This is a genomic window from Heyndrickxia sp. MSNUG (assembly GCF_049532715.1).
In the GTDB taxonomy this organism is placed as follows: Bacteria; Bacillota; Bacilli; order Bacillales; family Cytobacillaceae; genus Mesobacillus.
Window position 1 is genome coordinate 4623812 of the sequence record NZ_CP150978.1, and the last position, 115343, is coordinate 4739154.

Genomic DNA, 115343 nt, shown 5'->3' on the forward strand with positions numbered 1-115343 from the left:
CAGGGATTCTCCTTCTTGTTTGCTGATTGCTGCCACTGGGATTGGCAGACTTTCTTCCAGGTTCCCAAAGAATGTTCCTTTTGAATTGTTGTAAATAATGACTCCGACAGCTCCTGCGTTGAGGGCATTCTTCGCTTTTTCTGTAAAAGTAAGCTGCCCTCGTTCTACGATCACAAGCTTGTCTTTCACATCATTCATCTCATTTTTTCTGCCAATGCCAGCAAATACAAGTTTCTCACTTTTAGTGTTATTCCATTGTTCCGACCCCTGCAAAGGCTCAAGCCGGATTTTCTCAGCTGAAACAGATCCCCTGGCATATGGGACTTTCATAGGCGGTGTTGAAGCTCCAACACTAATGGCTTTGGATGCTGTTCCAGGTGATCCAACCGTCCATCGGTTCGGACCCGAGTTTCCAGATGAGGTTACTGCCGTAATCCCGCTATCTACAGCCTTATTGAGCGCAAGGCTGATGGGCAGGTCTGGACCATTCACATCATTGCCAAGAGAAAGGTTGAGAACGTCCACCTTATCTTCAATCGCCTGATCGATTGCAGCGATGACCTGTTCCGTTGTACCGCTCCCTCCAGGTCCGAGCGCTCTATAGGCAATGATTTTAGCTTCCGGCGCCATCCCTCTCATTCTTCCATTCGCCGCAATAATCCCGGCTACATGCGTACCGTGCAGGGTGCTTTTCATCCCAATGCCTTTCGTTTCCATCGGATCCTCATCCCCATCTACCAGGTCATGCCCCCCGGCATAATTCCTTTTAAGATCTGGATGATCATAATCAATCCCCGTATCAATCACGCCTATTTTTACACCCCTGCCCGTCAGCCGCTCCCCATTCTTATCCAAAATGCCGCGGACAGCCTCTGAACCAATCAATTCAAAATTATTTGTAAAACTTTCACTTGAACGGTACGGTTCTGGATGATGATTTGGGTTTATCTCTATTTTTTTGATATCTGACATCGAGGTGCTTTTCTGGAAACCAATCGACAAATACGGAGTATTCTCAACCTGATAGGTGCTTACTTCAGATACTAGCTGTATTTCATTCCCACCTTCTAGCATTTTTAGCTCTGAAATAGAACCTTGCACTGAATATCCGTTAATCGCATGCTTAAAAATGCGGCGAAGCTTTATATTTTTGAACGTATGCAGCTGACCCCTGATTTCTTTTTCAGTCAGTGGATGTTTTGTTAGGACAATCGCTACTTTTTCCGTGGAAGGATTTTCTGCTGGAATTGGCGGATGCACAAGCTTAACTGGTTTGAAGCCAGCCATTAGGACGATGGCCAGTAAAACGAATAGAATACTCCACTTTTTCAAGCTGTTTGCCCTCCCTTTTTTCAATAGATTTTGTTTTAGGGAGGTATTGTATGCAGATATAGATGAATTCTGCTTCTATTTTCATGTCATGAATTATTCCGCGAAATTTTTATGTATTCACTATGAAGGTTATATAAAGAATTAATACAACGAATCACCTATATTAATCCGCGTTCTAGAAGAATTCCAAGTTAGCTGTTCACACCAAAAAAGCACCCCTTATAAAAGAGGTGCTCATCATCGATTTTCTTATTGATACTGACCAGGACGCTTGTCAGTTTGTTTGAAATAGTAACGGATTGCTTCGCAAATACGTTCTGATGCGCGGCCGTCACCATATGGATTAGAGGCCTTTGCCATTTTTTCATAGGCTGCGCTGTCTGTCAGAAGTTCGGTAGCCATATCATAGATTGGCTGCTCCTCGTTTCCGGCAAGCTTCAGTGTACCTGCCTCGATCCCTTCAGGACGCTCAGTCGTATCACGCAATACAAGAACCGGAACGCCTAGAGAAGGTGCTTCCTCTTGCACTCCGCCTGAGTCAGTGAGGATCAAGTGTGCGCGGGATGCGAAGTTATGGAAATCGATAACATCCAGTGGTTCAATCAGATGGATGCGAGGATCATTTCCAAGCACTTCATCAGCAAGCTCGCGGACAACCGGATTCAAGTGAACAGGATAGACAACCTGTACATCAGGCTGCTCATCCACAATTCGCTTGATCGCACGGAACATATTGCGCATCGGCTCACCAAGGTTTTCACGGCGGTGGGCAGTCATTAAGATCAAGCGGTCATTGCCTAGCTTATCAAGCACTTCATGCTGATACGTTTCTTTAACCGTTGTTTTCAGCGCATCGATCGCTGTATTTCCGGTAATAAAGATGTTTTCTTCTTGCTTGTTTTCCTGCAGAAGATTAGCTGCAGATTTTGTTGTAGGCGCAAAATGAAGATCTGCCATAACGCCTGTCAGCTGGCGGTTCATTTCTTCAGGGAACGGAGAGTACTTATTCCACGTTCTCAAACCTGCTTCAACATGGCCGACAACAATTTGATTGTAGTACGCAGCAAGGCTGGCAACAAATGTCGTTGTCGTATCGCCATGCACAAGCACGATATCAGGCTTAACTTCTTTCATTACTTTATCTAAGCCTTCAAGACCTCTTGTTGTTACATCAATCAGTGTCTGGCGATCCTTCATTATGTTCAGGTCATGGTCCGGCTTGATATTGAAAATATCAAGAACCTGGTCCAGCATTTGGCGGTGCTGGGCAGTAACTGTTACGATCGATTCAAAATGCTCCGGGTGTTTCTGCAATTCAAGGACAAGCGGCGCCATCTTGATCGCTTCAGGGCGAGTCCCAAATATCGTCATGACTTTAATCGGCTGATTCAAATCAAACACTCCTTATTTAGTTCCAAATAAACGGTCGCCTGCGTCGCCCAGTCCTGGAACAATATATCCGTGGTCATTTAGCTTTTCATCTAGTGCAGCAATATAGATGTCTACATCTGGATGTGCTTCTTTCACTGCATCTACCCCTTCAGGAGCCGCAATCAAACACATAAACTTGATGTGCTTCGCGCCACGCTTTTTAAGAGAGTTGATTGCTTCAATCGCAGATCCGCCTGTAGCTAGCATTGGGTCAACGACGATAAAATCGCGCTCCTCGACATCAGAAGGAAGCTTGACATAGTATTCAACCGGCATCAATGTTTGCGGATCACGGTAAAGACCAATATGACCAACCTTTGCAGCCGGGATCAATTTCAGGATACCGTCAACCATGCCAATTCCAGCACGTAAGATTGGGATGATTCCAAGCTTTTTGCCAGAAAGAACTTTCGATTTTGTCTTATTGACTGGTGTTTCAATTTCAATTTCCTCAAGCGGCATGTCACGAGTGATTTCGAACGCCATAAGCGTTGCGACTTCATCCACAAGCTCGCGGAATTCCTTCGTGCCTGTGCTCTTATCGCGAATATAAGTAAGTTTATGCTGGATCAATGGATGGTCAAATACGTATACCTTTGCCATGTGTATCTCTCCTTTTCAGGGTAAATGAGTTGTGAACACCTGTCTGTTATATGTAAGATCTGCTGAATCACACTTCGTCTAATTTTACAGAAAAACATTCACGTAAGCAACCATTGCCGCCTAATGTATTATTTTAGTAATCATAGTCATTTTACCGCAAAAAAGCAGCCCTCATTCACAAAGGCTGCCTTAAACAATGTGGACACTTTAACGCATCACCGCGCCGGGGGTCAGACCCCCGGCGCGTTAATGTGTTAAAGCTCGGAATTTTATCGTTCTGGGTATAGTTCGAATTTGCTTGTTAGTTCTTCGACGCGTGTTTTTGCTTCTTCTAGTTTTGCTTCGTCTTCGTGGTTTTTCAATGTGAAGGCGATTAGAGAAGCGATCTCATCCATTTCTTCATGCCCGAAGCCGCGGCTTGTTACTGCTGCTGTGCCGATACGAATACCGCTTGTAACGAATGGGCTTTCTGGATCGAAAGGAATCGTGTTTTTATTAACCGTGATTCCGACCTCATCAAGCACCTTCTCAGCTACTTTACCTGTTAATCCAAGTGAACGAAGGTCTACAAGCAGAAGATGGTTATCTGTGCCGTCAGAAACAAGACTGATTCCTTCCTTCTTCAAACCTTCAGCTAAGCGGTTTGCATTCGAAATGATATTTTGCGCGTATACTTGGAAATCTTCCTGCAATGCTTCACCAAAAGCAACAGCCTTCGCAGCGATTACATGCATAAGCGGCCCGCCCTGGATTCCAGGGAAAATCGATTTATCGATCTTCTTTGCGAACTCTTCTTTACAAAGAATCATGCCGCCGCGCGGTCCGCGAAGCGTTTTATGAGTTGTAGTCGTCACAAAATCAGCATAAGGAACTGGATTCTGGTGAAGACCCGCTGCAACCAACCCGGCAATGTGAGCCATATCAACCATTAAATAAGCTCCGACTTCATCCGCGATTTCACGGAAACGCTTGAAGTCAATCGCTCTAGGGTAAGCACTCGCACCTGCCACAATCATCTTCGGCTTATGCTCGCGCGCTTTTTCAAGAACATCATCGTAATTGATTAAATGTGTTTTCTCATCCACACCATATTCAACGAAGTTGTACTGGATTCCGCTGAAGTTAACCGGACTGCCGTGCGTAAGATGTCCGCCATGCGATAAGTTCATGCCAAGGACTGTGTCGCCCTGTTCAAGGACAGTGAAGTAAACAGCCATGTTCGCCTGTGCGCCCGAATGCGGCTGGACGTTCACATGCTCAGCACCGAAAATTTCCTTTGCGCGATCACGGGCAATATTCTCAGTAACATCGACGTGTTCACATCCGCCATAATAGCGGCGGCCTGGATATCCTTCTGCATATTTATTAGTCAGCACAGAACCCTGTGCTTCCATAACTGCCTCACTGACAAAGTTTTCTGATGCGATCAATTCGATTTTTGTACGCTGCCTCTTCAGCTCATCCTGAATCGATGCGTATACCTGGCTATCCTGCTGTGACAAGTGCTTCACTTTAGCTCCCCCTTTATTTGCTGTATGTATTGATTCGTTATTTGAAAATTCATTCTTATTTTAGCTGATATTATAATGAAAGGAAAGGATGACTCTTTTTTATTCGTAAAAATAGAGCCACATCCCTATCCAATTTAGCAAGATTTATTTTCCTTTGTCCGCTCGTACACTGCCCGTGCTCCGCCAATAAGCTTCGGTCTTGTTTTGGCCAAAGTGACATGGGCATGACCAATGCTTTTTTGCGGAACGCGCACTGGAACCGCCACATGCTTCAGCTGCATTCCAATCAGCGTGTCACCAATATCGATCCCGGCATCACCCTTTATGAATTCAACAACCACGGCATCCGCCATTTTCTGAAAGGCAAAGGAAGCCATCGCCCCACCAGCAGTCCTGACCGGAATCACCGTTACTTCGTCCAGCTGTTTTTGTTCAGCCGTTTCTCGCTCGACTACGATTGCGCGGTTCAAGTGCTCACAACATTGGAACGCCAGCTGCACTCCTGTCTCGGACTGAAAATCGCGAAGCTGCCTGAAGACCATTTCCGCGACCTCTTCCGTACCCGCTGTGCCGATTTTTTGCCCGATAATCTCGCTTGTGCTGCAGCCTACTACCAGCACTTGCCCCTTCTTCAGTTGAGCCTGTTCATTAAAATCAGTGAGGATTGATTTCAGTTCTGCTTCCCATTGTTCGATCGCCAGTGTCATCGCCCCCTTTGCAGTTTACTGGGCACGGGCGGAAAACCCATGCCAGCCACTTATGATTTCAACTCCCAATGAGTTTATTTCCCGCCCTGGTTTTCATAGTCCTTAATTTTTCCAACGCGGTTTTCATGGCGTCCGCCCTCGAATTCGGTAGTCAGCCATACTGACGCTATTTCCCGGGCAAGTCCTGGCCCAATGACGCGTTCACCCATCGCCAGGATGTTACTGTCATTGTGCTGACGTGTTGCTTTTGCGCTGAAAACATCGTGCACCAAGGCACAGCGGATCCCTTTTACCTTGTTCGCGGCAATGCTCATACCGATTCCTGTTCCGCAGATTAAAATCCCCTTATCAAATTCTCCGTTTGCCACCTTTTCAGCAACAGGAAGCGCATAGTCAGGATAGTCTACAGATGTACCGCATTCACAGCCGAAATCTTCATATTGAATATTCATTTCGTTCATCAAGCTTTTAATTTCTTCACGGATATTCACTCCGCCATGGTCTGAAGCAATTGCAACTTTCATTGTAAAATCCTCCTATTGATTCCCGGCTTGCGGGGCAATAATTTCTACCGTTATTTTCTCATAAAATTTCAACTTTATAAAGAAATCGGGTCAGTTAGCTAAGCTTTTCTGGGTTCTGGTGATAAAAACTTTTGCGATTGCGTTTTTTATAGCGGAATTAAGATTTTTATAGCGTAAAATTAATTTATATAGCGAAAAAATCTTTTTTATAGCGATATTCTCATTTTTATAGCGAACTGGAAATTTGGCACTATTTTTTCCAGTCCGTTACTGAGTAAAAAATAAAACCACAGCCGCAGCTGTGGTGATATTCTATAATGAAAACTTTGTAATTGTGCCCTTCAGCTTTTCGGCCTGATTTTTCAGCTCGACTGCAAGTGTTTCGACATTCTCTATCACTTCCGCCTGCTGTTCAGCTGCAGATGCGACGCTTAAAGCTCCGGCTGATGTTTCCTCTGCAATCGCTGCCATTTCCTGTGACTGTGTTGACGTGTGCTGGATTGTCTCCATTTGCGTTTCGACTAGTCCAGTAATCGTATGAATGACCTCGGCCATTTCATTGATCGTGCCTGTCATTTCATCAATGACGAGATTTGTTCTTTCCCCTTTTTTCGCTTCGCCATTGGCGGTTTCAACCTGTCTGCTAATCTGGCCAACGACGTTCTGGACTTCAGACTGGATGTTCTGGATCAATTCGGAAATGCCCTGAACCGCATCCGCACTTTGATCGGCGAGCTTCCTGACTTCCTCGGCAACAACAGCAAATCCTTTTCCATGTTCGCCTGCCCTCGCTGCTTCAATCGATGCATTCAAGGCCAGTAAATTTGTCTGGGCAGCAATGTCACCGACAAGCTGGATGATCTGCTCGACCTTCACCGCATTCTCTTCTAATCTTTTAACAGTCCCGAGCGATTCACGGTTATCGTTGGCAAGCCTTTCGATTCCGGAAATCAAGGAATGAATCGCGTTTTTGGATTCCTGCAGGTCTTTTACCATCTCGATTGAAATCATTTCGGACGCCCTGGCTTTTTCCTGGACCTCTTCTGCGATCCTGATGACCTGATCTACTGATTCTGCTGTCGTTTGTGTCGATAAAGCAGACGAGTCAGCACCGGCTGCAATCTCCTTAATCGTCGTCGAGATGAGCGAAGCCTGTTCAGACGCTGCTGCTGACTGTCCAGAAATGACGATGACCTTTTCATTCGTTTCTTTAAAATTTGTATCAATCTGGCTGACCATCTCGCGGAGATTCGCCAGCATATTATTGAAAGCCAGTCCAAGTGAACGGATTTCGTCATCCGATTTTGACAGTTCAGCATCGACACTGATTTCGCCAGCTGCAGCCTTCATCGCTGATTGCTCCAGTTTTTGAAGCGGCTTAATAATCAATCCAGCAGCCACATAAGCCAGCACACCTGACCAAAAGATCCCCATCCCAAGTACAGATGCCGTATAAGCTATTGAATTAATCTCCGTGAATTTTTGAATATAAGGATATAGAAAATAGATAAAGAATGCACTCGTTGAATAAGTAATGATCGCCAAGACTGTTGTCAGCCAGACCATTTTCTTCCTCAACCCAAATTTATAGCTCTTTTTAGCCGCCACTGATAATCCCCCTGATATGTAATGAAATAGCCTTCAAGGTTATTATCGGAGTTTTTTCACGATTTTTTCTATACTTTCCTTAATTTCTAGAAAAGCTTCGCGATAAATTTGTTCATTCCCGCCAAAAGGGTCTGCTACATCAGGATTTAAATCGTCTTCGGCAAATTCCTTCAAGGTAAAAGTTTTATCCCAGGCATCCGGATATTGGCTCAGAATCATCGTCTTATGGCTTTGTGTCATCGTTAAAATCAATGTCGCCCATTCAATCTCATCCCATGTTAAGGTGGTGGAACGATGATCATGACTGATGTTATTTTCCTGCAGCACTACTTTCGCATTCATGGATGCCTCAGCATCATTAGCCGCATATACTCCCGCTGATTTCACCTCTACCCCTGGAAGCTGCTTGCTTTTTAAAATCGCTTCCGCCATCGGGCTTCGGCATGTATTTCCGGTACAGACAAATAAGACGTGCGCCATGCTTTTCCCTCCTGTGATGTACTGTTAACAACTTTTCTTCATTATATGATAATTATTCACAGATTTCATTTTGTGGATAATGTGTGATTGTGGTTTTATCAACAATTCCATTTCATAATGGCCCTGTTAAACAGGGCTGTTGATTTTCGTTCCAGGCGCTTCGCTTTCCCCGGGCTGGCGCTGAGCCTCCTCGTCGCTTTGCTCCTGCGGGGTCTCACCTGACCAGCTGCGCCCGCAGGACACTGAATAGCTTCCTCGAATGGACCCACGCACGAAGAAAATGCGTTAGCATTTTCGAGGAGTCTTCGCGCCTTCCACTACAATCAACAGGTTTAAAAAACAACATTGGGCTTTAACAGAGCCTTCATAATAAAAAAGGCACCCGATCAAACAGGTGCAAAAAGGTTACTTTATAACGGCAAAAGCAATTTGATTCCAAACGCCAGCAAAATGCTGCCGCCAAGCGCTACACTATATGTACCAAGCCAGCCCTGCACTTTCCGCCCAACCAGCAAGCCCGCCCATGTCAGTACCATTGCCGCTACACCAAAGCACACAAGCACCAGTGCTGTTCTTGCGCCATAAATGCCAAGCGTAAGTCCAACAGAGAAGCTATCAAGGCTGACGCTTAAGGCAAAAATAAATAAACCTTTCCCCACCGGAGAGATCAGACTTACCTCATCCTCTTTAAAGCTTGACCAAATCATCTGCACTCCTAGCAAAATCAACAGAAAACCGCCGATGTAACCAGCAATCGCCCCGAACTGATCGGATAAAAACCTGCCCGCAACCATTCCCAGCAACGGCATCCACACATGGAAAAATCCGATGGTGACGCCAATTTTAAAGATATGCCTTTTTGTGAGTCTAAACATGCCCATTCCGAGACCTACCGAAAAAGCATCCATTCCCAGTGCAAATGCCATCAATATCAGTGTGAATAATTCTCCAGCCATTGCTGCCATGTCTTCGCCCCCTCGGACTTGCTAATTCAGCATATGCACGTCCAAATGGTTTTAGAAGCATGGATTATGGGATTAGAATGCGGTTAATCCTTTGCAAAGGTCACTGTGGTAAAAGAAAAAAGATAGACAGAGCGCCTCACATGTTTAGTCTATTTATCTATAATCGGCAAGCCTGATGCTTTGGAAAGCCTGTTCATGACCGCCTGGCCAACGCCATGCTCTGGAAAGACTTCACCATAAATGATATCAAGATCTTCTCGGTTAAAAGCACGCAGCGTATCATACAGTGCGCCCGCTACTGTTTCCAGCTTGCTTCGTTCACCGCAGGCAATGACTACATTCGCATCATAGAAATCTTTGTTTTCTAGAGTCGTCATGACTCCCACCTTCAAGCCTTCGTTCCGTTTCTCCTGAACGAGCTGCTGGATTTGTGCACTTGTTCCATTTACAAGGTAAAAAGGAGCGTTCGGCGCATAGTGGCGATATTTCATGCCTGGAGCTTTCGGAGCCTGATCCGCATCCTTTAGCGCAGGATCGACGCTTACCTCACCGATTACTTCCTCCAATTGTTCCCTTGTCACACCGCCTGGCCTTAAAATGACCGGAACCTCTGCCGTACAGTCGATGACCGTGGACTCGACCCCTACACCTGTAGCGCCTCCATCAACAATTCCTGCTATCCTTCCAGTTAGATCATCCGCAACATGGGCAGCCGTTGTAGGACTTGGCTTCCCTGATAAGTTTGCGCTCGGAGCAGCCAGCGGCAAGCCTGATGCTTCTATCAATGCAAGAGCAACTGGATGGTCAGGCATTCTGACCGCTACCGTCTGAAGGCCTGCTGTCGCTTTTTCAGACAGCGCTCCCGATTTCTGTTCTAAAATGATAGTCAGCGGTCCTGGCCAAAAGGCATCCATCAACGACTTCGCTTTTTCTGGTACAGCCTTTATAAAGGAATGAACTTGTTCCCTGTCAGATATATGAACAATCAACGGGTTATCCCCAGGCCTTCCTTTTGCTTCAAATATTTTTAGTACTGCATCGTCACTTTTGGCATTGCCGCCTAATCCGTAAACCGTCTCTGTCGGAAAAGCGACAACTTCATTTGACCTGAGTTTTCGTGCTGCTTCTATGATTTGTGGATATGTTTTTAAATTATCCACATTCTTATCCACTGTCCACATTTTTGTTTCCATGTACATCCACCTTTTGCTTCTGGGTCTTCTTTCCCCTATACTAGTCCATTAATCCTTGCTAGTTAACCATATTTCTATGAAAGTATAAAAGAAGAAGAAGACGAACACAAGTTTTTATCCACAAATTGTGTATAAAACTAAGGATTCAGTGGATAACTTTTTGGATATATCCACAATTTACAGAATAATTTTCATAATTGCTGAGTTATCCACAGTTAAGACCTGTTTTAAATGATTTTTTTCTAAAAGAGCTTCCGGAAGATCTGATTTGTTGACCATTTCAAAACCTATGCTGCCAAAGAAAGAAACCGCACTCATTTTATTTGTTACAAGATAAAGGGCTTCAAGCTCCTGTTTTTTTGCTGTAAGGAAAGCTCTCTTAAAAAGAAGCATCAAGTCAGGCTGAGCGATTTGCGGAGAAACGACAAAAGAACGCAGCAAGCCCGCCCTTTCAACCGGCTCTACTCCTAGACACGCCTTCAGTTCCCCCTCCATATTCTCCATCAGCGAAAAATTTTCAATAGCCTCATTCAATCCTTCCGCACTTACACCTGCTTCTGTTAAAAATGCTTCCAATCTAGGGAGGTCCTCTTTATTTGCACTTTTAATTTGCCATGTCATTTCCTTCACCTCAAAAATTAAGATTCTACTTAATGAATATGAGAGATTTGAAAAAGTAGAACCTTCTCAAGATGAGAGAATTATTAAAAGCACCGTAAATCCATCTTATAAAGAGGCTATTTTCATATATTTTGTTGCTAATAATCAGTTATTGCTTACAAACATTCCCGTTAAAAACAACAATCTTTTAGGAACAGCCTATAAAAAACATGGCAGCCACCATTTTGGAATGATAGCTGCCATGCCTTTGAGGTCTTGGTATTAGTCTTGGTCTATTCTTAAGTCTTCGTCAACTCGTGGTCTTTTTAAACCGGATGATTAATCGTTGTTGTTACGTGAACGGGAGTTTCCGCCTTTTTCGCCAATTTCTTTGTAGAAGTCTTCTCCATGATTTTCAGAAGTTGCTTCGCCACCCTTGCGGCCAATCTCCTGGTAGAAGTCCTTGTCGTGATTTTCAGAAGTTGCTTCTCCGCCTTTGCGGCCGATTTCCTGGTAGAAGTCGCTGTCATGGCTTTCAGCAGTAGCCTCGCCGCCTTTGCGGCCAATTTCCTGATAGAAGTCTTTATCGTGATTATTGGAAGTTGCTTCTCCGCCTTTACGGCCGATTTCCTGATAGAAGTCGCTGCCATGGTTCTGGCTTGTCGCTTCGCCGCCCATGCGTCCTCGTTCTTCACGTGACATTTTACCATTATCATTGTTGTTATTGTTTCTAGCCATTTTACTCATCCTCCTTGAAATCTGTTTTGTTGTTACACTCCTTGAATATCCGCTTAAGCCTCCTCTAAAACCACTGACAAAGGAATGTAATAAGCTTGTTTAAGAGATGTAATATTTTTGGGAATTATCCCGGGATTCTTTCCTCAACTTCCATCTATTTCTTCTAGAAGATGGATATAGTTACCTAGCTTCCCATAGTGAAAAATTCATAATTGAGTGATTTAGGTCACTCTTCCATAATGAGTGATTGGTTATAATAAGCTTACATAAATGAAAACCCTTCTCATAATTCAATGAAGGGTTGATTGGGGGTACGGTATGGAAATCAAAACAATTTATGATCAGATAGGCGGAGAGGAATCAATCCGCAAAATCGTTGACACGTTTTATCCAAAAGTGTACGAAAACGATGAGCTAAGTCCTTTGTTCGAAGGAGATATCAATGAAATTAAAAGGAAGCAGTGGATGTTCCTGACTCAATTGACTGGCGGCGGTGCATTATACAGCGAGGAATTTGGACCGCCAAATATGAGAGCAAGGCATATGCCATTTGAAATTACTCCTGTTCGCGCTCAGGCGTGGTTAAAGCTCATGCACGAAACACTGACCGAAACAGGTTTGATTGAAACGGACGGCGGCAAAGCTCTGTTTGAACGCTTAGGCCATATCGCGCCAATTATGGTCAACAGTCAGTAATGTGACATGGCCCGATAGAATCAAAAAATTCTCCATACACAACCAAACCGGAGGGATTAACGATGGAAAAACAATCATTAACAGATTACCAGGAATTCAGCGAGGAACGCTTTACAAAAAGAATCGTATTTAAAAAAGGTGAAAGTACTGTTTTCCTATTAAATTTTATGCCAGGGCAGGAACTGCCAAAACACACGCATCCCGGCACGGAAGTATTTATTTTAACAATGCAGGGCGAAGGAACATTCACCATTGACGGGTCCGAAATGAAAGCAGCCGCCAACGACACGATCCATGTTACAGGATCCGAAGAACTATCCTATAAAAATACCGGAGCTGAGCCAGTCACCCTCTATGTCATGCTGAACAAAATTCCTGATGAGCGATTTGCACAAAATATCTAAAATGGACGCCTGGGGATATAATTCTCCAGGCGTTTTTATTTCTTAAAAATAAAAAATCCACCCCGCAGCAGCAGGGTGAACCATTTTATCCAAAAATCCTGTTCCAAATCTCAACCAGGAAGAATGTAACTTCTACTTCTTCTTCCTCGCCATCCTCATAGACTAGCTTCTTGTCTTCTTTTTCGTTATTCAACTTCTTTTCGCCGCCAGCTTTTGCATCCTTCTTAGATTTCTTATTACCATCTGCTTGTGACTTCTCTTCTTCGCTGTCTAACTTCACATCACCTTTTATATCTTTCCCATCGAATCCTTCGCTTGTAGCCTCGCCATTTGAAAAATCAAGGAAGCATAGCGGCGGGTAAAGGACGCACCACCAGTTTGCGCCCTCCCCTTTGCCCAGTGTAATCAGGATTGCTTCGTACTCACCTGCGGGATAAAGGAATTGACCGTAAAGCTTTGTTGGGAATTGGACTTTATCAAACTCTGTTTTTACAGAATGTGTTGACCCTTCTGATTTCACTACATTTTCAGCGATTGCCTGGATTTCCGGCAGCTTCGACTTGATCACATTCCTTGCATCATTCAAAGATGTTAAATCCTTGACCCACTTTGTAATCTCCTTATTGACCTCATCACGGACAAGTCTTTTGATTGCCTGGTCCTTTTCCAAGTCGCTGTCGGCAAGAATCCTCAGCCTGATCGCCTCATTCGGAATGACCGTGGCTTCCTGCGCTGTCACTTCATTTTTCGGGCTATATAAACTTAAAATTGTACCTGCACATAATAAGAGAATGTATAAGATTGCTGCTGATTTTTTTGTCATCATCTTTCGCACCGCCCCTTCACTAGTCACAGTGTGGACAGATTGATAGATTCTTAAACTAGTAATTTGGAAATAACGAGTTTTTTTAAATTTTTTATGAGAAGCAGCAGGAAAAGACACCGGAGCCTAAACAAAATGCGATAAATTGCTTTATACGAAAGAAACAATCTCTGCAAAAACAGCCTGATGATAAAAAATGCACTTTAAATTGACGGCAATTCCTCCTGATTTCGTTTTTATAGCGAATTTTATGTTTTTATAGCGAAAAACAAAATTTAATAGCGAAATCTTCAATATTATAGCGAAAATTTAAACTTTATAGCGAAATTTTCTTTTTTATCGCGAACTGGAAATTCGCTCTGATTTTTTCCAATTTTTCAAGCCTTAAAGACACAGGGCATAGCAAATAACCTCGCTTGTACAAGCGAGGTTCCATTTAGATGATTTCCGCAAACACCATTCGGTCTTTGCCGTTTATATCGAAAACAATTTCTACATGTGCGTTTGGGAATGTTTTTTGCAAAAGAGCGGCGACTGCTTCCCCTTGCCCTGCTCCTATTTCGAATCCGATAAGCGCCTTCTCTTTTATTACCAGCGGCAGCTCGTCCATGAACCTGCGGTAAAGGTCCAGTCCGTCTTCACCTGCAAACAGGGCCATATGCGGCTCATGTTCGGTTACAATGTCTGACATCCATTCCTGATCAGCAATCGGGATATACGGCGGATTTGAAATCACCGCATCCCTTCTCTTCCCTTGTAAAATAAGCGGCTGCAGCAAATCTCCATGGATAAACTCAATTTCCGCTCCCAAAGTGTCAGCATTCTTCCGAGCAACCCCCAGAGCATCGGCAGAAAGATCGATCGCCGTCACCTTCAGGGCAGGTTTTTCAAGCTTCAAGGTAACGGAAATGGCACCACTGCCTGTCCCGACATCCACAAGTTCAACAGGATGGCCAGCTGGAAAAAGCTTTTCAAGACGCTTCAAAGTTCCATAAACAAGCTCTTCTGTTTCCGGACGGGGAATAAGGACATGCTCATTGACTTCAAAGCGGTGGCCATAAAATTCCTCAGAACCGATTATATATTGAATGGGTTCACCATGAGCATGCCTTTTAACCGCTCCTTGAAAAAGACCCCACACATCGGCGTCCAGCTCATCACGCATCATCGCCAGCATCAAAGTACGGGAGAGACCTGAAAAGTGCCGAAGCAAAAGCTCACCTGCATACTCCTCACGACTATGTTCCTTTAAAAAAGAAGAAGCCCAATTGAGGGCTTCAAATATTTTCACGCTGTGATTACTCATTGTTTGCACTCTCAAGCCTTTGAGACTGGTCTTCCATGATCAATGCTTCGATGATTTCATCCAGCTTCCCCTGAAGAATCTGGTCAAGCTTTTGGATCGTCAAGCCGATGCGGTGATCGGTAACACGGTTTTGCGGGAAGTTGTAGGTACGGATACGCTCAGAACGGTCTCCTGTTCCAACTGCTGATTTACGAACCTGGTCGTATTCAGCCTGTGCTTCCTGCTGGAACTTGTCATAGACACGGGCACGAAGAACCTTCATCGCCTTGTCTTTGTTTTTATGCTGTGATTTTTCATCCTGGCATGATACAACGATTCCTGTTGGAATATGTGTCAAACGAACAGCTGACATCGTCGTGTTAACAGACTGTCCGCCTGCACCGCTGGATGCGAACGCATCGAAACGGATATCTTTATCATGCAGTTCAATTTCAACTTCTTCCGCTTCCGGAAGGCATGCCACCGTAGCAGTGGAAGTATGGATCCGTCCGCCTGATTCCGTTTCCGGAACACGCTGAACACGGTGAGCGCCATTTTCGAACTTCAATTTTGAAAAAGCGCCATTTCCATTTATCATGAAGATAATTTCCTTGAAGCCGCCAACCCCAGTTGTGCTGGCATCAATCACTTCCGTTTTCCAGCCCTGCGTTTCAGCAAAACGGCTGTACATCCTGTAAAGGTCACCAGCAAACAGAGCAGCCTCATCGCCACCCGCTGCCCCGCGGATTTCCATGATAACGTTCTTGTCATCATTAGGGTCTTTAGGAATAAGAAGAAGTTTAATGCGGGCTTCAAGCTCTTCAATACGTGGTTCAAGCTCAGAAATTTCTTCCTTTACCATGTCACGCATTTCCGCATCAAGCTTTTCCTCTAGCATTGCTTTAGCGTCAGTCAATTGTTCTTTAACTTCTTTATATTCACGGTAAGCCATGACAGTTTCCTGGATATCAGACTGTTCCTTTGAAAACTCGCGAAGTTTCTTGGAATCATTGACAATTTCCGGGTCACTTAATAGCTCATTTAATCTTTCATAACGATCCTCAACTGCTTGAAGACGATCAAACACGGTCATTCACCTCTATTTTAATATCCTGATTAGGATCAATCGATATCATTAAAGTTGTTTTCGCACCTAATGTCGATTTATAGTATTTTCAATCGTAATGCTCTTTTACAAAACGGGACTTCACTAGAAACCAACATGCTGCAAAAAGAGCTCATAACATTCTAATTATAGTATAGGTGAAAACCCCAGTCAAAGCCATTCTGCTGGATATGGACTTTTATGAAGTGATTTAACCCGTACATTCTTGCATATTTAGCACAATTACTTAAAAGCTAACGAACTTATGTATATGTAAAAAGCATGCCCTGAACGGAGCATGCTTAAGCCAATTTTACTCAATATCCACATTGATTTCATAACGCGGCAAGGCTTTCGTCAGGTTTTTTTGAAGCGAGTTCTCGGCGTTCGCCCGTTCCTTTTTGGATAGCCGATCCCCCGGGTGGGCAGTTACATTCATGGTACCACCATTGATCCAAATCGACCCGGGCTCAAAGCCTTGAGCAGAAATCACTTCTTTTGCTTTTTGAACATCCTGGGAAAAATTATGGCGATTCTGATTATCGGTATTTGGCAGGTTCGGGTTTTGGTCGCCCATGGTCATGTCATTGTCTTGATTCTTTGTAAAATTTGGTCCATCTCCGCCGCGAACGCCATTATCATTCGTTGTGAGGTCTTGTCCAGCGGTATCTTGGTTTTTGTCGTATGTCGATTCTGTGTTATCCTGGCCGCAGCCCGAAACGATTGCCATTCCGAAAATAAGCATCATCAATATTCTTTTCATATTATGGCACCTCCCAACGTTATGTTGCCCAAATGATGGAGGAAGATGCTTTGAAAATTAGAAAATGAATCAGGTTTCCAGCCCTTACCGGCTGTTAACACAAAGGCTCTGTTAAACAAGACTGTTGATTTTCGTTCCAGGCGCTTCGCTTTCCACGGGGCTGGCGCTGAGCCTCCTCGTCGCTTCGCTCCTGCGGGGTCTCACCTGACCAGCTGCGCCCGTAGGAGTCTACGCGCCTTCCACTACAATCAACAGGGTTTAAAATCAACATTCTGCTTTAACAGAGCCAACACAAAAAAGCCCACCCAACTCTCCAGGGCGGACTTATAAAAACCAAATTATGATAAGCTTTCTGTTATTTTTTCAACTTTCAGCTCGTTTGGTGATTTCGGCACTTCATGATGGTGCCTGCAGCGCGGTTCATATGCTTCGGATGCCCCAACGAGAATGATGGGATCATCATAAGAGGCTGGCTTGTCGTTGATCAGACGCTGCGTCCGGCTTGCTGGTGAACCGCAAACGGCACAAACCGCCTGAAGCTTGGTCACATTTTCGGCAACAGCCATTAACGCTGGCATCTGGCCAAATGGCTCTCCGCGGAAATCCTGGTCAAGGCCTGCAACGATCACTCGATATCCACTGTCTGCAAGATGCTGGACAACCTGAACGACTTCATTGTCAAAAAACTGTACTTCGTCAATAGCAATCACATCGATATCAGGGTTGATATGGTGGAAAATATCTGTAGAGTTGGCAATAGGCAATGCTGTAACAGCCGTTCCGTTGTGCGATACAACCGATTCTTCGCTGTAGCGGTTATCGATTTTCGGCTTAAAAACGGCAATGTTCTGCTTGGCAAACTGTGTTCTGCGCACTCGGCGGATCAACTCTTCCGATTTCCCAGAAAACATGCTGCCGCAAATCAATTCGATCCAACCGCTTTGTTTCATTACGTACATGGTCGGCCTCTCCTTCCTCGCTGGTTCAATTTCTGCATTTATTAGTTTAGATATTCATGTATTTAAAAGGCTAACCTTTTTTCAGCTTTTTCCATTATAACAAAAAAAAGTGCTAAATCCAGACTGAAAAAAGAAGTTCATTAAATTAAAATTTTTATAAAATCTATTTGTTATGTACCCGAGTACATCAAAATAAAGACAATAAAAAACAGGCAAGTCACAAAGCTTCTTGCCTGTTTTTTGAATTCGAATATTACTGTTGTTGGTCGTTCTTAAGGCCGTACTTCTTGTTGAAGCGGTCAACACGTCCGCCAGCTTCAGCAAACTTTTGACGTCCAGTATAGAAAGGATGGCACTCAGAGCAAGTTTCAACGCGAATCTCGTTCTTTACAGAACCAGTTTCAAATTCGTTTCCACATGCGCAAGTCACCTTAACTGTCTTGTAATTTGGATGAATTCCTGATTTCATTCTTTTCATCTCCTTCCGCCCTGAATCATATCCGAAACAGAGTTATAAATGACAGCAAATATAGTACTTGCTGTTTTTGTAAAAACACACTGTACTCAGTATAACAAGTACGTTTATTTTTTTCAAGCTTGTTTTACTTTCCATAAAAAGGGATATGCGATACAAACTAGGCTGTGGATTTCCGTTCCAGGCGCTTCGCTTTCCGCGGGGCTGGCGCTGATCCTCCTCGTCGCTTCGCTCCTGCGGGGTCTCACCTGTCCAGCTGCGCCCGCAGGACACTGAATAGCTTCCTCGAATCTGCCCACGCACGATGGAAATGCGTTAGCATTTTCGGAGGAGTCTTCGCGCCTAGAACGAAGGTCAACTGGTGCTAACACTCGATACGTCCTACATTACAGCCAAAAATTAAATTACTGCCGCTTTGCATTCCCCTTCATTTCCTCGCCAAGGACAGCAAAGAAATCTTCATTCGATTTGGATTGCCTTAATTTACGCAGGAATTTTTCTGCGAAATCAGGGGAATCTGACATTGACTTGCGGATTGCCCATAGCTTATCAAGGTGATCCTTCGGAATAAGCAGTTCTTCCTTACGAGTTCCAGACCTGCGGATATCGATTGCCGGGAAGATTCTTCTTTCTGCAAGTGAACGGTCAAGATGAAGCTCCATGTTACCTGTTCCCTTGAACTCTTCATAAATGACATCGTCCATGCGTGAGCCCGTATCGACAAGCGCCGTTGCAAGGATCGTCAAGCTGCCGCCTTCTTCGATATTACGTGCGGCACCGAAAAAGCGCTTTGGACGGTGGAACGCTGCCGGGTCAATACCACCTGAAAGGGTACGTCCGCTTGGCGGGATTACTAGGTTATACGCACGAGCAAGGCGTGTGATGCTGTCCATCAGGATGATAACATCACGCTTGTGTTCAACGAGACGCATCGCCCTTTCAAGCACAAGCTCTGCAACCTTGATGTGGTTTTCAGGAACCTCATCAAAAGTGGAGCTGACAACGTCGCCAGCTACTGATCTCTCAATATCTGTTACCTCTTCAGGACGCTCATCAATCAACAGAACAATCAGTTCTGCTTCAGGATGGTTCGTCGTGATGCTGTTGGCGATTTCTTTTATCAGCATCGTTTTACCAGCCTTTGGCGGAGCAACGATCAATCCGCGTTGTCCAAAGCCGACAGGCGCAAGGACATCCATGATTCTTGTCGAAACCTTGTTATGGGTTGTCTCCAATTTCATCTGGCGGTCAGGATATAATGGCGTGAGTCCAGGGAAGTGTACCCTTTCCTTGGCAGATTCCGGGTCATCGCCATTCACTGCTTCTACCTGAAGTAAACCAAAATAGCGTTCATTTTCCTTAGGTGGACGTACTTTTCCGGATACTTTATCGCCGTTTCTTAAATCAAAGCGGCGAATCTGCGAAGCTGAAATATAAATGTCCTCGGAGCTTGGCGAATAGTTGATCGGACGCAAGAAACCGAAGCCTTCCGATTGGATGATCTCCAGGACGCCTTCCATGAAGAAATAACCCTGCTGCTCGGCACGTGCTTTTAGGATGGCAAAAATCAGTTCCTTTTTTGACAATTTGCTGTAGTAAGAAACTTTATATTCCTTTGCAAGTTCATACAGCTCTTTTAATTTCATATTTTCTAAGCTTGAAATATTAACTTCCATAATGTCACCACGCCTTAAAATATTTCGTTTTCCTCCATAAAAAATAAAAAAGAATTTAGATTTTAAAAGATATGGATGGAAAAAGAAGAAATGAGTTTCCCTTGAAGGTTGTAAGAAGGAATTAATGAAGACTTTCTTTTGAATAAAGATGTGCTCTTGACGTTAAGTTATTGTTTACTTCCCCGAACTTTGTCCGTTTTTTTACGAAAAGAGCCTGGATGCAAGCAGTTTTTCGAAGTAAAAACAATTTTCATTTTACCCTTAATCAGGAAAAATAATCAATATATTTTTAAACTAGCTCCATTAATCATAGATTCGGATTAATGGAGCTAGATTGAAAGGGTTTGCAATCATGGACGAAAAATGGTTATTTCATCACAAAATGAGGCTTATGCTGCAGGCTGTGCTTGCCTTCAATGAAACGGACTGTGCCTGATTTTGCACGCATTACGACTGAATGTGTGGAGCCATAAGAGCCTTTGAACTGAACACCCTTCAGCAATTCGCCGTCGGTTACGCCTGTTGCAGCAAAGATCGCGTCATCTCCGCGCACAAAATCTTCCATGAGAAGAATTTTATTCACATCGATGCCCATCTTCTTGCATCGCTCTAGTTCGGCATCATTTTGCGGAAGCAATTTCCCCTGGATCTCTCCGCCCAGACTTTTCAGTGCTACTGCAGCAATAACGCCTTCAGGTGCGCCGCCTGAACCAAACAGGATGTCAACGCCTGTAAAATCAAACGCTGTATTGATTGCGCCGGCTACATCACCATCGTTGATGAGCTTGATCCTTGCCCCTGCATCTCGAAGCTGGGCAATGATATGCTCATGGCGAGGACGATTTAACACAGTTGCCACGACATCTTCTATGTCTTTATTTTTCGCTTTTGCGACTGCCTTCAGGTTATCAAGAACGGAAGCATTTATATCAACCATCCCTACTGCTTCTGGTCCAACCGCAAGTTTTTCCATATACATGTCAGGAGCATGCAGCAAGTTGCCGTTATCCGCTACTGCAAGAACTGCTAGTGCATTCCAGCCGCCTGATGCGACAATATTTGTTCCTTCCAACGGATCAACAGCTACATCCAAACGCGGACCATAGCCTGTCCCAAGTTTTTCACCGATATACAGCATCGGTGCTTCGTCCATTTCCCCTTCACCGATTACGACCGTGCCTTTCATCGGAATCGTGTCAAAAACATCTCTCATTGCTGAAGTGGCAGCATCATCAGCCTCGTCTTTTTTACCACGGCCCATCCAGCGGGCTGAAGCAAGCGCCGCTGCTTCGGTTACGCGGACAAGCTCCATCGTTAAGCTACGTTCCATCGGATCCTCCCCTAATCATAAAGCGCTAATGCCCTTCTGAAAATGTCTAGCTCCAGCACCTGGGTCCTCCTGTCATAAGACGTCTCCACCATTCAGCAAGACACATCTTAAGCCTGCGGTACTTGCACAGGAAGGATTGACGTCGATCTCGCCACAGGATGCGGCGAGATTGTCGACGGCCAAATATGCTATACTTTTTCGCTTTTAGATAGGCATTAGTACTACTTTTTGTATTGTACAACTCCATTGTACTATACTTTTTATGATTTTTTTATCTCTTCTTGCTCTTCAGACGTCATATCTTCACGCCAAATTGTGGCACCCAAGCCATTCAGCTTTTCTACGATATGGCTGTAGCCGCGGTCGATATGGTCGACTCCTGTGATTTCCGTAACACCTTCAGCCATCAAACCGGCGATGACCAGGGCTGCGCCGGCGCGAAGGTCGCTGGCTTTCACCTTTGCTCCCTGAAGCTTAACAGGTCCACTGATGATGGCCGATCTGCCCTCTACTTTTATGTTGGCGTTCATTCTTCTAAGCTCATCGATATGCTTGAAGCGAGCGCCGTATATTGTATCGGTCACAACACTCGAACCCTCCGCTCTTGTCAGTAAAGAAGTAAAAGGCTGTTGCAGATCGGTTGGGAAACCTGGATAAACAAGGGTTTTAATGTCTACTGGTTTATATTTATCGGCTGGACCAACAAAAATTTGCTCATCACTCGCCTCAATCTGAACTCCCATTTCCTTCAGCTTCGCAACGAGAGATTCAATGTGCTGAGGAATGACATTGTCAATCAGCACACCTTCACCGATCGCCGCACCAAGAATCAGGTATGTGCCCGCCTCGATCCGGTCAGGAATGATCGTGTGGCGGCAGCCATGCAGCTCGTCTACGCCATCGATACGGATGACATCTGTACCCGCACCTTTAATTTTTGCTCCCATATTCGTGAGCAATGTCGCTACATCAATGATTTCCGGCTCTTTTGCCGCATTTTCAATGACGGTACGGCCCTTTGCACGTACAGCTGCAAGCATGATATTGATTGTTGCCCCTACGCTGACAACATCTAAATAAATCCTTGCACCACGAAGCTCGTCCGCTCGCAGGTAAATGGCACCCTGCTCATTCGTGACACTTGCTCCAAGTGCTTCGAAACCTTTTATATGCTGATCAATCGGCCTAGGTCCCAAATGACATCCGCCAGGAAGGCCAATGACAGCCTTTTTGAAACGACCAAGCATTGCTCCCATCAGGTAGTACGATGCTCGCAGCTTTTTCACTTTTCCATTCGGCAAAGGCATGGAAATCATGGAAGACGGGTCAACCGTCATTTCATTGTTCGCGAACTCAACTGAACCGCCGATTTCCTCCATCAAATCTTTTAGCATATGAACATCGGAAATATCCGGCAAACCTTCAATGGTAACCGGCGATTCTGCTAAAATCGTCGCGGGGATCAAGGCTACTGCACTATTCTTGGCACCGCTGATCCGAACAGTTCCTTTTAATGGATAACCGCCTGCAATCTTAAGCTTTTCCATTTTTGACTCCCTTCTAAGCCGTGATATGTCAAGGTCAAGCTGGAGAAGCAAACAATGTGTCAGCTAAGACCGATTTAGGCTCGTCTATAATTAAAATTAACTCCGGAGTTATGAGGTACATTTTTCCAACAAATATAGTCAGATTCCGGCAGTTTTCTATTCCTCTAGTTTACACGATATTCCCAAAATCATGTAATAAAATGCAAAAAACTTCAAATTGGGTAAAAGTTCCTAAATCACTAATTAATACTCAAAAACCAACACTTTAACGCTTTAAACTATCGGGGGTCTGACCCCCGATGCGGTAGTGCGATAAAGTGGTGGCTTAGCCTCGGGAATTCCAGTCTTTTAAGAAGGCTTCGATTCCTTTGTCTGTTAGCGGGTGATTGAACATTTGCTGGATGACTTTGTAAGGCACGGTTGAGATGTGCGCTCCTCGCAATGCTGCATCCGTGACGTGCTGTGGATGGCGGATGGAAGCGGCAATGATTTCCGTTTCGATTCCGTGGATTGTGAAGATATCGGCGATCGTTGAAATCAAGTCAAGACCATTGTGCCCGATGTCATCCAGTCTTCCGAGGAATGGGGAAACGTATGTAGCTCCTGCTCTTGCTGCAAGCAATGCCTGGTTCGCACTGAAAACGAGTGTTACGTTCGTTTTGATTCCCTCTTTTGAGAACACAGAAACTGCCTTCAGGCCTTCTGGAGTCATAGGTACCTTAACTGTAATGTTTGGAGCGATCGCCGCAAGCTCCTTGCCCTCTTTGATCATTCCTTCTGCATCAAGCGCGATTACTTCTGCACTTACAGAACCAGGCACAAGCTCAGTGATTTCCTTCAAGCGGTCTTCAAAAGTAACATTCTTTTCCTTTGCTACAAGGGAAGGATTCGTTGTTACACCTGATAGAATTCCCAGTGCATAGGCCTCGCGAATTTCTTCCATATTGGCAGTATCGATAAAAAACTTCATTTGTAAACGCCTCCAGTCGACAAAATTTTCAATCACATTAAAATGGAATAAAACCGCCTTATAGTAAGGCGGTTTTAATTATAACAGAATTTATGGCTTTTACGCTTTGTTAGAAGAACCGAATTCGCGCATTTTGCCGATAACCGTTTCTTTGATAGCGTCGCGAGCAGGTCCAAGATATTTACGTGGATCGTACTCTTCCGGCTTAGCAGCAAGAGTTTCACGAACTGCTTTAGCAGAAGCGATTTGGTTTTCAGTGTTAACGTTGATTTTAGCTGTTCCAAAAGAGATGGACTTCTGGATATCTTTTGTAGGGATTCCAGTTCCGCCGTGCAATACTAATGGTACACCAGCAGTTTTGTTGATTTCTTCCATTTCTTTGAAACCAAGGTTTGGTTCACCTTTGTAAGGTCCGTGAACAGAACCAAGTGCAGGAGCAAGGCAATCAATGCCAGTACGCTTAACAAGCTCTTCACACTCTTTAGGGTCAGCATAGATAACGCCAGCCGCAACTACGTCATCTTCCTGTCCGCCAACTACTCCAAGTTCAGCTTCAACAGAAACTCCTTTTGAATGAGCGTATTCAACCACTTTAGAAGTGATTTCAACGTTCTCTTCGAAAGGACCGTGAGATGCGTCGATCATAACAGATGTGAATCCAGCGTCGATTGCTTCTTTACATTTGTCGAAGCTTGAACCGTGGTCCAGGTGAATGGCAACAGGAACTGTGATTTTGTAGTCCTCAAGCAAACCTTCTACCATTTTCACAACCGTTTTGAAGCCACCCATGTAACGTGCAGCACCTTCAGAAACACCAAGGATAACTGGTGATTTCTCAGCTTCTGCAGCTTGAAGAATCGCTTGAGTGAACTCAAGGTTATTTAAGTTGAATTGCCCAACAGCGTAGCCTTCCGCATTCGCTTTTTTCAGCATTTCAGTCATTGAAACTAATGGCATTGTTTTTCCTCCTTCGATATGATCATCTTCATTTTGACTATGCTACCATTTTAAAGGTTTTCCTTCTCTGCATTTGTTTATGTACCCGAGAAAGGTTTCGCCAAAACGAATCTGATCCTGTGGAATTCATATGTATCATACCAAAAGAAATTCAGAAATGCCATTGTTCCACCCTTGTTTTTGCAAGTGTCATAAAAATGCTATAAAGCAAACGCTGCCAATAATTTGATTAATCTGTTAAATTTCAATCCTACTCAAAAAATTCCATTTTTATGAAATAAGCTCTGTTAAACAAGGCAGATATTTTCGTTCCTGGCGCTTCGCTTTCCACTTCAATCAACAGGGTGGTAAAATCAACTTTCAGCTTTACCAGAGCCATGAAATAAAAAAGTCCATCTTGATAGCTTCAAGAGGGACTTCACTATGTATAAATGCAGGTTTTTCTCTTACACAAATTACCGAAATTTTTTATGAAACTGTTTGCGAGTATTTTTTCACAGCTGCGCGGATATCATCGATATCAAACGGCTTTGCAAAATGAGTGAGTGCTCCTAGATCCATTGCTTCCTGAATCATATCCAGTTCCCCGTACGCAGTCATGATGATGACACGAATGTCCGGCTCGATGACCTTCATTCTCTTAAGAATTTCAATTCCATCCATGCCCGGAATCTTCATATCCAATAGGACAAGGTCGGGTGGATGCTTTTTAACGATATCCAGAGCCTGGACGCCATTTGCAGCCTGATACGTTTGATAACCTTCTTTTTGCAGCACTTCATTAAGTAGAATTCTGATGCCAAACTGGTCGTCAACAATAAGTATTTTTTCTTTCATGCCGCCTTTTCCCCCTAATAAGTCTTTTAGACAAATTTCAACTCTTTTGCGAATAGTGCTGTGTGCAAAATGCTAGCGAAAATAGTCATTATTTTAGATGTTGGTCCAGGAAACGCTCTTCGTTTATCCCCAATTACATATTTCGTTAAGAATATTGAAATTCCTGCCATATTTTCAAAGTTATTTTTCGACAGGACCTTTTACCTTCTCATTGTAGTCCTATATAATCAATATTGGCAAAAACGGAGGTGCTTGTATGTTAAAAATGTTTTCGACACAGCTAACTGGATTATTTAAAAGACTGCAAGAAAAGGAAGAATATTCAATTGAAGATGGCGCACGCCTGCTGGCACAGGCTGCAGCTGGTCAGGGTAAAATCTATCTTTACGGAACACTTGAAATGCAGGCGATCGGACTTGAGGCGGTTTACGGAGAGGAACCATTGCAAACTGCCGCTATTTTAACAAATGAAATTGAATTGGAAGCAGCTGACCGCGTCTTGATCGTAAGCCGTTTTGCGAATGATCCAGAAGCGTTGGAAATTGCCCGCAATATGCAGCAAAAAGGAATCCCCTTTGTGGCAATCTCAACAGTTCGCGGAGAAACGGATGGAGAAGGGCTTGATACCTTGGCAGACGTGCATATCGATTTGCGGATGACAAAGGGTTTGCTGCCGGATGAATCAGGAAACAGAGTTGCCTACCCAACATCCATGGCCGCCCTGTTTATCTATTTTGGGCTGAAGTTCACGATTGAGGAGATATTGGAGGAGTACTAGTTACTTTTTTGTTGGTGAAGGGTTCAACTGGTGAAATAATTGTTTCAACTGGTGAAAAACGAAGCAACTGGTGAAATATGAACTCCAACTGGTGAAATACGAACTCCAACTGGTGAAATACGATTCAACAAGAATACTAGCTTCTGCAACAGTTGATTGGTATCCGAAGGCAATCATATTATGGGGTAGGATTTCATCGCTTTTTCCCGTGTGTTACTTTGATCAACTGGGGTTAATTCCTTTCCAACTGGTATTATATTCATCGCAACTGGTATTAAATAAATTTCAACTGGTATTAAATTAAAGCCAATTGGTATTATATTCGTCACAACTGGTATTAAAATCGATTTTAGCCTTTTCCAGCTACAAATCGAAATGGTTGCATCGAGTATTAAGACATAATCCATCATATATCCCAAAACAACAAATAAAGCCGGTACATTCCCCTTATTTCGAGGGGAGAATGTACCGGCTTTTTGTATATTTCACCCAAAATTATCGACGAGATTTGATTGATGCTTCAATAAAGTCTCTGAATAATGGCTGCGGGCGAGTTGGTCTTGATGTGAATTCCGGGTGGAATTGGGACGCCAGGAACCATGGGTGATCTTTTAATTCGATGATTTCGACCAGGCGGCCGTCTGGGCTTGTACCAGAGAATAGGAAGCCTGCTTTTTCCATTGCCTGACGATATTCATTGTTGAATTCGTAACGATGGCGGTGGCGCTCATAAATGACTTCATCCTGGTAAGCAGCGTATGCCTTTGTATCTTCATCAAGCTTACATGGATATAATCCAAGACGAAGTGTTCCGCCTAGGTCTTCGATATCCTTCTGCTCAGGAAGAAGGTCGATGATTGGATATGGCGTGCTTGGCATGATTTCTGCAGAGTGAGCATCCTTAAGCCCAAGAACATTGCGGGCAAATTCAACAGATGCGAGCTGCATGCCAAGGCAGATTCCGAAGAATGGAACTTTGTTCTCGCGTGCGTATTGCGTAGCAAGGATTTTCCCTTCGATTCCTCGATCGCCGAAGCCGCCAGGAACAAGGATTCCGTCCACATCGTCAAGCAGTTCAACGACATTTTCAGCTGTTACTTCTTCAGAGTTAACCCATTTGATTTCAATATCGCTGTCAAATGCATAGCCAGCATGCTTTAATGATTCAACAACAGAAATGTACGCATCTTGAAGCTCAACATATTTACCTACAAGAGCGATTCTTGTTTTACCAGAAAGGTTTGTCACCTTTTCAACAAGTGCGTTCCACTCTGTCATATCGGCTTCGCCGCAATCTAGCTTGAAGTGGTCGCAGACAAGCTGGTCCATCTTCTGTTCCTGCAGTGCCAATGGGATCGAGTAAAGAGTATCTGCATCAGCTGCTTCAATAACAGCGTCCTTATCGATGTCACAGAAAAGAGCGATCTTGTCTTTCATATCCTGTGAAATCGGCATTTCTGTTCGAAGAACGATGATGTTTGGCTGAATGCCAAGACTGCGCAATTCTTTTACGCTGTGCTGAGTCGGTTTTGTTTTCATCTCGCCTGCAGCTTTGATGTAAGGTACCAAAGTACAATGGACGTACATGACATTGTCGCGGCCAACATCATTTTTAATCTGGCGGATCGCTTCAAGGAACGGCAATGATTCGATGTCCCCTACAGTACCGCCGATTTCAGTGATAACCACATCTGCGCCTGTTTCTTTACCGGCACGGAAAACACGGTCCTTGATTTCATTTGTGATGTGCGGAATAACCTGAACTGTTCCGCCAAGGTAATCGCCGCGGCGTTCCTTTTTAAGAACCGTTGAATAGATTTTTCCAGTTGTTACGTTGGAATACTTATTCAGATTGATATCGATGAAACGCTCATAGTGGCCAAGGTCCAAATCCGTTTCAGCACCATCGTCTGTAACGAATACTTCACCATGCTGATAAGGGCTCATTGTCCCAGGATCCACGTTAATGTATGGATCGAATTTCTGGATTGTCACGTTCATGCCCCTATTTTTCAGCAATCTGCCAAGGGATGCTGCTGTGATTCCTTTTCCAAGTGACGAAACTACGCCGCCCGTAACAAAAATATACTTTGCCATAATGTAATCCCCCTCATCAAACAGTTTGTACAATATGCACCTGTTTAATTGATTTATTAATAAATTTTTTACTTCTACGATGTGGCTCATTTGCTGCTATTTTCCGTCCATGAGCCATTCTCCGGGGAAAATAAAAAAAACGCCCCGCATACAAAGTATGGGGAGCGTTTTGTCGCTGTTTTAAATAATCGTCCTTTTTTAAGGAGCCCAAAAAGTATTCTACAGCCGGTCATACTAAAAGTCAAGCCGTGAATTATAGATCTTCGTCATCCTCTAAATCTTCATCTTCAAGAGGAAGATCTTCTTCTTCTTCGTCGTCCAGCAATTCATCGTCATCGTCGAAGTCTTCAGTGTCTTCGATTTCATCGTCAATGTCGTCATCATCATCATCGTCGTCAAGTAAATCATCGTCTTCATCTTCGTCATCGAATTCGTCGACATCATCGTAGTCAAGTTCTTCCTCATCGATTTCGTCGAAGTCGTCGAGATCATCCTCATCAACTGCTTTCTTCGACTTTTTCTTCTTAGGCTTAACTGTAGTGACATTGTCCTCTTCCATTTGGTCAACAGGGTACCAAACACGCAGTCCCCAACGGGATTCTCCCTGTGACATGAATCGGCCATCTATGTTTAAATCTGTATAGAACTGAACCATTTTTTCAGTAACATCTGCTTTGCTCAGTTCAAGTACCTTTGTAATTTCATCCATTAATTCTTTGAATGTAACGGCTTGCTTCTTCTCTTTTAATAATTCGAATGCAGCTTCAATCAAAGACATTTCTTGAAGCTCTTCTTTTGAGTATTGTTTTAGACTCAACCTTCGCACTTCCTTTCTCTATTCCAGGCCTTACCCGGCCTTGCGTCCGAAAACAAGGAAATTATCCCAGAATGCATATTCTACATTATAAACAAATTACAAACCTTTATGCTAGTTTTATCTGTCGTTTCTATCGCTTTTTTCGCTTTCTATCCCAGCCTCTTGATGAAGGGTACGCTGGTTCTTCTTTTTTTCGATAGCTGGGTATAAGCCAGGTAAAAGAAAAAGATTGAGAGAAGAAAAAAAGGTATGGCACCGAGCTGACGCTGATATAGATAGTATGTGGCTGCAGCTGCTGTAGCTGCTCCTGCTGTAAGCAATACCAATCTCAATTCATTCACATCCTGCACTAGGTCGTATGTACCAACTCTAGTTGAGTTGCTTGTTTCTATTGCTCTGATTTCGTCTTCGAAATGAGCCTATAGTTAGATTATATAAGATATGATGGAAAAATGTATGTAAAAGTTTTATAAAATCATTTTTCTGCAATCGACTTAATCGTGAAGAAATGCAGGAATGGCTTATAGTAAGCCTACAAGCCATCCTGTAATTGTGTCATATTTTTCTAGTTGTGTCCTACCTTTATTCACAAACTGCCCTTTTTTTAAACATGAGATGTTGCCACTTTTCCGGAAAATTTACATATTTCTGCGGAACTGGCCGCCTACTTCATAGAGTGCTCTTGTGATTTGGCCAAGGCTTGCATATTTCACCGTCTCCATCAGCTCAGCAAAAATATTGCCGCCGCTGACTGCCGCTTCCTTCAAGCGTTTTAGTCCTTCTTCAGAATGATCCTTGTTCATACCCTTGAATGCTTCAAGATTGCGGATCTGTGTTTCTTTTTCTTCAGTCGTCGCTCTTGCAAGCTCCATGTTGTCGACTTCTTCTTCAGATGGAGGATTCGGATTCAGGTAAGTGTTCACACCGATTATCGGCAGTTCTCCAGAATGCTTCTTCATTTCATAATGCATGGATTCATCCTGGATTTTTCCGCGCTGGTACTGTGTTTCCATTGCGCCAAGCACGCCGCCGCGGTCATTGATCCGTTCGAACTCCTGAAGCACTGCTTCCTCTACCAAATCAGTCAACTCTTCAATGATGAATGCACCTTGCAGCGGATTTTCGTTTTTCGTCAATCCATGCTCCTTTGTGATGATCATCTGGATCGCCATCGCTCTGCGCACTGATTCCTCGGTAGGCGTCGTGATTGCCTCATCATACGCATTTGTATGAAGCGAGTTGCAGTTATCATGCAGTGCCATCAATGCCTGAAGCGTTGTCCGGATATCGTTGAAGTCGATCTCCTGTGCGTGCAGCGAACGGCCTGAAGTCTGGATATGGTACTTCAGCTTCTGGCTGCGTTCATTCGCTCCGTACTTGTTTTTCATCACAGTTGCCCAGATGCGGCGGGCAACACGGCCAATCACGGAATACTCAGGGTCAAGGCCATTCGAAAAGAAGAAGCTCAAGTTTGGTGCGAAGTCATCGATCTTCATTCCTCTGCTCAAATAGTACTCAACATATGTGAAGCCATTCGACAGCGTGAATGCCAACTGGGAAATCGGGTTCGCACCTGCTTCTGCAATATGATAGCCGGAAATCGAAACAGAATAGTAGTTTCGAACCTTTTCATCGATAAAATACTGCTGGATATCGCCCATCATCCGCAATGCGAATTCAGTGGAGAAAATGCACGTATTTTGTCCCTGGTCTTCTTTTAAAATATCAGCCTGCACAGTGCCGCGGACCGTTTGCAGCGTCATTTCTTTAATCTGGGCAAACTCTTCATCATTAAGCGTGCGGCCAAGCTCGGCTTCCTTCTTTCCCACCTGCTGTTCAATCGCAGTGTTCATGAACATTGCTAAAATGATCGGTGCAGGGCCGTTGATTGTCATCGATACAGATGTCGATGGATGGCAAAGGTCAAAGCCTGCATACAGCTTCTTCATGTCATCAAGCGTACATACGCTGACCCCGCTCTCGCCAACCTTACCGTAAATATCAGGTCGGTAATCAGGATCTTCCCCGTACAGGGTGACTGAATCAAAGGCTGTGCTCAATCGCTTGGCATTGTCATCTTTGGACAGGTAATGGAAACGGCGGTTTGTTCTTTCCGGCGTTCCTTCCCCAGCGAACTGGCGCTTTGGATCCTCGCCTTCTCGCTTGAACGGGAACACTCCTGCTGTATAAGGGAAGCTGCCCGGTACATTCTCAAGATATACCCAGCGTAAAATCTCGCCATAATCCTTGTATTTTGGCAATGCTACCTTTGGAATCATCAGTCCGGACAGGCTCTTCGTCTTCAATTCCGTGACGATTTCCTTGTCACGGATTTTCGTCACGAATTTGTCAGCACTATATTTTCCCTTCAATGCTTCCCAGTTTTCGATGATATTTTTTGATACAGGAGTCAGCTTTTTCACAAGCTCTTCCTTCAATACTTCAAGGGATTGAAGGACTTCGCTGAATGTCCCGCTTTCTTTTACCGCTTCCATTGTTCCTTCGATCTGGAACAATCTGCGTGCAAGCTCAGCCTGTTCTGATGCATGCTTATGGTAGCCGCGGACCGTCTCGGAAATCTCTCTCAAGTAATAACGGCGGTCGTTTGGAATGATGATGTTTTGCTTTTCAACCTTTGCATTTTTTGAAAAAGTTGTCGTCCAGTTCGTGCCCGCTTTTTCATTGATTTTATTGATCAAGTTAGCAAACAAAGCATTTGTGCCTGGATCGTTAAACTGGCTGGCAATCGTGCCGTATACAGGCATTTCATCCAGGTCTTTTTCCCATAGCAGATGGCTGCGCTGGTACTGCTTCTGCACCTGACGCTTCGCATCCTCAGAGCCCTTGCGCTCGAATTTGTTGATGACAATTAAGTCAGCGTAATCGATCATATCGATTTTCTCCAGCTGTGAAGGTGCCCCGAATTCACTCGTCATGATATACATTGAAACATCGCACACTTCTGTTATTCCAGCGTCTCCCTGCCCGATACCGCTTGTTTCAACGATAACGAGGTCAAAGCCTGCTGCTTTTACAACGTCGATTGCATCTTTAATCGCAAGCGATAGCTCGGATTTTGATTTCCTTGTCGCAAGGCTTCGCATATAAACACGTGGAGAGAAAATCGCGTTCATACGGATTCGGTCGCCAAGCAGCGCCCCGCCTGTCTTTTGCTTTGTCGGATCTACAGATAAAATCGCTACGCGTTTTTCAGGAATTTCATTGATGAAGCGTCTGATCAATTCGTCCGTCAGCGAGCTTTTTCCCGCGCCGCCAGTACCTGTGATACCAACTACAGGAACGGACTTCGTCATCGTCTTCACTTTTTCCATTAAGCTTTCCACTGCCGCAGCTGTTTCTTTTTCAGTGCCTACCTGCTGCTCCGCAAGCGTAATCAGCTTCGCAACAGCATTAGGGTCACCTGACTCAAGCTTTTCGATTTCCTCGACACCTTCTGCAGTCACTGTCGGGAAATCGCATTCTTTGATCATTTGCTCGATCATGCCATTAAGGCCATACTTCCTGCCATCTTCCGGAGAAAAAATGCGCGCGATCCCGTATTCATGCAGCTCTTTTATTTCCCGAGGAATGATGACTCCGCCGCCACCGCCATAAATTCTGATGTGGCCAGCACCTTTTTCCTTTAAAAGATCATACATGTATTTAAAATATTCCACGTGCCCGCCCTGGTAGGAAGAAATCGCAATCCCCTGTGCATCCTCCTGGATAGCGGCATTCACAACCTCTTCTACGGAACGGTTATGCCCGAGGTGGATGACCTCAGCACCGAGTGATTGTAGAATCCTTCTCATGATATTGATTGAGGCATCATGGCCGTCAAATAAACTTGAAGCTGTCACAAAGCGAATATGATTTTTTGGCTTATACGTTTCCGGCATACTCATTCTGCTCCCCCTGTTCTTAATTTCATTTCCGATCCCTTTATCCCCCTGAAAAGCAGTTCGGTCTGCAGTTCTGTGTATTCTTCAAGCGTATACAGCTTCTGCAGTGCCCAGCGGCGGAATCCCCACATCTGCCCCTGGACAAAAATATCGTGCCCAATGATTTTGACCTGCTTTTCATCCAAAACCAGCTCGCCATTTTCGACGCAGCGCTGGATGACGTCTTCAAACATGGCCACCATTTCAATTTCTTTTTTCAGCACATACGGAAGGGCATCCTTTGTCAGCGATTTTACTTCCTGGTACATGACGAGCACTTCGTCCTGCAAATCATCCATTACCTTGAAGTAGTTGGCGATTCCCACTTTCAGACTTTCAAGCGTTCCCTGATTCGTATCCAGGTTCTCTTGAAGCCGGTCACGAACCTCGTCATAGATGCTGTCGCAGACTAGATAAAGGACATCTTCCTTCGTGCGGATATATTCATAAAGGGTACCGATGCTAAAGCCTGAAGCCCGGGCAATCTCCCTGGTCGTCGTGCGGTGAAAGCCCTTCTGCTTGAAAAGGGTAACAGCCCCTTTGATCATCTGGTCGCGCCTCTTTTTCACAAGGCGCTCATCTTTTACCGATGCCTGCACTTCTCGCTTCTTCATCACTTCTCTACCCGCCTTGTTTCGATTTTTCCAAAGGCCTTATTTTGTCAGCATACGTGAAATAACCAGGCGCTGGATTTCCTGTGTTCCTTCGTAAATCTGCGTGATTTTCGCGTCGCGCATAAACCGTTCCACTGGATAATCCTTTGTATAGCCATAGCCGCCGAATACCTGGACAGCTTCAGTAGTTACCTTCATCGCAGTGTCGCCGGCAAACAATTTGGACATTGCAGATTCCTTGCCGTATGGAAGGCCTTCAGACTCCAGCCATGCTGCCTGGTATGTTAATAGCCTTGCAGCTTCAACAGAAGTAGCCATGTCTGCAAGTTTGAAGCCGATTCCCTGGTTGGCAGCGATTGGCTTGCCGAATTGCTGGCGCTCTTTTGCATAATCGACCGCTGCATCAAGCGCACCTTGAGCGATACCGACCGCCTGTGCAGCAATACCGTTACGGCCGCCATCGAGTGTCATCATCGCAACTTTGAAACCTTCGCCGACTTCGCCAAGGATGTTTTCCTTTGGTACGCGGCAGTCTTCGAAAATAATTTCAGTTGTAGGAGATGAACGGATTCCAAGCTTTTTCTCCTTTTTGCCGACAGAGAAGCCTGGGAAGCTGCTTTCGACGATGAAGGCAGTTGTTCCTTTATGCTTGCTTGTTGGATCTGTTAAAGCGAACACGACATAAATGTCTGCAACGCCGCCGTTTGTGATGAAGATTTTTGAACCGTTCAGCACATAGTGGTCGCCGTCTTCTTTTGCCGTCGTTCTCATGGCACCTGCATCTGAACCGCTTCCTGGCTCAGTCAGGCCGTATGCGCCAATGCTTTTGCCTTCCGCCATTGGTCTTAAGTATTTTTGCTTTTGTTCTTCATTGCCGAATTTAAAAATCGGCCAGCCTGCAAGTGAAGTGTGAGCAGAAAGCATTACTCCTGTGGATGCACACACACGGGACAATTCTTCAACAGCGATGCAGTAAGCAAGATAGTCACTGCCAATTCCGCCGTATTCTTCTGGCCAAGGAATCCCAGTAAGGCCAAGCTCAGCCATTTTATCAAAAATCTCACGGTCAAAGCGTTCTTCCTCGTCACGCTCAGCAGCAGTCGGAGCCACTTCATTCTTCGCAAAATCACGTACCATCTTTCTGATCATGTCATGTTCTTCGGATAATCTAAAGTTCATTTTAATTTCCTCCGTTAACTGTTTAATTTTTCAGTCACGATTATTGGGTCACAATCTTGTTGTTGCCCTTTTTTCGTTTGCACCAACGATTTTGGGCGCCAATAGGCTTCATTGATGGCGTCTTCACGGCCAATCCACCTATTTCCGGACACCAAGCTTTACGGATGATGTCTTTATAACTGCTTGCTAATAACAATCTTCTGGATTTCGCTCGTACCCTCATAAATTTCCGTGACTTTTGCGTCACGGAAAAAGCGTTCTACCGGATATTCCTTTGTATAGCCATAGCCGCCGAATACCTGGATCGCTTCTGTTGCCACTTCTACAGCTGTCCTTGAAGCGAAAAGCTTTGCCATCGATGCTTCCAGGCCGCATTTTTGCCCTTCTGAACGAAGCTGGGCTGCGCGATAGATTAATAGTTTTGCAGCTTCAACGGATGTAGCCATATCGGCAAGCTTGAAGCTGATGCCCTGCTGAGCAGCGATTGGTTTTCCGAACTGCTGTCTATCCTTTGCATATTCAGTTGCTGCCTCTAAAGCCGCTTCCGCAATACCCAGCGCCTGTGCAGCAATGCCGATCCGGCCGGAATCCAGGTTGCTCATTGCAATTTTAAAGCCTTCACCTTCCTGGCCGAGGAGGTTTTCTTCAGGTACCATCATGTCTTCGAATGTAAGCTGTACAGTACGTGAACCATATAGCCCCATTTTGTGCTCATCTTTGCCGACAATGAAGCCTGGTGTATCCTTTTCAACAATAAAAGCCGACACACCCTTTGTACCAGCTTCCGGATTTGTGTTAGCAAAGACAATGTAAACATCTGCTTCGCCGCCATTCGTAATGAACACCTTCGAGCCGTTCAATACATAATGGCCATCCTTCTTTACCGCTCGTGTTTTCAGGCTTGCCGCATCCGAACCTGCGCTCGGTTCTGTGAGGCAGAATGCCCCAAGGTATTCACCAGCAGCCAGCTTTGGTACGTATTTCTGCTTTTGCTCTTCTGTTCCAAAATATAAAATCGGGTTCGTGCCTACTGATGTATGGACAGACAGAATGACACCAACCGTCGCGCTCACCTTCGAAATTTCATGGATGGCGATGATATAGGAAATAAAGTCCATCTCCGAGCCGCCGTACTGCTCAGGGACCGGAATCCCCATCAATCCAAGTTCGCCCATCTTCTTTAAGATCTCCTTAGGGAACTCGCCTTCCTCCATCTTCTCAACAAACGGCGCAATCTCACTCTGCGCAAAATCACGCACCATCTTCCGCATCATATCTTGCTCTTCCGTAAACCTAAGATTCATACTCCAACCTCCTTTAGCGCTTTAAAGCCCCGGGGGTCTGACCCCCAGCACTTCACCGCATCACCGCATCGGGGGTCTGACCCCCAGTGCTTTAATGTGTTAATGTGATTTATTGGTATGTGTAGAAGCCGCGGCCTGATTTTTTGCCTAGCCAGCCTGCTTTTACGTATTTTCTTAGCAGCGGGCATGGGCGGTATTTGTCGTCGCCGAAGCCTTCGTGCAGTGTTTCCATGATGTAGAGGCATGTGTCGAGGCCGATGAAATCTGCCAGCGTCAGCGGGCCCATTGGATGGTTCATGCCGAGCTTCATGACCTCATCGATCGCTTCCTTCGTTGCAACGCCTTCATACAATGTGTAGATTGCTTCGTTGATCATCGGCATCAGGATGCGGTTTGATACGAAGCCAGGAAAATCATTTACCTCAACAGGCACCTTTTCCAGCGTTTTCGTAATGTCCTCAATTGTTTGATAGACTTCATCAGCAGTTGCAAGGCCGCGGATGATTTCAACTAGCTTCATCACTGGAACAGGATTCATGAAGTGCATGCCAATCACTTTCTCCGGACGTTTAGTAGCCGCGGCGATTTCCGTAATTGGCAAGGATGAAGTATTGGAAGCAAGAATCGCATGAGCTGGAGCGATTTCGTCCAGCTGGGCGAAAATCTTTGCCTTGATGTCCATGTTCTCCACCGCTGCTTCAATGACAAGGTCGACTTTTCCTGCGTCATGCAAGTCATGTGAAGAAGTAATGCGGCCAACAATCTCATCCAGTTGGTCAACAGTCATCCGGCCTTTATCGACCTGGCGGTTAAGGTTCTTTTTGATGCCAGCCAATCCTCGTTCGACGAATTCAGCTTTAAGATCATTCAATAACACGCTGTATCCTGCCTGCGCGCATACCTGGGCAATCCCTGAACCCATTTGGCCTGCACCGATTACCATAATTGTTTGAACACTCATCGTTTCTCCCCCTGCTTCAGATAAAATTCATGTCAACGGAGGACAGTATCAAACTGCCCTCCCAATCACCATTCCAAATCCAATTATTAATCCAAAAGCCTATTGTTTAGGAACCTCGATCATCACTGCATCTCCCTGGCCACCACCACTGCAGATCGCCGCAATGCCGACCCCGCCGCCGCGGCGCTTCAGTTCATGCATCAAGGTGAGGATGATGCGCGCCCCACTCGCTCCAATCGGGTGCCCAAGGGCAACAGCACCACCGTTCACATTGACCTTCTCAGGATCAAGGTTCGCGATGCGTCCGCTCGTTAAAGCAACTGCAGCAAAGGCTTCATTGATTTCAAAAAGGGCAATTTCCTCAAGGGATTTCCCTGTTTTCTTCAACAGCTCGTTAATCACCAATCCAGGTGTCTTCGGGAAGTCCTTCGCTTCAGTCGCAATCGCAGCATGGCCAAGGATGACTGCCTGCGGTGTCCTGCCTTCACGCTGGGCACGCTCTTCACTCATCAGCACGAGGGCCGCCGCACCGTCATTGATACCTGGTGCATTGCCGGCCGTGATCGTACCATCCGAATTGAATACGGATCCCAGCTTCGCAAGCTTTTCCAGTGAAGTATCCTTCCTTGGCGATTCATCATGCTCGACAAGAACCGGATCGCCTTTTCGCTGTGGCACTTCAACAGGAACAATTTCTTCAGCAAACTTTCCTGCTTCGATTGCTTCGATTGCCCTTTGATGGCTGCGGTAAGCCCACTCGTCCTGCTCCTCGCGGCTGATTTCCAATTCTTTTGCGACTTCGTTACCGTATGTGCCCATATGCACGCCTTTGAAGCTGCAAGTCAAGCCGTCATGAATCATCAAGTCCTTCACCTGGCCATCGCCCATTCTCAAGCCCCAGCGAGCCTTTGGCAGAAGGTAAGGTGCATTGCTCATCGATTCCATTCCGCCCGCGACAATCACTTCCTCGTCTCCGGCACGGATAATCTGGTCGCCAATCGTCAAGCTGCGCATACCAGAAGCACATACCTTATTGACCGTTTCCGTCTTCACTTCCCAAGGGAGACCTGCTTCTCTCGCTGCCTGTCGTGAAGGAAGCTGCCCCTGCCCTCCCTGAAGCACAGTTCCAAGAATGACCTCGCCTACTTCCTCAGGAGTAACACCTGCGCGTGCCAGCGCCTCTTTCACTGCGATTCCGCCAAGCTGACCTGCAGTAAATCCGCTCAGCGCTCCCCCTAGCTTGCCGAAAGGTGTTCTTGCTCCTGCTAAAATGACTGTTTTACCCATGATCATCTCTCCCCTGCTAATCTATTAATTAGTGAAAAAAGTAAATCCATATCCACGAAGCGTTATGATGACTGAACGCTCGCTCGATAACTAGCTAAAAAAATAAACCTTTAAATGAAATGTAAAAATTGAAGAATTTCCAAGAGGTTGATTTGCCGATTCGGCATCCACAGATGTAAGCGCTTTATCATACTATTCATTTTACTTTAAAAATAGTAGAAATTGAAACACTTTGCTAAAAATTCAAAAATATTGATTGAATTTTACCTGTGAGTCAACTTCTACTATTTAGGTGTGAGTTTTGTTTTATCTTATGATACGAGTGGTTTCAGTTCCCCAAAAACCGACTTTTCAAGCAGTTCGGCAACGTCGAGAGTATCTACGCTCTCTTCCACTTCCTTCGCCTTCGTTCCATCTGAAAGCATCGTCAGGCAGTATGGACATCCAGAACTGATGACGGAAGGATTCACGGATAATGCCTGTTCAGTACGGGCAACGTTGATCCTGTGTCCTGTTTCTTCTTCCATCCACATCAAGCCGCCACCTGCGCCGCAGCACATTGCTGTATCGCGGTTGCGTTCCATTTCCTTCAAAGTTACACCTGGAATTGCCTTCAAGATATCACGCGGTGCGTCATACACCTCGTTGTATCTTCCAAGGTAGCAAGAATCATGGAAAGTAATTGTTTCATTCAGTGCATGCTTCGGAACGAGTCTTCCTTCCTTCACTAACTGCGCAAGAAGCTCAGTATGGTGATAAACCTCTGCCTCAAGTCCGAAGTCAGGATATTCATTCTTAAAGATATTGTATGCGTGAGGGTCAATCGTAACGATTTTCTTCACTTCATTTTTTTCAAACTCTTCAATATTTTTTGTTGCAAGCTCCTGGAATAAGAACTCATTACCAAGGCGGCGCGGTGTATCACCAGAGTTCTTTTCCTTGTTTCCAAGGATCGCGAACTTAACGCCTGCTTCGTTCAGAAGCTTCGCGAATGATAGGGCGATCTTTTGGCTGCGGTTGTCATATGAACCCATTGCGCCAACCCAGAATAAGTATTCAAACTCTTCGTCCGCTTTTTTCAATTCTTTTACCGTAGGAACAACGACATCGTCGCGAAGCTCGCGCCAGTCTTCTTTTTCCTTACGGTTCAAGCCCCAAGGGTTGCCCTGGCGCTCGATATTCGTCATTGCACGCTGTGCGTCTGCATCCATTTTACCTTCTGTTAATACGAGGTAACGGCGAAGGTCAATGATCTTGTCAACATGCTCATTCATAACTGGACATTGGTCTTCACAGTTACGGCATGTCGTACACGCCCAGATTTCCTCTTCTGTGATGACGTCGCCAATCATGCTTGGGCTGTAGGCAAGACCTGCAGCAGCTTCATTTGCCCCCTGGCCAGCAGCTGCCAATGCAATCTGGTTGCCCTTGGTGTTTGAAAAAGCAAATGTAGGCACCCAAGGCTGCTTGGAAGTGACAGCAGCACCGTGCAATGTTAAATGGTCACGGAGCTTGACGATCAAATCCATTGGTGACAGCATTTTGCCTGTGCCAGTTGCCGGACACATATTCGTACAGCGGCCACATTCAACGCAGGCATAGAAATCGATCATTTGTTCATAATTGAAATCGGTGATTTTACCGGCACCGAAAGTTTCCTGAGTCTCGTCTTCAAAATCGATCTTTTTAATCTTTCCTGGAGAATCGACCTTAGTCAAATAAACATTGGCAGGACCTGCGAGTAAGTGTGCATGCTTGGACTGCGGCACATACACGAGGAATGCAAGCAGGAACAGCAAGTGAATCCACCATGCGATATAGAAAATCGTAATGGCTGCCGCCTCAGGAATTCCCCTGAATGCGGTTGCAATCAGTGATGCAACGGGCTCTGTCCATGTGCCTTCATGGCCATGCCAGATCATGCCCATCCCATTGCCAAGAAGCACAGAAAGCATCAATCCGCCGATAAACAATAGAACAAGACCGTTTTTAAAGCCGCGCTTCAAACGGACAAGCTTTTCAACATAACGGCGGTAAAATGCCCATACGACTGCAACAAGGATCGTCAATGTCACGATTTCCTGGAAAAACGTGAAGCCTGGATACAGAGGTCCAAGCGGCAAATGAGAGCCTGGGTTCAAGCCCTTCCAAATAAAATCAATTGCCCCGAACTGGACAAGAATGAATCCATAAAAAAACATAACGTGGATAATACCGCTTTTTTTGTCTTTCAAAAGTCTTTTCTGGCCAAATACATGTACCCAGATTCTTCTTACACGCTCTTTTACATCATCATCAAACTCCGATTTCTTGCCGAGCTTGATGTATTCGATTCTCGTTTTAACCACATAAACGAACAAACTGACTGCGTAAGCGGTTACAAGCAAGAACGCGATAAGATTGATCCAAAGCAGACCGTTCATAAAATCGTTTACCCCTTTCGATGCTATTTTGTTGGATGAAAATTTCTAAACAAACCAATTTTCTGAATTTATCTATAATACCATTATATAATGAATGAGCATTCAGTCAACTTATTTCCTTTCATTTCTGAAAATTGTTTATTCTCCCTCTTTTACAGGAACATAACATATAACATACGATTTCGGCAAAGATAAAATAAATACTGTAAAGGGAGCCGAATCGCTATGGAAATTGGATGGATTTTACTCGGGATAGTAGCAGGGCTTGCCTTGTGGGTATATGCAGACTTCATGCTCGGAAGAAAAAAGCATCTGTCGAACGTAAATAATAAAGTTTTACCTATGAGGGACAGTGATCTTGCCATTTTTGCAAAAGGTCCTGAATTGTTCCATGACCTTTTCACAGAAATAAAAAATGCAAAACAGCACATTCATATTCTGTTTTACATTGTTCAGGATGATAAAATTAGCCAGGAGTTTCTTTCCATTTTAAAAGAAAAAGCTAAAGAAGGAGTCGAAGTCCGCCTGCTGGTCGACTGGGTTGGCAGCGGATTGAAGCGTAAATCGATCCAATCCCTGAAGGATGCTGGCGTAGAATTCGCTTATTCGCAAACACCGAAATTCCCATTCCTGTTTTACTCATCACAAGTAAGGAACCATCGTAAAATTACTGTCATTGACGGACGCCTCAGTTATCTTGGGGGCTTTAATATCGGCAAGGAATATTATGATCAGGATCCAAAGCTGTCACCATGGCGGGACTACCATTTAAAAATGACCGGTGAAGGAGTCATGGACCTGCAAAAAGAGTTTCTCGAGGATTGGCAAGCAGCTGCTAAGGTCAATCTCCTGCACGACAAGGCCTATTTTCCGCCTTTGGAAAAAGGGTCAATCCGCCAGCGGCTCGTACCAACGGAAGGAATTCTGCTCGAGGAACTGATTGCAAACCTGATCACCGAGTCTGAAAAATCGATTTTTATTGGCACTCCTTATTTCATTCCAAGTAAGAGAATTTTTAATCTTTTACTTGATGCACTAAAAAAAGGTGTCGCTGTCACGATTCTCGTTCCTCACAAAGCAGATCATATTCTAGTAAAAGAAGCCTCCCTTCCTTATTTAAGGACGCTGATCAAGGAAGGAGCAGATGTGTACCAATATTTAAAAGGCTTTTACCATGCAAAAGTCATTATTATCGATGATCAAGTTTGTGACGCAGGAACGGCAAATTTTGATAAAAGAAGCATGTTTCTTAATTATGAATTGAATTGTTTGATTTATGATCCCGCTTTTATTAAAAAAGTGAAACATATCATTACAGAGGATATTTTAAATTCCCAAAAGGCGACACTTCAGGAACTGAATCGGGTTAACATGCTGCTTTCCGTCAAGGAAAAGGCTGCACGGACGATTTCTTACTTTTTATAAACAATGCAAAAAATAACCGAAGCCAAACGAAGTGACTTCGGTCAATGAAGGAGTTTCACTATGATTATTCGGCTTGGTTATGTCTCTACTGCCATCAGTTTATGGGATGCTTCCCCGTCGAAGGCATTGACGTTTGCACGTTACGGACAGCTGGCCAGTGAGGAGCGTCATGAAAAGCTGCTTTCCGTGACGTACCAAAACCTGTTAAACACAGAAAGAATGATTCATTACAATATCGCTCACGATATCCCGCTTTACCGGTTCTCAAGCTCGATTGCCCCGCTGGCGACGCATCCAGAAGTGAACTGGGATTATGTTACGCCTTTCCGCGATAAGTGGCTGGAAATCGGTGACCTTGTCAAAAAGCACGGAATAAGGACAAGCTTCCATCCGAATCAGTTTACGCTTTTCACCTCGCCTCGGGAGGAAGTGACAGCCAATGCGATTCTGGACATGGAATATCATTATGGAATGCTGGAAGCGATGGGACTCGAGAACGAAGCAATCATCAATATCCATATTGGCGGAGCCTATGGGAACAAGGAAGAAACCATTTTGCGGTTCCATGAAAACTTCGCGAAGCTCCCTGCTCACATAAAGAAAATCACCACTCTGGAGAATGACGACAAAACGTATAATGCAGAGGAAACACTCGCTGCCTGCGTGAAGGAAGATGTGCCGTTCATGTTTGATTATCACCATCATATGGCGAACCTCTGTGAAGAAACGCTCGAGAATATCCTGCCTGTTGGCTTTGAGACATGGTCTCGGACAGGCTTGAAGCCAAAAATCCATATCTCCTCTCCTAAATCGGAGAAAGCGTACCGTTCACATGCGGATTACGTTGATCCTGATTTCATCCTGCCTTTGATTGCTATTTTGCGCAGCATCGGCCGGGACGTCGATTTCATGATTGAAGCGAAAACGAAGGATAAGGCGGTGCTCGCTTTGGTTGAGGATTTGGCTAAAATCCGTGGAGTGAAACGGATTGGCGGAGCTGTTTTGGAGTGGAAATAATTTTGGCATGAAGTGATAGCAGCCTTTTGTTGATTTTATCGCGCCTGATTATTTTTTATAGCGTAAATAAAGTTTATATAGCGAAAAATCGATTTTTATAGCGAAAATTTTATTTTTATAGCGAAAGATTAGTTTATATAGCGAAATTTCAACTTTTATAGCGAACTGGAAATTCCCGATGATTTTTTCCAGGCAGAAAAGAGACCCTGCCAACAAATGGCAGGGTCTCTTGCTTTTTAAGTTACATCTTTTCAGGTGCAGATACACCAATCAAAGCAAGTGCATTCTTCAACGTGATTTGCGCACTCTTGATCAGGGACAAACGAGCCTGTGTTCTTTCTTTATTGTCCATATCCAATACTTTTTCAGCATTGTAGAAGCTGTGGAACACTGATGCAAGCTCGAAAATATAGTTGCTGATACGGTGCGGCATGCGTTTTTGAGCTGCCTCTGCAACCGCAAGCGGGAATTCGCCAATCTTCTTCAGCAGGTCCATTTCCTTCTCCGCCTCAATCAATTTGAAATCAGCGTCTTTTCCAGCTGTGAAGCCTTGCTCTTCAGCTGAACGCAAAATGCTAGAAATACGTGCATGTGCGTACTGTGCGTAGAATACTGGGTTTTCATTCGACTGGGAAACAGCCAGATCAAGGTCAAAGTCCATATGCGTATCCGCACTTCTCATCGCGAAGAAGTAACGAACTGCATCTAGGCCTACCTCTTCGATCAGGTCACGCATCGTAACAGCCTTACCTGTACGCTTGCTCATCTTCATCTTCTCGCCATTTTTATAAAGGTGGACAAGCTGGATGATTTCAACCTCAAGCGTGTCCCGCTCGTAGCCAAGTGCCTGGATTGCCGCCTTCATACGAGGGATATAGCCGTGGTGGTCTGCTCCCCAGATGTTGATCAATTTTTCAAAGCCGCGTTCAAGCTTGTTCTTATGGTAAGCAATATCGGGAGTCAAGTAAGTGTAAGAGCCATCCTGCTTGATCAGCACGCGGTCCTTATCATCGCCAAGCTCCGTTGAACGAAACCACGTAGCACCGTCCTCTTCGTAGATATGGCCATTGGCACGAAGAGCATCCAATGCTACATCTATTTTTCCATCATGGTACAGTGAAGTCTCAGAATACCACACATCAAATTTCACTCGGAAATTCTCAAGGTCCTGCTTCAGCTTTTCCATTTCATATTTCAAGCCGTACTCACGGAATGTATCGAAACGTTCCTGATCTGGAACATTGACATACTTATCGCCAAACTCCTCAGCAAGCTTCTTGCCGATTCCAATAATGTCCTCACCGTGATAGCCATCTTCAGGCATCTGCTTATCCATGCCAAGCGCCTGGAAGTAACGAGCTTCAACAGACAATGCCAAATTGTTGATCTGGTTGCCGGCATCATTGATGTAATACTCACGTGAAACATCGTAACCAGCTTTTGAAAGCACATTGCACAATGAGTCGCCTACTGCCGCGCCGCGCGCATGTCCAAGGTGCAGGTCACCTGTCGGGTTAGCAGAAACGAACTCGACCTGGATTTTCTGACCATTGCCAACCTTGGATTCCCCGTAGTTGTCGCCCGCTTCAAGGATCGCTGGAATCAAATCTGTCAAATAGCTGTTATCCATGTAAAAATTGATGAAGCCTGGCCCTGCGATTTCAATTTTTTCGATGGATGCCTTGCTTTTATCAAAATTCTCGATCAACAGCTCAGCAATCTGGCGAGGTGCCTTCTTTGCAACACGCGCAAGCTGCATCGCCATATTCGTAGAGTAATCCCCATGTGCCTTTTCCTTTGGTGTTTCAAGCACGACTGAAGGGATTTGCGCTTCCTCTGCAAGATTAGCCTTGATGGCAGCCTGCTTGATTTCTTCTTTCAGCTTCAATTGAACCTGTTCAACTATATTCATTTGGCTTCCTCCTTATAATTGATCGTCATATGGTATGTACCTGCATTCGCGCCCTGAATCGCCATATCATACAGCAAATCTACATGGCCCTCCTGCTTTTCTTCATTAAAATCAGTATCAAGCCGTTTTGTGAGCGCCGAGGTTTCCAGCACACCATACGGCGTCTTATAATTGCCGGGAGTCTTTTTATTCAGCAGAAAGTGAAGCCTCATCTTGATCGCACCGCTCCGCAAAATCAGTACTTCATTTCCCGATATTTTCACCGTCGTATGAACATCCCCTTCCTCCATCACTTCATCATACTGGAGGTACGAGCTGCTCGCTTTTTTATAGTATCGGCCAAAAGTGGTCAATTCAAAAGTCTCCTTCTCACTGCCACTATAAATAACCGTCTTAACCGTCACCTTAACAGGTATTTGATCAGCGGGTTCAATCGACATCGATTACACGCCCTTTTCTTGTCCAGCTCCAGTGCCTAGCCCCTCGGGTCATAAGCCTGCGAGGATGAAAATTCGGGGAGGTCTGTGCTCCCACGGCTCACACCGCGTCTCAAGGCTGCATAGAAGAATTTCAAGTAGCAGCCTTGCTGTGGTGGCTGATGAACTGCCTCCTCGCAGGTCGTCTTATGCCTGTCGGGGCTGCCCAAGGCACTTCCGCTTTTCTACTCTTATTATAACTTTATAAGTATAAATATTCTCCTTTGAAAGTGCAAGGTTCGCAGGGAATCTCTCTGCACATTTCCTACTTTTTAAACCAGCCAATATTAGGAATGGACGCTTAGGATTAACAGGTCTTCAAACCGGGTATTGATTAACAAAACCTTTTAAGGAGGTGGCCAACATGAAAATCGAGGTTAAATGTGAAGTGGAAAATTGTAAATACTGGGCAGAAGGCGACCAATGTGTGGCTGATTCTATTAAAGTGATCGCCAATACTGGCAGACAAGCAGCTAATGAGCGCGAAACAATTTGTGATACTTTTGAAAAAATGTAATTTTAGTAAACTGGATGGCTTAGAGCTATCCAGTTTTTCATTTTTTTTGAAAATATAGGAGCAGATCCGGACATATGCGCGGCTTCTTTTTAAGAAATATGATATTCCACATGATTTTGTTGGGTATCCTGCATGAACGCATTTTGATTCCGCAGCTTTTTGACGAAATCCCGCAAGAACGGCTTTTGATTCCGTAATTTTTTTTCGAAATCCTGCTAGTACCCCTGTGTTTCCGCAAATTTTTGTCGAAATCCCACAAATTCATCCTTTGATTACGCAAATCCTTGTCGAAATCCCGCAAACTGGAAAAAACCTCTGCTTTTTTCCAATTTTAAAAGGAGAAGCATCTCGCTTCTCCTCTTATCTAGACGAATATCCCATTTTTTTTAAATACAACTCTAGAAAAACAACATCCCTACAGAAATGACAATACCGCTGACAATCAGCGTAATGACGCAATACCCCATGATGTCCTTCGCTTTTAACCCGGCGATTGCCAGTGCAGGCAGTGCCCAGAATGGCTGGATCAGGTTGGTCCATGCGTCGCCCCAGGCAACAGCCATTGCTGTTTTCGGGATGGACACTCCCATCGTTTGAGCGGCCTCCAGCATAATAGGAGCCTGAACAGCCCATTGCCCTCCGCCTGATGGGACAAATATATTAACCAATCCAGCGCTCAGGAAGGTGAACAGAGGGAAGGTAAATTCATTCGAAATAGAGACGAAGCCTTCCGAAATGACGGCAGCAAGGCCCGATGTTGTCATCATTCCCATGATACCGGCGTAAAAAGGGAACTGGACAATGATTCCGCTTGCTCCTTTTACCGCATTTAAAACGGCATCGAGGAACTGCTTTGGAGTTCCATGGAACAAAATCCCCAGGAATAAAAATAGGAAATTAACAATATCAAGATTCAGCTTAAAACCGTTGTTCGCGAAATAATAAAATAAGAATACAAGTCCAAAAGCACCGATCAATAGAGAAGCGATTCGGCTATTTTCCAGACGCTCTGCAGGAGTCATGACTCCCTGTTCAATCGCTGCCGCCTGTACATCATTTTCCAAAATGAGCGGATCCACCGTTACCGTTTCTTCCTTCGATGGCATCATCATTCTTGTAACGATTGGCAAAATGATCAGCAATGCAATGACAATAAATAGATTGAAACTCGAAAAAATCGTCTGATCAGTTGGAATAACTCCAATCATCTTCTCGGTAAAATGACCCTCTGTTGCGATCGTAAGCGGAATGGAACCTGAGATTCCTCCATGCCAGACGACAAAACCAGAGTAAGCGCTTGCAATTAAAAGTCTGTAGTCGACATTTTTAACTTTCTTGGCTAACTCCTTCGCAAACAATGCTCCAATCACCAAGCCGAATCCCCAGTTGATTAAGCTCGCAATCATCGAAACGAAGGTCACGATAATAATCGCCTGCCCAGGAGATTTCGCAAGTGATGCCAGTGCACCTAATCCCTTTTTAAAAATTGGGCTGCTGGCAAGCACGTGGCCCGTTACAAGAACGAGAACCATCTGCATGGTGAAAACCAATAGACCCCAGAACCCATTGCCCCAATGCTGCACCATTTGGTACGGACCGTTATCTGTAAAAATAAGACCTAACCCGAATACAACGAAAGTTAATATGATGACAAACAGAAATGGGTCAGGCAGATAACGCTGCATTAAGCGATTGAAAAATGAAACTAACATTTTCATTCTTTTTACCTCCTTTTAAGTAGTAACACTCATAAGCATTATATTTTCTCGATAATTATGAATATTCCTTCTAAAAGGAAGCGATTTTACAATTTTGTTTATGTTTGACGATTTTATTTCGGCCGTTTCACCCTAATAAATCAAATAATATGGCTTAGCTAATGAATTCTGTTCCAATCAACCGTTGCTGAAAATAACATTGAACTTAAATACAGCCAAACTAAAAAAGCTGCCCCCTCATAAAAAGGAAGCAGCTTCATTACTCATATTTACTTCACAAAACCAAGCATCATTTCACGGATGATTTTGCTTGCAGTATTTGATGTCATTTCTGAAGTATCATAAATTGGCGCTACTTCTACTAAATCAGCACCTACGACATTCACTTCTGAGTTTGCGATTGCATGGATGGATGCAAGCAATTCCTTTGAAGTGATGCCGCCAGCATCGACTGTGCCTGTTCCAGGCGCATGCGCTGGATCAAGGACATCGATGTCGATTGTGACATAAACCGGACGGCCTGCAAGCGTAGGCAGAATTTCTTTTAAAGGCTCAAGAACCTCAAATTTTGAAATATGCATGCCGACTTCCTTTGCCCACTCGAATTCTTCCTTCATACCTGAACGGATACCGAATGAATAGACATTTTTAGGACCAATGTGTTCAGCAATTTTGCGGATAGGCGTTGAGTGGGATAATGGCTCCCCTTCATAATGCTCGCGCAAATCTGTGTGTGCATCAAAATGGATGATGGCAAGATTTTCGTACTTTTTCGCTACAGCTTTCATAACAGGCCACGATACTAGGTGTTCTCCACCCATTCCGAGCGGGAATTTTTCAGCAGCTAAAATCTTATCGACGAATTCTTCAATCATATCAAGGCTTTTTTGTGCATTCCCGAAAGGAAGCGGGATATCCCCTGCATCAAAATAATTAAGGTCTGCCATTTCACGGTCAAGATACGGGCTGTATTCTTCCAGTCCGATAGACACCTCGCGGATACGAGTAGGGCCGAAACGGGATCCCGGGCGGTAGCTGACAGTCCAGTCCATTGGCATACCATAAAGAACTGCCTTGCTTTCCATATAATTTGAATGGCTGCCGATAAATACATTGCCAGAATAGGCTTCATCAAAACGCATTCCAAACACCTCTTTCACTATTGTTAGTCCACATTAAAATGGCCCCCGAATAACCGGGAAGCCTTAAACTGGGCGAACCCGGCAGAAACATGCAGCAACGCCGGAGCCCACTATTCAAATCTTATTTTAAAAGGTCGCCAACAAATTTAGGCAATACGAAAGCTGCTTTGTGAAGCTCTTTCGTGTAGTATTTCGTTTCGATTTCGTGGAAGCGGTCTTCGCTTACTTCAAGCGGGTCATGCTTCTTTGAACCTAGTGTGAAAGCCCACATTCCGCTTGGGTATGTTGGGATGTTCGCCACGTAAAGGCGTGTGATCGGGAAGATTTCCTTCACGTCCTTTTGAACATTGCGGATTAGGTCAGCCTTGAACCAAGGGTTGTCAGACTGAGCAACAAAGATGCCGTCTTCCTTCAATGCCTTGGAAATTCCAGCGTAAAAGCCTTTTGTGAACAGGTTCACTGCTGGTCCAACTGGTTCAGTAGAATCAACCATGATGACATCATACTGGTTTTCGCTTTCTGCAATATGCATGAAGCCGTCGCCAACCTGTACATCAACGCGAGGATCGTCAAGCTTTCCAGCGATTTCAGGCAAGAACTTTTTAGAGTACTCAATTACTTTTCCATCAATATCAACCAAAGTCGCTTTTTTCACGCTAGGGTGTTTAAGGACTTCACGGATTACGCCGCCGTCTCCGCCGCCTACAACTAATACATGCTCAGGGTTCGGGTGTGTGAACAATGGAATATGCGCAACCATTTCGTGGTATACGAACTCATCCTTTACAGATGTCATAACCATGTCGTCAAGCAATAGCATATTGCCCCACTCTTCTGTTTCCACCATATCAAGCTTCTGGAATTCCGTTTGCTCTGTATGTAACGTCTTGTTCACTTTCATTGTGATACCAAAGTTTTCTGTCTGCTTTTCTGTAAACCAAAGACCCATTAATATCCTTCCTTTCGGCAAAAAAATTTCCGTTATGATGCGGCGAAATTTTACATGCATTGACACAGCCTGAAACACTGCAAGACCTTACGCCCCGTAATTATCTATTTTCAAAATGAATCGCTTGCACATTTAGTTTTATACTTCCCCAACATCACAAATACAAACATCAGAAAAAGTATAGTTGAATCTAGCAAAATTGCAAGCAAAATTTCATTCTCAGCTTCTTAAATGTTTAAAACTTGCGATTTTCTTTCATACTGATAGTATCTATCTTTTTGAGGGGGAAAGCAGCATGGAGCTGATGACCGACCAGCGGTTTCGCAAAACAATTAAATATTTGCGGGCACTCATCTTTTTTGGACTTGCAGGCTTGGCATTAGCCACCGTCCTTTACTTTTCTCTAATCGGTTACGCCAAACTGCAGGGACCGCCGCCGCTCGCGGTGCCCCAATCCACCTTATATTTTTCTGACGATGGCACTGTCATCGGCGAGAGCAATTCTGGACAGAAGCGTTATTGGGTTTCGTTAAAAGATATCTCACCGCATCTGATTGATGCCACGGTATCTATAGAAGATAAAAGCTTTTTTGCTCATAATGGCTTTGATTATAAACGGATTGCAGGGGCTGCACTCGCTGACGTAAAGGCGATGTCAAAGGTTCAGGGAGCTAGCACGATTACTCAGCAATACGCTCGGAACCTTTACCTGGCCCATGAAAAAACATGGAAGCGAAAAGCGGTTGAAGCGTTCTATACATTACGGCTTGAAATGAATTATTCAAAGGATGAAATCCTCGAAGGTTATTTAAATACCATTTATTATGGCAATGGTGCATATGGTGTCCAGGCTGCAAGCCGTTATTATTTTGGCAAGGACGCGAAGGATTTATCCCTGGCGGAAGCTTCCATGCTGGCAGGAATCCCGAAAGGCCCTAACATTTATTCGCCTTTTGCTTCCATGGAAAAAGCAAAGCAGCGCCAGCAGACGGTCCTCTACACAATGAAAGCAAATGGTTTCATAGATGAGCTGACGGCTGATAAAGCTAAAATAGAGAAATTGCAGCTTGTCGGTAAACACCAGAATGACCAACTTGGATCGGCACCGTATTTCCAGGATGCAGTCAGGAATGCGCTGAAAAATTCATTGAATTTCGATGACCGCACAATCTCCCTGGGAGGATTGAAGGTATATACGACTCTCAACCTGGATCAGCAGGAGATCGCTGAAAAAACAATCAGCAACATGATTTCATCTGACTCAGAAATCCAGGCCGGGCTTGTCGCCATGAACCCGAAAAACGGGTATGTCAAGGCACTTGTTGGCGGAAGAAATTACGAGGAAAGCCCATTTAACCGGGCCGTCCAGGCAGTCAGACAGCCGGGCTCAACGATGAAGCCACTACTCTATTATGCCGCCCTGGAAAATGGCTTCACACCATCAACGACCATGAAGAGCCAACTGACAACATTCAAGTTTGATGACGATCGCTCTGAATATACACCGCACAATTTTAACAACAAATACGCAAACGCTGATATCACCATGGCCCAGGCATTAGCACTATCTGATAACGTCTATGCAGTAAAAACACATCTCTTCCTTGGTGAGGAAACCTTGATCGAAACTGCCAAACGATTTGGCCTCACAACGAAAATGGCAAAGGTTCCATCGCTTGCTCTTGGTACATCAGGGGTGAGGGTGATTGAAATGGCCAATGCCTACAGTATGCTGGCCAATGGCGGCAAAAAAGTGGAGCCCGTTTTGATCACAAGGGTTGAGAATCATAGAGGGGATGTTATCTATGAATACCAGCCTGAAGATGCCGAGGTATTGAAGCCTGACGTAGCATCGGTCATGACCCAGATGCTGACCGGGATATTTGATAAAAAGCTGAACGGATACGCTTCCGTTACTGGCAGTACGCTGATCAAGAAAATGACACGTCCATATGCGGCAAAATCAGGAACGACCGAAACAGACAGCTGGATGATTGGCTACACTCCCCAGCTCGTCTCTGCAGTATGGACGGGGTACGACAAAGGCAAGCCAATTGAGCTGCCAGCGGAAAAATCATACGCAAAGAATATTTGGCTTGATTTCATGGAAAAAGCACTCGACAATGAGCCTGCGAAGAAATTCAAAGCTGCAAAAGGCACAGTCGCTGTGTATGTCGACCCTGCCAACGGAAAGCTCGCTGCCGATGGATGCCCAGTTAAACGACTCACTTACTTCCAGGCCGGAACCGAGCCAACAGAATATTGCACTGACCATCTCGATGACATAAAGCCTAAAGAAGAAAAACCAGAAATGAAAAAAGAAAAGAAACCTTGGTATAAACGGTTATTCGGAAACTAGGCATATGGTTAATTGTTAACATACCTTGTCAACGACAAAAATCGCCAAAAAAGCCCTTAAACCAAAGAAAAACCCCGGAAGCAAGCTCCCGGGGTTTTTCTCGTCCTAGCATAAAATGTGTTTTTACGCTGTTATAAGTTTACTTTTTTTATTCAAAGTGAGCAAGCCAGATATTGTTAACCAGAAAAAATGTCACAATTTCGACAAATTTAAGGGAGATTTATCCAAACGGTGAATCCTGTTAAATTTGGTTATAAGCAGCTATTTACTCTGCTAATAATCCTGCCTTCAATTTCTCCTCGGATCTCTCCCACATTCCCGGATCGTGGTTTTTCAAATAATCAGCAAGGATTTTTTTGGATTTGTCATCCATATGATCAACTATGATATGGCGCTTGATTGACTTATCAAGACGGTTCACATGCTCAGGCAGCAATTTATAGCCGCGGCGAATTTCACGGTTGACGGTCATCTCGCACGCTGTAACTCCAGCATAGTACGGCCCCTCTTCCTTCCTGTCAATCGTCACCCAGACAACCCAATACAGCTTCGCATCCGGAACTTCATTGCGGTCCGGGAGAAACTTGATGCCCTTTTCGACAACACTCCTCGCGTGCATCGCTCCCACATCAACTGTAGCCTCACCCGCATCAACATCAACAATAACCGGTGAAACATTATCTAAAGTAAGAACGCCCTTTCCAAAGCCCTTATGGCCATCCATCGGATCATTTTTAATAATATTGAAACCGATATTTTTGCCTTTTTTCTCTTCCATGTGAAAATTACCTCCTTAAAAAGGTTTTCGACCTTTATTCGAACATTCTAATGACGATTTTCTCTTTCGCAATGTTCCAATAGACCTTATTGGAACATTCTACTGGTGATTTACTTCTTCTCATTGTTCCAATAGACCTTATTGGAACATTCAAATGGCGATTTTCTCACTCGCAATGTTCCAATGGACCTTATTGGAACATTCTAATGGCGATTTTCTTCTTCTCATTGTTCCAATGGACCTTATTGGAACATTCTAATGGCGATTTTCTTCTTCTCATTGTTCCAATAGACCTTATTGGAACACTCTAATGGCGATTTTCTTCTTCTCATTGTTCCAATGGACCTTATTGGAACATTCTAATGGCGATTTTCTTCTTCTCATTGTTCCAATGGACCTTATTGGAACATTCTAATGGCGATTTTCTCACTCGCAATGTTCCAATGGACCTTATTGGAACATTCAAATGACGATTTTCTCACTCGCAATGTTCCAATGGACCTTATTGGAACATTCAAATGGCGATTTTCTTACTCGCAACGTTCCAATGGACCTTATTGGAACATTCTAATGGCGATTTTGTCCTTTTCCATGTTCAAAACCCTAACTAAACAAACCCTGAATACCATCCAGCAATGCTGGTATCGCATAATGGAAAATCGGCTGGATTGTATATTGGTCAAGTGGAGTGATGACCAGGATCAAGAAAATAACCGATCCATACGATTCGTATTGGGTAAGCTTCGCCCTGATATTCGCCGGTGCCAGGTCCTCGATGATGCGGTAGCCATCAAGCGGAGGGAACGGCAAGAGGTTAAAGACGAACAGCATTGCGTTCAGCCCTATGAATATATTGAGAAAATCAAGGAAAAATTGTGGTACTCCAGCAGCCAATCCAAGGGCGCTGTATATGTACCATATCGCGAAGGCAAGGAAGACCAGAAGCAGGTTGCTGATTGGTCCGGCAACAGAAACGAGTACTCCCGCAAGCCGCGGATTTTTGAACATAAATCGATTCACCGGTACCGGTCTCGCCCAGCCAAAACCAGCAATGAAAATCAGGATCGTTCCAAGTGGATCTAAATGCTGAATTGGATTCAGCGTCAGCCTTCCCTGCTTTTGAGCAGTCGTGTCGCCAAACTTATACGCTACCCAGGCATGCGCGAATTCATGCACCGTAAAGGCAATCATCAGCGCGACAGCAACATAAGGAATTTCAGTTAACGAATAGGGTAAAAACACATTCCATTCCCCTTTATTGTCTTTTCTCTAAAGTATAACTTATTATTGAATGAATGTGAAAACGTGAATCTTTCCCCCTGCTTGCACATTTTGGCGAATTATGAAAAACTGAAAATAGATTTACATTTCCACACATTCAAGGAGGCAAAACACATGCCGTACGTAACTGTAAAAATGCTTGAAGGCCGCTCTGAAGAACAAAAGAAAGCTCTAGTTGAAAAAGTAACTGATGCAGTCAGCGAAACAACTGGCGCACCAAAAGAAAAAGTCGTTGTGTTCATCGAGGAAATGACGAAGAATCATTATGCTGTTGCCGGCAAGCGTTTGAGTGACGAATAGAAAGATATTTTAAAAGCTCAGAACAGCGAGTTCTGAGCTTTTTTTAATTTAAATGTGCGTGCTTAGCTTTTGTTCAAACTGAGGGTGGGTTACATATTCTATGTAAGTGACAGAGCCGTTAAAATTCAAATAAGCCTCGAATCTTGTTCGGTAAGCTGGTCCAGTAATTAAATCGAGCACTTTCCCTCTCTCGACCCAGCGACAATCCGTCGTCTCCTCAGAAGTACTTAACTCCCCACCAATATTCTTACAAGCATAATCCAGCATCAATTTCGTCGGTACATCGGTGATCCCGTCATACCACTTATGTATTGCCGTATTAGAATATACTCCAATTAAGTTATTAATCTCTATAACAATACCACTTTCCTCTTTCACTTCCCTGCTGAGAGCATCCAGAAGATTTTCTCCAACCTCTACCTGCCCACCTGGAAAAACCCAACCCCCATGCTGAGTTTTAACAAGAAGGATCTTTCCTTCATCATTCTCGACAATCCCACCAACCGCAACTATATGTGTTGGCATCTGCATGTAACCCACTCCCATAAAATCATTTTGCTGCTATCTATTCTTTCGCCACAACCATCTGTATTTTCCTTCCAATTCAATCTTTATTTAATGCTTGATTTAGAGCTCTCTTTTTGCGGTCCCTAATCCGATATACTTTCAACTAAGCACCAATGGCTTCTAACTTGTCTCCAAAAACAAAAAAAAGAGTACAAAACCAATAAAGGCTTCATACTCGATTTATCTTATATCAACTGTCTGGATTTTTGCTTCAAGCTTGCAATATACGCATATGCTTCCGCAATCTCTTCATCAGTAAACTTCTGGCTCTTCTTCACCGTCTGCACTTTTTCCTTAACCTCGCCCTCTGGCAAGTTATCAAAATACAAAACAGTGGATACGAGTTCAAGGAATCTCGCATTCTGGTCGTTGATGTCAGTCAGGCAGTCGCCCAGGCAAGGCATCTCGATGCTGTTCTCACCAAGAAACTCCTGACCGGCTTCTGTCAATGTATAGCGGTACTGGTAGTAGCCGCCCTTCTTTTCCTTCACTTCATTCAAGAAGCCCATGTTGCATAGCTCTTCAACCCTTAAGGTAAGTTCTTCTGAATAAGGGCCATAGAAATGGAACTGGAACCTTTCCTGGAACGGAAAATCCATTTTCTTCGCGATATAAATCATTTTCTGAAGCTTCTTCCTGCCGATGACCTCTCCAGAAACTGAAATGGCATGTATGATTTTAGCGTGGTCTTTTAACAAAACGCGTCAACTCCTGTATCAATTGGTCCCATTGTCTAAGTTCAGCTCAAGAATCTGTACGATCTGCTCAATTTCAGGACGTCCTTTTTCTTTTTCCAGAAAATCAGCAGGATAATAAAGTTTATGGTCTGTCCGCCTTTTACCCGATATGGCATCCACAATCTCAGATTCTCTTGAAAGCTCGCGGATTTCCCCGTTTTTCTTCAGCAGGTGAATTGGAAGGCGTTCTTCCTCTTCGCCTGGACGGTAAAAATCGTATGGCAAATCTGAAGATGAGTCGACGACCAGGTAATATTCAGGGTCAAGTCCTGCTTGTTCGAACAATACAGAAAGCTTCGCCAGCTTTTTGTATTCCTTGGCAGGGTCGAACTCGACATATTTAAATAGATTGCGGTTATTGAAACGAATGCACAGATCACTCAGGATCGCGTCCTCTTCCTCTTCCCAAATTTGAAAATAGTAGAGAAACACAGCTTCATCCAATTTTAAATAGTCGTGCAGCGTCAAGCGGTCCTCAAAAATTGAGTAAAAATGTAGCGGTTTATGTTTGAAGGTGTAATTTTGCTCATGAAGGTGTTTAGCACGGTGCAGGATTTTCGTTAAAATGACCTCGGCACTTCGTGTAACTGGATGGAAATAAACCTGCCAGTACATCTGATAGCGGCTCATTATGTAGTCCTCGACAGCATGCATCCCGCTTTGCTTGATGACAACCTGGTCTTCCTTCGGGCGCATGACGCGCAAAATCCGTTCCATATCAAAATGTCCGTAGCTGACTCCGGTAAAATAGGCATCCCTTTGCAGATAGTCCATCCGATCGGCGTCAATCTGGCTTGAAATCAAGCTGATGACAAGCTTATTTTCATACGTTTTTTCAATCACTTCGGCGACCTTCTTTGGAAAATCAGGTGCCACTCGTGTGAGCACTTCATTTACCTCGGTATCCCCAAGGATGATTTCCCTTGTAAAATCCTCATGATCCAGGTCGAATACCTTCTCGAACGAATGTGAGAACGGACCATGGCCAAGATCATGAAGCAGTGCAGCACACATCGACAGGAGACGCTCTCCCTGATCCCATTCAGGACGGGCGACAAAGGCATCGTCGACAATCCGGCGCACAATTTCATAAACGCCCAGCGAATGGTTAAACCTGCTGTGTTCAGCTCCATGGAAGGTTAAGTACGTCGTGCCGAGCTGCTTGATCCTTCTAAGGCGCTGGAACTCCTTCGTTCCAATCAAATCCCAGATCACCCGGTCACGGACATGGACATACCGGTGTACTGGATCTTTGAAAACTTTTTCTTCAAATAGCTTTTCTTCCGAATATCCCATCGTTCCCCTTCTTCCTGTTCATCTTGTTAATTATTATAGCTTGTTTCATTCGCCAAATCACCTCGATTTTCTGCAAATTTTTACAAATATTGCATCCTCATTTCAACAAAATGAGAGTTCATCAGGGTTCATGGTGATTAAGTAAAATCTATAAAAAATTTACCATACTATTTTCTTTCCATTCTTCGGCATTCCGTAAACAAGTTCCTTTTTAAAAGTAAGGCTTTGTTAAATATAATAACCATTCGTTTGCGTTCTTTCTCTTGAATGGTCTTTAGAATTTTTATTACGACCACTCATTTTCGTTTTCTTCTCTGGAATGGTCTTTAGAACCTCTATCAAGACCTCTCGCTTGTGTTTTCTTCTCTCGAATGGTCTTTAGAACCTCTATTATGACCTCTCGCGATCGTTTTTTTCTCTTGAATGGTCGTTAGAACCTCTATTATGACCTCTCGCTTTCGTTTTATCCTCTCGAATGGTCTTTAGAACCACTCCTCTATCAGCACCTGTTAATTTCCCGGGATCTCCGAAAAATCTTCAGCAAAGACAATAGAAAAATATTGTAGTTTGCAAGTTTAAAGAAAAAAATCACCTCTAAACTTTTGTTTAAAGGTGATTTGTATGAAAGTTGTTAAAAAACAAAGAACCTGAAGCGGATAATAGCTGATCAGGTTATTTCAGTTTTTTCTCAACTTTTTCCATAAGTTCTTCTTCACTTAGAGCAGCGACTGGCCGGTTGTTGACGAAAGCAAAAGTCTTCTTTCTGCCGGGCCCGCAATAGGACTGGCATCCAATCTCCATTTTCGCTTCGGGATCCAGCTGCTTCAGCTTCGGAATCAATGTTTTAAGGTTTACGGCCTGACAATCGTCGCAAACACGAAATTCGTTTGCCATTTTGGACAACCCTTTCTAATCATTCTGTCCAGCTCCAGCGCCTAGCCCCTCGGGTCATAAGCCGTCTCACTTCAGAAATCTGGATTTCCTGCGTGAGCCGTCTTATGCCTGTCGGGGCTGAACAAGGTGCCTCCGCTTTTCTTTTTAGACTAAAGGGTATTTTACAACTTATTTCATTCGATTGCAAGCCGGTGCGACGGTCCTCTTGCTTATCTATCTTTATGAAAAACACGTATTTACGCGAAAAATCTACTATCCTTCCATTTTGCAATGTATAAGCTTTCCAATTTCAGGACATGATTGAAGTATAAGTTTCAATAGTTAACCAATGTAAAAGGGAGTTGAAGAAAAATGAAAGTACGCCAGGATGCCTGGACAGATGAAAATGATTTATTGCTAGCGGAAACCGTGCTGCGCCATGTAAGAGAAGGCAGTACACAATTGAATGCGTTTGAAGAGGTGGGCGACAAGCTTGACCGCACATCTGCCGCCTGCGGTTTCAGATGGAATGCAGTTGTAAGGCACAATTATGAAAAAGCATTGCAGCTCGCTAAAAAGCAGCGGAAACAGAGACAGAGAATCCTAGGAAAAGATCAAGGCGGCAAAAAGAAATTACTATATGCTCCGCCAGTGCCAGTGATGGATGAAAGTTTGACAGCTTCGTTGCCAGCAGCAGAAACACATGATTCCCAGATTACCTTTGATCTTTCGATGCTCGATCAGGATGACAATCAAATCGAAGCAGCACTTATGGCAGAAATGCAAGATTTAATAAATGAAAAACAAGAACAAAAAGATTTCTCTGTCGAAGCTGCCGAAATGGCTGAGGTGCCAGTCGCATCAGTAACGGCACAAAGAGTCCAGACTTCAACCGTAAGACATACCGTTCCTTCTACTGGCTTAACGATGGGCCATGTCATTGCCTATCTGCAAAGCTTGAATGGATCGACGCTTCAAGTAGATATCTATAAGAGTGAGAATGAAAGATTAAAGCGTGAAATCAATAGTTTAAGAAAGCAGAACGAAGAACTGCAGGAAAAAATAAATAGGCTCGAGAAAAATACGAATACGATGCAGGAAGATTACGAAACACTCATGAAAATCATGAATCGTGCCCGCAAGCTTGCCCTGTTTGAAGAAGAAGAACGTCCAGCAACAAAGTTCAAGATGGACCGCAACGGCAATCTAGAAAAAGTAGCCGAATAACCTAGTTTTCCTAATTACTAAATAGATAGATGATTGGTTGGAGAAGGAGAAAAAGCAGCAGCCCCCTCTTAAGAAAAGCCGGAACCATTTGGTTTCCGGCTTTTCTTTTATATGTGGCACCACTTTTGTTGATGCCTGGATTTTATTTTGCGGCTCAAATTCTATTCAGCAGCTGAAATCCTATTTACCAGGTGGACTTCAAAAGCCATGCTTTCCAACTATACCAGGGGTTCAAGAAACTTTTCATTCCGTTCGATAATCCGCTTGTAATAGTGGTCAAATAATTCAATCTCCGTACCGTTAAGATATCCGGATGTCAGCTCGCCGCTGTTTGCGTTCAGGAATCTTAAAAACCGTAACATCACATCCTGAACCGTCATCTCGACACCAAACAGCTCGGAAAGAGAGGCCATGACATCAGGCTGGATCTCCGGATAGTTAAATTTTGTACTCTCGCCTTTTTTCGCTCGAGAGTAAAACTCCCTGATCAATTCCGCGCGTGCGCTGCCACTTCCAGTCACACAAAGATAGATTTGGACAGCTACTCCCTTTTTCAGGCGGCGCTGTGAGATTCCGGCAAATTTCTTGTCACCGATACTTAAATCATAGCTGCCTGGACAATACGAAGCCGAAATCTCCTTCGCTTCGATCTCTGAATTAAAATCAGCAAACATTTCTCTTATTAAAAACCACATGGCATCGTACCCGCGGTTGATGTCTATTCCCTTTTCCTTTTCAGGTAAAATAAGCGATAGATTAAGGACTCCTTCGTCAAGCACAACGGCAAGGCCTCCAGAATTGCGGACGATATATTGATAACCTTGCTCCTCAAGGTAATCCAGCCCATCCTGAAGATGCGGCAGCCTCGTATCCTGTATGCCAAGGACAATTGTATTATGGTGCACCCATGCCCGGACCGTTGCAGGCGACTGTCCTGTTCCAACCGATTCGCATAATGTATCATCCGTTCCGAACGACTGGAGGGCATGAAAGTGCGCACCCAGTGCCGACTGGTCAATCAATCTCCACTTGTCCTGACGCAATAAATTAAGCGCCTCATCCATGTGAATTCCCCTTTTCAAAACTCTATTACACGATTTCTATGATATTTCCGTTGATATTATAGCATATTGCAGTGGGGACTCTTTTCATTTACCGGAAAATCTTTGCTATAGAGAGCAATAATTGGGCAAAGCAGACTGTCTTCCTGCAAGATGATAGCGAATTTCACGATTTTATAGCGGAAATGTTATTTTTATAGCGAAATCTTGATTTTTATAGCGAAATGGCGCTTTTAATAGCGAAAATCCTAATATTATAGCGAAATGGAAAAAAACCGCTCTTTTTTCCAATTTCTCGAATTAATAGCGGTAAAAAGCCGATCGAAAAAAATCGACCGGCTTGAGTTGCATATATACTTACTTCACAAGCGCCTGCGCTGCTGTAATCAATGCAAGCTTATAAACATCTTCCTCGCTGCAGCCGCGGGATAGATCGTTTACAGGGCGGTTCAAGCCTTGTAAAATCGGACCTACTGCTTCAAAACCACCTAGACGCTGGGCAATTTTGTAGCCGATATTACCTGCTTCAAGGCTAGGGAACACGAATACATTCGCATCTCCCTGAAGCGGGGAATTCGGAGCCTTCTTTTTCAGCTACAGATGGAACGAACGCTGCGTCGAATTGGAATTCGCCATCAACGATCAGCAATGGATCGCGAAGCTTAGCTTCTTCGACTGCCTTAGATACTTTTTCCGTTTCAGGAGAAACAGCAGAACCTTTAGTAGAGAAGCTTAGCATTGCTACTCTTGGCTCAACATCGAACATTCTTGCTGTCTTTGCGCTTTCGATTGCGATTTCAGCAAGGTCCTGGCTGTCTGGTGCAATGTTGATCGCACAGTCAGCAAATACATATTTCTCGTCTTCGCGAACCATAATGAAGACGCCAGATGTCTTGCGGACGCCTTCTTTTGTTTTAATGATCTGCAATGCAGGTCTTACTGTATCTGCAGTTGAATGCGCCGCGCCGCTCACAAGGCCGTCTGCTTTATTTGCGTATACCAGCATTGTGCCGAAGTAGTTCTCATCAAGCAGAATCTGGCGTGCCTGTTCCTCCGTTGCTTTGCCTTTGCGTCTTTCAACGAATGCTGCAACAAGCTCGTCCATCATCGCGAAATTCGCTGGATCATAGATTTCAATCGCATCAAGGGAAACATCCATGTCGTTCGCCTTCGCCTGGATCTGTTCGATATTCCCTACTAAAATGGGTGTTAAGACACCGTCTGCAGCCAGTCGGCCAGCCGCTGCTAAAATCCGTTCATCAAGGCCTTCCGGAAAAACAATCCGTAAATTTTGTCCGCTTAACTTGGCTTTTAAGCCTTCAAATAAATCACTCATGCTAACTCCTCCTTTTATCTATACTTCTAGAATACTTTACGTGTTTCAAAATTCAAGAATGTTACCGTTTCCAGTCTGAAGTCTTTTTATTGTAAATATTCAAGCATGTTTTGCCTGCCTTTATTATCATTAACAAATTATCCTTTTTGTACTCTCTGTAAACAATCAGCGTTTTATAAGCATGACGTATGGAGAAACTATGATATGATAATGGTATATTTATGATTTTTAGGAGTGATATAAATGAGTGAAGCAGCACAGACACTTGATGGCTGGTATTGCCTGCATGATTTCCGTACAGTAGATTGGACAACCTGGAAGATGCTTTCTAGCGATGAGCGCCAGGCAGCAATCCATGAATTCCTTGGCCTTGTAGAAAAATGGAACGGTGCGCAAAGCGAGAAAAATGGCAGCCACGCTCTATATACAATCGTTGGCCAAAAAGCAGATTTCATGATGATGATTCTGCGCCCTACAATGGAAGAGTTGAACGAAATTGAAACAGAATTCAACAAAACAAAGCTTGCTGAATTCACGCTTCCTGCACACTCTTACGTTTCAGTTGTTGAGTTGAGCAACTACTTGCCTGCAGGTGAAGACCCGTACCAGAACCCGCAAATTCTTGCGCGTCTATATCCTGAGCTTCCAAAAGCAAAGCATGTTTGCTTCTATCCAATGGACAAGCGCCGCCAGGGCAATGACAACTGGTACATGCTTCCGATGGAAGACCGCCGCAACATGATGCGCAGCCACGGCATGATTGGCCGCCAGTATGCTGGAAAAGTAAAGCAGATCATCACAGGATCTGTAGGATTTGATGACTATGAGTGGGGCGTTACTTTGTTTGCAGACGAAGTCCTGCAATTCAAGAAGCTTGTATATGAAATGCGTTTTGACGAAGTAAGCGCACGCTACGGCGAATTCGGTGCTTTCTTCGTAGGAAACCTGCTTGAAGAAGATCGCGTATCAGCGTTTTTACATGTAAATTAAGTCATCCTCTTAAAACCTCGGACTAATTGTCCGGGGTTTTTTTATGCACTTTTTCCCCTTCATTTTTTCTGTCATAAAATCAAGCTTCCCTCATATGAATGAAATAGTGAGAATTCATTTTACTTGTACACCCTTCCTGAAAAAGGTCAATTTCACCAGCTTACATATAAAAGGTGAAATGAAAGCAATGAATAAAAACGTTTAAGGAGGAAAAACAATGACGCAATACAATTATCCATATTATAATTACAGAACCTATCCGCAAACGTACAATCCATATGTAGCGGTTGAATCCCAAGGCCAGGGTGGACTAACTGACACCCAGCAGATGGGGCAGATGGGACAAATGGGGCAAATGGGACAGATGGGTACTCCTTTTACTCAGCAGCCTGTGCCGTTTCCATCCCAATCTGGCGGAGCGATGCCTGGCACAGGTCCGCAGGTTTCTGGCATGCTTCCGGCGGAGCAATCGTATATTGAAAATATTCTCCGTCTGAACAAAGGAAAGCTGGCAACCATTTATATGACATTTGAAAACAATCGCGAATGGAATGCAAAAATTTTCAAGGGAATCATTGAAGCAGCCGGAAGGGACCACATCATTATCAGTGATCCGCAAACAAATATGCGCTACTTGCTGCCAATGGTTTATTTGGATTACATCACTTTCGATGAAGAAATTGAATATGAATATCCTTATGGTGCAGGCGCTGGGTTAGCTACTTATCCTCCACGCTAAAAAATAGTAGGTTTTAAAACGGCTTCGGCCGTTTTTTTTATTGTCAGCCCTCTCAACCTTGACAATCTCCCTAGTGGAAAAATATGATTTATGTACATATTTTTACTATTTAAAAAATGCAGGAGGAATTTATGGAATCCACCCAAAAAAATATAAAACTGGTGGTAGCAGGATTGTTACTAGGAATCTTAATGGCCGCCATGGACAATACGATTGTCGCCACCGCGATGGGAACGATTGTCGCTGATTTAGGGGACTTTGACAAGTTTGTATGGGTCACTTCCGCCTATATGGTCACGGTCATGGCAGGAATGCCGATCTTTGGGAAGCTGTCTGATATGTACGGACGGAAACGATTTTACATATTCGGCTTGCTTGTTTTTTTAATCGGATCTGCTCTGTGCGGGATTGCTGAAACGATGGTCCAGCTCAGTGTTTACAGAGCGATCCAGGGGATTGGAGGCGGTGCCTTGATGCCAATTGCCTTTACGATCGTTTTTGATATCTTCCCGCCAGAAAAACGCGGGAAAATGACTGGACTTCTCGGCGCCGTTTTCGGGACTTCAAGCGTTCTTGGACCTTTGCTCGGTGCCTATATCACGGACTGGTTCAGCTGGCACTGGGTGTTCTATATCAATGTACCAATTGGCATCCTTTCTTTATTCTTTATTGTAAAGTATTATCATGAATCCGCTCAGCATTCCAAGCAAAAAATTGACTGGACTGGCGCTTTCACCCTGGTCATCGCTGTAGTCAGCTTAATGTTCGCGCTCGAACTTGGCGGTAAAGAATACAGCTGGGATTCGATGCAGATTATTGGCTTATTCACCAGCTTTGCTCTGTTCTTCATCGTTTTTATTTTTGCCGAAAGAAAAGCGGAAGAACCCATCATTTCTTTCTGGATGTTCAAAAGGCGCTTGTTCGCAACTTCGCAAATTCTTGCGTTTTTATACGGGGCAACGTTCATTATCCTTGCAGTCTTTATTCCAATCTTCGTACAGGCTGTCTATGGTGGGTCCGCCAAAACAGCCGGCTTGATTTTAACACCAATGATGCTCGGATCCGTTGCAGGCAGTGCAGTAGGCGGCGTTTTCCAAACAAAAACAAGCTATCGCAACCTTATGTTCATTTCTGTTGCAGCGTACTTTGCGGGCATGCTTCTGCTCAGCACGATGACACCGGACACGTCCAGGATGATGCTGACACTCTTCATGATTTTAGTTGGATTCGGCATGGGATTCTCATTCTCCCTGTTGCCAACGGCTTCCATCCATAATCTCGACCCTCGCTTTCGGGGATCAGCGAACTCGACGAATTCATTCCTTCGTTCTCTTGGAATGACACTTGGGGTAACCATCTTTGGAACCATCCAAAACAATGTATTTAAAGATGAGCTGATTAGCGCATTTAAAGGAATGGGCGGCGGTCAAGGCAATCAGTTTGCGGGCGACCCACAGCAGCTATTCCAGGCCGGACAGCGGTCGCAAATCCCGGAATTCGTGCTAGATAAAATTGTCCAGGCAATGTCGACTTCCATTACCCACATCTTTGCGCTGGCCTTAATACCAATCGTCATTTCTGCCATCACTATTTTCTTCATGGGCAAAGAGCGGGTAGAGATTAATAAAACCATTGTAAAAGAATCCTAATCTACTTAAAAAAAGAGCAAGCCAAAAGTTGGCTTGCTCTTTGTATTATAAGTATTTAACAGCCGCAACCATCATAAGAACCCAGGCTGCCAGGAAGGCAACTCCGCCTAATGGAGTAATCGCTCCAAGAATACTGATTTTTGTCACACTTAAGACATACAGGCTTCCTGAGAATAATATGATGCCGATCAGCATCAGCCAGCCTGACCAGGAAACAAGTGCATTGGCTGGGAGTTTGCCCGCTATGATTCCAATGATCAGGATGCCTGTTGCGTGGAACATCTGATAGGTAACCGCTGTTTTCCATGTTTCTAAATATTTTGGTTCTACTTTCCCTTCGAGTCCGTGCGCTCCGAATGCTCCAAGTGCGACGGCAAGGAAAGCATTGATTGCTCCAATTAAAATAAATGTCTTCATTCTTTCCACCTCTTCTTAAAAATTGGCTATGTACTCATATTTGTTATGCCAGGAAAAATTCATAGATGCCCTAAAAATCGAAAAGCGAATCTCCGTTTGAGTTATCATCCATTTCGATCTTCTTTGGCTGCGGCATCATAGGTGACGGCTGGTTTACAGGCATCTGTGGCTGCTGTGTGAAGGCCTGATGTGCAGCAAGGGGTTGTAGTGACGCAGGCTGAACGATGTTTCTGTTTTTGTCAGGGCTGCTGTACCCAGCCGCTCCTGCTCCCTGCTGCACAGGCTCATCCAGCACTAGCTCACAAAGGGTTTTGATTGAATGGATTCTTTCCCGCTGTGCAGCTACTGTATCTGCTTTTTTGGCCAGCCTTAATTCATCTTCCATCTTCATTAGCAATTTTTGAAATGAAATATTCATCCACTCACCTCCATCATCGAAACATTTATGTAGATCTTCATTAGCAATCATTTTTGTACCGTTCCATTCTACATCAATTTCTATTATTTTTCGACTACTGGAAACGAACATGTCAGTTCCACGTGAAACATGTCGATTTTCACCAGAGATCGATTTGCCTAGCATGTGTATATTATTCAAAAAAAATTGTTGCTACTAGATTAGTGGTTTTCTTCCTCTCCAATTACAAAAAGCAAATACTTTTAATTTTAAGGCTGTGTTAAGCGTCAATCTTGTTTTTAGCACCTGTTGATTGGTGCGGAGGGTACTCGACTACTTGAAAATGCTAAATCATTTCTATTGTACCTAGGCAGATTCTAGTAAGCTAAGTTAGATTGATTTCTTCACAATTTGAATTTTTTTGTGAATTAGACCAATCACCTCGCAATTCTTTGCAAATTAGATTGTTCTCCTTCGGAAATTAAAGTTATTCCGTAGCGAATTAGATGATTCATCTCGTAAATTAAAATAATCTCTACGAAATCGTATTAATTTCTACGAATAGGACTTTTATCTCTACGTTTCCCCTATTAATTTCTACGGAATTAAAGATATTTTCTACAAAACCACTCATAGTTTCTACGTTTTCCATTTCACTGGAAGCGTGGTGAACGAGTATCTGGAGCAGAAATCAACAGTAAATTTACCAGAGTCAATTTTAATATACAAAAAGAAAAACCCTGGTTCCCCAGAGTCTCTTATCCTCTCTCCTTCAAATCTTCTATCTGCCAGTCAATGTCCTGATCACCCTGTTCTCTCAGGATCTCGTTCACTTTTGAAAACGGCTTGCTGCCGAAGAAGCCTCTTCTTGCTGACAGAGGGCTTGGATGGACAGAGATGATGATTTTGTGCCTGTTTTCGTCTATCAGCTTAAGTTTGCTTTGTGCCGGCTTTCCCCAGAGAATGAAGATAACTGGCTTCTCACGTTCATTCAAAAGAGTGATGACTTTATCAGTAAAGACCTCCCACCCTTTTCCCTTATGTGAGTTCGCTTCCCCTTTCCTTACAGTAAGGACCGTATTTAATAGCATCACACCCTGATCTGCCCATTTTTTCAAGTAGCCGTTATCAGGGATATAGCAGCCAAGGTCATCGTTCAATTCTTTAAATATATTCCGGAGTGATGGCGGAATGGTCACTCCAGGTTGGACCGAAAAGCTTAACCCATGCGCCTGCCCTGGACCGTGGTATGGATCTTGTCCTAGAATTACCACTTTCACATCCTCATAATCTGTAAAATTCAGCGCGTTAAAAATATCGTTTTTGTCAGGATAAACGGTTTCTGCAGCATACTCTGCTTTTAAAAATTCTCTAAGCTGGTGATAATATGGTTTTTCAAATTCTTCAGTAAGTAAGGTTCCCCATCCATTATTCAATAATGCCAAGACATTCACTCTCCTTTCCTCTATAAATCTACCCGATTTAAATGGAATAGGCACGCATGCAGAGAATTTTCCAATTAATACTTTCATGTTTAATAGAATTGAGAACGGATATATATAGAGTGTAGACGGGGAAGGCATTCATGCTTTCTAAGCTAGTATAGTTAAGATAAAAATCAAGGAGGAAGATACTATGTTAAAAGTAGAAGTAGTTGAAAACGGCGTACAGGCAACGGAAAAGATTAGCTCACTTGAAGCAGCTGGATTCGGCAAAGAAAACATCTATATTTTTGCACATGATGAAAACCGCAGCGAACATTTAACGGACGCAACTGAAACAGGCGGTGTAGGCTTTAAGGAGCAAGGCTTCTTTGATTCTATCGGCAATATGTTCAAGTCACGCGGCGATGAGCTTCGTAACAAGTTCGAATCACTTGGACTATCCAAGCAAGAGGCTGAGCAGTACGAAATGGAATTGGACAAAGGCCGTCTAGTTCTTGTTGCTACAGATGAAGTGAAGTAATAATAGCGCGAACAGCATAGTCGATCCCCTGTGATCGTTTATATAGAAACCCCCTGTCACTTTTGGCAGGGGGTTTGCGCGTTCATTTTCCTATCCGAAAAATCTCTGATAAATGCTCCGTGCATGGGACAGATCCTTTGTGCCGTGGATCAGTGCCCGGCCGTCCTGGAATATAACCAGCCTGTTGTCAGGCATTTCAACCGAAACCAAATATGGATTCCCTTTTACTTGATAGCCTAATTCCTTCATTTTTTCCGCCGTTTCCTGCAAATTAAGCTGCTGCTGATGCGGCGGCCGGATTTGAACTGTATCTCGCCCGCACAAGACAGTCGTCTTCGTCATGTTCTCAGCATCAAGATAAGGATATTCAGGATGTTCGCCACATGAGAGGCACCCAGGATCCTTCGCTTTGGACATTTTCATGCTTGTATACTGGTTCCGCCACATATCGAAGCTGACGAACGAAGTCCTGACCGGTTCCCAGTCCTCCACCAGGATTTTTAGAGCTTCTGCTCCCTGATGGGCAATGACCATTTGGACTGCAGGACCGATGATCCCCCCTGTGTCACAGGTCATCCCTTGTAACGGAACGGTTTTAAGGAGGCAATTCAGGCATGGCGTCTTGCCTGGAATGATGGTAAATGTCATTCCAAAACTTCCGACACAAGCCCCGTATATCCATGGAATTTTATATTTCTGGGAAATATCGTTGATGGCCATTCTTGTTTCAAAATTATCTGTGGCATCAATAATTAGATCCACGCCGTCAGCAAGCTCCGCTAATTTTTCAGGAGTCGCATCTGCAATATATGCGCTGATTTCAACATCAGAGTTAATCGCTCTGAGCCTTTTTTCTGCCGCCGCTGCCTTTGGAAGCTTTTCGGTAACATCCTCTTCGGTATACAGCTGCTGGCGCTGCAGGTTACTCGCTTCCACATAATCACGGTCAACGATTGTCAGCCGGCCTACTCCTGCGCGCACTAGCAGTTCTGCATTGCCAGAGCCAAGCGCACCTGCTCCAATCATCAGCACATGCTTGCTGCGGATCTTTTCCTGTCCGGCCTTTCCGATTGGAGGAAACAGCGTCTGGCGTGAATATCTTTCTGACATGATTATTCCTCCCATGAAAAGCGTAAGCAATTGATGAAAAATGCTTTCGACAAAGTGACAGTGCAGACCCCTGGGCTGACCGCAGATTTTTAACACCTTATTATTCTGGCATTTCACCTGAATAAAGCCGGAGTTCTTCAATAGCGATTTGAACAGCCCTGTCTTCTGTATCACTTAATGATATGTTTGTTGTGATTGGACTCCAATACCCGTCGGAAACATACCCATAATCTGGCGCATATTCTCTCGTCCATTCATAAAGAAAGTATTCAAATAAATGGTCTCTCCGCTGAATGATTTCCGCTTTATACCTTTTGCTCGGTGTGAGAATGATCTTAATAACCTGTTTCATCAGCCACCCGATACAGGCGGAATAAACGCGATGGTATCTCCCTCTTTGATCATTTCTTCATTTGATGAAAACTCTTCATTGATTGCCGTCATCGATGTATCAAGCTTTTGTACCCCGTACTTTTCAGCCACGATTTGCTTCAATTCGGCAACCGTTTTACCGGCAGCTTCGATTTCCACTGATTCATGTCCCGCTTCATCGCGCAAATGGGCAAAGAATAATATTTTATTCATTGAGATCCTTCTCCTCCGGTTTTCCTGTCGGATATGAGACAGTTTCTAGTTGATTTCCGATCCATTCCTGGCCGTCTTCCCAATGCTCTTTTTTCCAGATTGGCACGATTTCCTTGATGCGCTCGATTGCGTATCGGTTTGCCTCATATGCGTCGTTACGGTGTGGAGTTGAAACGGCAATGACGACAGCAACATCTGTTATGTCGAGTCTGCCGACACGGTGTGTGATCGCAACCTCGGCACCATTCCAGCGCTCCTGGATTTCTGTGCCAATTTGCTCAAGCTTTTTGATGGCCATTGGCTCATATGCTTCGTATATAAGATGAAGGGTCTTCTTACCCTTTGTCATTTCACGGACGGTGCCAATGAATGTAGTGATTGCCCCTGCATCACGCTGGACCACTTTATCAATGACGGATTGAACGTTGATTGGTTCTTTCGCTATTTCGTAATTCACCATTTTCACCTCAATAAAATTGATCCAAGCCTTTTGATTTTACAGCATAATCGGTTCTGGATTTTCTACCACTGCATAGCCGCCTATTTTGTCGACTTCGGCCTTGAAGGCTTCGGATTGGATCACGGATCTTAACCAAATACCCTTTTCGCTTTCATAAAAAGCCTTTGTCATGAGCAAATCATAGTTTTCATCCGCAACCGGGATGAATTCCAGCCCCATAGCCCTGGCTGCAGGGAAAATCCCCAGGCCTGCTGCGTTTTCGTTCCCCTTTACTTCTGCTGCGACGCTCAAGTGCGAGAACATTTCGCGCTCATAGCCATTGACCTGCTCAGGGGAAAGACCTGTTTCTTTTAACAATAAATCAAATAGAATCCTTGTCCCGGCACCTTTTTGCCTGTTGGCGTAGTCGGCGCCCTTCATAGCGATATCGCTGACATTTTCAATCCCAAGCGGATTCCCTTTTGGCAGCATCCAGCCCTGGGTCCTTTTTAAAAATGGATAAAGGACTGCATCCTGGCCGGCAAGAAATTTTTTAACATAGGTAATATTATATTCTTTCGTCTCCGGATCTAGCAAATGAATGCCCGCTACATGGGCCTCCCCTTTTCTGATTGCCATCAGCCCAGCCATGCTGCCAACGTGGGAAGAAACGATTTTCATGTCGCTGCGCTGTTTTTTCAGCTGGGAGGAAAGGAGATCGATCGTCAAATCATGGCTGCCGCTGAAGACGATAGCGTTTTTGATTTCTTCGACTGGCCTGTAAAGCTCGACTTCCACCATATCACCCTGTTCGTACCCAAGCTCTTCAGGCGGTACGACCAGCAAACCGTCTGCCCGCACTAGCGACATCGTAACGCCCGCCGCGCGTGTCAGCGGGTTAGCGACAAATTGTCCGTCCACGTAGCCGATGTTCATTCGGACAAAGTCCTCAGCTCCCATCGTGGAGACGATCCTGCGGCCAAGCTTCACCTGCAATGTCGGCCTTTTTGGCTCTGGAATCCCAAGATATTTGCAAACGAGCGGCCTGACAAACCACTCAAGCGCAAAATACGCAGACACTGGATAGCCTGGTACACCTATAACCACTTTATTTTTAATCTTTCCAAGGATGACTGGCTTACCCGGTCTTGTTGCGACACCATGGGTAAAAACAGTGCCGAGCTCCTCGAGAATATGCACAGTATAATCCTTAGAACCTGCTGATGAGCCTGCGTTAATCACAACGAGGTCCGACGCTTCAACCGCGTTCAGCAGTGCTTCTTTAATTTTTTCCGGCTCATCTTTTACAATCGGTTGAAGTTGAGGCGTGCCGCCCCAATCCTCGATATATGCGCTAAAAACAGTCCCATTGAATTCAATGATCCTGCCTGATGAAAGCGAAGTATCTGCGCTGACAAGTTCATTCCCTGTTGGAATAATTGACACCAGCGGCTTTTTCACGACGCATACCTGTGTGACCTGTGCCGCGAGGAGCGCACCGAGGTCTGCAGGGCGCAGTTCATGGCCCTGGGTGAACAGCATTTCCTCCTGGACGATATCTTCGCCAATCGGACGGATATGCTGCCACGGAGTTGCTGGTTCAATGATTTCGATTGTATCTTCATCAATGACATGGATATGCTCGACCATGATCACCGCATTGAAGGATGACGGGATTGCATTCCCTGTATCAACATAAACAAATTGTTCGCCTTTTTTTAATTGAAGAGGCCGCTGCTCATGGGCTTCATACGTTTCCTCTGCGTTTACTGCGATTCCATCCATGGCTGAAGCATGGTAAAAAGGCATAGAAACATTGGCAAAAACCGGTTCTGCAGTAATACGGCCAAGCGCACGACTGGCTGGGACCCATTCCTTTTCACGAGAAAGGTCGAAAGCAGCGAGCACCTCATCTCTGGCTTCGGCCCGAGGCTTGTCCTCAAGGTAGATTTTACGATTATATTGTATTTTGTTCATGATGCGGCTCCCCCTATCTCGTAAAAATAACAGGCACATGTTCCCCTTGAGAAATGCCCTCTTTTTCGGAAACAATCTCCACAATCCCATCGCTTTTTACCAAAGTTGTGATCAGGCCTGACTTGCCGATAATCGGATCAGCCCACCAATCTCCATCCCTTTCCTCCAGCTTGACCCTGATGTAATCAGATCTCCCTGGGGAAGAAGCAATATTTTTCACGATTCTCGCAAAAATTCGCTCAGGTTTTGGATCGATTTTTTCCCCTTTTAATCTTCTGAAAACCCTCTCGCCAAACAGCTTGAAGATGATCATGGAAGACGCTGGATGTCCGGGAAGGCCGATGACCGGCTTTCCATCGGCCATGGCAAGAATCGTCGGTTTGCCAGGCTTGATGGAGATTCCATGGACAAACACACCAGGGTCTCCAAGTGACTGGATGACCTCAGTCGTATAATCCTTTGTCCCGACAGAACTGCCCCCGGAGAGGATCAGACAGTCCGCCTGCTCATACAATTCACGAGCCTTCTGGGAAAATTCCTGATAATCATCGCGGGTAATCCCTCCATAGATGACTTCAATCCCCCACTCATTCGCAAGGCCTTTGATGGTTAAGTAATTGATATCACGGATTTGTCCTGTTTCAAGTGCTTTCGTTTCATAAGGGACGATTTCATCCCCGGAAGAAAGGTATGCTGCTTTCAGTTTTCGGTAGACTTTCACCTGTGAGATCCCTAACGCTGCAAGAGCTCCAAGCTCCTGAGGGCGCAATTTGGTGCCTGCTGAAAGCAGGACTTTACCCGCTCGGATGTCTTCTCCTGCGCGGATGACATTCTCACCTGGAGCTATCTGCTTATAGGTGTTGAGAAGGCCGCCGATTTCCTCACAATGCTCAATCATGAGAACGCTGTCACTTTCTGGCGGGAGCATTCCTCCTGTCGGGACGTAAATCGCTTCTCCCCTGCCAAGTGGCTTGGAAGCTTCTTCGCCCATATGGACTTCACCAGCCACATTCAAGAAGCCAGGCATCGATTCAGATGAGCCAAAAGTGTCTTTCGCCTTGACCGCATAGCCATCGACCGTTGAACGGTCAAACCCCGGGACATTCTCTTCCGCGGTCACATCCTCAGCAAGGATGTAATGGAGCGCTTCATCAAGCTTTTTTATCTCAGTTTCCTGGATCTTGCCAATTTTTTCATCTATTAAAGCAAAAGTCTCCTCAACGGTTTTCACTTTGAAAAATTGCATGCTGCCTAACTTCCTTTCTGGCACCTGAAAAAACTATCGATCACATTGTGTCATTTTTTTTGCCTCTTCATATTCCTCTGGCCGGTTCATATTGAAAAATACTCGCTCAAGATTGCCCTCGCAATAAAGGTTTAAATCCTGCTCGTCCAGGTAACGCACATCCAGACGGTCGAGCAGGTGCTTCATCCTAAGCTTTCCTTCTTCGATACAATCCTTCGCAACAACAGCTGCCCTTTTCTGGTAGGCGGCAAAAAGCGGATGCTGCCTGCCTTCACTGATTGGGACCACTGCTTCATGGTGTTTTAACTCTTTGATAAGACTCGCTGCAAGCTCTCCTGACACAAATGGCATGTCACAGGCGACGACAAAATTCTCTTCATAGTCCGAAGCCTCAAGTCCAGCGTGAATCCCAGCAAGCGGACCAGATTCTTTATATTGGTCCGTAACGATCTTGATATCTAAAAAATGATAGGTTTCAGGTTCATTCGTTACTAGAATTATATCATCGAATACATGCTTTAGTTCACCCAATATTATCTCAATATTCGTTTTTTCGTGAAATTTCAGTAGAGCTTTATTTTTTCCCATCCTGCTAGATTTGCCGCCAGATAAAACGATTGCTCCAGCTTTCATTTCACAGCACCTTCTTTTAATTTGTTTGTTTTGTTTCACCAGCCGTGTAATAACCGTTCTCCTGGGCAACGAAATCCAGATGAATCGTATTTAAATCAAGCATTGCCGGCGTTGGCTTCACAATATATTGTCTTGTATCAATTATTTTAGTATACCCCTTGCATTCTTCACAAACCTGGATTTGGGCTGCAGACTCTCCTTCAATCGTCAGGAATTGGACCGTCTCATGGTCTTCATTGCCGCAGTGCGAACAAGTGAGGCGCTTTTCATGCCAGTGAGCTAGGCAGCGAGGACAGTGAAGGACTTTTTTTCCTCCGTCTTCAAGCTGGGCAAGTCGTACAGGTTCACCACAGACAGGGCAGCCCGCACCATGGACGCCATATTGAATAACATTCTGGACCTTTTCAGCTGTCAGCTGCAAATAAGGGCGAAGAACATTTTCTGCTAAAAATTGCGGAATCCACCCATCAATATCGTTCTCTTCTGCAAAACTGGCAAAATAAATATGATTAAAGGCAAATGCTTCATCAATCCATCTTTTCGCTGTATCTTCATCTAATGACTTTTTAAGAGATTCCATTGATTTTCCCAGGTTAGGTTGATAGTTCGATAATAGTTCTCCCATATCCTCTATCCACTGTAAAAATAGTGAAATATCAAAGTCAATAGCCGCTAAGGCTGTGACTGGCACACCTGCCTCCAGTGCCGCTTTATCAAGATTAGGCTGGATCCTCTCGGGATTCAGGCTTAGCTTCCATTGTTCCTGCAATCTGATCATATCTTTCTGCAATTTCTGGTACTCTTTTGAGACAACGGAATTCTTCATTGCTTCAGCACCTCTTCCTTTTCAAATTTTGAAGGGAATGGCTGTCCTGTGTGGATCACCATTCCCTCTTTTGTGAGTTCTTTTCGTAGTGAAGCCCCAGCTTCCCGAGTAAAAATGCTGGTGCGTCAAATACTAGAACTCTTCTAAAAATCAAGCGCCTTTTTTCTTGTTCTTCTTTTTATCAAGATCAGGGAAATTGCCTTTTTTGACTTCTTCTTCATACCATTCTGTATAGTGGTCCTTTGCCCACCAGGCAGGAACTTCACCGGTAATGACGCCGGTATATCCTGGCCTTGAATTCTTGTGAATGACGCTGAGGTAAATATGGCCGACTACTACAGCGATGGCCAACCCGAAGCCGACATTATGAGCCACATATGCCCATTGGACAACAACTTTCGGGAACAGCGCAGGGAACCACATAGGGAATCCTGAACCAATGATCAGAATCGCAGTCATAATCTGAATGATTGAATTGATTTTCTCCCCAGCGTTAAAGAAAGTTTGTTTTACATGCTTGAACTTGAAGCCGAATAGTTCTTTAACAAACTCTGTGAAAAATTGCAGGTCTCTCTTTTTCCAGGTAATAAGCTCTTTGCCCCAGTGCATCAAGCCTTTCGGATCCATGATCAGCCAGATGAAGGTAGGCGTGATGAAGGTGATCGCGAAAATCCTGTGGAGCATTCGCGCCCCTGCTGGCCCGCCAAGCACTGGATACAGCCAGTCAAACCATTCTGTATACATTGGCAACGCCGTGATATAGAGTGCGAAGAAGGAAATGGCGTTAACAGCATGCGAAATGACAAAACCTTTTGAGAAACGTTTAACCTTCACATCCGATTTTTGTGGTTTACTCATGGCTGCCGCCTCCATCCTCTTCTCGTTCTTTACCTTCCTTGTTGAATAACTTGTTGGTGACAAAAGCACCCACGAGTGCCATGCTTGTTGCACCAAGCATCATTTTTCCGATTGGCTGTGCGTAATCCTTCCAGACAACTGCAGATGTCGGAACCTTCGGCTTTTCAGGCAATCCATAAACGGAAGGCCTTTCAGCCAGCACATAGATCGTATGTGTGCCGCCGACTCCTTCTGGATTGTAGATCATCGCGTTAGGGAAGCGTTCCTTGATTTCGCTCATGCGCTTTTCAGCTTTCTTCAGCATTTCGTCTTTGGTCCCGAATTCCATTGCATCCGTATGGCAGGTTGTGACGCAGGCTGGCTGCATGCCCTCCTCAAGACGGTCCACGCACATCGTACATTTCTGCGCCTTCTTGTACTCCTTGCCACTTTTGTCTTTATACGTTGCCAGTTGGACAACATCAAATGGACAGTTCTGGACACAATAGCCGCAGCCCACGCATTTATCTGTGTTTACATCGACAGTGCCAAACTCTGTATAGTGCATGGCATCCTCAGGACATACCTTTACGCAGGCAGCTTCAGAGCAATGGAAACAGGATGAGTGACGGAAAAGGTATTCAAGATTGCCCTTTCCGTTTTCGTGTTCAATGAATGACAACACGTTCCATGTGTTAGCCGTGACATTCGCATGTGACTGGACGCTTCCCTGGAATGCTTCCGGTTCAGCGGGAAGATCGTTCCAGTTTTTGCAGGCAACCATGCATGCGCGGCAGCCGTCACACTTGGTCACGTCGACAAATTTTACATACTCCGCCTTCGCCATTAGTCAGCCCTCCTTACGTTGCAGAGGAATGCCTTATATTCAGGGATCATCGTGTTTGCGTCCCCGATATGAGGTGTTAAGCGGTTTGCTGTATCCCCTGTTGCATATCCTTTATATCCGAAGTGCCATGGCATGCCGATCTGGTGGACCTTTTTGCCATTGACGGTATGCGGCTTGAAGCGCTTCGTCACCATTGCGTACGCTTTGACCTCACCACGGGCTGAGGTGACAATGACCTGATCCTTGTTCTTGATGCCTTTTTCCTTCGCTAGCTCTTCGCTCATTTCGATATACATATGGCCAGCAAGCTCTGATAGCCATTGCTGGTTGCGTGTCATCGATCCAGATTGCCAGTGTTCACTTACTCGATAGGTGGTCGCAACAATTGGGAATTGTTTCTTCGATCCTTTTAGATTGAACTCGCCGTCCCATACCTTGATCGTCGGATTGAATTCCTGGCTAGAGAATACATTCGGCACAGGGCTTTCAAATGGTTCATAGTGTTCCGGGAATGGTCCGTCTGCCAAAGTCGGTGCAAAGATTCCTCCCAGGCCGTTCGTCTGCATGATGAATGGGTTTGTTCCTCCCTTTTCAGCAGGGGAAACCACTGCTTTAAAGTCAGGAACGTCGTTTCCAACCCATTTCTTCTCAAGCGAATCCCACCAGATGACTGCTTTGTCCTTATTCCATGGCTTACCGCTTGGATCTGCGGATGCACGGTTATAAAGGACGCGCCTGTTCATCGGCCAAGCATAAGACCAATTCAAGAAGTTGCCCATTCCAGTATCTTTGTTGTCGCGGCGTTTTGACAGGTTCTGTCCATCAGCTGGGTAATATCCAGAATAAATCCAGCATCCAGAACTTGTGGAACCATCATCAGCAAGATTGCCGAAGTTTTCTACCTGCTTGCCAGTTGCTGTGTAAGAGCCGTTGATTTCCTTCGCAATCATATCGAAGTCTGGATGGTCATGATCCCCGTAGTTCCAGTAGATTGCATTGATTGGTTTTGCTGCAGCTGAGCTTTCGTTCTTGTACATGCCCTTCAACCGCTGCATAAGCATATGCATGATTTCTAAATCCGCTTTAGCTTCGCCTTTAGGCTCGATGGCCTTCCAGCGGTATTGCATCCAGCGGCCGCTGTTTGAAACCGTACCTTCTTTTTCATAGGAAGAGGCTGCAGGAAGCAGGAATACTTCTGTGTCAATCTTCGACGGGTTGCTGCCCGCTTCTTTTTGCCAGAAAGCAGATGTTTCTGTTTCCCAAAGGTCAACTGCTACCATCCATTTCAGATTGCTAAGTGCTTCTTTTTCCTTACCGGCGTTAGGACCGCCGACAACAGGATTTGTTCCAAACAGGAAGGCTCCTTCCAGCTCGCCCTTGTACATTGCGTTGAACAGTGCGATATGGGAGTAGTTTTTGTTTCCTTTTGGAAGGTACTGATAGCAGAATTCATTGTTCTTTGTTGCATTAGGGCCGTACCATGCCTTCAATAAGCTGACGATGAATTTTGGTTTGTTGCTCCAGTATCCTGATTTAGGTGTTTCTTTTTCCAGAAAAGCTTTCAATGTCGCATTTTCAGGAATTTCAGTAGGCGCATTCAGATATCCTGGCAGCTGGTGGAACAATAATCCGAAATCGGTTGAACCTTGTACGTTGGATTCACCGCGAAGCGCGTTGACGCCGCCGCCTGGCATCCCGATGTTTCCTAGCAAGAGCTGAAGCATTGCGTATATACGGACATTCTGTGTACCTACTGTATGCTGGGTTGTACCCATTGCATATAAAATCGTCCCTGCTTTGCCCGGCTTTCCAGTTGAACAAAATGTCTCTGCTACCTTCAGGTAATCTTCCTTTGATGTACCTGTCACTGTTGTCACTGTATCCACGTCATAGCGGGAATAGTGCTTCTTCATAAGCTGGAATACGGAACGTGGATGTGTCAGGGTCTCATCTTTTATGCCGTTGCCTTCTTCATCCGTTTCGAAAGCCCAGGTTGACTTGTCATAAGCGCGTTTTTCTTTGTCATAGCCGCTGAACAAGCCGTCATTAAAAGTAAAGCCTTCTTTTACTATCAGGCTAGCATTTGTATATTTAGCAACATATTCCTTGTGATATAGATTGTTTTCAATCGCATAGTTGATCAAGCCGCCCATGAACGGGATATCCGTTCCTGAACGGAGCGGAGCATAATGGTCAGCCTGTGACGACGTTCTTGTGAAACGCGGATCGACTGAAACGATTTTCCCTCCGTTTTCCCTTGCTTTCATCAGCCATCTGAAGCTGATCGGATGGTTTTCAGCAGGATTAGCTCCAATGATCAACGCACAATCTGTATGCTGCAGATCATTCCAATGGTTAGTCATTGCTCCACGACCAAATGAAGGTGCCAGACCGGCAACCGTTGAACTATGTCATATTCGTGCCTGGTGCTCTAGATAGGTGACACCAAGCCCTCTCATCATTTTCGCGAGCAAATACGTTTCTTCGTTATCAAGTGCAGCACCGCCAAGACTGGCGATCGCTTCCGTTTTATTGACAAACATACCGTTCGATTTATCAATGAACGTTTTGTCTCGTGTTTCTTTCACGCGTTTGGCGATGGTATCAAGCATCCATCCCCAGTCCTTCTCTTCCCACTTATCACTGCCAGGTGCGCGATAACGCGGCTTCAGGACACGTTTATCTGAAGTGAATAATTGTCTGATCGTCGTCCCTTTACTGCAAAGACTTCCTTCATTGATGGGATGATCCGGATCCCCTTCCGTATATACCACATCATTGTTTTTCGTATGGACTAAAATACCACAGCCCACAGCGCAGTATGGACAAATGGTTGGTGTTACAGTAGCTTTGGCAATCTTGAATTCTTTTGTTTTCGCATGGACTTCTTCTTCATTGAAGCCAAGCTCGATCACCGCCAGGGTTGCCGCAGTGGCACCTGACAGCTTCAAGAACTGCCGGCGATTCAGGTTGATTTCAACCATTTCTCTCTCTCCTCTCAAAAAGTTGCTAGAACATCCCTAACCCCACAGGTGCATCAATTCAGTACTTGCTGGGCTTCCCCCCTTTCAAGAAAAGCGCAAGCGCCTTGGTCAGCCCCGACAAGCGCTGGAGGGCCGACCGGTGAAGTCGTTCTTTGACTTCATCGGGCGGAACGAAGCGACTCGAGGGGCTAGGCGCTGGAGCTGGACAATACTCGAAGTGGAGATTATATCCCCCCGGCGGATTCAAATCATCATTGATCCTTCCCGCTGATGTATAGATGGACGCCATTTTTCCGCGCAAGTAGCCCACAACCTCAATGTTGAGGAATCGGGCCAGCTGAACAGCCTGCTTCGTTGCCGCAGTCCGCGAGCCAATGACAGCAATTCCAAACTTCGCTGCTTTTGAGAGCATTTCATATGAAACTCTTCCCGTCGTCAGCAAGACAAGCCGGTCAGGATGCAATCGCTTACGGATTGCGTGTCCGATAATTTTATCAACCGCATTATGCCTGCCAATATCTTCACGGACTTCAATGCTGCCATCCTCAAGGATGATGCAGGCACCATGCATGCCCCCTGTTTCAAGGTACAACGGCGAATTTTGCGCGAACTCTGCTCGTTTTTTCAATAAATAGGTCAATGAGTAGCTTTCATCGGAATCCACTCTGTTGAATTTCTTCACGTCTGTCATCGAAAAGAATGTAACGCCACGGCCGCAGCCTGCTGTATAATGCTTTTTCTTCGAAAACATCTGTTCAGGATCAAAGGAATTGCACAGGGTGACATCCAATGTTCCTGTCTTTTCGCTGAAATGAACACTCACAACATCTTCCGCTCTATCGATCAATCCTTCTGAATAAAGGTAGCCATACACCCAATCTTCAAGGTCCTGGTTTGTCAGCTGGAAAACAGCGATTTCATATCCATTTAATTTAAGATTGATCGGATATTCTTCTGGACAGCCTTTCTTGTTCATTTTGTTCACCCCTTATGTGGTCAATCTTCCTACGAGACCCAGTGCAGCACTCGGATTCTTCCTTCTATGTTAGAAAGAATGAAAATGAAAGACTGTTAAAAATCTCACAAACTGGTAATTGGACATTAAGAAATTAATAAAGATAGTTACTATGGGCAAAAGAAAAATACCCCCACACCTTTATTTTAAGGGGGATTCCTTGATTTAACTGCTTAAATTGTGACAATTCTATAGCTGAAAAATGTCGATTATTTTAACAAACTCTTTTGGAAGCAAGAAAGTTCCAGTTAGGCGATTTCCCATACTCATGCTAAGACAAATGATTTTTTCCCACAGTAACTTTCATCACGGTAACATTACTGCCGCCCTCCACAATGAACAGAGATAGCCATCCCACACTAGACACCGCCAACCACCAAAACGGAAAATCCAAATCATTGTCTAATTCCATGGAATTGGTATAATCATAAGAAAGCATAAACAAGAAAAACCACCACACTACCGCATCACAGCACTGGGGGTCAGACCCCCGCTGATGCACCGCGGTGAAGCGTCGGGGGTCTGACCCCCAGTGCGTTAATTGGGTAAAGTGTTTGGCTGGCGATTTGAAATGGAGGTATTTTGATGACGTTGAAAAAGGTTTTGACTATTGCGGGTTCTGATACGAGCGGCGGCGCTGGGATTCAGGCTGATTTGAAGACGTTCCAGGAGCTTGGGGTTTATGGCATGACTGCCCTGACGACTGTCGTAACAATGGATCCTAAAAAGCACTGGCACCATGAAGTGTTCCCTCAGCCAGTTGAATTGGTTGAAAAACAGCTTGAAACAATCCTTTCAGTTGGAATTGATGCGATGAAGACCGGAATGCTGGGAACAGTGGAAATCATCGAGCTTTCTGCGCGTAAAATCGATGAGTACAAGCTGGGCAAGGTTGTCATCGACCCTGTCATGGTGTGCAAGGGCGAAGACGAAGTACTTATGCCTGAGAACACAGATGCGATGAGAGAATTGCTTCTTCCTAGAGCAACAGTTGTCACTCCAAACCTATTTGAAGCTTGGCAGCTTGCACAGACTGGTCCAATCCGCACAATTGATGACATGAAAGAAGCTGCAGCCAAGATCCATGACCTTGGCGCTAAGAACGTCATGATTAAGGGCGGAAGTAAGCTGAACCATGAAAAAGCTGTCGACCTTCTTTATGATGGAAAAGACTTCACACTTTTCGAATCTGAAAAAGTGGAAACAAGCTTCACGCATGGTGCTGGCTGCACATTCGCGTCGGCCATCACTGCACAGCTTGCAAAGGGCAAATCTGTTCCTGAAGCATTGGATGTTGCTAAAAAGTTCATCACAGAAGCGATCAAGCATGGCTTCCGATTGAATGAATACGTCGGCCCAACAGCCCACCTTGCGTATAACAAATTCGCAGACGGCAACAGAGGCGAATAAGCAGTAAAAGCGCAATCTACCATTGCGCTGCATAATAAAAAGGATGGCAGCCGCCATCCTTTTTTAATTTCCACTATGACGATGAAGAATCCCCTGTAACAAAAATAAAGACCCATCACCTGACATTCTCAAGAGTGAAGCTATAGGAATGCCTGATTAACACTTTTTGTAAGTATCTTCAAGCATACATTTCGCATTCAGAACAATTTTTTAGTATTATGGATATATCGATTTTTTAACATATAAGGCTGACGATTCGGCTAATATAAAGTAAAACTTCAATGAGATTGCTGCGTGGGATTCTGACTGGTTGAACCTGATTCTCGGGAAAGGTGTCCTAATACCAGCCTCTTTTTGACAGCTTGACCTTGATTCTCGGGAAAACTGTCCCAATAACGGCCTCTTTCTGACAGCTTGAGCTTGATTCTCGTGAAAGCTGTCCTAATACCAGCCTCTTTCTGACAGCTTGACCTTGATTCTCGGGAAAACTGTCCCAATAACGGCCTCTTTTTGACAGCTTGACCTTGATTCTCGGGAAAACTGTCCCAATAACGGCCTCTTTCTGACAGCTTGAGCTTGATTCTCGGTAAAGCTGTCCCAATAACGGCCTCTTTCTGACTGGTTGAGCTTGAATCTCGTGAAAGCTGTCCCAATAACGGCCTCTTTCTGACAGCTTAAGCTTTGATCACGGGAAAGCTGTCCAAATGTGAGTATATCTTGAAAGGAGGAATCATTTATGGATCCGGTTATTGTGCAAGAAGTCCAGGCTGCCCTGGACGGCTTTAAAGACAAGGACGTCTATGTCCATTTAGAAACAACAAATGGCGCATATGCTTCTCATAACAATGAGTCATTTTTTTCATCCGGTGCTTACATCCGCAACGCGAAGGTTACATATGAACGCGCGAAGATTACTGGAGAAGGACCATACCGTACGGGATTGAAAATTCCATTAGGCTGGATTTATGCTGAAGGAATCACTCACTTCGAAATTGATGCACACGGAAGGCTGCTGCTTGCAGGCCACGACTTTAGCGGAAAGCTCGCAGTCGCCCTGCAAATCAGCGAAACACCGTTCGAATAATATCGCTTTGAACAGGCTGGCTGAAAGGAGAGATTTTACCATGGAAAAAGAAAGACATGTACTCGTCGTGTTTCCTCATCCAGATGATGAAGCATTTGGCGTTTCCGGCACGATTGCATCCCATGTGAACATGGGGACACCCGTCACTTATGCCTGCCTGACACTCGGCCAGATGGGAAGAAATATGGGGAATCCGCCATTTGCGAACAGAGAAACACTTCCAATCATACGTAAACAAGAATTAAAGGAAGCGGCCCGCGCACTTGGGATTTCTGATTTGAGGATGCTTGGATTCCGTGATAAAACGGTAGAGTTTGAGGATGAAGATAAGCTGACCAACTTGATGTCCTCATTGATCGCCGAACTGAATCCTTCGCTGGTCATTACCTTCTATCCAGGCTATTCTGTCCATCCGGACCATGAAGCAACAGGCGCCGCGGTAGTGCGCGCAGTTGAAAGAATGCCTGAAGCGGACAGACCGAAATTGCACTGTGTTGCATTCTCAAGGAATTGCGTGGAAGAATTGGGGCAGCCCGATATTGTCCATGATATCAGTGCTGTAGCTGATGTTAAGATTGAGGCAATGAAGGCCCATCGCTCCCAGACCGAGCTGATGCTTGCTGACATGGCAGATAAGCTGAAGGATAAGGATCCAGCTACGTTGGCCTGGATCAATAATGAACGCTTTTGGAACTATAAGTTTTGATGAAATCCACCTTCTTAGGTGGATTTTTTTATTGATGGACATTATTTTCTTTCATATATCCCTTCAATCATCAATCCCTTTACAAAAACTACTTCGTCTGCCGACTTTCCCTTAATACTCCACACAGATTCTTTAAATCCAAGGAATCTGCTGTTATCTGTTTTCCCGATTAAACGATCAGGTTCAAAATTCCGGTCACCATTCACATAAAAATTTTTATAGGTTTCATAGCCAGAATGGAACTCCTTGTTTTTATAAACTAAAGTACCTTCAGATTTCGTTTGATAAACTTCCAAATTCGCATCATAGATAAATAGACAGCTAACTAATACGAGCGGCAAAATGATCAGTACCAGCCACTTTTTCTTTTTCGACAAAAAATCACTTCCTATCATGCACCTTCAGGGTAATCGTTCTTGCTTAAATCCCATAGAACTAAATTCCTCAAAAAAGCCGAAATCCCTTCTTTCTTCTTTCTTCTTCCTTATCCATTCTCTTGTCCTCTAAATCGAATCCAATTCAAATATGACCTTTATCACAGGCTCTTCAAAATATAGACACATCGCGTTCATATAGCTTTCACAAATCCACCATTGTTGTGTGAACTGCATCACACTTTTCACCCCTTATCTCACGCTACGATGTTAATGAAATAAATTAAAGGGGGGCACAAAGTGATGCAAAAAGCTTTAATAAGTTTTATCATCAGCGCTTTGATCGGTCTCGGGCTCGGTTACGCTGCATTTGAAGTGGTTGGCGAGAGCGATGATCAGGCATCTGAGACAGCAAAAGAGAAAACAGATCAATCTAAGCCAGCGAGCGGTACCAAGGAAGAGGAACAAAATGATCAGCCAACAGCTGAAACAGTATCTGCTGACGACAGCATCCTAAAGTCAAAAGGCTGTCTTGGCTGCCATTCTGTCTCTGCCTTGAATCTAAAGGGCGGCGCAACTGGACCGGATTTATCAAAAGCGTTTGAAAATGTGGAAGGAAAACACGGAAAGCCCATTAACGAGTTTTTAAAAGAGCCTACATCGGCAGTCATGTCAGGTGTGATTGGCGGAAATCCACTATCAGAAGAAGAGATTGCCGAAGTGGTCAAACTGCTTGAGGAAGCATCTAAAAACTAATAAATAACAAGGTGGTGCAAGGTTAATGAAAAAATGGATTCCTATTGCCTCGGGACTCGCTACCGGGCTACTGGCAGCAACTGTGTTCTTCGCAGATTTTTCTCCAGGCAACCGAAGTGAAGCGGTGGCTGACAGCAGCAAAAACAAAACAAATGCTGAAAAGGTATATGTACCATTCGGTGAAAAAGATGAATATTATTTGTTCGCATCAGGCGGCCACTCAGGACAGATGTTCATCTATGGTGTCCCTTCCATGCGGCATATCAGAACAGTGCCGGTATTCAGCCAGGATTCTGCAACTGGATACGGCTTTGATAATCACTCAAAAGAAATGATGGGCGACTATACATGGGGTGATCTACACCACCCTGCATTCTCTGAGACTAATGGTGATTATGATGGAAAGTACATGTTTGCTACTGACGTTGGAAACAGCCGTGCCGCAGCGATGAACCTTGAAACGTTTACTGTCAAGGACATCATTGATGTTCCAAATACAAGCGGGCCACACTGTGCGGCCTTCGTTACTCAAAATACTGAATATATGTTCCTTCCAACCCGATTTGCTGTACCGATTGGGAAAGAGTATGCGCCACTTGATGAATACAGCGATAAATATCGCGGAGTCATGTCCGCTGTTACCTTCGATGAGAAAACAGAAAAATTGAACATTGCCTATCAAGTCGCTCTTCCACCTTGGTCCTATGATCTTTCCGATGCAGGAAAGAAAGAATCTGGTGACTGGGCAGTTATGACTACTTATAACACTGAAGAAGCAACTACGAATCTTGAAATTAACGCCTCCCAAGCAGACCGTGACTTCATCGTTTTATTTAACTGGAAAGAGCTAGAGAAAATGGTCAAGGACGGAAAGTATGACGAAGTGACAGGCCAAAAGATGATATTCCCTGAAAAACATAAAGGCGGAATTTACTTGGTTCCTGTAGCCAAATCTCCTCACGGCGTAGATGTAACTCCTGATGGCAAGCACTTTATTGCATCTGGAAAATTAGCCCCTTCAATGACAGTCTTCTCTTTTGAGAAAGCATTCAAGGCAATTGAAAACAAAGAATTTGCAGGCGAACGCAATGGCATTCCAATCATAAAGTATGAATCCATCATGGAAAGAGAAGTAAACCCTGAAAATGCCTTAGGGCCGCTTCATACTCAATTCGATGAAAAAGGCTTAGCCTACACAACTATGTTCATTTCTTCTGAAATCGTTAAATGGGATCCTAAAACAGGAGAAACCTTAGACCGGGTTCCTGTACAGTACTCTCCTGGACACTCTGTTGCCGCTGAAGGTGATACAGTCGCACCAGATGGAAAATACCTCATCGCGTTGAATAAAATCGCGAAAGACAGCTATCTTTCCGTAGGCCCTTCACATCCTGAATCCATGCAGCTGATCGACCTGCGCGGAGAGAAAATGGAAATCATCCAGTCTGCACCAGTGAACCCTGAACCACACTATGCGCAAATGATCAAGGCAGATAAAATCAAGACGATCACCGTATACCCTAAGGATGAAAAGAATCCTGATGCAGTATACAGCCAAGAAAAAACACGAATCGAACGCAAAGGCAATGAAGTCCATGTTTACGGAATTGCCATGCGATCAAAATTCCTTTTTGACGCTAAAGCTAAAAGACCTGACCAAATCGAGGTAAATAAAGGTGATAAAGTATTCATCCACCTGACCAACATCGATTTCGACCAGGACATCACCCACGGCTTCGCGATCAATGGCTACAATTTAAATATGGAAGTTCAGCCTGGACAGACAAATACCGTTGAATTCACAGCTGATAAAGCCGGGACATTCCCGATTTACTGTACGAACTTCTGCTCAGCATTGCATCAAGAAATGACAGGCTACTTCCTTGTGAAACCATAATCTAAACAACAGACAAATGAGGGTATCATCAGCTGTTGATACCCTCCCTCCTTTTTTGCAAACTGCCGTTTAGGCTTTCGAAAGGCGTGATGACGATGGCTGGAAAAAGACTATCAGTTCTTTCATTCGGATTGATTGCTGCAGCCGCTATACTGATTGCCGCATCTCTATTTTTCCCATGGTGGGGCATGGAGTTTTTCGCTCCGCAGTACCCGGAAGGGCTGAATATCATTGTATATCCTGATCAATTGCAAGGCGAAATCGATATCGTGAATGGACTTAACCACTATATTGGCATGAAAGGCTTCAGCGAAGAAAATTTCCCTGAACTTAACTACCTTAAATATTTAATTAGCGGACTGGCCGCACTAACACTTATCACTGCCATCCTTAGGAGAAAAATAGTCCTTTATTTCCTAATTGGGATTTTTGCTATTGGCGGATCACTCGGTGTCTGGGATTTACGCCGCTGGCTCCATGATTTCGGCACAGATTTAAGCCCGACAGCACCGATTAAAGTTGATCCATTTGTACCGCCGATTCTCGGGGAGAACACGCTCGCAAATTTCATTACAAACAGCTACCTTGGAACGGGTTCTTTTTTAGTAATAGCAGCATTCATTTTGATTCTCATTCCAATTTGGAAGGATCGTTGACCATGAAAAAAATTCTTTGGCTGCTCTTATTCTTTTCCGTTATCACTTATCCGGAAAAGGGGATGGCAGCAGAAAACCTGCAGGCCGTCATCGATTCAGCCAAAGACGGAGCAGTCATCCAGCTTGAAGGAAAAATCTATCACGGAAACATCGTGATTGATAAGCCGCTCCAGATATCCGGCAAAAAAGGAACGGTCATTGAAGGCGATGGAAAAGGCAATGTCATCTCTGTGCGTGCCCCTGGGGTCACCGTTTCAAACCTCCATGTAAAAAATGGAGGTATGGACCGGAACAGCCCTGAAGAATATGCAGCAATAAAGGTTTACACAGATGGAAATGTCATCCGCGATATTGAAATAGAAAAATCATTCCATGGTGTTTATTTAAGCAAGGCACATCATAATACCATTGAAAATGTTAAGATTCGCGGGCTTGGCAAAGGAGAAATTGCTGCCCAGGGAAACGGGCTGCATGTCTATTATTCAAATGGAAATCTATTAAAAAACAATTATATCGAAGGTACAAGAGATGGAATGTTCTTCGATTATGCAAATGATAACAAGGCATTAAACAACGAAATTACAAAAACACGTTACGGTCTGCATTATATGTATTCAGACCGCAACGAATTTAAAAACAACATATTCACGTTTAATACAGGCGGAGCAGCCATCATGCACTCCAATCAGCTTAAGCTGAAAAACAACCAATTTATTTTTAATTATGGGCACCGCTCATTCGGTTTGCTGGTGTTATCAGCAAACGAAAATACCATTGAGAACAATACTTTCTACATGAACCAGAGAGGGTTATATATAGATCAATCGACTGACAATCTTATTCTCGCTAACCATATCTCCCAAAATCAGATAGGAATCGAGCTTTGGGCCAGTTCAAACGAGCAGATTTTTACAAAGAATACGATTGAGGAAAATACGATACCTGCAGTGACGCTTGGCGGAACAGGGCAGAATCAATGGAGCCTTGAAGGCATTGGCAACCATTGGGGCACCGCCTTCCCTTTGCTGGACCTGGATCAAGACGGAATCAGCGACAGCCCAGCTACTTATAAGTCATCGCTCTATGAACTGATCGAAGACCAGGAGCTGATCTATCTGTTCCTAAAAAGCCCCGCCATAAAAATATATGAAAAAATGAACCAGCTGCTGGATAACGAAAAAGTAATGTTCAAGGATGAATACCCGCTTACAGCAAATAGCAGGAACATCAACCTGCCTGCTATTGTGATACTCGCCATCATCATTACGGCAATCCTCACAAAAAGGAGACAATTGCTATGCATTATATTTGGAAAGAATGGAAGGAAAATTTAAGAGGCAAGGGACTTTGGCTGGCAATCGGCACAGTAATCCTTGTATCTGCCCTTTTACTTGTGAAATTTACTGCTCTTTCCTATGAACAAGGATTTTATGTCCTGCTTATTAACTTATTTGACACCCTGGTTTATTTCATCCCGATCCTATGCTTGTTCCTTGGCGCCTTCTCTATCTTTCAGGAAAAAGAGCAAAAAACACTCATCATGCTGTTGACTAGACAGGAGAGCTTTATGACCTTCCTTTTCAAAAAAAGCCTGGGAATGCACGCAGTACTGCTCGGTCCCGTGCTAGTCTGGTTCTTCGTGTATCTCGTCCCTTTAAAAATATTTTTCAAAACCGATATCTGGAATTATTTCATTTTTATCCTGGCCGTCTCTGTACTCATGCTCATTTTTATCCAGATTGGCGCGTTCATCGGCAGCATCAGCCGTTCGAGGATGCAGATTGCCGGAATGGCAGTCATCGTATGGTTTTACTTCTTTTTCCTGCACGACTTTGCACTGCTCTCTGTTCTGCAGGATGTAACCCATGAAAATGTAAAATTATTTTCTGTTGCCTATTTCCTTAATCCAATCCAGGCCGTGAGGATGTTTTTAGAAACAGGCTTGGGCATTTACTCATTCGGCCACATGTCACACCTCTTGAAGTCATTCATGTGGCTGCAGCCAGGAGTGTTCTTGGGGGCCTGCCTTGTATTCTGGATGATTGTCTCATTTATCAGTTCTATACTGCTTCATCGGAAGGAGGGTTTTGAATGATTGATGTTTCCGGTTTAACCCAATCCTATGGCAATAAAGTAGTTCTGAATGATATCAATCTATCGATTAGCAAAAATGAAGTATGTGCTCTAGTAGGCAGGAACGGAGCTGGGAAATCTACTTTTATCCATAGCTTGCTCGGCCTTATCCCTATCAAAAAAGGTGAAATCCTGATCAATGGCAACAAACGAAAGAATAATAAGCGCTGGAAAAACGAAATTGCCTATTTGCCAGAAAAATTCATGCTCTATCCATCTTTGACTGGCTATGAAAATATCATCTTCTTTGCCCAGGCGGGAACAGGAAAAGCTGATTCGGCTAAAATCGAAAAGATTTTACGAGCTGTTAGTTTATGGGAAGAGCGCAGCATGGCCATCAAGGGATACTCAAAAGGAATGCTGCAGAGACTCGGACTCGCCATCACCTTGTATCAGGATTCAGATATATTAATCCTTGATGAACCTACAAGCGGTATCGACCCAATGGGGCGAAAGGAAATTTTACAAGTGCTTCGCTCTCTTTCAGGTAAAACAATCCTGCTATCCTCTCACCACTTAGATGAAATTAAGCAGATTTGTACTCATGTGGCATTTTTAGATAACGGCAAGATGACCAAATACACGGTAGATGATTTTTTAAAGACACAGAAACTTGGAGGCAATTAAGATGAAAAAATTACTCGCTTCATTATTCATATTGATGGTGATGCAATTAGCCAGTTGTAGCCAAGAGGCGGAATGGAATGTAGACGTGGCCAAGGAGCCGGCCTTTACGGAAGGAAAAGAATCAGAATTTGAAATTAAAGTGACCGAAGACGGAAAAGCAGTTTCGGGACTTGATGTATCTGCGGAACTTGCAATGGGCAGCATGGACCACGGCACAGTCAATGTAGATTTAAAGGAAGTGTCTGAAGGCATTTATTCAGGCAGTGCGAGGTTCTCAATGGCTGGGAAATGGGAAGCGGCTTTTACCCTGGAAAAGGACGGAGCGAAGCAAGACAAAGTCGTAGATTTAAATGTGAAAAAACCTGAAGGAGTAGCTTCCATTAACGGTGAATGGATTACAAACGAGGATCTTGATTTTTACAAATTCATTAATGAACTCCATATCGAGATCAACCGTGAAACGGACAAAGCCAAATACAGTGGTGAAAAACTCGATGAAGCCCTTGTCTATTGGGACAATCAGGAAAAGCTCAACGAGGATAAAAACCAGTTGTTGACGCAGATTATCCGGCTAAGGGCGATGGCCATGCTCGGACAAGAGAAAGGCCACAAGGCTACCGATCAGGAAGTCAATGATGCAATAGATAAAGTGCGAAGCCAGTATAACAATTCAGAGGTTGCTAAAAAATTAATTGCAGAATATGGCGAAGAGAAATTCTGGAGAATACAAAAGCTGCAATATGAACGAATTGTCCTTACTCAAAAGGTCCAAAATGATTTGATCCAAAAAGTTAAAAAAGAAAATCCTAAAGCCGGTGAACAAGAAGTCCAGTTCACTGCCGAAAAGGAGTATGAGGAATTGCTGGTTAGCCAGGTGAATTCCCTAAAGATCAAAATAATGTAAAGCTCTCTTTTGAGGGCTTTTTTATGTTGTCATTTTTTGTTCGTTTTTGTGAGTGATTACTCACTATACAAATTAGTTTCTGTGTATTAAACTATAATTATCTAGTGAGTGATTACTCACTTTTAATAAAAGGATGGTGAGCTTCGATGATTGTTTCAGTCCAAAATGTTTCTAAACGTTTCGGAAAGCATGAAGTATTAAAGGATATAACCTTAGAGATTCAGAATGGTGAAATTTTCGGATTGCTCGGACCTTCAGGAGCAGGCAAAACAACACTTGTTAAACAGCTGGTCGGCCTTGAGCTGCCGAGCGAGGGAGAAAACGTTCTTTTTGGTAAAAAAATGCCCTCTCTCCAGCTGATTGAAAAGATTGGGTATATGGCGCAATCTGACGCACTTTATACAGAATTATCCGCAAAGGAAAATCTTGAATTTTTCGCTTCCCTATTTGGCCTGAAGGGTGCAAGGAGAAAACAGCGGATTCTCGAAGTGATGGAGCTGGTCGACTTATCAGAACATCTTAACAAACTCGTAACCAATTATTCTGGCGGTATGAAACGTCGTCTGTCCCTTGCAGCTGCACTGCTGCATGAACCAGAGCTGCTGATTTTGGATGAACCGACCGTCGGGATCGACCCTGTGCTGCGCAAAAGCATCTGGAATGGTTTCTATGATTTGAAAGCGAAAGGCAAGACTCTGATTGTGACCACTCACGTAATGGATGAAGCGGAGAAATGCGACAGGCTGGGATTAATTCGTGATGGCAGATTAATTGCCGTTGGCACGCCTGAAGAATTGAAAACCAATACGGGTTCCGCAACCGTTGAAGAAGCATTTTTAGCATACGGAGGTGCTCAGCATGCGAATTAGTGCTCTAGTAATCAGGATTATCCGCCAATTTCTAAGGGATAAAAGGACACTTGCGATGATGCTTGTCGCTCCCCTGCTGATCCTGACGATGCTGCATCTTGTGTTTAATGGAGAGAATTATGTTCCTAAAGTTGGACTTGTCAATGTTCCAGATGCGGTGATCGAGAAGTTGGATTTAAAAGATGTAAAGATGAAAGAATATGATTCTGAAAAAGCAGCAAAAGCTGACGCATTAGATCGAGAAATTGACGGTTATCTTCTATTTGACGGACCTATGCTTGATCAAATCGTTTTGGAAGGAAGCGATCCGTCAGTAAATGGTGCTTTTATGAAACAGATTCAAAAGGCTACAAAGCCGCTGCAGCCAGCCGCTGGCCAAATGGATCTGAACGTCAATTATCTGCACGGCTCAGAGGATATGGGACAATTTGATTATTTCGGCCCAGTATTGCTAGGTTTCTTTGCCTTCTTCTTCGTTTTTATCATTTCTGGCATTTCCTTTTTGAGGGAACGCACTAGCGGCACACTTGAAAAGCTGCTCGCAAGCCCTCTGCGCAAATGGGAAATTGTCATTGGCTATGTACTCGGTTTTGGGATCTTCACCATGCTGCAGGCCACTTTAATTGCCTGGTATGCGATTTACATTCTTGGGATGCTGATGGAAGGTTCATTTATCTATGTTCTGCTCATCACTCTAATGCTGTCGATGACGGCTTTGACACTAGGCATTCTGCTGTCTGCCTTTGCGAACAACGAGTTCCAGATGATCCAGTTCATCCCGTTGATCATCGTACCGCAGTTCTTCTTCTCGGGGCTGATCAACCTTGATACAATATCAGAATGGCTAAGCTGGCTCGGCCCGATTACACCGCTCTATTACGCAGCTGAAGCACTGCGTGATATCATGGTAAGAGGCTATGGCTGGGATGCCATTTATGGTAATCTGTTGATTATGGCCGGTTTTTCCGTTGTATTTATCCTGCTGAATATTTTAGCATTAAGGAAACACCGCGCAGTATAAATACTCTTGAATACGCCGCGGAGGGAGTTAAAGATGACAGATCGCGAAATGAGAATCGACGAGTTAATCGATAAAGAAGAAGCACTGACCGACAAGCAGAAAAAAATTATCGTGTCTGCGATCGAGTCTTTTGCCGAAAAAGGATATTCCGCAACTTCTACAAGCGAAATTGCCAAAAAAGCAGGTGTAGCGGAAGGCACCATTTTCCGGCATTATAAAACGAAAAAGGATTTGCTGCTGGCAATCGTTGCTCCAGTGATGGCAAAGTTTGTCGCTCCCTTTATTATAAAAGACCTTAATAAGGTACTCGACCAGGATTTTGAACATTTAGAGGACTTCCTGAAAGCCATCCTTGAGAATCGCCGGGATTTCTTAGTTAAAAACCTGCCTATAGTCAAAATCCTTTTACAGGAAATTCCGTTCCACCCTGAATTAAAGGATTTATTCAAGGACCATATCGCCTTAAAGGTGTATGAACGCTTCGAAAAAATTGTCGAACACTATAAAGCAAATGGCCAGATCATCGATATTCCCGCCTACAGTGTATTCCGCCTGTCCCTATCAACCATCTTTGGGTATTTAATTGCCCGTTATATGATTCTGCCTGAAGCAGACTGGGATGATGAAGCAGAAACGGAGAGAACTGTTCAATTCATCCTGCATGGATTGGGCGGGCTGAACAGCAAGTAAAAACCGGGCACGCATGCCCGGTTTTTTTACTTGATTGCCTGGAAAAAAAACTTGATAATTTCCAGTTCGCTATTAAAATGCCGCTTTCGCTATAATTAAGACAGTTTCGCTATAAAATCTTGATATTCGCTATAAAAAATTAAGTTTCGCTATTAAATAGTGATTTTCGCTATATTATTTTTTCTTACTATACTAATTCATTTTTACCAGGTACTGTGGCTGATCAGAAACGCTAAAATAGCAGCGTATCAATGTATGACGACTAAAAATCCACTTTAGAATCTGTTAAAAGATTAAAGAGAGGAACAACCAGAATAGCTGTTCCTCATTGGAGCACATCCTCAATCCTTACCCTGTACAGCTTATCATCCCCCGCACCCGGAGTCCCTCTGCCATCAGTATTATTGCTGATGAAATATACATAGCTGCCATCAATCAGTACATCCCTGACCCGACCGACGCCGGTGACGACTTCCCTCGTTGTTTTAGCAACAGGATCAAATTCGCGCAAAGCATTCCCTCTCAATGTTGCAACATACAACTTTCCGTCATGCTCCGCCATTCCGGATGGCGCCCATGTATTGTCGCCGGACTGAAAAAGCGGAGTTTCCATACCTTGCTTCTTTTCATCGCCGGTAATTTCTGGCCAGCCGTAATTCATCCCACGTTCAATTACATTGATTTCATCGTGTGCGGACGGACCATGCTCGCTTGCGTACATCGTCCCATCCTTTGCCCAGGCCATTCCCTGAGGATTACGATGGCCGTAGCTGTACACATAGGACCCAGTGAAAGGATTGTCTTCCGGAACGGAGCCGTCTAAATTCAGCCGCAGTATTTTACCGCCTAAAGAGTCAAGGTCCTGCGCGATTTCAGGCGTCGCTGCTGCATCGCCAGCGGTTGCATAAAGCTTCCCATCCGGGCCAATCTTTAGACGTCCGCCATGGTGGAAACGGCCGCTCGGAATATTATCAAGTAAAAGCCTGCCTTCTATCCATTCATCATTTTCTAAGGTTAATTCTACAATCCGATTGAACTGTCCGGTGCCATTCTCGTATGTATAATAGGCAAATGCCTTATTGGATTGCGCAAAATCTGGTGCCAGCACAAAACCCAGCAGCCCTGCTTCTGCTGCCTGAGATAATTCTTTTTTCAAGGAAACCTTCTGTCTCACCATTGTTCCATTTTCTACTTTTACAATCGTACCCGGCCGTTCACTAAGGTAAAACGTCTCGCCGAGTTTGTTGATTGACCATGGGATTTGTAAGTTTTCAGCAACAGTTTCCAGATGATCAACCGGCACAATTGCTTCCTGATCCTGTTGCTTTTCCTTTTCTTCTACCGGCTTTGAATTATCATCTCCGCCTGAACACCCAGCAAGAACCATCAGCATTGCAGCCAACACATACAAAAATCTTTTCATGACACCCGACCCTTCATTTAATTTGGATTACTTCTTATTCCGAAGGCTCTCTTAAACAAGACAGTTGATTTTCGTTCCAGGCGCTTCGCTTTCCGCGGGGCTGGCGCTGAGCCAGCAGGACACTGAATAGCTTCCTCGATCTGCCCACGCACGATGGAAATGCGTTAGCATTTTCGGAGGAGTCTTCGCGCCTTCCACTACAATCAACAGGTTTTAAAAAACAACTTTGGGCTTTAACAGAGCCATTAAGAAAGCTAAGGACAACTTCGTTCGAAAAACTAGTCCACCAACACACCCATAATCGCCTTGCCAACACCGCTTTCTTCATTCGTAAGCGTGACCTTGCCGCACAAGGTCTTAATTTCATCGACAGCATTGCCCATTGCTACAGGCTTGCCGACTCTTTCTAGCATCGATACATCATTAAAATTATCTCCGAGAGCCATCGTTTCTTCTAAAGTGATTCCCCTGGATGCAACAAATTTTTCAAGTGCAATTCCTTTTTGGGCATCAAGACTTGTGATTTCAATGTTCTCGCTGCCTGATGAACTGATCGCCAGCCCTTCAATTTCTTTTAATGTTAAGTTTGCAGATTCAAGCTTTTCAGGGTCAAGGGAAAAAGCGAGGAGCTTGTATATTTCATATTGATCCTGTTCAAATAGCCTGTCATAGTGCTCGATTGTACGGACCAGCCCTTTATGCAGCCTATCTTCAGCTGCTTTGGCAATCTGGTCAATCGGAACTTCAGGATTTGCCGTTGAAAAGATATCAACGATAATGGAGATCGCCTTATCCTCATCTTCCGTAAATGTCCCTTCATTTGTATACACCTCGAAATATACCCCATTCTCAACCAGACGCAGAGCCGCCTGGCGAGCCTGTTCTTTATTAAGCGGATTAGAAGAAACGATTTCCCCAGTATTCGAGCGCACTTCTGCCCCATTTACGCAGATCATCGGTAAACGCATGCCTGCTTCTTCCAGCACAAATCTTGCTTCCTGGTAAGAGCGGCCTGTCGCTACAACAACCTCCACTCCATTTTCCAGCGCCTTACGGATCGCTTCCCGGTTTTCGGAGGTAATCTGCTGCGTTGCTGTCAATAATGTTCCATCCATATCTGTTGCAATACATCTAATCATGATTTCACCTTCTGCAATTATTTTCAGTCTTATCATCATGATAGACCTTCAAACATTCCACTTCAAACAATACGTGTATATACTTGTTTCTCTATCATTATTGCCATCCTAATCCCCAGCTTAACCATGGTTTCAACCGGTTAGTACAATTAACCTATAAATTTAAATTTCTCTGATACTTTCATATTGTCATTCATAGATTCATATGCTATTATGTATCCACAGCTGCAATCGTTTGCATAACAGGATAGCAATAAGGAATCGTTTTACAGAAATCCATTTGTATCAATGTATTTCTTGTATTTATCCCATTTATGTAAGCGTTTTAAAGGTGTTCTGTATAGAAATGATCTTCTAAGTATCTTTGCAAAAATATGCAAACGCTTTCGGAACGCATGTGATTGCATGCAAAAAAACAAAAATTTTTGGGGGTATCTCAACAATGAAAGCAAAAAAGCTATTTCCAGCAGTTCTTTCTCTTGGGCTTTTAGTTGGCGGAGGTCTTGCAGGATGTTCATCAAACGATGACAAGGCAACAGGTGATGACAAAGGTAAAGGCGGAGAAGAAGTTACCGTTGACATTTTCCAATTCAAAGTGGAATTCAAGGATCAGTTCGAGGATCTTGCAAAAGCTTATGAAGACGCTCATAAAAACGTCGACATCAACATCACAACAGTTGGCGGCGGTGAAGATTACGGTGCTGCACTAAAATCTAAATTCGCTTCAGGCAATGAACCTACTATTTACAACGTCGGAGGACCGCAAGACGTTGCAGACTGGCAGGAAAAGCTAGCTGACCTTTCTGACACAAAAGCTGCAAAAGCTGCTCTTAACGGCACGCTTGAAGGCGTAACAAAAGACAATAAAGTACTTGGACTTCCATATAACCAGGAAGGCTATGGCTTCATTTATAACAAAGGCATTTTTGAAAAAGCAGGAATCGATCCAAAGAGCATCACTAGCTACAAAGCTTTAGAAGAAGCTGTAAAGACTCTTGACAGCAAAAAGAAAGACCTTGGTCTTACATCAGTATTTGCACTTCCTGCAAAAGAAACTTGGGTAACAGGACTTCATTTATCAAACGTGTTCCTTGCACCTGAATTTGACCAGAACGTAATTAATGCATTCGAAGCAAAAGAAGTTAAGTTCGAGCACGGCGATGCATTCAAAAAAATTCTTGACCTGCAAAACAAATACTCTGACCAGCCAACTGTAAGCCTTGACTACGCTAAGCAAGTAGAAGAACTATTCTCTACTGGCAAAGCTGCAATCATTCAGCAAGGTAACTGGGTATCTGGTTCAATCGCTGGTATCGACGAAGAGCTTGCTAACAGCGGAGTAGGAATCCTTCCGATCCCGGTTGAAGGCTACAAAGAAGATTCAATCCCAGTTGGCGTACCAATGTACTGGGCTGTAAACAGCAACAAGGATGAAAAAGAAGTAGCAGCAGCGAAGGAATTCTTAGACTGGTTGTACACTTCTGAAGAAGGTAAAACAGCTGTAATCGAAGATTTCAAATTCATTCCTGCATATGACGGTTTTGACGCTGGCAAGATCTCTGATCCACTAGCAAAAGAAATCTACCAGTATTCTCAAGACGGCAAGACTCTTGCTTGGACATTCATGGGTTACCCAACTGGATGGGGACAAGAAAAGCTTGGCGTGAACATTCAAAAGTATGTAAGCGGCGAAATGAGCTGGGATGATCTTGTAAAAGAATCTTCTAAAGCTTGGGCAGACGCTCGTAAGTAATAATTTTTCATAAGAAAAGCGCAAGCGCCTTGGTCAGCCCCGACAAGCGCGGGCGGACCGAAACCGAAATGTGTAGCCGACTGCCCAGAAACGCAGAAACTGGAGACTCCGACAAAGAAGCGCTTTTTGCTTCTGCCGGCGGAGTTGAAGTTTCGGAGTTTCTAGGAGGCGAAACTAGACAAGCGGCTCGAGGGGCTAGGCGCTGGAGCAGGACATTTCTCGAAGTGAATTTTATACTTTCTTATCTTTCAAAAGAGGAAACAGAACGGCTTTGGCTGTTTTGTTTCCTACCTTTTTTTCTAGAAGTTAAATAACAAGAAAAATAGTTTGTACAAACGTTTGCACTACAATGAATTTTTTACTAAAAACGTGTAATCCCTTCCCGGGCATTACATAGACAGGAGGATTTACAGATGCGTAACCGGAATCTCTGGTACTGGCTTTTCCTGGCTCCAGCATTGTTCGCGCTTGCTGTAGTTGTGATTCTGCCGCTAGCATACGGAGTGTATTACTCATTTACTGATTGGAACGGGATTAAGACACCATCATTTGTAGGCCTTGAACATTATAAAGCCTTATTTGCTGAGGAAGAATTTAAGGATGCGTTGTGGTTCACCACTAAATTCACCGTTGTCTCAGTGTTTCTAATCAACTTTTTTGGCCTCTCTTTAGCGTTGCTTGTGACGCAAAAATTCAAAACGAACAATATCCTTAGAACAATTTTCTTCATGCCGAACCTTATCGGCGGACTGATCTTAGGTTTCATCTGGCAGTTCATTTTCACAAAAGTTTTCGCCAGCGTCGGCGAGATACTTGGAATTGAAGGCTTGCAAGGCTGGTTATCGACAACCGAAACGGGATTCTGGGCAATGGCGATCCTGATGAGCTGGCAAATGGCCGGTTATATCATGGTCATTTACATCTCATTCCTTGAAGGGGTTCCGCAGGAATTGCTTGAAGCAGCTGAAATTGACGGCGCGAACAGCTTCCAGCGTTTTTATCACGTCACGTTCCCGCTGGTTATGCCGGCATTCACAGTCAGCTTGTTCCTAACATTATCGAATTCTTTCAAGCTTTATGACCAGAACCTATCGCTTACGGGCGGCGGACCATACAACTCCACCCAGATGGTGGCGATGGAAATTTTCAAGACAGCGTTCGTTGTAAACGCGATGGCTTTCGCTCAGGCAAAAGCAGTCATTTTCTTCTTGATCGTTGCAGTCATTTCATTGACACAGGTTTACATCAATAAAAAACGGGAGGTCGAGATGTAATGAAGAAGAAAAAGCAAAGCAGAATCATCTTAGAAATTCTCGGCATCATTTTGGCGCTGATCTGGCTTTCCCCGTTTTATCTGATGATCGTCAACTCTTTTAAAACAAAAAGAGAAATGTTTGAAGATACAATAAAGCTTCCAGATGTTTTTACATTCGAGAACTATACGGTTGCTTTTGAACGTCTCGATTTTATCAAAACCTTCTTTAATTCCGTATTGATTACGGTGCTGGCCGTTGCTGTCATCATTGTCTTCTCGTCGATGGCTGCATATGCTCTATCCAGAAAAGGCGGAAAAACGAGCGGAATCATCTTCATGCTTTTTGTAGCTGCGATGCTCATCCCTTTCCAATCGGTCATGATTCCATTGGTTTCGATTTTTGGAAAAGTTGAAATGCTTAACAGAGCCGGACTGATCTTCATGTATCTTGGCTTTGGCGCAAGCTTGTCGATCTTCCTTTATCATGGAACATTGAGCGGGATTTCAAAGTCACTTGATGAAGCGGCAACAATTGACGGTGCGAACCGATTCCAGATTTTCTGGTACATCATTTTCCCGATGTTAAAACCAGTTTCTGTAACAGTCGCAATCCTGAATATCATCTGGATCTGGAACGATTACCTGCTTCCTTCCCTGGTCATCAACCAGCAAGGAATGGAAACCATTCCGCTAAAAATGTTCTTCTTCTTCGGAGAATACACAAAGCAATGGCATTTGGCTCTGGCAGGTCTAACGATCGCGATCATTCCGGTCATCATTATTTACTTCTTCCTTCAAAAGCAAATCATCAAGGGAGTATCAGAGGGTTCCGTAAAATAATTGTCTTGCACGAACAATCGATCGTATAGGGAGAGACGACCAATGGCAGTCACAATTAAAGATGTAGCAAAGGCAGCCGCTGTGTCACCTTCGACCGTTTCCAGGGTGATAGCCGATCATCCTCATATTAGTGAAGAAACCAAGAAGCGTGTACGAAAAGAGATGAAGAGGCTGGGATACCACCCTAATTTCCAAGCTCGAAGTCTGGTTGTCAGGAGTACCGAAGCAATCGGCATCGTCATGCCCAATTCGGCTACCCAGGCACTGCAAAACCCATTCTTCCCTGAAGTGCTCAGGGGAATCAGCATGAAAGCACACGAAGATAAATTCGGGGTGTATTTAACGACAGGCATTACGGATGATGAAATTTTCGAACAGGTTATTTCCATGGTCCAGGGCCGCAGAGTCGACGGCATCATCCTTCTTTATTCGAAAACAGATGACAGGATTATGAAATATTTACTGGAAGAGAATTTCCCTTTCACCGTCATAGGCCGGCCATACAAGAACGCTGAACGAATTACGTATGTAGATAATGACAATATTTATATAACGAAACAGGTAACAGATTATTTGATCAAACTTGGCCATAGAAGAATTGCTTTTATCGGAGTCAATTTTGATTACGTCTTTACAATCGACAGGCTTGAAGGATATAAACAAGCCCTCCATGAAGCTGGTATCCCCTATGACGAAACGTATATTATTCATGAGAAATGCTTAAAATCAGAAGGAAAAGAAGGCATTACCAATTTCCTTTCTTCTCATGAACCGCCTACTGCACTTGTTGTGGCAGATGATTTTATGGCCATTGAGCTCATGAGTTATTCAGAGGAACTGAATATCAAGATGCCAGAAGAGATTTCAATTGTGAGCTTTAATGATGTGCCGCTCACAGAGCATATGAAGCCGCAGCTGACGTCCGTGAACATCGATATCTTTCAGTTGGGCTTTGAAGCAGCTAACTGTTTAATAGAGATCATTAAAAATCCAAAAGCTCTTCCTAAGCGGATCACGATTCCCGCTAAAATGGTCGAGCGAAAATCATGCAGTGCTATCGGAGCTAAACTGTAATTCATACAGTCCGGTGAAGTTAGACCGGAAAAGCCAACTCACCTTGGCAGCGCAAAACTTTTAAAGTAAAATGACTGGATACATCAGGTTTTTTACAAAGAAATGAGGGTTCAAATGAAACATACGTGGTGGAAAGAAGCGGTCGCCTATCAGGTATATCCTAGAAGCTTCATGGATTCAAACGGCGATGGTATTGGCGATTTAAAAGGAATGATTTCGAAACTTGATTACTTGAAGGATTTGGGCATCGATGTGATCTGGATTTGCCCGATGTACAAATCCCCTAATGATGATAATGGCTATGATATCAGCGATTACCAGGATATTATGGACGAATTCGGTACGATGGAAGACTTCGACCAACTGTTAAAAGAAACACATAAACGCGGCATGAAGCTGATCATCGACCTTGTCATTAACCATACGAGCGATGAGCACGCCTGGTTCCTTGAATCTCGCGAGTCAAAAGACAGCCCGAAACGCGATTGGTATATCTGGCGCGATGGCAAAGATGGTGCAGAACCAAACAATTGGGAGAGCATTTTCGGCGGATCTGCTTGGGAATATGATGAAGCAACTCACCAATACTTCCTGCATATTTTCTCACGCAAGCAGCCTGACCTGAACTGGGAGAACCAAGAAGTCCGTACAGCTTTGTATGACATGATCAACTGGTGGCTTGATAAAGGTATCGACGGATTCCGTGTAGACGCGATCAGCCATATCAAAAAAGAAGACGGACTTAAGGACATGCCGAACCCTGAAGGTCTTCAGTATGTCTCTTCATTCGATAAGCATATGAATGTAGATGGAATCCAGCAATATCTTGAGGAACTGAAGCAGGAAACCTTCTCTAAATATGACATCATGACAGTCGGTGAAGCTAATGGAGTCAGCATCGAGGAAGCGGACCTTTGGGTAGGAGAAGAAAACGGCAAGTTCAATATGGTTTTCCAGTTTGAACATCTTGATCTTTGGGATTCTGAAAAGAAGGCACTTGACCTTGCAAAATTGAAGAAGGTATTCACCCGCTGGCAAAAAGGCCTAGAAGGCAAAGGCTGGAATGCGCTTTTCATTGAAAACCATGACAAAGCTCGCATTGTTTCAACATGGGGAAATGATAAGGAATACTGGCGTGAAAGCGCGACTGCGCTCGCATCCATGTACTTCTTGATGCAGGGTACACCATTCATCTATCAAGGCCAGGAAATCGGTATGACGAATGTCCAGTTCCCTTCCATTGATGATTATGATGATGTAGCGATCAAGAATCTTTATAAAATCCGCCGTGAAAATGGCGTTTCCCATGAAGAAATCATGGAATTCATCTGGGCAACGAGCCGTGATAACTCTCGTACCCCTATGCAATGGTCATCAGCTGAGAATGCAGGCTTCACTACTGGCAACCCTTGGCTTGGCATGAATCCAAATTATCCAAGTGTTAACGTCGAGCAACAGCTTGCCGACCCTGATTCCATTCTCCATTTTTATAAAAAAATGATCGAGATGAAGAAGGAACACGAAGTATTCACTTATGGAACGTACGATTTGATTCTTGAAGACCATGAGCAAATCTACGCGTACACAAGGACACTGGACGCTGAGCAAGCAATCGTGATTTCAAACCTTTCCGGTGAGCCAGCAACGTTTGAATATGATGGCTTCGTGCTTGATGCAAGCAAGCTATTGCTAAGCAATCATGAGGTAGAACAGCACGCACAAGTTACATCCTTCACGTTAAAACCTTTTGAAACGAGAGTCTATGTGAAATAGTCATTTTTTTGAGGGTGTCACCAATGTATATTGGGACACCTTTTTTAGACTGTAAAAAAAGGTTGTCGGAATAAAAGGGCTATGACCATTCAGGGCTTAAGGCTATAAATCTGGCTCACCAAGATAGATAAAATGATGAAAATCCCCGGTTTTTTATAAAACCGGGGATTTTTTTATAGATTAATGATATTGTCCATGGTGTTTTAAGTAAAAATACTAGAAAAATAGAAAATTCTCACCTTTTATAAAGTGTAAATTCAAAGTCAAAGAAGGTATTCCGCGAAAACAGCAAGTAATTCCGCGAAAGTCCACGTTATTTCCGCAAAATTTTTTCGAAATCCCGCAAACTGGAAAAAACCAAGATTTTTTTTCAATTTTTATTTTAATTCCTAAATCTCTCGACTAACTAAAAGGGTGCCCCAAAAGTCTTTGAACACCCTCTTATTATAAATGATTAACGTCAGTTGATTTCCGCTCTGCTTCGTCTTTTTGATTCCCAACTACTCAATGACGAATGTCTGATACACTACTTCCTCCCCATCCTGAACTTCTTCCACTTCATCCAAATCCAATTCAAGCAGTTGATAAATCTTATTCCAAAAACGGACTGCTGGCTCGTTCTTGCTGAGCTGTGAAATATAATAGCTTCCTTTGTGCTCGTCAAAGACCCTTAGGGCTGCAGCTTTAGCGACTCCCTTTCCGCGGTAAGGATTCAAGATAAAAAAATCATTTATCACTTTATCCACTCTTTTCGTCAAAGGGGCTTCCAGCAGCAGGATAAAGCCTGCCAGATGATCGTCTGCTTTTATTAAATATGGCAAGAGACCTTCCCTTTCCCAGATAAGGGAAAACGAATCAAATTCAAAGCTCCCATCCTCACATATCTGCAGTCCATTTGCATAGGCAGATAAATCGTGAAGATACAATGAATAGAGATTACGAAGGATTTTTTGCTGATCCAATCCTATTTTTTCTAATGTAACGTTCATCTCCGTTCTCCTCGCTAAAAATCTTATCAAGAAATAAGATTCCAGCTTCTAGCAGGAAATTCCTGCGGGAACAAGAGAATTCCTTAGTAAATAAGACTTTCCTGTTTAACCTGATAGCATAACTTGAATATAACTCAGGAAGGAATTGGGTCCAGAAAATCATTGGCAAAACAGGATTTATGTATTAAAATGATTCCTTGTTTATAAATATGTAATATAAGGGTGAACTTGTTTTGGAAAAAACTCTGAAGAAAAGAAGAGCCTCTGTTGGAGATCTCTTAACATTCATCATCCCATCATTGATTGGGATTTTCTTTTTTATGATACCGATCTCCTATAAGGGAGAAATTACGATACCAATCGCTGTTTTATCAGGATTGATACAGAATCTGCTGGCGGACTTCCTTCCGGCAATCATGACTGGGATTATCATATTGACACTAATCGGGACCGTTATGGTAAAAACCATCAGGCCACAAATATTGAATCGCAATCCATTAATTAAAGCATTATTCGATGTACCTGCAATCTGGCTGATTGCCAGAATTTCAGGGGCTATTTTTGCGGTTATGACTTTATTTCAAATTGGCCCAGAAGCGGTTTGGTCAGAAAATACGGGAGGGCTATTGCTCAATGACCTCCTGCCCATCCTTTTCTCAGTATTCTTATTTGCAGGATTATTCCTGCCGCTGCTGTTGAACTTCGGTCTGCTTGAACTGTGCGGCACCTTGCTGACAAAGTTCATGCGTCCCATTTTCAATTTGCCTGGACGCTCCTCAATTGACTGCCTGGCTTCATGGCTTGGTGACGGGACAATCGGAGTCCTGCTTACAAGCAAGCAGTATGAAGAGGGCTATTATACAAAGAGAGAAGCAGCTGTGATTGGAACTACTTTTTCAGTAGTATCCATTACCTTTAGTCTCGTTGTCATCTCCCAGGTCGGCCTGGCCAAAATGTTTGTGCCTTTTTATTTAACGGTAACTGGAGCTGGCGTGATCGCAGCGATTATTATTCCGAGAATCCCTCCATTATCAAGAAAGGCTGATACATTTTTTGTAGAGAGGCCTGACGATTATTCTGAAGAAAAAATCCCTCAAGGCTACACTCCGTATTCTTGGGGTATGACACAGGCACTTGATAAAGCAAGCAAAAACAAAAGCCTTTCCAATTTCTTTACAGAGGGTGCTAAAAACATCCTTGATATGTGGATGGGTGTCGCTCCGATCGTCATGGCGCTTGGCACACTTGCCTTGATTGTCGCTGAATATACACCTGTATTCCAATGGCTCGGATTGCCTTTCATCCCGCTGCTCGAGCTTATGCAAGTCCCAGAAGCGAAGGCTGCTTCTGAAACACTGATCGTTGGTTTTGCTGATATGTTCCTTCCTTCGGTAATTGGGGCAGAAATCGGAAGCCCCATGACACGCTTCATCATTGCGGCAGTTTCAGTTACTCAATTGATTTATATGTCCGAGGTTGGCGGATTGCTGCTCGGATCCAAGATTCCAGTGAGCTTCGGTGAATTGTTCATCATTTTCATCCAGCGCACATTTGTGACATTGCCCATTATCGTCTTTGTCGCACATATGATTTTTTAAAATCACGAAAGAGAGCTCCTGATTAAGGGGCTCTCTTTTTGTTCTCACTAGAAACACTGGAATGACCGGATTTGTCTCAGATCAATACCGAAGTACACCCATCCCCTGCGGCGTCTCCATCGCCAGCCAGCAACTGAATTCCGTCCGACAAAGGTTGGAAAAAACCAAAAGCTATTGCCATTGTTCAGCCAAACATACGTGTATCGGTACATACACCTTCTGATGCCGCCTGGATCAACAGCAAAGGCTGATGCCTGGGATTCTTGAGGGATGAAAGATGGCGGCGGTGATGTTGGAGCTCCTCCGCCTTGCTGTCCTCCTCCTGGTCCGCCTGGGCCTCCAGGGAAGCCTCCGCCTGGAAATCCACCACCCGGGCCTCCGCCTGGAAAGCCGCCACCCGGTCCACCACCCGGAAATCCTCCGCCTGGGCCTCCTCCTGGGAATGGGAAGCCTCCGCCCATTCCTGGAAATACCCTTGCGTCATATTGCGGGTACACTTCATTTTGGTAATAACCATAATCTTCATCATCATGCTGGTATTGTCCATATGGGTAGAAGTTGTAATAATTCAAACTCAATTCCCCTCTCTAGATGTTTTCCTTGTAATGTATGCAAGATGCCCAATTCTGTGCTAGTGTACACTCAGGCTTTCGATTTCCTTCTGGATCTGGCTGGCAATCGCATCTACCTTTGAAAAATCCATTGCACCTATATAAATGGTTTCAAGCTGGTCGCGCAGTCCTTTTGCTTTTGCCAGAGAAGCAATCGCTTCGTTCATCTTCTCTTTGTATCTGCTGCCGACATCCTGGATTTCCGCAGCATACTTTTCATCTGTCCCTGGGGCAATCAGTTCGGCATACATATCGATGATTTCATCTGTTTCCCGCTCTGGGAAGTACTCATGCGGAGCTGTGCTGTCAAAGATGGCAAAGTCCAGTTCACGGACAATGACCATATCCAGGCTGTGCGGGTCAAAACCGCAATGGTACACCTCGACATCGTAACCACGTGATTTGGCTTCTGCGGCAAGTTTTTTCAGCATGGTCGACTTTCCTGAACCTGGGCGGCCTTTAATGAAATACCTCTTGCCGACTGTTTCTGTCAGGTTAGGGACAAAATCCACGGCTCCCACAGGTGTCGCTGCTCCGAGGAAGCGATCATGCACCCTGCCTTCGCCTGCTGATTTGTTGTGGCCGAATAGCCTTTCGATCAATTGGTTCGTAAACTCATTCGCTTTTGCAAAGTCCATATTCTCGATATAAAACTTTTCCCATTCATCATGGATTCTCAACGCTTCGGCAAATTGGCTGTATGCCGTGTTGAACGCCTCGCTGATGTCCTCAGACAGCTTCGTAATGGTTCCTTTATGCTCCTGCAGCTTGCATGAATCCCATGCTTCCCCAAGGTTTACATATTCCTCAACTGCGCCAGGTGCTTTCGGCTCGATGACATGCGGAGCTGTTCCATCGACGATGCCTGCATTCAATTTAGGAATGATGACCCCATCAATTGACTTGTTATCTGATGAGCAGTGCAGAAATTCAATATCATAGCCCTTTTCAAGCCATTCGTTGCCGATTTTTTTCATTAATGAGGACTTTCCGGTTCCGGGGCCGCCCTTCAAAATGAATAATCGTGATAACCCCTGCAGGTTCGATTCATATAAATTGTAAAATCCGCGCGCCGTATTCCCTCCGGCAAAGTAATTCAATATTTTCCCAGCCATTTAATCGCACTCCCTTCAGCCGTTCAATCTAACGGCATGTTATCGCTTCCTCATTACTATATGCAGGGCGAATAGGCTGGGTGAATGCCTATAGAGGATGTATATTTCCCGGGGAAAGCTCTATTCAGGGATTTTTATCTCTAAAAGAAAAATAAAAAAACCACAGCAATGTATACTGTGGTCATCATTATTTTATTATTGGTGCATATTTACCAGTTGCAGCCTTTAAAAGCTCTTCAGGTGCCAGCTCAACCTGAAAGCCAATCTTTCCGGCGCTAACGATCATCGTTTCAAGACTCTGGGCACTTACATCCAGGAAAGTTGGATAGTTCTTCTTCATGCCAATAGGCGAACAGCCGCCACGGATATAGCCTGTGAACTTTTGGATGTCCTTGACCGGCAGCATCTCCACATTCTTTTCGCCCGCTTCTCTGGCCGCCTTCTTCAGGTCCAGTTCCGCTTCAACAGGAATGATGAAGACATATAGATTCTTGCTTGCCCCCACTGCGACAAGTGTTTTGTATACCTGTGCGGGATCTTTGCCGATCTTTCCGGCAACGGCGACACCGTCTATTTTTCCGTCATTCGCATCATAGGTGAGAATCTCATACTGCACCTTTTGCGTATCAAGGATTCTCATCGCATTCGTTTTTAGCTTAGCCATCCCTTTTCCTCCTAAACTGAAGGTTCTTAGGATAATTTTACCTTATACAGGCAGAGGTGTTCAATCCTGCACCACCGTGCCACTCTCAAGGCTATCTTCTTGATGATTTGCACTTACCGGCTTCCTTCCGACTGATATATACGTTAGGCCAGCTTTTTCAGCCATTTGGAGGTCATAGCAATTCCTGCCGTCAAAGATTACGGGCCGACGCATGAATAATTTGAACCTTTTTACATCATAACCGGTGATTTGCGGCCATTCTGTCATGATAAAAGTAACATCTGCTCCCTTGACGGCAGCATCCACATTTTCCGCGTAATAAAGCCTGCTTCCGTAAATCTCTTCTACTTTTTTCATAGCGGCTGGATCATAGACCGACATGTCTGCACCCTCCCCCAACAGCTGAGCGATCAACTCCATTGCCGGGGCTTCCCGTATATCATCCGTATGCGGTTTGAATGCGGTACCCAGCACTGCGGCACGCTTCCCCTTCAAGGGTCCCAACATCTCTTTTGCCTTCACAAACAGCTGCTGTTTTTGCCTGCTGTTCACCTCGATGACAGACCTCAGTATTTTAAAATCGTACTGATAGTACTGTGTCAGCTTTTCCAGCGCCTTTGTATCCTTTGGGAAACACGAGCCGCCGTAGCCAATTCCCGCTTTTAAAAACTGGCTGCCGATCCGCTGGTCCATGCCCATCCCCTTCGCCACATCCTCGATATTGGCGCCAGTGTGTTCACAAAGATTGGCCACTTCATTGATAAAACTGATTTTTGTCGCCAGAAAGGCATTCGAAGCATATTTGATAAGCTCCGCACTGCGGACATCCGTCTGCAGCACAGGCAAACCAAATGGTTCATAAATCCTTGCAACCTTGCCGCCCGACTCACGGTCACCCGCACCGATGACGATCCGGTCTGCATGGAAAGTATCCAGGATTCCGGAACCTTCACGCAGGAACTCCGGATTCGAAACAACATCTACCTTCAGGCCTTTCGGGATCTGCTTTTTTAATAACCCGGCTATTCTTTGGTTTGTCCCTACAGGAACTGTACTTTTGATGACAATAATCGCCTCTTGAACTAAATGGGCACGAATGTCCGCTATCGCTGCTTCCAAATATTCAAGATTCGCCGATCCGTCTTCATTTTCCGGTGTTCCTACAGCAACAAAAATATAATCAGCGTTTTTATAAGCTGTTTGGACATCAGCGGTAAAATGGAGCCTTCCCGCTTCGAGATTTTTTTGGAGCATAGACTCGAGGCCCGGCTCATATATCGGGCACTGCCCTCCAGAAAGAGACCTTATTTTCTTTTCATCTATATCAAAACACGTTACATTGTAGCCTACTTCAGCAAAACAAACTCCCGTCACAAGGCCAACATACCCTGTTCCGACAACTGTGATTTCCATATTGGCCCTCCCTTGCTCTAATGTCCTTATTTTATCATGACAGACAGCATTTACCCTTTATTCCGCCCAATTTGGTAAAAACTTGTCTGCCTCGCATACGAGCAGGGTAATAGAAAAATAGTTACCGTACATGTTTTTTCACTTAAAAGGAAAAATTAGTTATTATGAAGATTTTTAAGGAGGATTGTTGATGAACGAATTCAATTCCAGATTACCACGTTTTCCTGAGCCTTTTTGGCGTAAAACAGCAGAGCTTCCCTCTTTCCCAAAACTGCAGGAGGATTTGAATGTTGATGTGGCAGTAGTAGGTGGAGGTATTACAGGCTTGACCTCAGCCTACCTGCTGGCAAAGGCAGGAGTCCAGGTCGTCCTGATAGAAGCAGGCACGATTTTGAATGGAACAACTGGCCATACAACGGCAAAGGTCACCCCGCAACATGGGCTCATTTATGACGAACTGATCAGTCATTTTGGCGAGGAAAAAGCGCGCCTGTACTATCAAGCGAACTATGAGGCCATGCAATTTGTCAAAAAGCTCGTGAAAGATGAACAGATTGATTGTGATTTAACCGAAGAGGACGCATACATCTACACAAATTCCGAAAAAGAAATGGAGAAGCTGCTCCAGGAATTTAAGGCATATGAAAAGCTGGGCGTTACTGGCGGCGAGTATGTTTCCGAGATTCCAATTCCGGTAGAAGCAAAAGCAGCTGTCGTCATGCGCAATCAGGCACAGTTCCACCCTCTCAAATTTTTGAAGCATTTAGTTGAACGTTTCATTGAAATGGGCGGGCAAATCTACGAAAACACAACAGCTGTCGATATGGAAGAAGGCGATGAGCCAGTTATAACGACCAGAGACAACCATAGGGTACACTGCAATCAATTGATCATCAGCTCGCATTTTCCTTTTTACGATTTAAAAGGATTTTACTTTTCGCGCATGCAAGTGAAGCGCTCGTATGTACTTGCGGTCAAGACTGAAAAAGAATATCCGGGCGGCATGTACATCAACGCTGAGACCCCGACCAGGTCGCTTCGCTTCACAGATTGGAATGGCGAAAAGCTTGTCCTGTTTGGCGGCGACAGCCATATTACTGGCCAGGAAGAAAACACTCATCAGTATTATGAAGCACTTGAAGCGTTTGCTTCACAAACATTCGGCATAAAAGAAATTCCGTTCCGCTGGTCTGCACAGGACCCAACGACGCTAGATAAAATCCCATTCGTCGGAAAATACTCATCCAGCACGGAGAACATTTTTGTCGCAACAGGCTACAACAAATGGGGCATGACGAATGGAATCAATGCAGCTCTTTTGATGACAGACCTTGTTTTGAAAAGGGACAACCCATACAAGGATCTATTTGAACCGCAAAGATTCCATGCCAATCCTGACATTGCTACCTTCGTAGCCGATAATGCCACTGTTGCGAAGGAATTGATTAAAGGCAAATTCGACCGCCCATCCACCACTCCAGAGAGCCTTGAGAAGGAAGAAGGCGCGGTCGTTACGGTAAATGAAAAACGAGCAGGAGCATATCGCGACGAAAACGGACAGCTGCACGTCGTCGACACCACCTGCACGCATATGGGCTGCGAACTGAAGTGGAATAACGGCGAACGCAGCTGGGACTGCCCTTGCCATGGCTCACGCTTCTCCTATAAAGGAGATGTTATCGAAGGTCCGGCCGAGCTGCCATTGGAGAAAGTGGATTTAGAATAAGGTAAAGCCGCCATTCTGGTTAGAGTGGCGGCTTTTTGCCTGATCGCTTACATAAAGCTTCCTTCTGTTAAATGATCCGCTTCTTGAAAAAGTAATACGCCTTAATAACACTTACGCTTACTAGTAAAACAGCGCATATTACTAGTAATAAATTGCAAACTACTAGTAATAAACTTCCCATTACAAGTAATAAACCTCACATTACAAGTAATAAAACGCATCTTACAAGTAATAAGCCGTCTTTACTAGTAATTCAAAGTCCCCATTACTTTAAAAAAAGCGCTTCTGCCAGTTAATTAACGGACATAAAGTATCCTGATTTTGAAAAAATCACCCTGCTAAGCAGGAAAATAAGTTTTCACATTCTTTTTTAACGAAAAACGTTACTTTTTTTCCTCCAGAAGCGTCTTATGGATCCAGATGCTTGCCTGCATCCCATCGCCCATCGCAATGGTGACTTGTTCTGAATGGGCGACGACGTCTCCTGCGGCCCAGACATGCTCCACATTCGTCATTTTTGTACGCGGATCAACAAGGACATGCTTGTTTTCATGAAGTTCTACGCCAAGCTGCTGTGCGAGCTGCGACTTCACTTCATTTCCTCCGAAGGCAATAAAGCCGCGTTCAGATAAGATCTGCTCCCCATTTGAAAGGATGACTCCCCTGAAACCTGGTCCATCTGCTAAAACCCTTTCGATTGGCCCATCGACATACTGAATTCCCTTTTCCTGCATAGCAGCCTTCTTTTCTTCATTCACTTCTGTTCGTTCGTGATTCACATACGTGATCTTATTGGAAAAATAGCTTAGAGTCAGTGCCATATTAGCCCCGACATTTCCTGCTCCCATCACAATCGTGGATTTATCCTTCACTTCATACCCGTCACAATCCGGACAGACATAGACACTGTTACCGAGGGCCGGCATCAAATCCGGGAATGGCGGAATCCGGTCCATTATCCCTGTAGCAAGCAGCAGCCTTTTCGCTTTGTAAATTTCACCGCTTTCAGACTCAATTTCAAATCCATCATTTGTTTTTCTAGCCTTGGCAGCCTTACCTATAATGAACTCGACACCGAGACTTTCAGCTTGCTGGCGGCCGATTTCCCTCAACTTCGGTCCGCTGATTCCATCAGGATAACCAAGGATGTTGTGGTAGCTGTGGCAAATGGCTGATCGTCCATCTCCCGCATCAAGCACCATGGTTTTATGATTATAACGGCCGAGCTGAATCGCTGCTTGCAATCCCGCAATCCCGGCGCCGATAATTAGACAATCATACATTTCATTACACCGTCCCTTATAAAAAGAATCATAGTAGCATAATTCCCTTTTCCAGGAGGGGTAATCCGGTATTTGCAACTTAAAAGTCCAACATGTTCATTATTTCTGTATTACATGTCTGTTGAATTCTGCTCCTTTTAGATTAATTTCTACGAAAAGGGGATTAATTTCTACAGTTTTATAGATAATTTCTACGGTTACCTTTTTAATTTCTACGTTTTTATCGATTATTTCTACAAAACGTCTCATAATCTCTACGTTTTCCATTCCACTGGAAAATCACCACACCATCTACTTGTGTCAAACTCACACAATATTTAACCTTAGCACTATAAATTGAGTTATAATTAAAGTGAGGTGGATATTTATGACAAATAAAATGGTAAAAAAACCAAAAATCCTGCTTTATGTATGTTTAGCCTCATTGATCCTGCTATCCAACTACACGCTTTATCGAACCTCTATGTTTGGTCCAATTCCAGAAGGCGCCGTCTTAGGATCATTTCTTGATTTACTGATCATATTGCCTCTTCTGACCTACTTCATGATCATCCGTAAACGGTATTCACTCAAAAATCTAGGTATTGTAATTTTTGCTGGTTTTGCTGCCGCTTACTTTATTGTCCCTCAACAGCATCTATCGGATTACTCCTTCCTTCCCTACTTGCTGATGGTTTCTGAAGGGGCATTCCTGCTGCTTGAGCTGTATATCGTCTACACCGTGATCACCAGACTGCCAAAGCTTTTAAAAGAGTACAAAAGCTTAAGCAGGCAAAGCTCATTTTTCCTCTTTAATGTGAAGAACGCCGTTGAAAAACATTTACCTGGTAACAAGACAGCGCTAATTTTCACAACAGAGTTTTCCTTGTTCCATTACGCACTCTTCTCCTGGAAAAAGAAAATCCATATTACCAGCGGCCAGGCTTTTACCTATCATAAAAAAACAAGCGCAAATGCTGTCTACATCATGCTGATCCACGCGATTGCCATCGAGTCGATCGGACTGCACTACTACCTGCATAGCTGGAATGCCATTGTTGCTTACATTTTGTTGTTCTTAAATATATATGGCATTCTTTATTTCCTTGCTGAGATTCAGGCGACTCGCCTTACTCCGTACTTGCTGACAGACGATCATTTGCTTCTGCAGACCGGATTCTCAAAGAGCATGCATCTTCCATTAAACAACATAAAAGAATTTAAACACTTTGACGGACCGGAAAAATTCACCCGGAAAGAAATGGATGAACTTTATGATGCCCGAGTCGCTGATTTCATCGTGGAAAAGCCGGCATTTGAAATCATGTTACATGAACCGCAGGATATCCATTTCATGTATGGCTTGAAGCGGAAAGTGTCGAGGATTGTGCTGAATGTCGATGAGCCAGCAGAGTTTTATGAGGAAATGCATAAAGCATTAACGACAGAAAAAAGCGATCATTCTTTATAGAGTGATCGCTTTTTTGACAGTTGTTGCAGGTAAAAATCATTAACCATTATATTCTTCTAAGATTTTCTCAAATGATAGCTCAGCTGTGCTGTCATATACAAGGTCAGCGTTCTCGAAGCTTTCCATAGGTCCAACTGCGACTGCGTACATGCCAGCGCCTTTGATCGCCTGCACGCCTGCTGCTGCATCCTCGACACCGATACATGCTTCTGGCTCCACGCCAAGCATTTCGGCAGCTCGAAGGAATACTTCAGGATGAGGCTTGCCATTCACGACTGTCTTGGCGTCGACGATAATATTGAACTCGGATTTCATTCCAAGTGACTCCATTACTGTGAACGCGTTTTTGCTTGCAGATGCAAGGCCCAGCTTAAGGCCATTTGCCTTAATTTCTGTAATCAATTCCTTGATTGCCGGCAAAAGGTCTGTTGGAGTGATGTTCTGAATCAGCGTTAAATAGTGATCGTTTTTCTTGTCAGCTAGCGCCTCTTTTTCTTCTGCAGAAAAATCATTTTCTCTGCCGCCAATCACAAGGATTTTTTCAAGAGAATCCATACGAGACACGCCCTTAAGCTCCTCGTTATCCTCGCGGGTAAACGTGATGCCCAAATCCTCAGCGAGTGCTTTCCATGCTAAGAAATGATATTCAGCTGTATCTGTAATGACGCCATCTAGGTCGAAAATGAACGCTTTGAGTGGTCTTGTCATGTTAAAACTCCTTTCTTTCTATGCAATGCAATTCCCGAAACCATGTAGAGGGAGACCCCTGGCAACCCAAAGATCTCCCATACTTTTATTTCAATTTTACAGAAAGCTCGCCATTTGCAGGAATCGTAATTTCCTCACCATAAAGGTTCATAGCAAGCTCCGGACCTTGCTGGGAAAGAACGACGTTTTCCTGGTTCACTTCCACTTTTACATAGTGATCGCGGAAGATGATATTGAAGCTGTACTGATTCCATGCCTTAGGAATAAACGGCGCAAATGACAATGTGCCTTCAGCCGTGCGCATGCCTGCAAAGCCCTGGACAATCCCCAGCCATGCACCTGTCATGCTTGTGATATGCAAGCCATCTTCAGTGTCATTGTTGTAGTTATCAAGGTCAAGGCGCGCCGTGCGGTTGTACATTTCGTACGCCTTCTCTTCCATGCCAAGCTCTGCAGCCAAAACTGCGTGGATACTTGGAGACAATGAAGATTCATGGACCGTCATCGGCTCATAGAATTCAAAGTTGCGGCGCTTCTCTTCTTCCGTGAACTCGTGGTTGAAGAAATACAAGCCCTGAAGAACGTCCGCCTGCTTGATGAAGCAGCTGCGAAGGATCTTATCCCATGACCAGTTCTGGTTGATTGGTCGATCTTCGGCTGACAGCTCAACAACTGTCTTTAAATCTTTATCAAGGAATGTATCGTGCTGGATAAATACGCCTCTTTCTTCATCATACGGGAAGTACATTCTGTTGATGATATCCTGCCATTTTGCAAGCTCTTCATCTGTGAATTCAAGTCCAGCAAGGCGGCCCTCATGACCGTTTTGCTTCAAGAAATCGATGACTTCGAGCG

At 44.3% G+C, this 115343-nt stretch carries 106 protein-coding genes and 1 pseudogene (2 of these 107 running past the window's edge); 34 read left to right on the top strand and 73 right to left on the bottom strand.

Annotated features, from left to right (window positions below):
- The 12 genes from AABM38_RS23075 to AABM38_RS23130 all read right to left on the bottom strand — a co-directional run.
- Positions 1 to 1287, bottom strand: the 5' portion of a protein-coding gene (locus AABM38_RS23075; protein ID WP_423410822.1) for a S8 family serine peptidase. It extends 1023 nt beyond the left edge of the window; the window shows 1287 of its 2310 coding nt (coding positions 1-1287); the start codon lies at positions 1285 to 1287; its stop codon lies off the left edge, out of view.
- 294 nt (positions 1288 to 1581) lie between these two features.
- Positions 1582 to 2703 (bottom strand): non-hydrolyzing UDP-N-acetylglucosamine 2-epimerase, encoded by a 1122-nt coding sequence (gene wecB, locus AABM38_RS23080; RefSeq protein WP_423410823.1) that lies wholly within the window; start codon positions 2701 to 2703, stop codon positions 1582 to 1584.
- Between the two features lie 33 nt (positions 2704 to 2736).
- A complete protein-coding gene (gene upp / locus AABM38_RS23085) occupies positions 2737 to 3366 on the bottom strand; it encodes a uracil phosphoribosyltransferase (RefSeq protein WP_335377307.1) in 630 nt (209 codons plus the stop codon).
- Between the two features lie 269 nt (positions 3367 to 3635).
- Positions 3636 to 4877 carry a serine hydroxymethyltransferase gene (glyA, locus tag AABM38_RS23090; RefSeq protein ID WP_423408479.1) on the bottom strand — a complete coding sequence of 414 codons (1242 nt, stop codon included), beginning with the start codon at positions 4875 to 4877 and terminating at the stop codon, positions 3636 to 3638.
- A gap of 134 nt (positions 4878 to 5011) precedes the next feature.
- Complete coding sequence (locus tag AABM38_RS23095) at positions 5012 to 5584, bottom strand: TIGR01440 family protein (RefSeq protein WP_423408480.1); 573 nt, start codon at positions 5582 to 5584, stop codon at positions 5012 to 5014.
- A gap of 74 nt (positions 5585 to 5658) precedes the next feature.
- Positions 5659 to 6108 carry a ribose 5-phosphate isomerase B gene (gene rpiB / locus AABM38_RS23100; RefSeq protein WP_423408481.1) on the bottom strand — a complete coding sequence of 150 codons (450 nt, stop codon included), beginning with the start codon at positions 6106 to 6108 and terminating at the stop codon, positions 5659 to 5661.
- Between the two features lie 312 nt (positions 6109 to 6420).
- The gene (locus tag AABM38_RS23105) at positions 6421 to 7716 is read right to left on the bottom strand and encodes a methyl-accepting chemotaxis protein (protein WP_423408482.1); all 1296 of its coding nucleotides are present in this window, start codon (positions 7714 to 7716) and stop codon (positions 6421 to 6423) included.
- Between the two features lie 42 nt (positions 7717 to 7758).
- The gene (locus tag AABM38_RS23110) at positions 7759 to 8196 is read right to left on the bottom strand and encodes a low molecular weight protein arginine phosphatase (RefSeq protein WP_423408483.1); all 438 of its coding nucleotides are present in this window, start codon (positions 8194 to 8196) and stop codon (positions 7759 to 7761) included.
- A 410-nt stretch (positions 8197 to 8606) separates the two neighbouring features.
- The gene (locus tag AABM38_RS23115; RefSeq protein WP_423408484.1) at positions 8607 to 9161 is read right to left on the bottom strand and encodes a manganese efflux pump MntP family protein; all 555 of its coding nucleotides are present in this window, start codon (positions 9159 to 9161) and stop codon (positions 8607 to 8609) included.
- Between the two features lie 149 nt (positions 9162 to 9310).
- Positions 9311 to 10354 carry an L-threonylcarbamoyladenylate synthase gene (locus AABM38_RS23120; protein ID WP_423408485.1) on the bottom strand — a complete coding sequence of 348 codons (1044 nt, stop codon included), beginning with the start codon at positions 10352 to 10354 and terminating at the stop codon, positions 9311 to 9313.
- 177 nt (positions 10355 to 10531) lie between these two features.
- Complete coding sequence (locus AABM38_RS23125; RefSeq protein ID WP_423408486.1) at positions 10532 to 10975, bottom strand: GNAT family N-acetyltransferase; 444 nt, start codon at positions 10973 to 10975, stop codon at positions 10532 to 10534.
- A 318-nt stretch (positions 10976 to 11293) separates the two neighbouring features.
- Positions 11294 to 11692 carry a KGG domain-containing protein gene (locus tag AABM38_RS23130; RefSeq protein ID WP_335377298.1) on the bottom strand — a complete coding sequence of 133 codons (399 nt, stop codon included), beginning with the start codon at positions 11690 to 11692 and terminating at the stop codon, positions 11294 to 11296.
- 318 nt (positions 11693 to 12010) lie between these two features.
- Between AABM38_RS23130 and AABM38_RS23135 the strand changes: the two genes are divergently transcribed.
- Together AABM38_RS23135 and AABM38_RS23140 are read left to right on the top strand one after the other, a co-directional pair.
- Positions 12011 to 12388, top strand: coding sequence for a globin (locus AABM38_RS23135; protein ID WP_423408487.1), 378 nt, complete (start codon positions 12011 to 12013; stop codon positions 12386 to 12388).
- Between the two features lie 62 nt (positions 12389 to 12450).
- The gene (locus tag AABM38_RS23140; RefSeq protein WP_423408488.1) at positions 12451 to 12792 is read left to right on the top strand and encodes a cupin domain-containing protein; all 342 of its coding nucleotides are present in this window, start codon (positions 12451 to 12453) and stop codon (positions 12790 to 12792) included.
- An 85-nt stretch (positions 12793 to 12877) separates the two neighbouring features.
- On the opposite strand, the gene spoIIR is transcribed toward AABM38_RS23140, so the two are convergent.
- The 12 genes from spoIIR to AABM38_RS23200 form a co-directional block, all read right to left on the bottom strand.
- Positions 12878 to 13615, bottom strand: coding sequence for a stage II sporulation protein R (gene spoIIR, locus AABM38_RS23145; protein WP_423410824.1), 738 nt, complete (start codon positions 13613 to 13615; stop codon positions 12878 to 12880).
- 436 nt (positions 13616 to 14051) lie between these two features.
- Positions 14052 to 14921 (bottom strand): peptide chain release factor N(5)-glutamine methyltransferase, encoded by an 870-nt coding sequence (gene prmC / locus AABM38_RS23150; protein WP_423408489.1) that lies wholly within the window; start codon positions 14919 to 14921, stop codon positions 14052 to 14054.
- Positions 14914 to 15987 (bottom strand): peptide chain release factor 1, encoded by a 1074-nt coding sequence (gene prfA / locus AABM38_RS23155; RefSeq protein ID WP_423408490.1) that lies wholly within the window; start codon positions 15985 to 15987, stop codon positions 14914 to 14916. Before prfA ends, prmC begins: the two co-directional genes overlap by 8 nt.
- A 331-nt stretch (positions 15988 to 16318) precedes the next feature.
- The gene (locus tag AABM38_RS23160) at positions 16319 to 16768 is read right to left on the bottom strand and encodes a hypothetical protein (protein WP_423408491.1); all 450 of its coding nucleotides are present in this window, start codon (positions 16766 to 16768) and stop codon (positions 16319 to 16321) included.
- A 338-nt stretch (positions 16769 to 17106) separates the two neighbouring features.
- On the bottom strand, positions 17107 to 17727 hold the full coding sequence (locus AABM38_RS23165) for a thymidine kinase (protein ID WP_423408492.1): 621 nt from the start codon (positions 17725 to 17727) through the stop codon (positions 17107 to 17109).
- A 253-nt stretch (positions 17728 to 17980) separates the two neighbouring features.
- On the bottom strand, positions 17981 to 18196 hold the full coding sequence (rpmE, locus tag AABM38_RS23170; RefSeq protein ID WP_335377290.1) for a 50S ribosomal protein L31: 216 nt from the start codon (positions 18194 to 18196) through the stop codon (positions 17981 to 17983).
- Positions 18197 to 18606: 410 nt separating this feature from the next.
- Entirely contained in the window at positions 18607 to 19878 is a 1272-nt protein-coding gene (gene rho, locus AABM38_RS23175; protein ID WP_125480145.1) for a transcription termination factor Rho, read from the bottom strand.
- A gap of 367 nt (positions 19879 to 20245) precedes the next feature.
- A complete protein-coding gene (gene glpX, locus AABM38_RS23180; RefSeq protein ID WP_423408493.1) occupies positions 20246 to 21208 on the bottom strand; it encodes a class II fructose-bisphosphatase in 963 nt (320 codons plus the stop codon).
- A gap of 260 nt (positions 21209 to 21468) precedes the next feature.
- Complete coding sequence (locus AABM38_RS23185) at positions 21469 to 22755, bottom strand: UDP-N-acetylglucosamine 1-carboxyvinyltransferase (RefSeq protein ID WP_335377288.1); 1287 nt, start codon at positions 22753 to 22755, stop codon at positions 21469 to 21471.
- A 325-nt stretch (positions 22756 to 23080) separates the two neighbouring features.
- A complete protein-coding gene (gene fsa, locus AABM38_RS23190) occupies positions 23081 to 23725 on the bottom strand; it encodes a fructose-6-phosphate aldolase (RefSeq protein WP_335428344.1) in 645 nt (214 codons plus the stop codon).
- A 99-nt stretch (positions 23726 to 23824) separates the two neighbouring features.
- Positions 23825 to 24682, bottom strand: coding sequence for a class II fructose-bisphosphate aldolase (locus AABM38_RS23195; protein WP_423408494.1), 858 nt, complete (start codon positions 24680 to 24682; stop codon positions 23825 to 23827).
- Positions 24683 to 25150: 468 nt separating this feature from the next.
- Positions 25151 to 25519, bottom strand: coding sequence for a response regulator (locus tag AABM38_RS23200; protein WP_207501374.1), 369 nt, complete (start codon positions 25517 to 25519; stop codon positions 25151 to 25153).
- Between the two features lie 256 nt (positions 25520 to 25775).
- On the opposite strand from AABM38_RS23200, the gene AABM38_RS23205 reads away from it, so the two are divergent.
- Positions 25776 to 26297, top strand: coding sequence for a DUF2529 domain-containing protein (locus tag AABM38_RS23205; RefSeq protein ID WP_423408495.1), 522 nt, complete (start codon positions 25776 to 25778; stop codon positions 26295 to 26297).
- 495 nt (positions 26298 to 26792) lie between these two features.
- Here the strand turns inward: AABM38_RS23205 and AABM38_RS23210 are convergent, their stop codons facing one another.
- From AABM38_RS23210 to AABM38_RS23255, 10 genes are all read right to left on the bottom strand, one after another.
- Positions 26793 to 28394 carry a CTP synthase gene (locus AABM38_RS23210; protein WP_423408496.1) on the bottom strand — a complete coding sequence of 534 codons (1602 nt, stop codon included), beginning with the start codon at positions 28392 to 28394 and terminating at the stop codon, positions 26793 to 26795.
- Between the two features lie 253 nt (positions 28395 to 28647).
- A complete protein-coding gene (gene rpoE / locus AABM38_RS23215; RefSeq protein WP_423408497.1) occupies positions 28648 to 29211 on the bottom strand; it encodes a DNA-directed RNA polymerase subunit delta in 564 nt (187 codons plus the stop codon).
- A 149-nt stretch (positions 29212 to 29360) separates the two neighbouring features.
- Entirely contained in the window at positions 29361 to 29543 is a 183-nt protein-coding gene (locus AABM38_RS23220; protein WP_423408498.1) for a hypothetical protein, read from the bottom strand.
- Between the two features lie 306 nt (positions 29544 to 29849).
- Positions 29850 to 33110 carry a fused isobutyryl-CoA mutase/GTPase IcmF gene (gene icmF / locus AABM38_RS23225; protein ID WP_423410825.1) on the bottom strand — a complete coding sequence of 1087 codons (3261 nt, stop codon included), beginning with the start codon at positions 33108 to 33110 and terminating at the stop codon, positions 29850 to 29852.
- A gap of 2 nt (positions 33111 to 33112) precedes the next feature.
- Complete coding sequence (locus AABM38_RS23230) at positions 33113 to 33766, bottom strand: TetR/AcrR family transcriptional regulator (protein ID WP_423410826.1); 654 nt, start codon at positions 33764 to 33766, stop codon at positions 33113 to 33115.
- Positions 33767 to 33805: 39 nt separating this feature from the next.
- The gene (locus tag AABM38_RS23235) at positions 33806 to 34945 is read right to left on the bottom strand and encodes an acyl-CoA dehydrogenase (RefSeq protein ID WP_423408499.1); all 1140 of its coding nucleotides are present in this window, start codon (positions 34943 to 34945) and stop codon (positions 33806 to 33808) included.
- A gap of 173 nt (positions 34946 to 35118) precedes the next feature.
- Entirely contained in the window at positions 35119 to 36249 is a 1131-nt protein-coding gene (locus AABM38_RS23240) for an acyl-CoA dehydrogenase (RefSeq protein WP_423408500.1), read from the bottom strand.
- Positions 36250 to 36358: 109 nt separating this feature from the next.
- Positions 36359 to 37210, bottom strand: coding sequence for a 3-hydroxybutyryl-CoA dehydrogenase (locus AABM38_RS23245; RefSeq protein ID WP_423408501.1), 852 nt, complete (start codon positions 37208 to 37210; stop codon positions 36359 to 36361).
- A 99-nt stretch (positions 37211 to 37309) separates the two neighbouring features.
- Positions 37310 to 38497, bottom strand: coding sequence for an acetyl-CoA C-acetyltransferase (locus AABM38_RS23250; protein ID WP_423408502.1), 1188 nt, complete (start codon positions 38495 to 38497; stop codon positions 37310 to 37312).
- Positions 38498 to 38808: 311 nt separating this feature from the next.
- Entirely contained in the window at positions 38809 to 40920 is a 2112-nt protein-coding gene (locus tag AABM38_RS23255; protein ID WP_423408503.1) for a heterodisulfide reductase-related iron-sulfur binding cluster, read from the bottom strand.
- A gap of 225 nt (positions 40921 to 41145) precedes the next feature.
- Here AABM38_RS23255 and cls point away from each other — a divergent pair, with 225 nt between their 5' ends.
- Together cls and uvsE are read left to right on the top strand one after the other, a co-directional pair.
- On the top strand, positions 41146 to 42345 hold the full coding sequence (cls, locus tag AABM38_RS23260) for a cardiolipin synthase (RefSeq protein ID WP_423408504.1): 1200 nt from the start codon (positions 41146 to 41148) through the stop codon (positions 42343 to 42345).
- A 60-nt stretch (positions 42346 to 42405) separates the two neighbouring features.
- Positions 42406 to 43362 (top strand): UV DNA damage repair endonuclease UvsE, encoded by a 957-nt coding sequence (gene uvsE, locus AABM38_RS23265; RefSeq protein WP_423408505.1) that lies wholly within the window; start codon positions 42406 to 42408, stop codon positions 43360 to 43362.
- Between the two features lie 241 nt (positions 43363 to 43603).
- Here the strand turns inward: uvsE and argS are convergent, their stop codons facing one another.
- Both argS and AABM38_RS23275 read right to left on the bottom strand, forming a co-directional pair.
- Positions 43604 to 45274 carry an arginine--tRNA ligase gene (gene argS / locus AABM38_RS23270; protein ID WP_423408506.1) on the bottom strand — a complete coding sequence of 557 codons (1671 nt, stop codon included), beginning with the start codon at positions 45272 to 45274 and terminating at the stop codon, positions 43604 to 43606.
- The gene (locus AABM38_RS23275; RefSeq protein ID WP_423408507.1) at positions 45271 to 45714 is read right to left on the bottom strand and encodes a DUF1934 domain-containing protein; all 444 of its coding nucleotides are present in this window, start codon (positions 45712 to 45714) and stop codon (positions 45271 to 45273) included. Before AABM38_RS23275 ends, argS begins: the two co-directional genes overlap by 4 nt.
- Before the next feature lie 400 nt (positions 45715 to 46114).
- On the opposite strand from AABM38_RS23275, the gene AABM38_RS23280 reads away from it, so the two are divergent.
- Positions 46115 to 46267, top strand: coding sequence for a DUF1540 domain-containing protein (locus AABM38_RS23280; RefSeq protein ID WP_335377271.1), 153 nt, complete (start codon positions 46115 to 46117; stop codon positions 46265 to 46267).
- Positions 46268 to 46665: 398 nt separating this feature from the next.
- On the opposite strand, the gene AABM38_RS23285 is transcribed toward AABM38_RS23280, so the two are convergent.
- From AABM38_RS23285 to speE, 3 genes are all read right to left on the bottom strand, one after another.
- Positions 46666 to 47985 carry a short-chain fatty acid transporter gene (locus AABM38_RS23285; protein WP_423408508.1) on the bottom strand — a complete coding sequence of 440 codons (1320 nt, stop codon included), beginning with the start codon at positions 47983 to 47985 and terminating at the stop codon, positions 46666 to 46668.
- 269 nt (positions 47986 to 48254) lie between these two features.
- Positions 48255 to 49127 (bottom strand): agmatinase, encoded by an 873-nt coding sequence (gene speB, locus AABM38_RS23290; protein ID WP_423408509.1) that lies wholly within the window; start codon positions 49125 to 49127, stop codon positions 48255 to 48257.
- A gap of 121 nt (positions 49128 to 49248) precedes the next feature.
- Positions 49249 to 50076 (bottom strand): spermidine synthase, encoded by an 828-nt coding sequence (gene speE, locus AABM38_RS23295; RefSeq protein ID WP_423408510.1) that lies wholly within the window; start codon positions 50074 to 50076, stop codon positions 49249 to 49251.
- Positions 50077 to 50371: 295 nt separating this feature from the next.
- On the opposite strand from speE, the gene AABM38_RS23300 reads away from it, so the two are divergent.
- Entirely contained in the window at positions 50372 to 52435 is a 2064-nt protein-coding gene (locus tag AABM38_RS23300) for a transglycosylase domain-containing protein (RefSeq protein WP_423408511.1), read from the top strand.
- Between the two features lie 265 nt (positions 52436 to 52700).
- Here the strand turns inward: AABM38_RS23300 and AABM38_RS23305 are convergent, their stop codons facing one another.
- Both AABM38_RS23305 and AABM38_RS23310 read right to left on the bottom strand, forming a co-directional pair.
- Positions 52701 to 53213 (bottom strand): YwhD family protein, encoded by a 513-nt coding sequence (locus AABM38_RS23305; protein WP_423408512.1) that lies wholly within the window; start codon positions 53211 to 53213, stop codon positions 52701 to 52703.
- A gap of 603 nt (positions 53214 to 53816) precedes the next feature.
- The gene (locus AABM38_RS23310; RefSeq protein ID WP_423410827.1) at positions 53817 to 54404 is read right to left on the bottom strand and encodes a site-2 protease family protein; all 588 of its coding nucleotides are present in this window, start codon (positions 54402 to 54404) and stop codon (positions 53817 to 53819) included.
- A gap of 204 nt (positions 54405 to 54608) precedes the next feature.
- Between AABM38_RS23310 and AABM38_RS23315 the strand changes: the two genes are divergently transcribed.
- The gene (locus AABM38_RS23315) at positions 54609 to 54794 is read left to right on the top strand and encodes a 2-hydroxymuconate tautomerase (RefSeq protein WP_423408513.1); all 186 of its coding nucleotides are present in this window, start codon (positions 54609 to 54611) and stop codon (positions 54792 to 54794) included.
- A gap of 48 nt (positions 54795 to 54842) precedes the next feature.
- Here AABM38_RS23315 and AABM38_RS23320 read toward each other — a convergent pair whose 3' ends face one another.
- The 4 genes from AABM38_RS23320 to AABM38_RS23335 form a co-directional block, all read right to left on the bottom strand.
- Entirely contained in the window at positions 54843 to 55325 is a 483-nt protein-coding gene (locus AABM38_RS23320) for an NUDIX hydrolase (protein WP_423408514.1), read from the bottom strand.
- A gap of 221 nt (positions 55326 to 55546) precedes the next feature.
- On the bottom strand, positions 55547 to 56059 hold the full coding sequence (locus AABM38_RS23325; RefSeq protein WP_423408515.1) for a YwgA family protein: 513 nt from the start codon (positions 56057 to 56059) through the stop codon (positions 55547 to 55549).
- An 18-nt stretch (positions 56060 to 56077) separates the two neighbouring features.
- On the bottom strand, positions 56078 to 57394 hold the full coding sequence (locus tag AABM38_RS23330) for an HD domain-containing protein (RefSeq protein ID WP_423408516.1): 1317 nt from the start codon (positions 57392 to 57394) through the stop codon (positions 56078 to 56080).
- A 672-nt stretch (positions 57395 to 58066) separates the two neighbouring features.
- The gene (locus AABM38_RS23335) at positions 58067 to 58288 is read right to left on the bottom strand and encodes a DUF1450 domain-containing protein (protein ID WP_335377260.1); all 222 of its coding nucleotides are present in this window, start codon (positions 58286 to 58288) and stop codon (positions 58067 to 58069) included.
- Between the two features lie 351 nt (positions 58289 to 58639).
- Between AABM38_RS23335 and AABM38_RS23340 the strand changes: the two genes are divergently transcribed.
- On the top strand, positions 58640 to 59494 hold the full coding sequence (locus AABM38_RS23340; protein WP_423408517.1) for an RsfA family transcriptional regulator: 855 nt from the start codon (positions 58640 to 58642) through the stop codon (positions 59492 to 59494).
- A 218-nt stretch (positions 59495 to 59712) separates the two neighbouring features.
- Here the strand turns inward: AABM38_RS23340 and AABM38_RS23345 are convergent, their stop codons facing one another.
- Together AABM38_RS23345 and pta are read right to left on the bottom strand one after the other, a co-directional pair.
- The gene (locus AABM38_RS23345) at positions 59713 to 60558 is read right to left on the bottom strand and encodes a lipoate--protein ligase family protein (protein WP_423408518.1); all 846 of its coding nucleotides are present in this window, start codon (positions 60556 to 60558) and stop codon (positions 59713 to 59715) included.
- A 354-nt stretch (positions 60559 to 60912) separates the two neighbouring features.
- Positions 60913 to 61891, bottom strand: a pseudogene (gene pta, locus AABM38_RS23350) (phosphate acetyltransferase).
- Positions 61892 to 62134: 243 nt separating this feature from the next.
- Between pta and hemQ the strand changes: the two are divergent.
- From hemQ to AABM38_RS23365, 3 genes are all read left to right on the top strand, one after another.
- Entirely contained in the window at positions 62135 to 62881 is a 747-nt protein-coding gene (hemQ, locus tag AABM38_RS23355; protein ID WP_423408519.1) for a hydrogen peroxide-dependent heme synthase, read from the top strand.
- Positions 62882 to 63098: 217 nt separating this feature from the next.
- Positions 63099 to 63620 (top strand): spore coat protein GerQ, encoded by a 522-nt coding sequence (gene gerQ, locus AABM38_RS23360; protein ID WP_423408520.1) that lies wholly within the window; start codon positions 63099 to 63101, stop codon positions 63618 to 63620.
- Between the two features lie 131 nt (positions 63621 to 63751).
- Entirely contained in the window at positions 63752 to 65269 is a 1518-nt protein-coding gene (locus AABM38_RS23365; RefSeq protein ID WP_423408521.1) for an MDR family MFS transporter, read from the top strand.
- A 45-nt stretch (positions 65270 to 65314) separates the two neighbouring features.
- Here AABM38_RS23365 and AABM38_RS23370 read toward each other — a convergent pair whose 3' ends face one another.
- The 3 genes from AABM38_RS23370 to AABM38_RS23380 all read right to left on the bottom strand — a co-directional run bounded on the left by AABM38_RS23370 (position 65315) and on the right by AABM38_RS23380 (position 67528).
- A complete protein-coding gene (locus AABM38_RS23370) occupies positions 65315 to 65686 on the bottom strand; it encodes a DUF423 domain-containing protein (protein ID WP_423408522.1) in 372 nt (123 codons plus the stop codon).
- Positions 65687 to 65756: 70 nt separating this feature from the next.
- Positions 65757 to 66104, bottom strand: coding sequence for a YwdI family protein (locus AABM38_RS23375; RefSeq protein ID WP_423408523.1), 348 nt, complete (start codon positions 66102 to 66104; stop codon positions 65757 to 65759).
- 737 nt (positions 66105 to 66841) lie between these two features.
- Complete coding sequence (locus AABM38_RS23380) at positions 66842 to 67528, bottom strand: uracil-DNA glycosylase (RefSeq protein WP_423408524.1); 687 nt, start codon at positions 67526 to 67528, stop codon at positions 66842 to 66844.
- A 190-nt stretch (positions 67529 to 67718) separates the two neighbouring features.
- Here AABM38_RS23380 and AABM38_RS23385 point away from each other — a divergent pair, with 190 nt between their 5' ends.
- On the top strand, positions 67719 to 68048 hold the full coding sequence (locus AABM38_RS23385) for a general stress protein (RefSeq protein ID WP_335377250.1): 330 nt from the start codon (positions 67719 to 67721) through the stop codon (positions 68046 to 68048).
- A gap of 90 nt (positions 68049 to 68138) precedes the next feature.
- Here AABM38_RS23385 and AABM38_RS23390 read toward each other — a convergent pair whose 3' ends face one another.
- The 12 genes from AABM38_RS23390 to fdhD all read right to left on the bottom strand — a co-directional run bounded on the left by AABM38_RS23390 (position 68139) and on the right by fdhD (position 80508).
- Entirely contained in the window at positions 68139 to 69158 is a 1020-nt protein-coding gene (locus AABM38_RS23390) for a thiazole biosynthesis adenylyltransferase ThiF (RefSeq protein ID WP_423408525.1), read from the bottom strand.
- Positions 69159 to 69258: 100 nt separating this feature from the next.
- Positions 69259 to 69510, bottom strand: a complete 252-nt coding sequence (locus tag AABM38_RS23395; protein ID WP_423408526.1) for a hypothetical protein — start codon at positions 69508 to 69510, stop codon at positions 69259 to 69261.
- Positions 69510 to 69743, bottom strand: coding sequence for a molybdopterin converting factor subunit 1 (moaD, locus tag AABM38_RS23400; RefSeq protein ID WP_423408527.1), 234 nt, complete (start codon positions 69741 to 69743; stop codon positions 69510 to 69512). Before moaD ends, AABM38_RS23395 begins: the two co-directional genes overlap by 1 nt.
- Entirely contained in the window at positions 69736 to 70200 is a 465-nt protein-coding gene (locus AABM38_RS23405) for a molybdenum cofactor biosynthesis protein MoaE (protein ID WP_423410828.1), read from the bottom strand. The genes moaD and AABM38_RS23405 overlap by 8 nt, the downstream gene beginning before the upstream one ends.
- A gap of 39 nt (positions 70201 to 70239) precedes the next feature.
- Positions 70240 to 72159, bottom strand: coding sequence for a molybdopterin biosynthesis protein (locus tag AABM38_RS23410; RefSeq protein ID WP_423408528.1), 1920 nt, complete (start codon positions 72157 to 72159; stop codon positions 70240 to 70242).
- A gap of 13 nt (positions 72160 to 72172) precedes the next feature.
- On the bottom strand, positions 72173 to 73405 hold the full coding sequence (gene glp / locus AABM38_RS23415) for a gephyrin-like molybdotransferase Glp (protein ID WP_423408529.1): 1233 nt from the start codon (positions 73403 to 73405) through the stop codon (positions 72173 to 72175).
- A 33-nt stretch (positions 73406 to 73438) separates the two neighbouring features.
- Positions 73439 to 74038: a molybdenum cofactor guanylyltransferase gene (gene mobA, locus AABM38_RS23420; RefSeq protein ID WP_423408530.1), complete on the bottom strand. Its 600-nt coding sequence runs from the start codon at positions 74036 to 74038 to the stop codon at positions 73439 to 73441.
- Positions 74039 to 74054: 16 nt separating this feature from the next.
- Positions 74055 to 74864, bottom strand: coding sequence for a formate dehydrogenase accessory protein FdhE (locus AABM38_RS23425; RefSeq protein ID WP_423408531.1), 810 nt, complete (start codon positions 74862 to 74864; stop codon positions 74055 to 74057).
- A gap of 150 nt (positions 74865 to 75014) precedes the next feature.
- Complete coding sequence (locus AABM38_RS23430) at positions 75015 to 75722, bottom strand: formate dehydrogenase subunit gamma (protein ID WP_423408532.1); 708 nt, start codon at positions 75720 to 75722, stop codon at positions 75015 to 75017.
- Positions 75715 to 76548: a 4Fe-4S dicluster domain-containing protein gene (locus AABM38_RS23435; RefSeq protein ID WP_423408533.1), complete on the bottom strand. Its 834-nt coding sequence runs from the start codon at positions 76546 to 76548 to the stop codon at positions 75715 to 75717. Before AABM38_RS23435 ends, AABM38_RS23430 begins: the two co-directional genes overlap by 8 nt.
- On the bottom strand, positions 76548 to 79523 hold the full coding sequence (gene fdnG, locus AABM38_RS23440; RefSeq protein WP_423410829.1) for a formate dehydrogenase-N subunit alpha: 2976 nt from the start codon (positions 79521 to 79523) through the stop codon (positions 76548 to 76550). The genes AABM38_RS23435 and fdnG overlap by 1 nt, the downstream gene beginning before the upstream one ends.
- Before the next feature lie 67 nt (positions 79524 to 79590).
- On the bottom strand, positions 79591 to 80508 hold the full coding sequence (fdhD, locus tag AABM38_RS23445; RefSeq protein ID WP_423408534.1) for a formate dehydrogenase accessory sulfurtransferase FdhD: 918 nt from the start codon (positions 80506 to 80508) through the stop codon (positions 79591 to 79593).
- A gap of 624 nt (positions 80509 to 81132) precedes the next feature.
- Between fdhD and pdxK the strand changes: the two genes are divergently transcribed.
- The 3 genes from pdxK to bshB2 all read left to right on the top strand — a co-directional run bounded on the left by pdxK (position 81133) and on the right by bshB2 (position 83747).
- Positions 81133 to 81957, top strand: a complete 825-nt coding sequence (gene pdxK, locus AABM38_RS23450) for a pyridoxine/pyridoxal/pyridoxamine kinase (RefSeq protein ID WP_423408535.1) — start codon at positions 81133 to 81135, stop codon at positions 81955 to 81957.
- Positions 81958 to 82693: 736 nt separating this feature from the next.
- A complete protein-coding gene (locus AABM38_RS23455; RefSeq protein ID WP_423408536.1) occupies positions 82694 to 83041 on the top strand; it encodes a YojF family protein in 348 nt (115 codons plus the stop codon).
- A 40-nt stretch (positions 83042 to 83081) separates the two neighbouring features.
- Positions 83082 to 83747, top strand: a complete 666-nt coding sequence (bshB2, locus tag AABM38_RS23460) for a bacillithiol biosynthesis deacetylase BshB2 (protein ID WP_423408537.1) — start codon at positions 83082 to 83084, stop codon at positions 83745 to 83747.
- Positions 83748 to 83788: 41 nt separating this feature from the next.
- On the opposite strand, the gene AABM38_RS23465 is transcribed toward bshB2, so the two are convergent.
- Positions 83789 to 84124 (bottom strand): hypothetical protein, encoded by a 336-nt coding sequence (locus tag AABM38_RS23465; protein WP_423408538.1) that lies wholly within the window; start codon positions 84122 to 84124, stop codon positions 83789 to 83791.
- Between the two features lie 300 nt (positions 84125 to 84424).
- Between AABM38_RS23465 and AABM38_RS23470 the strand changes: the two genes are divergently transcribed.
- From AABM38_RS23470 to AABM38_RS23515, 10 genes are all read left to right on the top strand, one after another.
- A complete protein-coding gene (locus tag AABM38_RS23470) occupies positions 84425 to 84877 on the top strand; it encodes a cytochrome C (RefSeq protein WP_423410830.1) in 453 nt (150 codons plus the stop codon).
- Between the two features lie 25 nt (positions 84878 to 84902).
- On the top strand, positions 84903 to 86774 hold the full coding sequence (nosZ, locus tag AABM38_RS23475) for a Sec-dependent nitrous-oxide reductase (RefSeq protein ID WP_423408539.1): 1872 nt from the start codon (positions 84903 to 84905) through the stop codon (positions 86772 to 86774).
- A gap of 95 nt (positions 86775 to 86869) precedes the next feature.
- Entirely contained in the window at positions 86870 to 87430 is a 561-nt protein-coding gene (locus AABM38_RS23480) for a hypothetical protein (protein ID WP_423408540.1), read from the top strand.
- 2 nt (positions 87431 to 87432) lie between these two features.
- Complete coding sequence (gene nosD, locus AABM38_RS23485; RefSeq protein WP_423408541.1) at positions 87433 to 88764, top strand: nitrous oxide reductase family maturation protein NosD; 1332 nt, start codon at positions 87433 to 87435, stop codon at positions 88762 to 88764.
- Positions 88728 to 89525 carry an ABC transporter permease gene (locus AABM38_RS23490; protein WP_423408542.1) on the top strand — a complete coding sequence of 266 codons (798 nt, stop codon included), beginning with the start codon at positions 88728 to 88730 and terminating at the stop codon, positions 89523 to 89525. The genes nosD and AABM38_RS23490 overlap by 37 nt, the downstream gene beginning before the upstream one ends.
- Positions 89522 to 90190, top strand: a complete 669-nt coding sequence (locus AABM38_RS23495) for an ABC transporter ATP-binding protein (RefSeq protein ID WP_335428425.1) — start codon at positions 89522 to 89524, stop codon at positions 90188 to 90190. The genes AABM38_RS23490 and AABM38_RS23495 overlap by 4 nt, the downstream gene beginning before the upstream one ends.
- A gap of 1 nt (position 90191) precedes the next feature.
- Positions 90192 to 91094, top strand: a complete 903-nt coding sequence (locus AABM38_RS23500) for a FixH family protein (RefSeq protein ID WP_423408543.1) — start codon at positions 90192 to 90194, stop codon at positions 91092 to 91094.
- Between the two features lie 146 nt (positions 91095 to 91240).
- The gene (locus AABM38_RS23505) at positions 91241 to 91963 is read left to right on the top strand and encodes an ABC transporter ATP-binding protein (protein WP_423408544.1); all 723 of its coding nucleotides are present in this window, start codon (positions 91241 to 91243) and stop codon (positions 91961 to 91963) included.
- Complete coding sequence (locus AABM38_RS23510; protein ID WP_423408545.1) at positions 91953 to 92984, top strand: ABC transporter permease; 1032 nt, start codon at positions 91953 to 91955, stop codon at positions 92982 to 92984. The genes AABM38_RS23505 and AABM38_RS23510 overlap by 11 nt, the downstream gene beginning before the upstream one ends.
- Positions 92985 to 93017: 33 nt before the next feature.
- Complete coding sequence (locus tag AABM38_RS23515) at positions 93018 to 93674, top strand: TetR/AcrR family transcriptional regulator (protein ID WP_423408546.1); 657 nt, start codon at positions 93018 to 93020, stop codon at positions 93672 to 93674.
- A gap of 325 nt (positions 93675 to 93999) precedes the next feature.
- Here the strand turns inward: AABM38_RS23515 and AABM38_RS23520 are convergent, their stop codons facing one another.
- Both AABM38_RS23520 and AABM38_RS23525 read right to left on the bottom strand, forming a co-directional pair.
- Positions 94000 to 95097, bottom strand: coding sequence for a PQQ-dependent sugar dehydrogenase (locus AABM38_RS23520; protein WP_423408547.1), 1098 nt, complete (start codon positions 95095 to 95097; stop codon positions 94000 to 94002).
- 278 nt (positions 95098 to 95375) lie between these two features.
- Positions 95376 to 96236 (bottom strand): Cof-type HAD-IIB family hydrolase, encoded by an 861-nt coding sequence (locus tag AABM38_RS23525; RefSeq protein ID WP_423408548.1) that lies wholly within the window; start codon positions 96234 to 96236, stop codon positions 95376 to 95378.
- 442 nt (positions 96237 to 96678) lie between these two features.
- Between AABM38_RS23525 and AABM38_RS23530 the strand changes: the two genes are divergently transcribed.
- From AABM38_RS23530 to AABM38_RS23550, 5 genes are all read left to right on the top strand, one after another.
- Positions 96679 to 97989, top strand: a complete 1311-nt coding sequence (locus AABM38_RS23530) for an ABC transporter substrate-binding protein (RefSeq protein WP_423408549.1) — start codon at positions 96679 to 96681, stop codon at positions 97987 to 97989.
- A gap of 413 nt (positions 97990 to 98402) precedes the next feature.
- A complete protein-coding gene (locus AABM38_RS23535) occupies positions 98403 to 99263 on the top strand; it encodes a carbohydrate ABC transporter permease (protein WP_423408550.1) in 861 nt (286 codons plus the stop codon).
- On the top strand, positions 99263 to 100084 hold the full coding sequence (locus AABM38_RS23540; protein WP_423408551.1) for a carbohydrate ABC transporter permease: 822 nt from the start codon (positions 99263 to 99265) through the stop codon (positions 100082 to 100084). The genes AABM38_RS23535 and AABM38_RS23540 overlap by 1 nt, the downstream gene beginning before the upstream one ends.
- Before the next feature lie 42 nt (positions 100085 to 100126).
- Positions 100127 to 101158, top strand: a complete 1032-nt coding sequence (locus AABM38_RS23545) for a LacI family DNA-binding transcriptional regulator (RefSeq protein WP_423408552.1) — start codon at positions 100127 to 100129, stop codon at positions 101156 to 101158.
- A gap of 114 nt (positions 101159 to 101272) precedes the next feature.
- Entirely contained in the window at positions 101273 to 102931 is a 1659-nt protein-coding gene (locus AABM38_RS23550; RefSeq protein ID WP_423408553.1) for a glycoside hydrolase family 13 protein, read from the top strand.
- 500 nt (positions 102932 to 103431) lie between these two features.
- Here the strand turns inward: AABM38_RS23550 and AABM38_RS23555 are convergent, their stop codons facing one another.
- A complete protein-coding gene (locus tag AABM38_RS23555) occupies positions 103432 to 103920 on the bottom strand; it encodes a GNAT family N-acetyltransferase (RefSeq protein ID WP_423408554.1) in 489 nt (162 codons plus the stop codon).
- Positions 103921 to 104153: 233 nt separating this feature from the next.
- Here AABM38_RS23555 and AABM38_RS23560 point away from each other — a divergent pair, with 233 nt between their 5' ends.
- A complete protein-coding gene (locus AABM38_RS23560; protein WP_423408555.1) occupies positions 104154 to 105518 on the top strand; it encodes a YjiH family protein in 1365 nt (454 codons plus the stop codon).
- Between the two features lie 47 nt (positions 105519 to 105565).
- Here AABM38_RS23560 and AABM38_RS23565 read toward each other — a convergent pair whose 3' ends face one another.
- From AABM38_RS23565 to AABM38_RS23580, 4 genes are all read right to left on the bottom strand, one after another.
- Entirely contained in the window at positions 105566 to 106090 is a 525-nt protein-coding gene (locus tag AABM38_RS23565) for a hypothetical protein (protein ID WP_423408556.1), read from the bottom strand.
- Positions 106091 to 106149: 59 nt separating this feature from the next.
- Complete coding sequence (locus AABM38_RS23570) at positions 106150 to 107244, bottom strand: PRK06851 family protein (RefSeq protein WP_423408557.1); 1095 nt, start codon at positions 107242 to 107244, stop codon at positions 106150 to 106152.
- Positions 107245 to 107431: 187 nt separating this feature from the next.
- The gene (gene ybaK, locus AABM38_RS23575) at positions 107432 to 107908 is read right to left on the bottom strand and encodes a Cys-tRNA(Pro) deacylase (RefSeq protein ID WP_423408558.1); all 477 of its coding nucleotides are present in this window, start codon (positions 107906 to 107908) and stop codon (positions 107432 to 107434) included.
- A 60-nt stretch (positions 107909 to 107968) separates the two neighbouring features.
- Positions 107969 to 109321: a UDP-glucose dehydrogenase family protein gene (locus AABM38_RS23580; RefSeq protein WP_423408559.1), complete on the bottom strand. Its 1353-nt coding sequence runs from the start codon at positions 109319 to 109321 to the stop codon at positions 107969 to 107971.
- Positions 109322 to 109511: 190 nt separating this feature from the next.
- Between AABM38_RS23580 and AABM38_RS23585 the strand changes: the two genes are divergently transcribed.
- A complete protein-coding gene (locus tag AABM38_RS23585; RefSeq protein ID WP_423408560.1) occupies positions 109512 to 111047 on the top strand; it encodes an FAD-dependent oxidoreductase in 1536 nt (511 codons plus the stop codon).
- A gap of 383 nt (positions 111048 to 111430) precedes the next feature.
- Here AABM38_RS23585 and AABM38_RS23590 read toward each other — a convergent pair whose 3' ends face one another.
- Positions 111431 to 112330 (bottom strand): NAD(P)/FAD-dependent oxidoreductase, encoded by a 900-nt coding sequence (locus AABM38_RS23590; RefSeq protein ID WP_423408561.1) that lies wholly within the window; start codon positions 112328 to 112330, stop codon positions 111431 to 111433.
- A 367-nt stretch (positions 112331 to 112697) separates the two neighbouring features.
- On the opposite strand from AABM38_RS23590, the gene AABM38_RS23595 reads away from it, so the two are divergent.
- Positions 112698 to 113780, top strand: a complete 1083-nt coding sequence (locus AABM38_RS23595) for a hypothetical protein (protein WP_423408562.1) — start codon at positions 112698 to 112700, stop codon at positions 113778 to 113780.
- Between the two features lie 39 nt (positions 113781 to 113819).
- Here the strand turns inward: AABM38_RS23595 and pgmB are convergent, their stop codons facing one another.
- Both pgmB and AABM38_RS23605 read right to left on the bottom strand, forming a co-directional pair.
- Positions 113820 to 114488 (bottom strand): beta-phosphoglucomutase, encoded by a 669-nt coding sequence (gene pgmB / locus AABM38_RS23600; protein WP_423408563.1) that lies wholly within the window; start codon positions 114486 to 114488, stop codon positions 113820 to 113822.
- A gap of 85 nt (positions 114489 to 114573) precedes the next feature.
- Positions 114574 to 115343: the 3' end of a glycoside hydrolase family 65 protein gene (locus tag AABM38_RS23605; RefSeq protein ID WP_423408564.1), read on the bottom strand. Its footprint extends 1522 nt past the window's final position; only the last 770 of its 2292 coding nucleotides appear in the window; its start codon lies beyond the right edge, outside the window — the gene reads right to left on this strand; the stop codon is at positions 114574 to 114576.

Bases quoted from the DNA above. Each gene is read 5' to 3' on its own strand.
- AABM38_RS23195 (WP_423408494.1), bottom strand. From the start codon at position 24,682: ATGCCATTAGTTTCAATGACTGAAATGCTGAAAAAAGCGAATGCGGAA.
- AABM38_RS23245 (WP_423408501.1), bottom strand. From the start codon at position 37,210: ATGAGTGTTCAAACAATTATGGTAATCGGTGCAGGCCAAATGGGTTCA.
- AABM38_RS23370 (WP_423408522.1), bottom strand. From the start codon at position 65,686: ATGAAGACATTTATTTTAATTGGAGCAATCAATGCTTTCCTTGCCGTC.
- AABM38_RS23500 (WP_423408543.1), top strand. From the start codon at position 90,192: ATGAAAAAATTACTCGCTTCATTATTCATATTGATGGTGATGCAATTA.
- AABM38_RS23520 (WP_423408547.1), bottom strand. From the start codon at position 95,097: ATGAAAAGATTTTTGTATGTGTTGGCTGCAATGCTGATGGTTCTTGCT.
- glp (WP_423408529.1), bottom strand. From the start codon at position 73,405: ATGCAATTTTTCAAAGTGAAAACCGTTGAGGAGACTTTTGCTTTAATA.
- AABM38_RS23470 (WP_423410830.1), top strand. From the start codon at position 84,425: ATGCAAAAAGCTTTAATAAGTTTTATCATCAGCGCTTTGATCGGTCTC.
- AABM38_RS23160 (WP_423408491.1), bottom strand. From the start codon at position 16,768: ATGAAAAGAATATTGATGATGCTTATTTTCGGAATGGCAATCGTTTCG.
- AABM38_RS23525 (WP_423408548.1), bottom strand. From the start codon at position 96,236: ATGATTAGATGTATTGCAACAGATATGGATGGAACATTATTGACAGCA.
- AABM38_RS23095 (WP_423408480.1), bottom strand. From the start codon at position 5,584: ATGACACTGGCGATCGAACAATGGGAAGCAGAACTGAAATCAATCCTC.
- AABM38_RS23530 (WP_423408549.1), top strand. From the start codon at position 96,679: ATGAAAGCAAAAAAGCTATTTCCAGCAGTTCTTTCTCTTGGGCTTTTA.
- AABM38_RS23410 (WP_423408528.1), bottom strand. From the start codon at position 72,159: ATGAACAAAATACAATATAATCGTAAAATCTACCTTGAGGACAAGCCT.
- rpmE (WP_335377290.1), bottom strand. From the start codon at position 18,196: ATGAAATCAGGAATTCATCCAAATTACAAGACAGTTAAGGTGACTTGC.
- rho (WP_125480145.1), bottom strand. From the start codon at position 19,878: ATGGAAGTTAATATTTCAAGCTTAGAAAATATGAAATTAAAAGAGCTG.
- AABM38_RS23345 (WP_423408518.1), bottom strand. From the start codon at position 60,558: ATGGATGAGGCGCTTAATTTATTGCGTCAGGACAAGTGGAGATTGATT.
- AABM38_RS23510 (WP_423408545.1), top strand. From the start codon at position 91,953: ATGCGAATTAGTGCTCTAGTAATCAGGATTATCCGCCAATTTCTAAGG.
- icmF (WP_423410825.1), bottom strand. From the start codon at position 33,110: ATGCCGGAAACGTATAAGCCAAAAAATCATATTCGCTTTGTGACAGCT.
- AABM38_RS23235 (WP_423408499.1), bottom strand. From the start codon at position 34,945: ATGAACTTTAGATTATCCGAAGAACATGACATGATCAGAAAGATGGTA.
- AABM38_RS23495 (WP_335428425.1), top strand. From the start codon at position 89,522: ATGATTGATGTTTCCGGTTTAACCCAATCCTATGGCAATAAAGTAGTT.
- cls (WP_423408504.1), top strand. From the start codon at position 41,146: ATGGAAATTGGATGGATTTTACTCGGGATAGTAGCAGGGCTTGCCTTG.
- AABM38_RS23555 (WP_423408554.1), bottom strand. From the start codon at position 103,920: ATGAACGTTACATTAGAAAAAATAGGATTGGATCAGCAAAAAATCCTT.
- AABM38_RS23480 (WP_423408540.1), top strand. From the start codon at position 86,870: ATGGCTGGAAAAAGACTATCAGTTCTTTCATTCGGATTGATTGCTGCA.
- AABM38_RS23120 (WP_423408485.1), bottom strand. From the start codon at position 10,354: ATGGAAACAAAAATGTGGACAGTGGATAAGAATGTGGATAATTTAAAA.
- AABM38_RS23425 (WP_423408531.1), bottom strand. From the start codon at position 74,864: ATGAAGAATTCCGTTGTCTCAAAAGAGTACCAGAAATTGCAGAAAGAT.
- AABM38_RS23545 (WP_423408552.1), top strand. From the start codon at position 100,127: ATGGCAGTCACAATTAAAGATGTAGCAAAGGCAGCCGCTGTGTCACCT.
- argS (WP_423408506.1), bottom strand. From the start codon at position 45,274: ATGAATATAGTTGAACAGGTTCAATTGAAGCTGAAAGAAGAAATCAAG.
- AABM38_RS23430 (WP_423408532.1), bottom strand. From the start codon at position 75,722: ATGAGTAAACCACAAAAATCGGATGTGAAGGTTAAACGTTTCTCAAAA.
- AABM38_RS23285 (WP_423408508.1), bottom strand. From the start codon at position 47,985: ATGAAAATGTTAGTTTCATTTTTCAATCGCTTAATGCAGCGTTATCTG.
- AABM38_RS23110 (WP_423408483.1), bottom strand. From the start codon at position 8,196: ATGGCGCACGTCTTATTTGTCTGTACCGGAAATACATGCCGAAGCCCG.
- fsa (WP_335428344.1), bottom strand. From the start codon at position 23,725: ATGAAGTTTTTTATCGATACTGCCAATATGGAAGAAATTCGCGAGGCC.
- AABM38_RS23365 (WP_423408521.1), top strand. From the start codon at position 63,752: ATGGAATCCACCCAAAAAAATATAAAACTGGTGGTAGCAGGATTGTTA.
- AABM38_RS23320 (WP_423408514.1), bottom strand. From the start codon at position 55,325: ATGCAGATGCCAACACATATAGTTGCGGTTGGTGGGATTGTCGAGAAT.
- AABM38_RS23230 (WP_423410826.1), bottom strand. From the start codon at position 33,766: ATGAAGAAGCGAGAAGTGCAGGCATCGGTAAAAGATGAGCGCCTTGTG.
- ybaK (WP_423408558.1), bottom strand. From the start codon at position 107,908: ATGGCTAAGCTAAAAACGAATGCGATGAGAATCCTTGATACGCAAAAG.
- AABM38_RS23490 (WP_423408542.1), top strand. From the start codon at position 88,728: ATGCATTATATTTGGAAAGAATGGAAGGAAAATTTAAGAGGCAAGGGA.
- AABM38_RS23435 (WP_423408533.1), bottom strand. From the start codon at position 76,548: ATGGCGAAGGCGGAGTATGTAAAATTTGTCGACGTGACCAAGTGTGAC.
- speE (WP_423408510.1), bottom strand. From the start codon at position 50,076: ATGGGTCTTTGGTTTACAGAAAAGCAGACAGAAAACTTTGGTATCACA.
- AABM38_RS23505 (WP_423408544.1), top strand. From the start codon at position 91,241: ATGATTGTTTCAGTCCAAAATGTTTCTAAACGTTTCGGAAAGCATGAA.
- AABM38_RS23515 (WP_423408546.1), top strand. From the start codon at position 93,018: ATGACAGATCGCGAAATGAGAATCGACGAGTTAATCGATAAAGAAGAA.
- rpiB (WP_423408481.1), bottom strand. From the start codon at position 6,108: ATGAAAGTTGCAATTGCTTCAGACCATGGCGGAGTGAATATCCGTGAA.
- AABM38_RS23335 (WP_335377260.1), bottom strand. From the start codon at position 58,288: ATGGCAAACGAATTTCGTGTTTGCGACGATTGTCAGGCCGTAAACCTT.
- AABM38_RS23310 (WP_423410827.1), bottom strand. From the start codon at position 54,404: ATGATTGCCTTTACGGTGCATGAATTCGCGCATGCCTGGGTAGCGTAT.
- pgmB (WP_423408563.1), bottom strand. From the start codon at position 114,488: ATGACAAGACCACTCAAAGCGTTCATTTTCGACCTAGATGGCGTCATT.
- AABM38_RS23330 (WP_423408516.1), bottom strand. From the start codon at position 57,394: ATGGGATATTCGGAAGAAAAGCTATTTGAAGAAAAAGTTTTCAAAGAT.
- AABM38_RS23275 (WP_423408507.1), bottom strand. From the start codon at position 45,714: ATGTCGATTGAACCCGCTGATCAAATACCTGTTAAGGTGACGGTTAAG.
- AABM38_RS23135 (WP_423408487.1), top strand. From the start codon at position 12,011: ATGGAAATCAAAACAATTTATGATCAGATAGGCGGAGAGGAATCAATC.
- spoIIR (WP_423410824.1), bottom strand. From the start codon at position 13,615: ATGACAAAAAAATCAGCAGCAATCTTATACATTCTCTTATTATGTGCA.
- pdxK (WP_423408535.1), top strand. From the start codon at position 81,133: ATGACGTTGAAAAAGGTTTTGACTATTGCGGGTTCTGATACGAGCGGC.
- nosD (WP_423408541.1), top strand. From the start codon at position 87,433: ATGAAAAAAATTCTTTGGCTGCTCTTATTCTTTTCCGTTATCACTTAT.
- AABM38_RS23550 (WP_423408553.1), top strand. From the start codon at position 101,273: ATGAAACATACGTGGTGGAAAGAAGCGGTCGCCTATCAGGTATATCCT.
- wecB (WP_423410823.1), bottom strand. From the start codon at position 2,703: ATGACGATATTTGGGACTCGCCCTGAAGCGATCAAGATGGCGCCGCTT.
- prmC (WP_423408489.1), bottom strand. From the start codon at position 14,921: ATGAGTAATCACAGCGTGAAAATATTTGAAGCCCTCAATTGGGCTTCT.
- AABM38_RS23535 (WP_423408550.1), top strand. From the start codon at position 98,403: ATGCGTAACCGGAATCTCTGGTACTGGCTTTTCCTGGCTCCAGCATTG.
- AABM38_RS23585 (WP_423408560.1), top strand. From the start codon at position 109,512: ATGAACGAATTCAATTCCAGATTACCACGTTTTCCTGAGCCTTTTTGG.
- AABM38_RS23140 (WP_423408488.1), top strand. From the start codon at position 12,451: ATGGAAAAACAATCATTAACAGATTACCAGGAATTCAGCGAGGAACGC.
- AABM38_RS23200 (WP_207501374.1), bottom strand. From the start codon at position 25,519: ATGAAAGAAAAAATACTTATTGTTGACGACCAGTTTGGCATCAGAATT.
- AABM38_RS23300 (WP_423408511.1), top strand. From the start codon at position 50,372: ATGGAGCTGATGACCGACCAGCGGTTTCGCAAAACAATTAAATATTTG.
- AABM38_RS23115 (WP_423408484.1), bottom strand. From the start codon at position 9,161: ATGGCAGCAATGGCTGGAGAATTATTCACACTGATATTGATGGCATTT.
- hemQ (WP_423408519.1), top strand. From the start codon at position 62,135: ATGAGTGAAGCAGCACAGACACTTGATGGCTGGTATTGCCTGCATGAT.
- mobA (WP_423408530.1), bottom strand. From the start codon at position 74,038: ATGAAAGCTGGAGCAATCGTTTTATCTGGCGGCAAATCTAGCAGGATG.
- AABM38_RS23540 (WP_423408551.1), top strand. From the start codon at position 99,263: ATGAAGAAGAAAAAGCAAAGCAGAATCATCTTAGAAATTCTCGGCATC.
- AABM38_RS23385 (WP_335377250.1), top strand. From the start codon at position 67,719: ATGTTAAAAGTAGAAGTAGTTGAAAACGGCGTACAGGCAACGGAAAAG.
- AABM38_RS23125 (WP_423408486.1), bottom strand. From the start codon at position 10,975: ATGACATGGCAAATTAAAAGTGCAAATAAAGAGGACCTCCCTAGATTG.
- AABM38_RS23130 (WP_335377298.1), bottom strand. From the start codon at position 11,692: ATGGCTAGAAACAATAACAACAATGATAATGGTAAAATGTCACGTGAA.
- AABM38_RS23390 (WP_423408525.1), bottom strand. From the start codon at position 69,158: ATGTCAGAAAGATATTCACGCCAGACGCTGTTTCCTCCAATCGGAAAG.
- AABM38_RS23590 (WP_423408561.1), bottom strand. From the start codon at position 112,330: ATGTATGATTGTCTAATTATCGGCGCCGGGATTGCGGGATTGCAAGCA.
- AABM38_RS23595 (WP_423408562.1), top strand. From the start codon at position 112,698: ATGACAAATAAAATGGTAAAAAAACCAAAAATCCTGCTTTATGTATGT.
- AABM38_RS23280 (WP_335377271.1), top strand. From the start codon at position 46,115: ATGAAAATCGAGGTTAAATGTGAAGTGGAAAATTGTAAATACTGGGCA.
- AABM38_RS23185 (WP_335377288.1), bottom strand. From the start codon at position 22,755: ATGGAAAAGCTTAAGATTGCAGGCGGTTATCCATTAAAAGGAACTGTT.
- AABM38_RS23580 (WP_423408559.1), bottom strand. From the start codon at position 109,321: ATGGAAATCACAGTTGTCGGAACAGGGTATGTTGGCCTTGTGACGGGA.
- uvsE (WP_423408505.1), top strand. From the start codon at position 42,406: ATGATTATTCGGCTTGGTTATGTCTCTACTGCCATCAGTTTATGGGAT.
- bshB2 (WP_423408537.1), top strand. From the start codon at position 83,082: ATGGAAAAAGAAAGACATGTACTCGTCGTGTTTCCTCATCCAGATGAT.
- AABM38_RS23455 (WP_423408536.1), top strand. From the start codon at position 82,694: ATGGATCCGGTTATTGTGCAAGAAGTCCAGGCTGCCCTGGACGGCTTT.
- gerQ (WP_423408520.1), top strand. From the start codon at position 63,099: ATGACGCAATACAATTATCCATATTATAATTACAGAACCTATCCGCAA.
- AABM38_RS23315 (WP_423408513.1), top strand. From the start codon at position 54,609: ATGCCGTACGTAACTGTAAAAATGCTTGAAGGCCGCTCTGAAGAACAA.
- AABM38_RS23210 (WP_423408496.1), bottom strand. From the start codon at position 28,394: ATGGCAAAGTATATTTTTGTTACGGGCGGCGTAGTTTCGTCACTTGGA.
- AABM38_RS23340 (WP_423408517.1), top strand. From the start codon at position 58,640: ATGAAAGTACGCCAGGATGCCTGGACAGATGAAAATGATTTATTGCTA.
- glpX (WP_423408493.1), bottom strand. From the start codon at position 21,208: ATGGAACGTAGCTTAACGATGGAGCTTGTCCGCGTAACCGAAGCAGCG.
- upp (WP_335377307.1), bottom strand. From the start codon at position 3,366: ATGGCAAAGGTATACGTATTTGACCATCCATTGATCCAGCATAAACTT.
- AABM38_RS23395 (WP_423408526.1), bottom strand. From the start codon at position 69,510: ATGAAACAGGTTATTAAGATCATTCTCACACCGAGCAAAAGGTATAAA.
- moaD (WP_423408527.1), bottom strand. From the start codon at position 69,743: ATGAATAAAATATTATTCTTTGCCCATTTGCGCGATGAAGCGGGACAT.
- AABM38_RS23240 (WP_423408500.1), bottom strand. From the start codon at position 36,249: ATGAATCTTAGGTTTACGGAAGAGCAAGATATGATGCGGAAGATGGTG.
- fdhD (WP_423408534.1), bottom strand. From the start codon at position 80,508: ATGAACAAGAAAGGCTGTCCAGAAGAATATCCGATCAATCTTAAATTA.
- AABM38_RS23165 (WP_423408492.1), bottom strand. From the start codon at position 17,727: ATGTACGTAATGAAACAAAGCGGTTGGATCGAATTGATTTGCGGCAGC.
- AABM38_RS23570 (WP_423408557.1), bottom strand. From the start codon at position 107,244: ATGGCTGGGAAAATATTGAATTACTTTGCCGGAGGGAATACGGCGCGC.
- AABM38_RS23250 (WP_423408502.1), bottom strand. From the start codon at position 38,497: ATGGGTAAAACAGTCATTTTAGCAGGAGCAAGAACACCTTTCGGCAAG.
- speB (WP_423408509.1), bottom strand. From the start codon at position 49,127: ATGCGTTTTGATGAAGCCTATTCTGGCAATGTATTTATCGGCAGCCAT.
- AABM38_RS23205 (WP_423408495.1), top strand. From the start codon at position 25,776: ATGTTAAAAATGTTTTCGACACAGCTAACTGGATTATTTAAAAGACTG.
- nosZ (WP_423408539.1), top strand. From the start codon at position 84,903: ATGAAAAAATGGATTCCTATTGCCTCGGGACTCGCTACCGGGCTACTG.
- AABM38_RS23255 (WP_423408503.1), bottom strand. From the start codon at position 40,920: ATGAACGGTCTGCTTTGGATCAATCTTATCGCGTTCTTGCTTGTAACC.
- AABM38_RS23375 (WP_423408523.1), bottom strand. From the start codon at position 66,104: ATGAATATTTCATTTCAAAAATTGCTAATGAAGATGGAAGATGAATTA.
- AABM38_RS23305 (WP_423408512.1), bottom strand. From the start codon at position 53,213: ATGGAAGAGAAAAAAGGCAAAAATATCGGTTTCAATATTATTAAAAAT.